93 protein-coding genes, 3 tRNA genes and 3 pseudogenes are annotated in these 88,063 nt (G+C 40.1%); 29 read left to right on the top strand and 70 right to left on the bottom strand.

All coding sequences use genetic code 11. From position 1 onward, the window contains the following. A pseudogene (locus ACINWC141_RS19280) lies at positions 1-555 on the bottom strand (IS3-like element ISAba22 family transposase); the annotation flags it as partial. A gap of 16 nt (positions 556-571) precedes the next feature. On the opposite strand from ACINWC141_RS19280, the gene ACINWC141_RS03790 reads away from it, so the two are divergent. After that, on the top strand, positions 572-2,716 hold the full coding sequence (locus tag ACINWC141_RS03790) for a hypothetical protein (RefSeq protein ID WP_009388019.1): 2,145 nt from the start codon (positions 572-574) through the stop codon (positions 2,714-2,716). 69 nt (positions 2,717-2,785) lie between these two features. Here ACINWC141_RS03790 and ACINWC141_RS03785 read toward each other — a convergent pair whose 3' ends face one another. From ACINWC141_RS03785 to ACINWC141_RS03770, 4 genes are all read right to left on the bottom strand, one after another. Continuing rightward, positions 2,786-3,379, bottom strand: coding sequence for an HAD-IB family hydrolase (locus ACINWC141_RS03785; RefSeq protein WP_009387988.1), 594 nt, complete (start codon positions 3,377-3,379; stop codon positions 2,786-2,788). A gap of 107 nt (positions 3,380-3,486) precedes the next feature. After that, positions 3,487-3,563 (bottom strand) — tRNA-Arg (locus ACINWC141_RS03780). A gap of 38 nt (positions 3,564-3,601) precedes the next feature. Continuing rightward, positions 3,602-3,678, bottom strand: a tRNA-Arg gene (locus ACINWC141_RS03775). A gap of 9 nt (positions 3,679-3,687) precedes the next feature. Next, positions 3,688-3,778: transfer RNA gene (locus ACINWC141_RS03770), tRNA-Ser, on the bottom strand. A gap of 261 nt (positions 3,779-4,039) precedes the next feature. Here ACINWC141_RS03770 and rnr point away from each other — a divergent pair. The 4 genes from rnr to ACINWC141_RS03750 all read left to right on the top strand — a co-directional run bounded on the left by rnr (position 4,040) and on the right by ACINWC141_RS03750 (position 9,331). After that, positions 4,040-6,454, top strand: coding sequence for a ribonuclease R (gene rnr, locus ACINWC141_RS03765; protein ID WP_009388054.1), 2,415 nt, complete (start codon positions 4,040-4,042; stop codon positions 6,452-6,454). 135 nt (positions 6,455-6,589) lie between these two features. Further along, a complete protein-coding gene (locus tag ACINWC141_RS03760; RefSeq protein WP_034677550.1) occupies positions 6,590-8,644 on the top strand; it encodes a M3 family metallopeptidase in 2,055 nt (684 codons plus the stop codon). 40 nt (positions 8,645-8,684) lie between these two features. Further along, entirely contained in the window at positions 8,685-8,894 is a 210-nt protein-coding gene (locus tag ACINWC141_RS03755; protein WP_004639498.1) for a YheV family putative zinc ribbon protein, read from the top strand. A gap of 11 nt (positions 8,895-8,905) precedes the next feature. After that, positions 8,906-9,331 carry a hypothetical protein gene (locus tag ACINWC141_RS03750; protein ID WP_009387941.1) on the top strand — a complete coding sequence of 142 codons (426 nt, stop codon included), beginning with the start codon at positions 8,906-8,908 and terminating at the stop codon, positions 9,329-9,331. A gap of 161 nt (positions 9,332-9,492) precedes the next feature. On the opposite strand, the gene ACINWC141_RS03745 is transcribed toward ACINWC141_RS03750, so the two are convergent. From ACINWC141_RS03745 to ACINWC141_RS03725, 5 genes are all read right to left on the bottom strand, one after another. Then, positions 9,493-11,688 (bottom strand): TRAP transporter large permease subunit, encoded by a 2,196-nt coding sequence (locus ACINWC141_RS03745; protein ID WP_009388052.1) that lies wholly within the window; start codon positions 11,686-11,688, stop codon positions 9,493-9,495. Between the two features lie 177 nt (positions 11,689-11,865). Then, positions 11,866-12,441, bottom strand: a complete 576-nt coding sequence (gene rrtA / locus ACINWC141_RS03740; RefSeq protein WP_009388058.1) for a rhombosortase — start codon at positions 12,439-12,441, stop codon at positions 11,866-11,868. A gap of 83 nt (positions 12,442-12,524) precedes the next feature. After that, entirely contained in the window at positions 12,525-13,613 is a 1,089-nt protein-coding gene (locus tag ACINWC141_RS03735) for a hypothetical protein (RefSeq protein ID WP_009388004.1), read from the bottom strand. Between the two features lie 769 nt (positions 13,614-14,382). Next, positions 14,383-14,772, bottom strand: coding sequence for a hypothetical protein (locus tag ACINWC141_RS20455; RefSeq protein WP_009388002.1), 390 nt, complete (start codon positions 14,770-14,772; stop codon positions 14,383-14,385). Between the two features lie 6 nt (positions 14,773-14,778). Next, on the bottom strand, positions 14,779-15,036 hold the full coding sequence (locus ACINWC141_RS03725) for an FAD assembly factor SdhE (protein ID WP_004789602.1): 258 nt from the start codon (positions 15,034-15,036) through the stop codon (positions 14,779-14,781). A 189-nt stretch (positions 15,037-15,225) separates the two neighbouring features. On the opposite strand from ACINWC141_RS03725, the gene ACINWC141_RS03720 reads away from it, so the two are divergent. Next, positions 15,226-16,398 carry an acyl-CoA dehydrogenase family protein gene (locus ACINWC141_RS03720; protein ID WP_009388047.1) on the top strand — a complete coding sequence of 391 codons (1,173 nt, stop codon included), beginning with the start codon at positions 15,226-15,228 and terminating at the stop codon, positions 16,396-16,398. A gap of 51 nt (positions 16,399-16,449) precedes the next feature. On the opposite strand, the gene ACINWC141_RS03715 is transcribed toward ACINWC141_RS03720, so the two are convergent. The 30 genes and pseudogenes from ACINWC141_RS03715 to ACINWC141_RS03570 all read right to left on the bottom strand — a co-directional run bounded on the left by ACINWC141_RS03715 (position 16,450) and on the right by ACINWC141_RS03570 (position 32,668). Then, positions 16,450-17,940, bottom strand: a complete 1,491-nt coding sequence (locus ACINWC141_RS03715) for a flavin-containing monooxygenase (protein ID WP_009388042.1) — start codon at positions 17,938-17,940, stop codon at positions 16,450-16,452. A 182-nt stretch (positions 17,941-18,122) separates the two neighbouring features. Next, positions 18,123-18,500 (bottom strand): 50S ribosomal protein L17, encoded by a 378-nt coding sequence (rplQ, locus tag ACINWC141_RS03710; RefSeq protein ID WP_002049717.1) that lies wholly within the window; start codon positions 18,498-18,500, stop codon positions 18,123-18,125. An 18-nt stretch (positions 18,501-18,518) separates the two neighbouring features. After that, entirely contained in the window at positions 18,519-19,526 is a 1,008-nt protein-coding gene (locus ACINWC141_RS03705) for a DNA-directed RNA polymerase subunit alpha (protein ID WP_003653641.1), read from the bottom strand. A 17-nt stretch (positions 19,527-19,543) separates the two neighbouring features. Next, on the bottom strand, positions 19,544-20,170 hold the full coding sequence (rpsD, locus tag ACINWC141_RS03700) for a 30S ribosomal protein S4 (RefSeq protein WP_003653643.1): 627 nt from the start codon (positions 20,168-20,170) through the stop codon (positions 19,544-19,546). Positions 20,171-20,182: 12 nt separating this feature from the next. Next, positions 20,183-20,569 carry a 30S ribosomal protein S11 gene (rpsK, locus tag ACINWC141_RS03695; RefSeq protein ID WP_001040166.1) on the bottom strand — a complete coding sequence of 129 codons (387 nt, stop codon included), beginning with the start codon at positions 20,567-20,569 and terminating at the stop codon, positions 20,183-20,185. Between the two features lie 19 nt (positions 20,570-20,588). Next, positions 20,589-20,945, bottom strand: a complete 357-nt coding sequence (gene rpsM / locus ACINWC141_RS03690) for a 30S ribosomal protein S13 (protein WP_004789609.1) — start codon at positions 20,943-20,945, stop codon at positions 20,589-20,591. Between the two features lie 105 nt (positions 20,946-21,050). After that, entirely contained in the window at positions 21,051-21,167 is a 117-nt protein-coding gene (gene rpmJ, locus ACINWC141_RS03685; RefSeq protein WP_000867907.1) for a 50S ribosomal protein L36, read from the bottom strand. Between the two features lie 20 nt (positions 21,168-21,187). Further along, on the bottom strand, positions 21,188-22,507 hold the full coding sequence (gene secY, locus ACINWC141_RS03680; RefSeq protein ID WP_171061958.1) for a preprotein translocase subunit SecY: 1,320 nt from the start codon (positions 22,505-22,507) through the stop codon (positions 21,188-21,190). Between the two features lie 45 nt (positions 22,508-22,552). Then, on the bottom strand, positions 22,553-22,993 hold the full coding sequence (gene rplO / locus ACINWC141_RS03675) for a 50S ribosomal protein L15 (protein WP_003653650.1): 441 nt from the start codon (positions 22,991-22,993) through the stop codon (positions 22,553-22,555). A gap of 3 nt (positions 22,994-22,996) precedes the next feature. Then, complete coding sequence (gene rpmD / locus ACINWC141_RS03670; protein WP_003653652.1) at positions 22,997-23,173, bottom strand: 50S ribosomal protein L30; 177 nt, start codon at positions 23,171-23,173, stop codon at positions 22,997-22,999. 6 nt (positions 23,174-23,179) lie between these two features. Continuing rightward, positions 23,180-23,677 (bottom strand): 30S ribosomal protein S5, encoded by a 498-nt coding sequence (rpsE, locus tag ACINWC141_RS03665; RefSeq protein ID WP_003653653.1) that lies wholly within the window; start codon positions 23,675-23,677, stop codon positions 23,180-23,182. Positions 23,678-23,679: 2 nt separating this feature from the next. Continuing rightward, on the bottom strand, positions 23,680-24,030 hold the full coding sequence (gene rplR / locus ACINWC141_RS03660) for a 50S ribosomal protein L18 (RefSeq protein ID WP_003653654.1): 351 nt from the start codon (positions 24,028-24,030) through the stop codon (positions 23,680-23,682). A gap of 14 nt (positions 24,031-24,044) precedes the next feature. Further along, a complete protein-coding gene (rplF, locus tag ACINWC141_RS03655) occupies positions 24,045-24,578 on the bottom strand; it encodes a 50S ribosomal protein L6 (protein WP_009388018.1) in 534 nt (177 codons plus the stop codon). Positions 24,579-24,591: 13 nt separating this feature from the next. Beyond that, positions 24,592-24,987 (bottom strand): 30S ribosomal protein S8, encoded by a 396-nt coding sequence (gene rpsH, locus ACINWC141_RS03650; RefSeq protein ID WP_004789617.1) that lies wholly within the window; start codon positions 24,985-24,987, stop codon positions 24,592-24,594. Positions 24,988-24,998: 11 nt separating this feature from the next. Further along, positions 24,999-25,304 carry a 30S ribosomal protein S14 gene (gene rpsN, locus ACINWC141_RS03645; RefSeq protein WP_009388045.1) on the bottom strand — a complete coding sequence of 102 codons (306 nt, stop codon included), beginning with the start codon at positions 25,302-25,304 and terminating at the stop codon, positions 24,999-25,001. A gap of 9 nt (positions 25,305-25,313) precedes the next feature. Continuing rightward, positions 25,314-25,850: a 50S ribosomal protein L5 gene (gene rplE / locus ACINWC141_RS03640; protein WP_004789621.1), complete on the bottom strand. Its 537-nt coding sequence runs from the start codon at positions 25,848-25,850 to the stop codon at positions 25,314-25,316. Positions 25,851-25,865: 15 nt separating this feature from the next. Further along, entirely contained in the window at positions 25,866-26,183 is a 318-nt protein-coding gene (rplX, locus tag ACINWC141_RS03635) for a 50S ribosomal protein L24 (protein WP_002116820.1), read from the bottom strand. Positions 26,184-26,192: 9 nt separating this feature from the next. After that, positions 26,193-26,561: a 50S ribosomal protein L14 gene (rplN, locus tag ACINWC141_RS03630; RefSeq protein ID WP_001982634.1), complete on the bottom strand. Its 369-nt coding sequence runs from the start codon at positions 26,559-26,561 to the stop codon at positions 26,193-26,195. Between the two features lie 92 nt (positions 26,562-26,653). Then, positions 26,654-26,911 (bottom strand): 30S ribosomal protein S17, encoded by a 258-nt coding sequence (rpsQ, locus tag ACINWC141_RS03625; protein ID WP_001291845.1) that lies wholly within the window; start codon positions 26,909-26,911, stop codon positions 26,654-26,656. Continuing rightward, entirely contained in the window at positions 26,908-27,105 is a 198-nt protein-coding gene (rpmC, locus tag ACINWC141_RS03620; protein WP_000849928.1) for a 50S ribosomal protein L29, read from the bottom strand. The genes rpsQ and rpmC overlap by 4 nt, the downstream gene beginning before the upstream one ends. Next, entirely contained in the window at positions 27,105-27,518 is a 414-nt protein-coding gene (rplP, locus tag ACINWC141_RS03615; protein WP_002049688.1) for a 50S ribosomal protein L16, read from the bottom strand. Before rplP ends, rpmC begins: the two co-directional genes overlap by 1 nt. Beyond that, positions 27,458-28,274: pseudogene (gene rpsC, locus ACINWC141_RS03610) on the bottom strand (30S ribosomal protein S3). The gene rplP and the pseudogene rpsC overlap by 61 nt, the downstream one beginning before the upstream one ends. Before the next feature lies 1 nt (position 28,275). Beyond that, complete coding sequence (rplV, locus tag ACINWC141_RS03605; RefSeq protein WP_004639524.1) at positions 28,276-28,605, bottom strand: 50S ribosomal protein L22; 330 nt, start codon at positions 28,603-28,605, stop codon at positions 28,276-28,278. A gap of 11 nt (positions 28,606-28,616) precedes the next feature. Then, complete coding sequence (gene rpsS / locus ACINWC141_RS03600; RefSeq protein WP_001138119.1) at positions 28,617-28,892, bottom strand: 30S ribosomal protein S19; 276 nt, start codon at positions 28,890-28,892, stop codon at positions 28,617-28,619. A 13-nt stretch (positions 28,893-28,905) separates the two neighbouring features. Next, positions 28,906-29,730: a 50S ribosomal protein L2 gene (rplB, locus tag ACINWC141_RS03595; protein WP_004789629.1), complete on the bottom strand. Its 825-nt coding sequence runs from the start codon at positions 29,728-29,730 to the stop codon at positions 28,906-28,908. Between the two features lie 11 nt (positions 29,731-29,741). Then, positions 29,742-30,062 (bottom strand): 50S ribosomal protein L23, encoded by a 321-nt coding sequence (rplW, locus tag ACINWC141_RS03590; RefSeq protein WP_003653662.1) that lies wholly within the window; start codon positions 30,060-30,062, stop codon positions 29,742-29,744. Then, a complete protein-coding gene (rplD, locus tag ACINWC141_RS03585; RefSeq protein ID WP_009388017.1) occupies positions 30,059-30,661 on the bottom strand; it encodes a 50S ribosomal protein L4 in 603 nt (200 codons plus the stop codon). Before rplD ends, rplW begins: the two co-directional genes overlap by 4 nt. A gap of 11 nt (positions 30,662-30,672) precedes the next feature. Further along, positions 30,673-31,311 carry a 50S ribosomal protein L3 gene (rplC, locus tag ACINWC141_RS03580; protein WP_004639526.1) on the bottom strand — a complete coding sequence of 213 codons (639 nt, stop codon included), beginning with the start codon at positions 31,309-31,311 and terminating at the stop codon, positions 30,673-30,675. Between the two features lie 58 nt (positions 31,312-31,369). Continuing rightward, on the bottom strand, positions 31,370-31,681 hold the full coding sequence (rpsJ, locus tag ACINWC141_RS03575; RefSeq protein WP_000070912.1) for a 30S ribosomal protein S10: 312 nt from the start codon (positions 31,679-31,681) through the stop codon (positions 31,370-31,372). A 252-nt stretch (positions 31,682-31,933) separates the two neighbouring features. Beyond that, the gene (locus ACINWC141_RS03570; protein ID WP_009388015.1) at positions 31,934-32,668 is read right to left on the bottom strand and encodes a type 1 glutamine amidotransferase; all 735 of its coding nucleotides are present in this window, start codon (positions 32,666-32,668) and stop codon (positions 31,934-31,936) included. 168 nt (positions 32,669-32,836) lie between these two features. On the opposite strand from ACINWC141_RS03570, the gene ACINWC141_RS03565 reads away from it, so the two are divergent. From ACINWC141_RS03565 to ACINWC141_RS03540, 7 genes and pseudogenes are all read left to right on the top strand, one after another. Further along, entirely contained in the window at positions 32,837-34,027 is a 1,191-nt protein-coding gene (locus tag ACINWC141_RS03565; RefSeq protein WP_009388007.1) for a PLP-dependent transferase, read from the top strand. 42 nt (positions 34,028-34,069) lie between these two features. Next, positions 34,070-35,617, top strand: coding sequence for a helicase HerA-like domain-containing protein (locus ACINWC141_RS03560; RefSeq protein WP_009388030.1), 1,548 nt, complete (start codon positions 34,070-34,072; stop codon positions 35,615-35,617). A gap of 15 nt (positions 35,618-35,632) precedes the next feature. Beyond that, positions 35,633-35,760, top strand: a pseudogene (locus ACINWC141_RS20010) (hypothetical protein). Between the two features lie 2 nt (positions 35,761-35,762). Further along, positions 35,763-36,527, top strand: a complete 765-nt coding sequence (locus ACINWC141_RS03555; RefSeq protein ID WP_009388021.1) for a globin domain-containing protein — start codon at positions 35,763-35,765, stop codon at positions 36,525-36,527. Between the two features lie 85 nt (positions 36,528-36,612). Further along, positions 36,613-37,050, top strand: a complete 438-nt coding sequence (locus tag ACINWC141_RS03550) for an RrF2 family transcriptional regulator (RefSeq protein WP_005301222.1) — start codon at positions 36,613-36,615, stop codon at positions 37,048-37,050. Positions 37,051-37,150: 100 nt separating this feature from the next. Then, positions 37,151-37,927, top strand: a complete 777-nt coding sequence (gene yihA / locus ACINWC141_RS03545; protein ID WP_004789642.1) for a ribosome biogenesis GTP-binding protein YihA/YsxC — start codon at positions 37,151-37,153, stop codon at positions 37,925-37,927. 123 nt (positions 37,928-38,050) lie between these two features. Next, positions 38,051-39,001: a metal-dependent hydrolase gene (locus ACINWC141_RS03540; protein ID WP_081399999.1), complete on the top strand. Its 951-nt coding sequence runs from the start codon at positions 38,051-38,053 to the stop codon at positions 38,999-39,001. A 47-nt stretch (positions 39,002-39,048) separates the two neighbouring features. Here ACINWC141_RS03540 and ACINWC141_RS03535 read toward each other — a convergent pair whose 3' ends face one another. Continuing rightward, the gene (locus ACINWC141_RS03535; protein ID WP_009388008.1) at positions 39,049-40,314 is read right to left on the bottom strand and encodes a dicarboxylate/amino acid:cation symporter; all 1,266 of its coding nucleotides are present in this window, start codon (positions 40,312-40,314) and stop codon (positions 39,049-39,051) included. 109 nt (positions 40,315-40,423) lie between these two features. Next, positions 40,424-41,296: an acyl-CoA thioesterase gene (locus ACINWC141_RS03530; RefSeq protein WP_009388043.1), complete on the bottom strand. Its 873-nt coding sequence runs from the start codon at positions 41,294-41,296 to the stop codon at positions 40,424-40,426. A gap of 276 nt (positions 41,297-41,572) precedes the next feature. Here ACINWC141_RS03530 and plsB point away from each other — a divergent pair, with 276 nt between their 5' ends. Continuing rightward, on the top strand, positions 41,573-44,140 hold the full coding sequence (gene plsB, locus ACINWC141_RS03525; protein ID WP_009387997.1) for a glycerol-3-phosphate 1-O-acyltransferase PlsB: 2,568 nt from the start codon (positions 41,573-41,575) through the stop codon (positions 44,138-44,140). A 46-nt stretch (positions 44,141-44,186) separates the two neighbouring features. On the opposite strand, the gene ACINWC141_RS03520 is transcribed toward plsB, so the two are convergent. Both ACINWC141_RS03520 and ACINWC141_RS03515 read right to left on the bottom strand, forming a co-directional pair. Beyond that, a complete protein-coding gene (locus ACINWC141_RS03520) occupies positions 44,187-45,170 on the bottom strand; it encodes a putative solute-binding protein (protein WP_009388000.1) in 984 nt (327 codons plus the stop codon). A gap of 79 nt (positions 45,171-45,249) precedes the next feature. Beyond that, a complete protein-coding gene (locus ACINWC141_RS03515; RefSeq protein ID WP_009388028.1) occupies positions 45,250-46,065 on the bottom strand; it encodes a Rossmann-fold NAD(P)-binding domain-containing protein in 816 nt (271 codons plus the stop codon). Between the two features lie 20 nt (positions 46,066-46,085). Between ACINWC141_RS03515 and recG the strand changes: the two genes are divergently transcribed. Both recG and ACINWC141_RS03505 read left to right on the top strand, forming a co-directional pair. Continuing rightward, positions 46,086-48,131, top strand: coding sequence for an ATP-dependent DNA helicase RecG (gene recG, locus ACINWC141_RS03510; RefSeq protein WP_009388026.1), 2,046 nt, complete (start codon positions 46,086-46,088; stop codon positions 48,129-48,131). Further along, positions 48,124-48,753: a ComF family protein gene (locus ACINWC141_RS03505; protein WP_009388038.1), complete on the top strand. Its 630-nt coding sequence runs from the start codon at positions 48,124-48,126 to the stop codon at positions 48,751-48,753. Before recG ends, ACINWC141_RS03505 begins: the two co-directional genes overlap by 8 nt. A gap of 5 nt (positions 48,754-48,758) precedes the next feature. Here the strand turns inward: ACINWC141_RS03505 and ACINWC141_RS03500 are convergent, their stop codons facing one another. Together ACINWC141_RS03500 and ACINWC141_RS03495 are read right to left on the bottom strand one after the other, a co-directional pair. After that, on the bottom strand, positions 48,759-49,157 hold the full coding sequence (locus tag ACINWC141_RS03500) for an NUDIX hydrolase (protein ID WP_005038468.1): 399 nt from the start codon (positions 49,155-49,157) through the stop codon (positions 48,759-48,761). A 14-nt stretch (positions 49,158-49,171) separates the two neighbouring features. Continuing rightward, the gene (locus ACINWC141_RS03495; protein ID WP_009387943.1) at positions 49,172-49,753 is read right to left on the bottom strand and encodes an LOG family protein; all 582 of its coding nucleotides are present in this window, start codon (positions 49,751-49,753) and stop codon (positions 49,172-49,174) included. Between the two features lie 158 nt (positions 49,754-49,911). On the opposite strand from ACINWC141_RS03495, the gene ACINWC141_RS03490 reads away from it, so the two are divergent. After that, positions 49,912-50,925, top strand: coding sequence for a CorA family divalent cation transporter (locus ACINWC141_RS03490; RefSeq protein ID WP_004789661.1), 1,014 nt, complete (start codon positions 49,912-49,914; stop codon positions 50,923-50,925). A 73-nt stretch (positions 50,926-50,998) separates the two neighbouring features. Here the strand turns inward: ACINWC141_RS03490 and ACINWC141_RS03485 are convergent, their stop codons facing one another. The 9 genes from ACINWC141_RS03485 to dxs form a co-directional block, all read right to left on the bottom strand. Then, a complete protein-coding gene (locus ACINWC141_RS03485; RefSeq protein WP_009388012.1) occupies positions 50,999-51,286 on the bottom strand; it encodes an STAS domain-containing protein in 288 nt (95 codons plus the stop codon). A gap of 10 nt (positions 51,287-51,296) precedes the next feature. Continuing rightward, complete coding sequence (locus ACINWC141_RS03480) at positions 51,297-51,938, bottom strand: MlaC/ttg2D family ABC transporter substrate-binding protein (RefSeq protein ID WP_004789665.1); 642 nt, start codon at positions 51,936-51,938, stop codon at positions 51,297-51,299. A 26-nt stretch (positions 51,939-51,964) separates the two neighbouring features. Continuing rightward, positions 51,965-52,648 (bottom strand): outer membrane lipid asymmetry maintenance protein MlaD, encoded by a 684-nt coding sequence (mlaD, locus tag ACINWC141_RS03475; protein ID WP_009387995.1) that lies wholly within the window; start codon positions 52,646-52,648, stop codon positions 51,965-51,967. Beyond that, on the bottom strand, positions 52,648-53,427 hold the full coding sequence (mlaE, locus tag ACINWC141_RS03470) for a lipid asymmetry maintenance ABC transporter permease subunit MlaE (protein ID WP_009388006.1): 780 nt from the start codon (positions 53,425-53,427) through the stop codon (positions 52,648-52,650). Before mlaE ends, mlaD begins: the two co-directional genes overlap by 1 nt. Then, a complete protein-coding gene (locus ACINWC141_RS03465; protein WP_009388001.1) occupies positions 53,424-54,242 on the bottom strand; it encodes an ABC transporter ATP-binding protein in 819 nt (272 codons plus the stop codon). The genes mlaE and ACINWC141_RS03465 overlap by 4 nt, the downstream gene beginning before the upstream one ends. Positions 54,243-54,332: 90 nt before the next feature. After that, the gene (locus tag ACINWC141_RS03460) at positions 54,333-54,542 is read right to left on the bottom strand and encodes a hypothetical protein (RefSeq protein WP_081399998.1); all 210 of its coding nucleotides are present in this window, start codon (positions 54,540-54,542) and stop codon (positions 54,333-54,335) included. Between the two features lie 107 nt (positions 54,543-54,649). Beyond that, positions 54,650-56,407, bottom strand: coding sequence for a DEAD/DEAH box helicase (locus ACINWC141_RS03455; RefSeq protein ID WP_009388061.1), 1,758 nt, complete (start codon positions 56,405-56,407; stop codon positions 54,650-54,652). Positions 56,408-56,814: 407 nt separating this feature from the next. Then, complete coding sequence (locus tag ACINWC141_RS03450; protein ID WP_009388022.1) at positions 56,815-57,645, bottom strand: inositol monophosphatase family protein; 831 nt, start codon at positions 57,643-57,645, stop codon at positions 56,815-56,817. Between the two features lie 117 nt (positions 57,646-57,762). Further along, on the bottom strand, positions 57,763-59,667 hold the full coding sequence (dxs, locus tag ACINWC141_RS03445) for a 1-deoxy-D-xylulose-5-phosphate synthase (protein WP_009387987.1): 1,905 nt from the start codon (positions 59,665-59,667) through the stop codon (positions 57,763-57,765). A 303-nt stretch (positions 59,668-59,970) separates the two neighbouring features. Between dxs and ribA the strand changes: the two genes are divergently transcribed. The 3 genes from ribA (at position 59,971) to aroE (ending at position 62,618) form a co-directional block, all read left to right on the top strand. After that, complete coding sequence (ribA, locus tag ACINWC141_RS03440) at positions 59,971-60,573, top strand: GTP cyclohydrolase II (RefSeq protein ID WP_009387992.1); 603 nt, start codon at positions 59,971-59,973, stop codon at positions 60,571-60,573. A gap of 127 nt (positions 60,574-60,700) precedes the next feature. After that, positions 60,701-61,651, top strand: a complete 951-nt coding sequence (gene hemF, locus ACINWC141_RS03435) for an oxygen-dependent coproporphyrinogen oxidase (protein ID WP_009388020.1) — start codon at positions 60,701-60,703, stop codon at positions 61,649-61,651. A 178-nt stretch (positions 61,652-61,829) separates the two neighbouring features. Further along, on the top strand, positions 61,830-62,618 hold the full coding sequence (gene aroE / locus ACINWC141_RS03430; RefSeq protein WP_009388034.1) for a shikimate dehydrogenase: 789 nt from the start codon (positions 61,830-61,832) through the stop codon (positions 62,616-62,618). 44 nt (positions 62,619-62,662) lie between these two features. Here the strand turns inward: aroE and ACINWC141_RS03425 are convergent, their stop codons facing one another. Continuing rightward, positions 62,663-64,999 carry a hypothetical protein gene (locus ACINWC141_RS03425; protein WP_009388027.1) on the bottom strand — a complete coding sequence of 779 codons (2,337 nt, stop codon included), beginning with the start codon at positions 64,997-64,999 and terminating at the stop codon, positions 62,663-62,665. A 256-nt stretch (positions 65,000-65,255) separates the two neighbouring features. On the opposite strand from ACINWC141_RS03425, the gene ACINWC141_RS03420 reads away from it, so the two are divergent. Continuing rightward, on the top strand, positions 65,256-67,079 hold the full coding sequence (locus ACINWC141_RS03420) for an acyl-CoA dehydrogenase C-terminal domain-containing protein (RefSeq protein ID WP_009388005.1): 1,824 nt from the start codon (positions 65,256-65,258) through the stop codon (positions 67,077-67,079). Between the two features lie 73 nt (positions 67,080-67,152). Here ACINWC141_RS03420 and ACINWC141_RS03415 read toward each other — a convergent pair whose 3' ends face one another. Further along, complete coding sequence (locus ACINWC141_RS03415) at positions 67,153-67,800, bottom strand: hypothetical protein (RefSeq protein WP_081400001.1); 648 nt, start codon at positions 67,798-67,800, stop codon at positions 67,153-67,155. Positions 67,801-68,050: 250 nt separating this feature from the next. Between ACINWC141_RS03415 and ACINWC141_RS03410 the strand changes: the two genes are divergently transcribed. Next, the gene (locus tag ACINWC141_RS03410; protein ID WP_009388059.1) at positions 68,051-68,305 is read left to right on the top strand and encodes a PspC domain-containing protein; all 255 of its coding nucleotides are present in this window, start codon (positions 68,051-68,053) and stop codon (positions 68,303-68,305) included. 63 nt (positions 68,306-68,368) lie between these two features. On the opposite strand, the gene ACINWC141_RS03405 is transcribed toward ACINWC141_RS03410, so the two are convergent. From ACINWC141_RS03405 to ACINWC141_RS03390, 4 genes are all read right to left on the bottom strand, one after another. After that, positions 68,369-69,469 carry an HPP family protein gene (locus tag ACINWC141_RS03405; protein WP_009387939.1) on the bottom strand — a complete coding sequence of 367 codons (1,101 nt, stop codon included), beginning with the start codon at positions 69,467-69,469 and terminating at the stop codon, positions 68,369-68,371. 132 nt (positions 69,470-69,601) lie between these two features. After that, positions 69,602-70,399, bottom strand: coding sequence for a TIGR03915 family putative DNA repair protein (locus tag ACINWC141_RS03400; RefSeq protein ID WP_009388011.1), 798 nt, complete (start codon positions 70,397-70,399; stop codon positions 69,602-69,604). Between the two features lie 2 nt (positions 70,400-70,401). Next, positions 70,402-71,664, bottom strand: coding sequence for a putative DNA modification/repair radical SAM protein (locus ACINWC141_RS03395; RefSeq protein WP_009387996.1), 1,263 nt, complete (start codon positions 71,662-71,664; stop codon positions 70,402-70,404). A gap of 109 nt (positions 71,665-71,773) precedes the next feature. Continuing rightward, positions 71,774-72,190: a lysozyme inhibitor LprI family protein gene (locus ACINWC141_RS03390; protein ID WP_009387994.1), complete on the bottom strand. Its 417-nt coding sequence runs from the start codon at positions 72,188-72,190 to the stop codon at positions 71,774-71,776. A gap of 29 nt (positions 72,191-72,219) precedes the next feature. Between ACINWC141_RS03390 and ACINWC141_RS03385 the strand changes: the two genes are divergently transcribed. The 3 genes from ACINWC141_RS03385 to glyS all read left to right on the top strand — a co-directional run bounded on the left by ACINWC141_RS03385 (position 72,220) and on the right by glyS (position 75,781). Further along, positions 72,220-72,645, top strand: a complete 426-nt coding sequence (locus ACINWC141_RS03385) for a hypothetical protein (RefSeq protein ID WP_009388010.1) — start codon at positions 72,220-72,222, stop codon at positions 72,643-72,645. A gap of 89 nt (positions 72,646-72,734) precedes the next feature. Beyond that, on the top strand, positions 72,735-73,712 hold the full coding sequence (gene glyQ, locus ACINWC141_RS03380; protein WP_002044989.1) for a glycine--tRNA ligase subunit alpha: 978 nt from the start codon (positions 72,735-72,737) through the stop codon (positions 73,710-73,712). After that, on the top strand, positions 73,712-75,781 hold the full coding sequence (gene glyS, locus ACINWC141_RS03375; RefSeq protein ID WP_009388016.1) for a glycine--tRNA ligase subunit beta: 2,070 nt from the start codon (positions 73,712-73,714) through the stop codon (positions 75,779-75,781). The genes glyQ and glyS overlap by 1 nt, the downstream gene beginning before the upstream one ends. A 61-nt stretch (positions 75,782-75,842) precedes the next feature. Here the strand turns inward: glyS and ACINWC141_RS03370 are convergent, their stop codons facing one another. Beyond that, positions 75,843-76,127, bottom strand: coding sequence for a YciI family protein (locus ACINWC141_RS03370; RefSeq protein WP_009387993.1), 285 nt, complete (start codon positions 76,125-76,127; stop codon positions 75,843-75,845). A gap of 67 nt (positions 76,128-76,194) precedes the next feature. Further along, positions 76,195-77,097: a DMT family transporter gene (locus ACINWC141_RS03365; RefSeq protein ID WP_009388033.1), complete on the bottom strand. Its 903-nt coding sequence runs from the start codon at positions 77,095-77,097 to the stop codon at positions 76,195-76,197. 108 nt (positions 77,098-77,205) lie between these two features. Between ACINWC141_RS03365 and ACINWC141_RS03360 the strand changes: the two genes are divergently transcribed. The 3 genes from ACINWC141_RS03360 to ACINWC141_RS03350 all read left to right on the top strand — a co-directional run bounded on the left by ACINWC141_RS03360 (position 77,206) and on the right by ACINWC141_RS03350 (position 79,168). Beyond that, positions 77,206-78,075, top strand: coding sequence for a LysR family transcriptional regulator (locus ACINWC141_RS03360; protein WP_009388056.1), 870 nt, complete (start codon positions 77,206-77,208; stop codon positions 78,073-78,075). Positions 78,076-78,219: 144 nt separating this feature from the next. Next, complete coding sequence (locus tag ACINWC141_RS03355; RefSeq protein ID WP_034677552.1) at positions 78,220-78,639, top strand: hypothetical protein; 420 nt, start codon at positions 78,220-78,222, stop codon at positions 78,637-78,639. Between the two features lie 97 nt (positions 78,640-78,736). Then, positions 78,737-79,168: a hypothetical protein gene (locus tag ACINWC141_RS03350; RefSeq protein ID WP_009388024.1), complete on the top strand. Its 432-nt coding sequence runs from the start codon at positions 78,737-78,739 to the stop codon at positions 79,166-79,168. 103 nt (positions 79,169-79,271) lie between these two features. On the opposite strand, the gene ACINWC141_RS03345 is transcribed toward ACINWC141_RS03350, so the two are convergent. Next, entirely contained in the window at positions 79,272-80,627 is a 1,356-nt protein-coding gene (locus ACINWC141_RS03345) for a S8 family peptidase (RefSeq protein ID WP_009388039.1), read from the bottom strand. Positions 80,628-80,662: 35 nt separating this feature from the next. Next, the gene (locus ACINWC141_RS03340) at positions 80,663-80,971 is read right to left on the bottom strand and encodes a hypothetical protein (protein WP_009388023.1); all 309 of its coding nucleotides are present in this window, start codon (positions 80,969-80,971) and stop codon (positions 80,663-80,665) included. A 594-nt stretch (positions 80,972-81,565) separates the two neighbouring features. Here ACINWC141_RS03340 and ACINWC141_RS03335 point away from each other — a divergent pair. Continuing rightward, complete coding sequence (locus tag ACINWC141_RS03335) at positions 81,566-82,399, top strand: hypothetical protein (RefSeq protein WP_009388014.1); 834 nt, start codon at positions 81,566-81,568, stop codon at positions 82,397-82,399. 60 nt (positions 82,400-82,459) lie between these two features. Here the strand turns inward: ACINWC141_RS03335 and astE are convergent, their stop codons facing one another. The 5 genes from astE to ACINWC141_RS03310 form a co-directional block, all read right to left on the bottom strand. Further along, positions 82,460-83,434 carry a succinylglutamate desuccinylase gene (astE, locus tag ACINWC141_RS03330; RefSeq protein WP_009388009.1) on the bottom strand — a complete coding sequence of 325 codons (975 nt, stop codon included), beginning with the start codon at positions 83,432-83,434 and terminating at the stop codon, positions 82,460-82,462. 12 nt (positions 83,435-83,446) lie between these two features. Then, positions 83,447-84,790 (bottom strand): N-succinylarginine dihydrolase, encoded by a 1,344-nt coding sequence (astB, locus tag ACINWC141_RS03325; RefSeq protein WP_009388063.1) that lies wholly within the window; start codon positions 84,788-84,790, stop codon positions 83,447-83,449. A gap of 17 nt (positions 84,791-84,807) precedes the next feature. Next, on the bottom strand, positions 84,808-86,277 hold the full coding sequence (astD, locus tag ACINWC141_RS03320) for a succinylglutamate-semialdehyde dehydrogenase (protein ID WP_009388060.1): 1,470 nt from the start codon (positions 86,275-86,277) through the stop codon (positions 84,808-84,810). Next, complete coding sequence (astA, locus tag ACINWC141_RS03315; RefSeq protein WP_009388049.1) at positions 86,277-87,308, bottom strand: arginine N-succinyltransferase; 1,032 nt, start codon at positions 87,306-87,308, stop codon at positions 86,277-86,279. The genes astD and astA overlap by 1 nt, the downstream gene beginning before the upstream one ends. A gap of 18 nt (positions 87,309-87,326) precedes the next feature. Further along, on the bottom strand, positions 87,327-88,063 hold a 737-nt coding region (locus tag ACINWC141_RS03310), incomplete at its 5' end, for an aminotransferase class III-fold pyridoxal phosphate-dependent enzyme (RefSeq protein WP_009388025.1).

The raw sequence follows: 88,063 nt of genomic DNA, 5'->3' as shown, positions 1-88,063 counted from the left end.
TTATCTGACGTACAGCGTACATACTCATTTTTATACCCTGAGCTTGTAAGTATTTGGTTAATCGAATATAACCATAGCTCTGCTTTGTCTCCTCATGGGCTATTTTCACCAATATCGTCTGTTGATTTCGTTGAATCGTTCTTTTGCTCACGCCTCTCTTGAGCCAATCATAAAAACATGAAACTGAAACATGAAGTAATCGAGCCATTAAGGTAATTGGAAAAGAATATCTTTTTTGTTTCATATAGGCGTACCTTACTGACTTTCTTTGGCAAAGTACGCTGCTGCCTTTTTTAAAAATTCACGTTCCATTTCAGCTATTTTGAGCTGTTGTTTGAGTTTTTTATTTTCTTCGAGTAGAGCGTTTAGATCAGGTGAATACTGTTTTGTACCTGCTAAAGTTCCAGCCTTTGCTTTGGTATTCCAATTTGAAAGAGTTTGCATTGAAATGCTAAGTTGTCTGGCTGTTTCCGAGACATTGCCTTGATTGGCTTCAATTAATTTGATGGCTTCAGCTTTAAATTCTGTGGTGTAAGTCTTGTGTTTCTTGCTCATGGTAAACTCCTGATGAGTGTGTTTAGTTTACCAAGTTAAAACCTCCTGTTTTTTCAGCACACATCATATATCAACCTCTGGCCTACTTTCAGACACTCTATCTACAGCAACAAATACTCTTACAACAACTACGACTGGCCTTGTTTCTAATGCCGTTGGCACTGTTACGGGTAGTATCGGTTCTACAAGCCCTGTAGACACTGTTACCAATATTATTGGTGGTGTAACAGGTGGTATTAGTAGTGGCAATCCTCTTGAAACCGTAACCAATATTATCGGCGGTGTAACAGGTGGTGTGACCGGTGGAACTTCTCCAATTTCTCCAGTCATTGATGTAGTTCAAGGCGGTATCGATATTCTTCAAGGTGTCGAAAGCTTAAAAACAGACATTATCAACACTGGCATTGAAACTGTTGCTGGAACAATCATTGGAGTACTCCCACAAACTGAACATCCTGTTTCTGAAATTGCAGACCTTGGCACATTAACTTTCGAAACTTCCCGTGACACGGTAAATGGTGCACTTGAAGTTGTTTCTGATTTAGTGGGTGGAGATATCTCAGGCGCAACTGCTTCAGCAACTGGTATTGTTGAAACACTTATCAACAATGGTACAACTGCTACAGGCATTGTCACTGGCGTTGTAGGAAGTGTTACAGATGTGGTGGGTGGCGTAACTGGTGGTGTTGGTGGTAACCCTCTTGAAGTTGTGACTGACATTATTGGTGGTGTAACTGGCGGTGTTGGTGGCAATCCTCTTGAAGTCGTGACTGACATTATTGGCGGTGTAACTGGTGGTATCGGTGGTGGCACATCTCCAATTTCTCCAGTAGTTGATGTAGTTCAAGGCGGTATTGATATCCTTCAAGGTGTCGAAAGCCTAAAAACTGAAATTATTAATACAGGTATCGACACTGTTGCCGACACAATTATTAGCATCCTTCCACAAACTGAACATCCTGTTTCTGAAATTGCAGACCTCGGTACACTAACTTTCGAAACTTCCCGCGACACGGTAAACGGCGCACTTGAAGTTGTTTCTGATTTAGTGGGTGGAGACATCTCAGGCGCAACTGAATCAGCGACTGGCATTCTCGGTACACTTATTACAAATGGCTCTACTGCAACTGGTTTGGTAACAGAAATCCTTGGCGGTGTAACTGGCACTATTGGTGGCGTAACTGGTGGTGTTGGCGGCAACCCGCTTGAAATTGTGACTGACATTATCGGCGGTGTAACGGGCGGTGTTGGTGGTAACCCTCTTGAAGTCGTAACTGATATTATTGGTGGTGTAACGGGCGGTGTTGGCGGCAACCCGCTTGAAGTCGTAACTGATATTATTGGTGGTGTAACGGGCGGTGTTGGCGGCAACCCACTTGAAGTCGTGACTGACATTATTGGCGGTGTAACTGGTGGTATTGGTGGCGGAACTTCTCCAATTTCTCCAGTAGTTGATGTAGTTCAAGGCGGCATTGACATCCTTCAGGGTGTAGAAAGCTTAAAAACTGACATTATCAATACAGGTATCGACACTGTTGCCGATACAATTATCGGTATTCTTCCACAAGTAGAGCATCCAGTTTCTGAAATTGCAGACCTTGGCACGTTAACTTTCGAAACTTCTCGCGACACGGTAAATGGTGCACTTGAAGTTGTTTCTGATTTAGTAGGTGGAGACATCTCAGGCGCAACTGAATCAGCGTCTGGCATTCTCGGTACACTTATTACAAATGGCTCTACTGCAACTGGTTTAGTAACAGAAATCCTTGGGGGTGTAACTGGCACTATTGGTGGAGTTACTGGTGGGGATAGTCCTCTTGGTGTAGTAACCGATCTTCTTGGCGGCTTAACTGGCAGTGTAGGTGGCGATAGCCCGCTCGGTGTAGTGACTGACCTTCTAGGTGGTTTAACTGGTGGTGTTACTGGCGGCACAGACAACCCTATCGGCATCGTAACAGATATCGTAGGTAGCTTAACTGGCGGTGTGACTGGTCAAGGTGGCTTAGATGTTATTTCTAATTTACTCGGTGGATTAACTGGTGGTAGCTTACTCGGCGGAGTAACTTCTACAGTATCTAGCGTAACAAATACAACGCATACTATCGTACCTCAGTCATTACTTACTGATAACTTCTTAGATAACTCTTTCCATACTGTTTAATATCATTAAAAGAAAGCCACTTTTATAAGTGGCTTTCTAACTTAATATCGTTTCAAATATTAATTAATACTAATGAATCTCTTTCCATCTATAATATTTTTTATGTGCTAGCTCTAACATTGCATAATCATTAGGCGTATCACCATAAGCATAAATTGTAGGATATCGGGTTAAATCATATTTATTTCTTATTCTATTTACTTTTTCTAAATAACCACAATCCCCATCAATAAAATGACCTGTTAAAATACCATTATGTATTTCAAGTTGATTGCATATAACCTCTAAACCTAAAGAATGACACCAGCTTTCTAAATAAACACCTAATGATGCTGATACAACAACGATCTGATCACCTTGTTCTTTATGCCAAAGAATACGCTCCAAGGCATTTTCACGAACACAGGTAGGAAGCACATCTTTAGCAAACTCTTGTCCCATATATTTCAGAGAGTTCGCATCATAGCCAACATAACCTACTTGGCAGAGCTTAGTCCGAATGGTTTTATCCGTTACCCAACCCAGCTTATAGCCAGCTATATAGGGCGCAAGTCGAATACCACCGACGAGTTGTGTTTTTCTGTCTAAAGAATATTTAAGAAATAAGCTGAATGTGTCGGTATGAGTAATGGTGCCATCAAAATCAAATAAGGCTAGGTTCATTTATGATTATCTCTAATATAATTAAAAAGTTATAAATTTAGATTTTTTAAAAATTACTAAAAAACAAGCACAAAAAAACCGCTATAAAAGCGGTTAATTCTTCAAGTTGGTGCGCTCAGAGAGATTCGAACTCCCGACCCCTTAGTTCGTAGCCAAGTGCTCTATCCAGCTGAGCTATGAGCGCGTAACTTGTGTGCCTTTCAGCGATTCGTTCTATTTACTTGGTGCGCTCAGAGAGATTCGAACTCCCGACCCCTTAGTTCGTAGCCAAGTGCTCTATCCAGCTGAGCTATGAGCGCATTAAGTAATGGCGGTGAGAGAGGGATTCGAACCCTCGATACCAGTAATAGGTATGCTTCCTTAGCAGGGAAGTGATTTCAGCCACTCATCCACCTCACCGGAACGAGCCGCCATAATACAAACTAAAACCACATTGTTCAAGTCATCATACTGAAATTTTCTTGTTTTTTAGTTCAATGAATTATTTTTTAAGCGATTTACTCATTATTTTCGTCTTTTTCGATCAAACGCTTGTTAAGATAGATATTATTTCTTCATCAAAATACTGTAGTGCATAACACATTATTGCAAACCTAAACGTGCAGTTCGGGTCTGCATGGCTTATGCTAAACTTATCTGCCAAGCGTGAAACCAAACGACATGACAAAAAACTGGGCTGACCCTGAAGCGAAAGCTGAAGCTGAACGTTATGACAATCCTATTCCAAGCCGTACTCTTATTTTAGATACATTGGAGCAGGTGCAAACACCACAATCTCATGCAGAGCTTGTCGATCATTTTAATATTCATGACCAAAAAAGTATCGAAGCGTTAAGTCATCGTTTAAGCGCTATGGTTCGTGATGGTCAAATCATGAAAGACGGTTTTAAATTTCAGTTGGTGGCAGATCAACCAACCTATGAAGCAACTGTTTATATTAATAGTAAAGGTTTAGGTACAGCACATATTGATGGTCAAACTGACCTTTTACTTCCTGAACGTGAATTACGTTTAGTATTTAATGGTGACCGAGTTAGAGTGCGCCAGACTTCGGTAGACCGTAAAGGTAAACCGTGGGGTTTTATTACAGAGGTTCTACAACATCGCGTCAAACAATTGATCGGTAAATTGTCAGTTCATGATGGCGAATATTTTATTCAACCCAACAATCCTAATCAGCACCAGCCTATTCCTTTGGAAAAAGAACTTGTAAAACATGCTGAAGCGAATGTTGGCGATATGCTACGTGTTGCAATTGATAGCTATCCGACCCGCGAAGAGTTTTCAACAGCGCATATTATTCAGTCTATGGCGGACAAAGCTGATACAGAAATTATCATTCCACAAACTATTCTTGAATTTGGTTTGCCATATGAATTTCCAGATCAGGTATTAAAAGAAGCTGAAAGTTTTAAAGAGCCATCTGCTCAAGACCGTGAAGGCCGCATTGATTTAAGAGATTTAGCATTAGTTACCATTGATGGTGAAGATGCTCGAGATTTTGACGATGCAGTTTATGCAGAAAAACGTCCAGGTGGCGGTTACCGTGTTGTAGTCGCGATTGCCGATGTAAGTCATTATGTACGTTTAGATTCAGCCCTTAATGAAGAAGCTGAGGAACGAGGTACTTCGGTATATTTCCCACACTTTGTATTACCAATGCTACCAGAAGCACTGTCAAATGGTTTGTGCTCTCTGAATCCGCATGTCGACCGCCTATGTATGGTCTGTGACCTAAAACTTTCTCGTACAGGCCGTGTAACTGGTTATGAGTTTTATCCATCAGTCATGCATTCAAAAGCGCGTTTGACCTACACTCAAGTAGCACAATATTTTGAAGGCGCGACAGATGCGATTCCAAAAGATCGGGATGTTCATAAATCATTAAATACGCTTTTCCAACTTTATCAAATTTTGAAAAACTTGCGTGCTGACCGTCATGCAATGGAATTTGAAACCATTGAAACGTATATGACTTTTGACGAGCTGGGCGGAATTAAAGAAATTTTGCCACGTACGCGTAATGAAGCGCATAAACTCATTGAAGAGTGTATGTTGCTTGCTAACGTAGCGGCTGCTGAATATGCGTTAGAAAATGATATTCCAATGTTGTATCGCGTACATGAAGCTCCTGAGTTTTCACGTATTCAGAAAGTAAAAGACTTTGTGAAATTGTTGGGTCTACCCTTCCCTGACCAGCCAACTCAAGCAGACTATCAAAGAGTAATTGAAGCAACCAAAGATCGTATTGATGCACCAAGCATTCATGCCGTTTTATTACGCTCAATGATGCAAGCCTATTATGGTGCAAAAAATGCAGGCCACTATGGTTTGGCATATGAGGCATATACTCATTTCACTTCGCCAATCCGTCGTTATCCAGATTTACTCTTGCACCGTGCTATTAAAGCGCACTTAAAACAAAAACCTTATCCTCTTTCTGGTGCCGCACTAGATGATGCGGGTGAACATTTTTCCCAAACAGAACGCCGTGCCGATGAAGCTTCTCGTAGCGTAACGACTTGGTTGAAATGTCACTACATGCAACAGCATTTGGGTGATGAGTTTATTGGTATTGTAAGTGCAGTGACCGAATTCGGTTTATTCGTGACGCTTAAAGACTTATATGTTGATGGTATGATTCATATTAGTCAGCTTGGTGATGACTTCTTTATTTATGACCAAGCGAGTCAAACTCTTGTAGGTCAAAATAGAGGTCAAGTTTTTGGTTTAGGTGATGAAGTTAAAATTCAAGTTGCTGGGGTAAACCTTGAAGAACGTAAAATTGACTTCCAACTCCTTCAACAAGTTACCCACGCAGGACGAGTCGTTCGTAGCCGAGCTCCACGCACAACTAAGACTTCTTCACAGGCAACTGAAGAAGTCTTCAGTAAATCAACTGGTAGTGATGGTGAAAGACCTGTTCACAAAAAGAAAGAAAAAGCTAAGCCTAGCTCTTATACCAAAAAATCTGGTAAAAAAACCTCAGTAAAAACTGAAAGTAAACCAGAAAAGGTAAAGAAAAAGTCTAAGCCTAAAAAGAAAAAAGCGAATGCGAAGCCAAAGGCTGAATAATTAAATCCTAGATGTTGCCAATTCAGAAATAAGCCTCCAATGTGAGGCTTATTTCTTTTTAAAAAGGTTATTTTGCAAATTAAACTTGATTTCCTACCTGACAGGACCTACATCTAATACCATGTTTAAAAAATAATGTGGCTAACAGCAATGACTCTCCAACAAGCGACTTTACCAACTCCGCGCTTTGATCAAATTAAATTAGAAAATTTAAAACAAGATATCGAGCAAGCAATTCAAGCAGGTCAGGAATTTTTAAATACACTTACAGCTGTACCTACCGATACAGCTCAACAACTTGCCGTACTCGAACAAGTCGATACACTTGAAAACAACCTCAGTGAATCATGGGGCGTTTTATCACATTTGAATGCGGTGATGAACAATGCTGAAACCAGAGAAGTCTATCAATCATTATTACCAGCATTGAGCGAATATTATACTCAGCTTGGACAACACACGGCGCTCTATCAAACTTATCAGCATATCCATGATGGTCAAGGCTATACATCGCTTAGCCCAGCCCAACAAAGTGCTATTCGCCTCGCTTTACGCGACTTTAAACTTTCAGGTGTGGCTTTAGAGGGTGAAGAGAAAAAACGCTATGCAGATATTTCTGCGCGTCTTTCACAACTTTCTTCTGATTTTTCTAATCATGTGCTTGATGCGACACAAGCTTACTTTAAACCCCTTACAGAAGCTGAGCTAAAAGGCCTGCCAGAAAGTAATGTTGAGTTATTAAAACAGTACGGCAAACAACGTGAACTCGACCAAGCTGTAGCAACGCTGGACTTTCCAGCTTATTTTGCAATCATGACCTATGCAGATGACCGTTCATTGCGTGAGGAGCTTTATAGAGCTTATGTCACTCGTGCATCTGATCAGTCTGAACAAACTGAGTTTGATAACAGCAAAATTATGGAAGAAATTTTAAGTCTTCGTCAGGAAATGGCGAAGTTACTTGGTTTCAATAACTATGCTGAATATTCTCTGGCAAGCAAAATGGCGCCAGATGTAAAAACAGTACATGAATTTTTGGTTGATTTAGCAGAACATGCGCGAGCTCCTGCTCTTCAAGAAGTAGCGGAACTTCAAGATATTGCCAAACAAGACGGTGTTGATGAACTTAAACCTTGGGATAGCACTTACTATTCAGAGAAACTTAAACAGCAACAATTCAACTTATCTCAAGAAGCATTAAAACCTTATTTCCCTGCACCGAAAGTCATTCAGGGTTTATTCCAGATCGTGCAGCGCTTATATGGCATTAATATTATCGAACGACAAGCACCAGTCTGGTATCCAGATGCACGTTATTTTGAATTAGAAGACCAAGGCCAAGTTATTGGTGGCTTCTTCTTTGACATCTATGCACGTACGGGCAAACGTGGTGGTGCATGGATGAATGGTTTCCGTTCACGCATGCAAACTGTTCATGGTTTACAAAAGCCAATTTGCTATATGGTGTGTAACTTCACTCCGCCAGTAGGTGATCAGCCTGCTTTACTTACCCATGATGAAGTAATTACTTTATTTCATGAGTTTGGACATGGTTTACATCACATGCTAACCGAAGTAGACAATATTTCGGTTGCGGGAACTCATGGTGTTGCTTGGGATGCGGTAGAACTACCAAGCCAGTTTATGGAATTTTGGTCTTGGGATAAAGAAAGTCTAGATGTTTTAAGTGAGCACATTGAGAGTAAACAAACCTTACCACAAGAGTTACTTGATGCTTTATTAAATGCTCGTTTCTTCCAATCTGGTATGCAGACTTTACGTCAGCTTGAATTCGCATTGTTTGATTTGACTATTCACACTAAAACACCTGCACTAAACAGTGAGCAAATTCAACAAACCTTAAATGACATTCGTAAACAATATGCAGTTGTTCCAACTGTTGACTACAACCGTTTCCAACATAGCTTCAGTCATATTTTTGCTGGTGGTTATGCAGCTGGCTATTACTCTTACAAATGGGCAGAAGTTTTAGCAAGTGATGCATTTGACCGTTTTGAACACGAAGGTATTTTCAACACCCAAACTGGTCAAGAATTCCGTCAAGCAATTTTAGCTGTGGGTGGTAAAGACACTGCACTTGAAGCATTTGTTAATTTCCGTGGCCGCGAACCTAAAATTGACGCATTGTTACGTCATCAAGGTTGGACGAATGACAGCAAAACCGCTTAAACTATGGGCCTAAATTGATCGTGTGGTTAGGGTGATAAAGATGAAAAAACGTTTCATAGCTGGGGCTAAATGTCCAAAATGTGAAGCAACAGATCGGATTGTCATGCTAACCACCGCTGAAGACGAATGGATTGAATGTATCGAATGCGGTTATAGCGAAAATCGTCCGACTCATATTGATGAGCCTGAAGCACCTGCTGTACCTGATGAAGTTGGAGTAATACAGTTCAAGCCTCGTCGTCCTGACTAAAGGTCTTAGAGATGCCACTACAAAGAAAACAAAACTCAAAACTATTGTGGATTTTAATTGGGGGCTTAAGCATTCTTGTAGTGCTTTTTTTCGCAGCACAATGGTTTTTCAAAAAAACCGAGTCATCCTCACCAATGGTTGATCCTCAACCTGTTTCGACACCAGCTCCTGCCACATCTCCTGATCCATCATCAGGTTCTGAACCTGTCGCAGAGGATACGAGTTCACAACAACTTGTGAATGAAGACGTGCTCAAACAGCCTGTACCTGCTCAAGAGTCTTTAGCAAAAGAAGAAGTGTCTAAACTCGATGATATCCATCGCCAGCTAAAAGATCAGGAAGCGACCTTAAAAGCTCAGCATGCAGATGCAGATCAATTAACGAAACTCAAAGAAGAACAAGTTAAGTTGCTTGAAGCCCAGCTCAAACAGCAATAGTTTTCGATGGGGAGTTAAAAAGCTAAAGTTATCTATCTTTAGCTTTTTTATTTTAACTAAAATAATACCAGTCCTCTTTTTTCTCAATTTACGATATTCCCTTACTAAAAAAGCCCTCCATTTAGGAAGGCTTTTTTGTATATCCGATATTTTAATTTAAGTTAATGATACCAACCGAATAACTTAAACACATACGGCACATACGTCACCAATACCAATGATGAGAACAATACAATAATTGGTAGTAGCCAGCGCTCATAACGGAAGTAGAAACTTGTATATTTCTCTTTCGCTTCAGCATCAGCAGCGTTCACCTCATCATCTCCGACGGATAACCGCGTGAGTAGATGGTTCAAGGCAACTGGTGGAGTTACATAACCAAATTCGAATGCAACCAACACAATCATCCAGAAGTGAATTGGATGAATACCATTTTCGTATGCTACAGGCGCAATGGTTGCAGCAACTAAAATTACAGCACCAAATGGATCTGTACACATACCAATAATAGCAAGTAGCAGTGCAATACATGCCAGTGATATATAGATACTGCCTAAATGAGTCGGCAATAATTCAACCACTTCAGAACGTTCAATTAAACCACCAACACTTGCAGATAATGCCATCAAGATAATTAGTGCGCCAATATGGCCTACAGTTTCTGAAGTTGCAAAACGAAGTGCTCCACCAAAACCAAGACGGAACTGAGAACTATGTGGATCATGCGCTCGAAGGAATGGTGATTTCTGTTCGTGTTCACGAACAATCGCCTCATGAATATTAATCGCAGGAGTTTCTTTTGTAGCGACCAATTTGTCATACAAGATCATTGCGATCAGGACTAATGGTAAAATTACTGGAGCAGTAAATTCATTCATTCCTGTGTCTAGCGCATATTTATAAATAGCAAGAACAACAGCAGTGATCAAAATATATGGAATTACAGGTACAAAGGCGCGCATCATGCCTGGAATCGCTACTTTTGGCGAATTCACACGGAATTTATCTTCAGCCAAGAGTAATGAAACACCCAAGAAAATAAATGCTGTTAACCAAAATACATAAACACCATGGCCAAACAGTTCATCGGACGTTACATGACGGCTGTCCAGCATTGCAATTAAAACGACCAATAGACATGGTCGTACAACCACCCCTAAAGAACCTGACATTGCGGATACGGCCAATGCATATTGACGGCGAGCACCCGCATTCCAGACTTCTTTATAAATAATTGCACCTGCTGCAATAACGAAAATACCTGACGCACCTGTATAAGCCGTTGGTACTGCAGCTGCAATTAGAATTAACCATGTTAGGGTTTCTGGTGCCAAATTCCATGGACGAAGCACATTAAGGAACAAATCCATAACGCGTGTTTGAGTTAGAAGCATACCTGCCCAAATAAACAAGGCAAGATTTAAGAAGATACCTGAGAACTCAACCAACAAACCAAGGTAAATCCCTTGCCCCATTGGATAATCCATAAAGAATGTGAACACGATACCTGTAATCAGGGCCATGTAAGCATATAAAGGCACGCATAGTAGCGCTAAGCCAATATTACCGCCTTCACGTTTCGCTGGAGGTGAAACAAAGAGTTGATAAAGACTAATTAAAGTCAGTACAACAAACAGAATCATCCATATCCAGTAAATAGTTACTGTTTCATAGGTAGGTGTCACACCAGAATTGATCACTGAACGATACTGGCTAATTACAGAGAAACTGAGTAGCGCATTAGCAACCACCATAAAGATGGAATAGACTTTGTAATCTATTTTGGTTGCTGGATTACGTAAGCCAATATGGTGAAATTTTAGCGATGCTGTAATCGCAGAAATTAGAACCATAAAAATCAGTAAAATTGCGCGATTTTCTGTACCAAATTTAAAAATACCAAAGAAACCTGTCTCGATAGCACGGTAAGTACGCACACCAGGGTTAGCTTCGATATATTTAATTGTCTTGTCATACGCCTGATATTTCTCATCACATTGTTGCTGCGCAGCGAGTAGCGATGCACGGACATCACTTTCCGATGCTGCACCAAAGAAACTCGAAAAATCATCAGATGCATTCGCTTTCATTTGTTCTTTTACTTGAGCATCGATATTTGGATGTCGATCACAAGTCGGCTTTTCAGGTTCAGCACGCAAAAATGAATATTGCATGCCTATCGCAGGATCACCATAAAGACGCTCCCCGATACGTAATAATTGTCCGTGGATCATTTCCCCGGTACCAATGATTAGAGTCATTAATAGCAAAATGAGGATGACGAATGTTGAGATCCATTCGTTCCATATATAACCCAGCAGACCTAATCCAGATCTTTTTTCTTGATGTCCTTGCATAAATATTCCAATTTTGTTCTCTCAAAAACCTGAAAACAGGCGCTTGAGTCATGCAATTTTTTTGGTCAGGGGGTAAATCCATCCCCCTTCTACCAATCCCTTTATTCAACGATCAAATTTGCATCAAACTTTATCAATAAAGAATGACTAAAATCACTTTTTTAACAGTTTGTATTGTCAATATTTCTTTTTTAATCTTTGAAAGAGCCAATAACATCCCCCAAAGATTGCGCCACCAATTGCACCATATAAGTGAGCTTCAGTTAAAACCGGACTTCCTATTAATTGGGCCGTTCCTGTTTGCCCAAAGGTATTTTCCCATATCAGTTTTGCAATAATTAATCCTAAAACCAGAAAAGCAAAATTCCGTTCTTTACGATATTGCAAATAAACTAAAGCAACTGCTGTATATAACCCGTGTAAAACACCTGACAAACCAGCATATGCCTCGATATAAGGTAAATAAAAATAGAACACCAAACTAATGAACGGTGGCAACAGCAAAAGTAGACTTAAAAGATGCCACGCTTTGGTATGCGGGAAGATAAACGGTAAACAGGCGAATGCCATCATGTTTAAAAGAAAATGAATCCACCCAACGTGTACCCAATGTGCAGTCCATAAACGCCAGAATTCACCGAGTAAACTTTCACGCCAATAAATAAAAGTATCAGGAAACACCTGTAGACAGGCAGATACAGAAATGCACACTGCGACCAAAAGCACTTTATTATTCAGTACATGATCCTTCATGGCACACTCCTTGAAATTAAACTTCTTGCTACCATTGTAAAACTTAACAATAGTCTCGCAAGAAGTTAGTCTTTCAAATATGTTTACTGTGCTGCTGGTGGCGCAGATGAATCTGCTGGAGCTTCAGATGCGGCCCCTCCATCAAACAATTCATCTAGCTCTGCTGCACCTTCATTTTTATCATCCCAGAAATGTGACATGCCATCATCTCCAGTACGCACACCGGTATGCTCAGTCCAATAACGGTCAGAAATACCACGTACAATCAGACCAGCCATACTATCGATTAACTTAAAGTTCGGATTAACAGGCTTATCATCAGCTTGAGATGCGGCATAGGATCTTAATGCATCACGGATTTTTGCGTCATCACCACTTGCTTGAGCAGCTACTGCATATAACGCATGAGATAAGCGAACACCCTTTTGCTCACCAATTTGCACGGATTGCTTTAACGTTTGATATGGATCAGGTTTCCCTTCATCGGCGCCTGGCAATAAAGTCCAGATAACAGCACGTGTTGCGTTAGGTGCACCCCAGAACTTTTCATTATCGAGACAGACCATGCCACGCTCTACAATAGCAGCAATATCTTTTGGAACATTGACTGCGCCACCCGAGTTAATATCATTGGTTACAGCCTGAAGACCACTAATCATTCCCAGTAAATATACAGTTTGATCAGTATCACTACGCATCGTTGGACAAGAATCACCTAAATGATATTTATATTTAGATTCCCAACGATCAGCAAACAACTTATAGCCCGTATATTGACGCTCAGCAGCAATTGCTGCCCAACGCTTCTGTGCAATGCGTGCATCTTGAGCTTCAGTTACCTGCCCTGCTTTTGATGCACGCAAATAACGTAGTTCCTGTTCTAATGCTTGGTTTTCCGCACATACACCTGATGCGGCATACATTAAGACAGCAACACGAGTTGGATCTGCACCCATACCTTTAGTAGACATAATCGCAGGTGTTAGAGCACTACCAGTATTACAAACCATTTCAGCGTCTTGCATTGCCAAAATAGGCGGAACGACGTGCTTTTCCGTAAAACCTAAAGCAACATTTGCTCCGGTTTTCACGACGTATGAACAACCTGATAAAACTGAAGCTGCAAGAAAACTTACCGCCAAACCTTGGCTTATTTTTTGGACTTTAGACATCTTCCTGTCCTCTATGTAATTTGTTTTTTCCTTTTCAGATGTACATTAGCAGATGCATATCTTGAATAAAAGAGTAATTACTCTAATTGTAGCGCTTATACTTTGACACACTTCACAGCAGATAAAATTGACAGTTTTTCAGGGAAACAGAAATTTTAGGCAAAAAAAAGTAGCATTGCGACGGTTCAGCACATGCTACTTATTAACTGAGATAAGCTTTTAACGGCTTATATTATTTTTGTTCTATATAATCCTTAAGTAAAGTTCCTGCTCTTCCTACTACCACAGCCATAACTACTGCAATTAACAGAAACATCCACATTGAAATCTCCATGAGAGACCTCCTTACTACAATCGCACCCAGTTATAAACTGGACACTTGATGAAATTAATCGACTAACCAATTTAATAATTGACTGATCGACGACCTTGCATCCTCTGTCTCTTAACTTTGCTAAAATTAGCTTTGCTAAGATGTTCCCTGAGTAAAGTTCCTGCTCTTCCTATCACCACTGCCAAAATTATGGCAATGACCAAGAACGACCATGTTGGCATCTCCATTTTGAGACCTCCGACACACTTTACGTTGGTGTTTGTACTTTAACCGATCAAATAGATACCCATAGGTGAAATTGTCAGACAATTGTATTTCCTTAGGTTTTTTCTATATTTTAATTAGACAATCCTGAGCTCAAGTAAAAAAATAAAGATTAAATTATTGTTTTTTATGAAATTTAAATAAATATACAAATGTAGAATTGTCTAACAATTAATAAAGTTTTTGTAAGACTTTTAATTTTTTCCAATACTGCAAAGGAAGTTGATCGAACCAAATAATAGCTACTTTTATGGGTGCTTCTTCAAAATAAATAATTATAAATATCTGATAATCAATTATTTTAGAAATTTCCACACGAGAAATTATTTTTTGCGACGAGTATACAACTGTCCAAGATTTTTGATCTAGATAGGCAATTTGAGAAATTCGTGATTGTTTTAAAAAAAAGTAAAAACTAATAGATAAAAGGATAAGACTAAATAGCCACCACATAGGTGATAACAATTGATAAAGTAAGATTGCTAAACTCAAGCCAATAAAAAGCTGAAATATTATCGAGAAACGACTATATTTCAGCTCAAAATTCAATTCTTTTATCAAAACAGTTTAGCCATGTACGTACTGTTTTAATTTATAAATAAATTCACGTAACTCTGTACGTGGAGGTTCAGAAACTTCCATGAACCAATCTAATAAATCTGGATCTTCTTGTTCAACTAATTCTGCAAATAAGGCCTTCTCTGCTGGATCCGCATTTAGATAATAGTTTTTTACATAAGGGTCAAAATAGACGTCAATTTCTTTTAAGCCGCGGCGTGCTCGATAAATTACTTTACGTTCTTCCAAGGTCATTTCGTCAGACATTTATTTCCCCATCTGCGTTGATAGTGCGCATAGTTTACCTGATCACATTCCAAAGATCGCTAAAAATATCAAATTGACCAAATTTATCATCTTGTTCTCATAATTGAGCATTCATCACATTGTTCGTCATGAAATGCTTCCGTATGTTTAAGGAAATAACATCACACCTGAACCAAGGAAGAAATACAAATGCAATCTGGTGCTATCCGTCCTATTCCAAATATGTTACCGAGACAACTATTTAACGAAGAGCATGAAGCTTTCCGCGAAACAGTTCGTAAATTTTATGAAAAGGAAGTTGTTCCCAATATTGAAAAATATGAAAAACAACAACATGTTGATCGAGACCTTTGGAATAAGGCTGGAGAATTAGGCCTCTTGTGTACCACAATGCCAGAGCAATACGGTGGGTCTGGAGTAGACCGCTTATACAGCATGATCTTAATTGAAGAACAAGCTTATGCTATGGACTCTAGTACTGGCTTTTCTTTGCATTCAGATATTGTTGCTAATTATGTGAACAACTTTGGTAATGACCAACAAAAACAAAAGTGGTTACCGAAAATGGCAACCGGAGAAGTAGTCACAGCTATTGCGATGACTGAGCCTGGTACTGGTTCTGATTTACAAGCAGTGAGAACCACAGCCGTACTTGATGGTGATGATTATGTGATTAATGGTTCAAAGATTTTCATTACTAACGGCTATTTATGTGACATGGTCGTAGTGGTTTGTAAAACCGGCAATAACGACAAAGGTTCAGCAAACTTATCACTCATTATTGTTGAAGCAGACCGCGCTGGCTTTAGCAAAGGTAAGCCTCTTAATAAAATTGGAATGAAAGGCCAAGATACCTGCGAATTATTTTTTGATAATGTTCGGGTTCCTAAAGAAAATCTTTTAGGTATGGAAGGCATGGGCTTTATCATGCTCATGAAAGAATTAGCATGGGAACGAATGCTAGTTGCTATTATTTGTCAGGCAGGAGCTGAAGCAGCATTTGCACATACCGTTCAATACACGAAAGACCGTAAAGCATTTGGTAAACCTATTAGCGCATTCCAAAATACGCGTTTTAAACTTGCTGAGCTGAGAACAGAGATAGATTTCTGTCGTACCTATTTAGATCGTTGTATGGAATTACAACTTGAAGAAAAATTAAGTGTGGAAGCTGCTGCAGCTGCAAAATATAAAATTTCAGACATGTTCTCAAAAATTGTAGATGAATGTCTTCAACTGCATGGTGGTTATGGTTACATGCTTGAGTATCCAATTGCACGTGCCTACATCGATCATCGAGCAAATCGAATTTATGCAGGTACAAATGAAATTATGAAAGAATTAATCTCAAGAACACTTTAATACCTTCATAAGAAAAGGGGCATTACGCCCCTTTTCTTTATTCAATATAATTTAAGATACTAATTTTGGCTTACGCTCATTCGTTTCAGAACGTTTATGGAAATGGAGAATACCATCGTCAAATTTTGCATTTTTCAGGGACTTTCTATCTTCTAAATAATTATTGGTCACCTGCCATGGAGCACGCTTACCTTGTTTTGGAAGTTCATGTGCTGCACGGTTAATATAGCCTGAAGATAGTTTACCCATTACGGTATCTTCTTCCATCACAGTTTTATCACCCGATGGAATCACTTCATCATAACTATTTTTGTCCATATAATTTAATAAGCGACAAATATATTCAGCAGCAATATCAACTTTAAGCGTCCATGATGCATTTACATAGCCAATAATCATAGCCATATTCGGTACATCGCTTAGCATTATGCCGTTATAAAGCATATGTTCAGATGAGTTGATTGGTTTTCCATCAAGAGTAGCCTGAACACCACCCATAATCTGTACTTGTAAACCTGTTGCAGAAATCACGATATCCGCGTCAAGGTGTTTACCAGATTTAAGTAAAATACCCTTTTCAGTAAATTTCTCAATTTGATCTGTTTCTACACTCGCTTTCCCTTCACGCAAAATCTTAAATAAGTCACCATCAGGTACTACACACAGACGTTGATCCCAAGGATTATATGAAGGTGTAAAGTGCTTCATATCAACTTTGCCCTTTAACTGCACTTCAATTGCTTTTAAGAGTAAGCGACGTACAGTCTTCGGATGTTTCTGAGATAACGCATAAATAGCGCGTTGCATACCAATATTACGTGCACGGGTAAATTTATAAGCTGTCTCTTCAGACATAAATTTACGAGTTTTTTCATAGATGAAGTCGATAGACGGTACACTAGCAATATATGTTGGTGAACGCTGCAACATAGTAACGTGACCAGCTCCACCTTTGGCCATTGCCGGTACTAAAGTAATTGCTGTTGCGCCACTACCAATAATAACGACCTTTTTACCTGTATAATCTAAATTCTCAGGCCAATGCTGTGGATGAATGAGTTGTCCTTTAAACGCTTCTTGATTTGGGAAAGAAGGAGCATATCCCTGATCATAATTATAATAACCAGTACACCCTACAACAAAATTAGCAATCCAAGTCTGTTGTTTCTTCTTACTATCCTCAATTACTACCTGCCATTTCTTTGATTCAGAATCATAATTAGCAGAAAGTACACGATGACCAAAGTGAATTTTTTCTTTTAATTTATATTCATCAATTACTTCGCCTAAATATCCTTTAATAGAAGCACCATCAGCTAATACATTCGCTTTACACCATGGTTTAAAATTAAAACCGAATGTAGACATATCTGAGTCTGAGCGAATGCCAGGATAACGGAAAAGATCCCATGTTCCACCAAAAGATTCACGACGCTCTAAAATTTCAAATTGGCGTTGTGGAGAATTTTTTGATAAATGAGCAGCAATTCCAATTCCTGAGATACCTGCGCCAATGATTAAAATATCAACTTGCTTTTCCATTTTATTTTTATACCCATTGTTGAGAATATAAGTTTATTAAAGCACAATTTTGACAATACACAATGTCAAGTTTGACCGTTTATCCGTTTTTTTATGTCACTTGGGGACATTTTTATAATTTTATTAATTATTAAAAATAAAAAAGACCGGTATAAAACCGGTCTTTTTTTGAATAAAATCAATTATTCAGCTGAAGTGTTCACTTCACGATCTACAAGCTCAACGTAAGCCATCGGTGCTGCATCACCAGCACGGAAGCCCGCTTTAAGAACACGTAGATAACCGCCGTTACGTTCTTTGTAACGAGGGCCGAGTACGGTAAATAATTTACCTACAGTTGCAGCATTACGAGTACGAGCAAATGCTAAACGACGATTTGCTACAGTATCGTTTTTTGCTAGAGTGATTAAAGGCTCAGCAACACGACGTAATTCTTTAGCTTTAGGCACAGTTGTTTTGATCAACTCGTGTTCAAATAAAGAATTAGCCAAGTTTTGGAACATCGCTTTACGATGGCTGCTTGTACGGCCTAATTTCACACCACTATTACGATGACGCATGGTGATAGTCCTACTTAATTAACGGCTACGATAGGCAAAACGGTCGTCCATACGAAGACTAGCTGGTGGCCAGTTTTCAAGACGCATACCGAGTTGTAAGCCTTTCGATGCCAAAACATCTTTGATCTCTGTTAACGATTTTTTACCAAGGTTAGGAGTTTTTAACAACTCAACTTCAGTACGTTGAACAAGATCACCAATGTAGTAAATATTTTCTGCTTTCAAACAGTTAGCAGAACGAACAGTAAGCTCTAGATCATCTACTGGGCGAAGCAAGATTGGGTCAACTTCTTCACGAGGCTCTTGAGCAACTGGAGTTTGGTCTTTCTGAAGATCAACAAAAATTGCAATTTGTTGTTGCAAGATTGTTGCCGCTTTACGGATTGCTTCTTCAGGATCAACCGTTCCATTTGTCTCGAGGTCGATTACCAGTTTATCTAAATCGGTACGTTGTTCTACACGCGCGTTTTCAACGGTGTAAGACACACGTTTAATCGGGCTATAAGAAGCATCTAATTGCAAACGACCAACAGGACGTGTTTCGCCTTCAGGGAAACGAGAATCAGATGTTTCATAACCACGACCTTGAGCAACTTTCAAGCGCATTTTTAATGAGCCTGAAGCACTCAAAGTACCAATCAAATGTTCTGGATTAACCACTTCAACATTATGAGGTAAACGAAGGTCAGCAGCAGTAATTTCGCCAGGACCTTGTTTCTCTAATGTTAAATATGCTTCATTTTGATCGAACAGCTTAATAGACAATCCTTTTAGGTTCAGCAAGAGCTCGACGATGTCCTGCTGCAAGCCTTCTAAAGTACTGTACTCGTGCTCGACACCTTCTATTTCCACTTCAACCACAGCAGCGCCAGGTAAAGAAGACAATAGAATGCGACGTAAAGCATTACCTAGAGTGTGGCCAAAACCACGCTCTAAAGGTTCTAGAATCACTTTTGCCGAGGTCCCGCTAACCGCTTCGACCTTGATCGCTTGCGGAGTTAGAAACTCGTTTGCAGTACGCGTCATTATTGCTACCTCAAGGATTATTTAGAATACAATTCTACAATCAAGCTTTCATTGATTTCAGCAGGTAAATCAGCACGATCTGGTGCAGCTTTAAACGTACCTTCAAGCTTAGAATGATCAACATCCATCCAAGCTGGAATACCACGTTGTGCAGCTAACTCAATCGCGTTTTTAATACGCAACTGTTGTTTAGCACCTTCGTGAACCGCAATTACATCACCAGCTTTAACTTGAATAGATGCGATGTTTACACGACGACCATTCAAAGTAATGCTACGGTGACTTACTAACTGACGAGCTTCTGCACGTGTAGAACCAAAACCCATGCGATAAACAACGTTATCAAGACGGCTTTCAAGCAATTTCAACAAGTTCTCACCTGTTGCGCCTTTAACACGAGCTGCTTCTTTATAGTAGTTACTAAATTGACGTTCTAACACACCGTAAATACGACGGACTTTTTGTTTTTCACGTAATTGTAGTGAATACTCAGATTGCTTACCACCGCGTGCCTGACCATGTTGACCAGGTGCTTTGTTAGCTTTTTTAGTTTTGACGTCAAATGGTTTAACGCCAGATTTAAGTTGCAGGTCTGTCCCTTCGCGGCGAGAGAGTTTGCATTTTGGACCAATATAACGAGCCATGAATGTTTCTCCTTACACGCGACGTTTTTTAGGTGGACGGCAACCGTTGTGAGGAATTGGCGTCACATCGGTAATGCTGTTAATTTTATAACCCACTGCGCCTAATGCACGAACCGCAGACTCACGACCTGGACCAGGACCTTTTACAAGGACATCCAGATTTTTCAAACCGTAATCTAAAGCTGCTTTACCAGCAACTTCAGCAGCTACCTGAGCAGCAAACGGAGTTGATTTACGTGAACCACGGAAGCCTTGTCCACCAGAGGTGGCCCAAGCCAATGCATTACCTTGACGATCAGTAATCGTAACAATGGTGTTATTAAAAGACGCGTGAATGTGTGCAACACCTTCAGAGACGGTACGAGTGACCTTCTTGCGTGTGCGAGTATCTTTAGCCATCTTTTAGCTTCCAGAAATCTTACTTTTTAATCGGTTTGCGCGGACCTTTACGGGTACGTGCGTTAGTTTTGGTGCGTTGACCACGGACAGGCAAGCTGCGACGATGGCGAAGGCCGCGATAGCAACCCAAATCCATTAAACGTTTAATGTTCATGGAAATTTCGCGACGTAAGTCACCTTCGGTAGGAACCTTAGCAACTTCTGCACGAATCGCATCAAGCTGAGCATCGTCCAACTCACGGATCTTAGTAGTTTCAGTAATACCAACTGTAGCTAAGATATTCTTAGCAGTATGGCGACCGACACCAAAGATGTAAGTGAGGGAGATAACAGCATGCTTGTTATCCGGAATGTTTACACCGGCAATACGAGCCATTCACTTTCTCCAAAAAGGCAGTAGAGATAATCAACCGCCCCACAAAATCTTGAGGGGCGGATATTAACCCAATTCGCCTACTGAAATCAACAGGTCTTGATTAGATTAACCTTGACGCTGCTTATGACGAGGTTCTGCGCTACAAATTACGCGAATAACCCCATTACGACGGATAACTTTACAGCTACCACAAATTTTCTTTACAGAAGCTTGTACTTTCATGATGAAACCTCTAAGTGCGCTTATCCCTTAGGATGAGCAGTCGTTTTTCTCATTAATGTTTGATTATCATATTGATGAGATGTTAAGTGCGCTTGTAGCTGAGCCATAAAGTCCATAACAACGACAACTACGATTAGTAATGATGTACCACCCAAAGAGAATGGGATTCCAAAAGAACTTTGTAGAATCATTGGCATTAAACAAATGACCGTAATATAAATCGCACCAATAAACGTCAAACGATTAAGAATATGATCTAAGTAACGAGCAGTTTGCTCACCTGGGCGAATACCAGGCACATAAGCTCCGCTGCGTTTTAGATTTTCTGATACTTCCTTAGGGCTAAATACTAAAGCCGTATAAAAGTAACAGAAAAAGATAATTAACGCACCAAAGAGCACCAAATACAAAGGCTGTCCAGGCGACAATACTAAAGCTAAATCTTGTAAGCTACGCTTAATGAATCCAGCATTTGCATCTGCACTTCCTACCCATTGACCAAGACTCGCTGGGAACAATAGTAAAGAACTTGCAAAAATCGCAGGAATCACACCAGCCATATTAATTTTCAATGGCAAATGTGTCTGCTGTGCCGTAAATATACGACGACCTTGCTGCTTTTGTGCATAGTTTACTGGAATACGACGTTGTGCTTTTTCAATAAACACAATGGCAGCCAATACACCTACAGACAAAAGACCAAAGATCACAAGACCAATTAAGCTTGTCTGACCATTATCTACTGATGAAACTGATTGCATAATTAATTTAGGCAAACCAGAAACAATACCAGCAAAAATAATCATTGAGATACCGTTACCAATACCTCTTTCAGTGATTTGTTCACCTAGCCACATTAAGAACATAGTTCCAGCGACAAGTGATGTAACTGCTGGTATATAAAACTCAAGGCCAACTGACAGAGTTATACCCTGACCAATCAAACCTGCGCACATACCAACTGCCTGAACCACTGCAAGCAATAATGTACCCTGACGCGTATATTGATTAATTTTACGCTTACCTTGCTCACCTTCCTTTTTCAAGGATTCTAGTGAAGGAATTACCGTAGACATTAACTGCACAATAATTGATGCAGAAATGTAAGGCATAATTCCTAAAGCAAGAATAGACATTCGCTCTAAAGCACCGCCAGAAAACATATTGAATAGCCCAAGAATAGTTCCTTGGTTCGCATGAAATAAATTTTCTAACGCAGCATTATTAATGCCTGGTACTGGAATATGCGCTCCTAGTCGAAAGACCAGCAATGCACCGATTAGAAAACTCATCCGGCGAATAATTTCACGATATTTCACATGAAATGGCTGACCTTTCATCATGTTGACATGACCTGAAGAACTAGGAGACATAGACACTCGAGATTACTCCTCGACTTTGCCGCCAGCTGCTTCAATCGCAGCTTTAGCGCCTTTAGTCAATGCAACACCTTGAACAGTGAATGCACGAGTGATTTCACCAGAAAGTACGATACGAGCACGAATTTGGTCACGACGAACAACATTCGCAGCTTTCAAAGTTTCTAGGCTAACGATGTCGCCTTCAACTTTGCTTAACTCAGATAAACGTACTTCAGCAGTTTTTAAAGCGATTTGGCTAGTGAAACCGAATTTAGGTAAACGACGATAAATCGCTGTTTGACCGCCTTCAAAGCCTGGACGAACGCCACCACTTTTACGTGATTTTTGACCTTTGACACCACGGCCACCGGTCTTACCAACGCCAGAACCGATACCACGGCCTAAACGACGGTTTTCACGTTTTGCACCTTCTGCAGGCGCAAGCTCATTTAAACGCAGAGTCATGGCTTATTCCTCTACACTAACCATATAGTAGACTTTGTTGACCATACCGCGGTTAGAAGGCGTATCTTGCACTTCTACAGTATGACCAATACGACGCAGACCTAAACCTTGTAAGCAAAGCTTGTGATTTTTCAAGCGATGTGAAGAAGATTTAGTCTGGGTAACTTTAATCGTTTTCATGATTGATTACCCTTGAATTTCTGCTACTGATTTACCACGTTTCGCAGCGACTTTCTCAGGAGAAGTCATATCACGCAAACCTTTGAAAGTTGCGTTTACTACGTTTGCAGCATTAGTAGAACCATAACATTTAGCAAGTACGTTATGCACGCCTGCAGCTTCTAGAACGGCACGCATTGCGCCACCAGCGATTACGCCAGTACCTTCAGAAGCAGGTTGCATGTATACACGGCTTGCACCATGACGAGCATTCACAGGGTGTTGTAAAGTAGTACCAGCAAGGTCTACAGTAATCATGTTGCGACGCGCAGCTTCAAGTGCTTTAGAAATAGCAGCTGGAACTTCACGTGCTTTACCACGACCAAAACCAACACGACCATTACCATCACCCACAACAGTTAATGCTGTGAAAGAGAAGATACGACCGCCCTTAACAACTTTGGCTACACGATCAACGGCAACCAGCTTTTCAACAAGACCTTCGTTTTGTTCAACTTTAGCCATGATTAGAACTCCAAGCCGTTTTCACGAGCAGCATCAGCCAAGGCTTTGATACGACCATGATATTTAAAACCAGAACGGTCAAATGCAACTTTAGTTACACCAGCTGCTTTCGCGCGCTCTGCGATTAAAGCACCTACTTTAGTAGCAGCGTCTACATTACCTGTAGTACCGCTACGTAAAGATGCATCCAAAGTTGAAGCTTGTGCTAAAACTTTGCCACCATCTGCTGAAATAACTTGAGCATAGATGTGACGCGGAGTGCGGTTTACACACAAACGAGTCGCACCCAATGCACGGATGTGCAAGCGTGTGCTTTTCGCACGACGCAAACGGGTTTGTTTCTTTTCGTTCATAAGAACCTCGCGCCTTATTTCTTCTTAGCTTCTTTACGAAGAATGACTTCATCCGAATAACGAACACCTTTACCTTTATATGGTTCAGGAGAACGATACGCACGGATTTCTGCCGCTACTTGACCTAACAACTGCTTGTTTGCTGATTTCAAAATGATCTCAGTTGCAGTTGGAGTTTCCGCTGTTACACTTTCAGGTAAAGCGTAGTCAATTGGGTGTGAGTAACCAAGGTTAAGGTTTACAACAGTACCCTTAACCGCAGCTTTATAACCAACACCAACTAGCTGCAACTTACGTTCGAAGCCTTCACTAACCCCTTTTACAAGGTTATTCAATACAGCGCGAGCAGTACCAGCTTGCATCCAAGCATCTTTCGATTCTTTAACTGGAGCAAGTTGAAGTTTACCTTCTTCCTGTTTTAGCTCGACCAGCGCATGCAGGTTGAAAGACAACGTACCTTTGCTGCCTTTCACCTCGACCTGCCGGCCGTTCTGAGTAACTGTTACACCATTCGGTACAGTTACTGGGGCTTTAGCCACACGAGACATGAGGAATCACCTATTAAGAAACAAAAGCAATAACTTCACCACCAACGCCCGCAGCACGTGCAGCGCGATCAGTCATGATGCCTTTGCTTGTAGAAACAATTGCAATACCTAAACCTTGCTTAACGCTTGGAAGTTTATCTTTACCACGGTATTGGCGAAGACCTGGACGGCTTACGCGCTTAACCATTTCGATAACTGGTTTGCCTTCGAAATATTTTAAAGTAATTGTCAAAGTAGATTTTGTCTCTTCTTGAGCAACTTCTACGTTTGAAACATAACCTTCTTGTTGAAGTACATTTGCAATAGCAACTTTCAACTTAGAAGAAGGCATAGAAACAGTTTGTTTCTTAGCCATTTGTGCGTTACGAACACGTGTTAGCATGTCGGCAACGGTATCTTGCATACTCATTTAGTCGCTCCTTACCAGCTTGCCTTAACAACGCCTGGCACATCACCCTGCATTACTGTGTCACGTAATTTGTTACGGCTTAAACCGAACTTACGGAAGTAACCATGAGGACGACCAGTTAAACCACAACGGTTACGAAGACGTACCGGAGATGCATTACGTGGCAATGCTTGTAACTTTAACGTCGCTTCGAAACGCTCTTCTTCACTTGCGTTTACGTTTGCAATTGTAGCTTTTAATTCAGCACGTTTTGCAGCGTATTTAGCAACTGTTTTTTCGCGTTTCAATTCGCGATTAATCATACCTTTCTTAGCCATATCGACCTCTTATTTGAACGGGAAGCCGAATGCACGCATAAGCGCACGGCCTTCGTCATCGGTTCGAGCAGTCGTAGTAATAGTAATATCCATACCACGAATACGATCAATCTTATCGAAATCGATTTCAGGGAAAACGATTTGCTCTTTCAAACCCATCGAGTAGTTACCACGACCATCAAATGATTTCGAAGAGAAACCACGGAAGTCACGGATACGAGGGATTGCGATTGAGATCAAACGATCCAAGAATTCGTACATTTGGTCGCCACGTAAAGTAACTTTACAACCAATCGGCCAACCATCACGGATTTTAAAACCTGCGATAGATTTACGAGCAAGTGTAATTACTGGTTTTTGACCAGCAATTAATTGCATGTCGACTACAGCGCCATCTAATAATTTCTTATCAGTTGCAGCTGCGCCTACACCCATGTTTAGGGTAATTTTTGTGATGCGTGGAATTTCCATCACATTCTTAATGCTAAGTTCTTCTTTTAACTTTGCTTTAAGTTCATCATTGTAACGTGCTTTAAGTCTGGCCATTGCCTTTTCAACCTATTACTTCGCTACCGCCACTGATTCACCATTTGATTTATAAACGCGAGTTTTCACGCCATCAATCACTTGGTAACCAACACGGTCAGCCTTCTGGGTTGTAGCATTTAAAATTGCCACGTTTGAAATATGAAGCGAAGCTTCTTGAGTAACGATACCGCCTTCAGCGCCAGTTACACGATTCGGCTTTTGATGCTTCTTCACTAAGTTAAGGCCTTCAACCTTAACGCGGTCTTCAGAAACAGACAATACAGTACCCTGTTTGCCTTTTTCTTTACCTGCGATCACAATAACTTGATCGCCTTTTTTAATCTTAGCCATGATTGCCTCTTATAGAACTTCAGGAGCCAATGAAATGATTTTCATGAACTGTTCAGTACGAAGTTCACGAGTCACTGGTCCGAAGATACGAGTAGCAATCGGAGCTTTGTTGTTGTTCAGGATAACTGCAGCATTATCATCAAAACGGATCACAGAACCATCTGGACGACGAATGCCGAATTTAGTACGAACTACAACCGCATTCATCACGTCACCTTTTTTAACACGTGCGCGTGGGATTGCTTCTTTTACAGTAACTTTAATAATGTCGCCAACAGAAGCATAACGACGATGTGAACCACCAAGTACTTTAATACATTGTACGCGGCGAGCACCACTGTTGTCTGCTACGTCGAGCATAGTTTCGGTTTGAATCATTGCCCTACTCCAAAACCGAGCATCACCGGTCACAATTTCGAAAGGCTCAAAGAGTACTCGAAATTGACCGATGATGCAACAAGAACGTCGAATTACTCAGCAGCTGCTTCAACTACTTCCACTAAAGTCCAAGCTTTAGTTTTAGAAATTGGGCGGCTTTCTTTGATTGTCACAACATCACCAATTTTAGCGACGTTATTCTCATCATGAGCGTGTAACTTAGTTGAACGGCGAATTGACTTGCCATACAACGGGTGTTGAACGCGGCGTTCAATAAGAACAACAATAGATTTATCCATTTTGTCACTTACGACTTTGCCGGTTAACGTGCGGACTGTTTTTTCACTCATTGTCCGTTCCCCTGTTTTTCGGTAAGGAGTGTCTTAATACGAGCAATTGTCTTACGAGCAACTTGCACTTCGTGCGATTTACCCAACTGACCAGTTGCTTTCGCCATACGAAGACGGAATTGGTTAAGCTGTTGCTCATCAAGCAAAGCTTTCAACTCTTCTACCGACTTTTCACGTAAATCTTTAGTTTTCATTACATTACCGTCCGAGTCACGATAGTGGTTTTAAACGGAAGTTTAGCAGCAGCTAAAGCAAATGCTTCACGCGCTAATTCTTCGTTCACACCTTCAATTTCGTACAGGATCTTACCTGGTTGGATCTGGCAAACCCAGTACTCCACGCTACCCTTACCTTTACCCATACGCACTTCAAGAGGCTTTTGAGTAATTGGTTTATCCGGGAATACGCGAATAAAGATTTTACCACCACGCTTAATACGGCGGCTAATAGTACGACGTGCAGCTTCAATCTGACGCGCAGTCATACGACCACGTTCAGTTGCTTTAATTGCAATCGAACCAAATGATACTGTACTACCACGATGCGCTAGACCAGTATTACGGCCTTTGTGCACCTTACGGAATTTGGTACGTTTAGGTTGCAACATGGATTATTCTCCCTTGTCAGCAGCACGGTCACCGCGACGACCACGACGCTCTTGACCTTCACCACGACCACGACCACGTTTAGCTGGACGATCTTCAGCAGGAGCAGGGTTCATGACTTGTTTCATGCCACCTAAAATCTCACCACGGAAAATCCAAACTTTAACACCAATCGTACCGTAAGTTGTTTCTGCACGCACAGTCGCATAGTCAATGTCTGCACGTAATGTATGTAAAGGTACACGACCTTCACGATACCATTCTGTACGAGCAATCTCTGCACCACCTAAACGGCCAGACACTTCAACTTTGATACCTTTAGCACCAGCACGCATAGTGTTTTGAACCGCACGCTTCATAGCACGACGGAACATTACACGCTTTTCTAATTGAGAAGCGATTGCTTCAGCAACTAAACGCGCATCTAAGTCTGGGCGATCAATTTCATTGATACTTACTTGCGCAGGAACACCCATAATGCTGGTAAGTTCACGCTGTAATTTCTCAATATCTTCGCCTTTTTTACCGATTACGATACCAGGACGAGCTGTGCTAATTGTTACTTTAGCAGCGCCTGATGGACGTTCGATAAGAATGTTGCTGATCATCGCATTCTTAAGTTTTTTAGTTAAAAACTCACGAACTTGAAGATCTTTAAGCAAGTATTCAGCGTATTGTTTCGGACTCGCATACCAGTTAGCGTTATGACGTTTCACAACACCTAGGCGGATACCGATTGGATGAACCTTCTGACCCATATCAAACCCCTACCTTAACGGTGATGTGACAAGTACGCTTCGTAATACGATCTGCACGGCCTTTAGCACGTGGCATAATACGTTTAAGGCTAACACCTTCATCAACGTAAATCGTAGAAACTTTAAGATCGTCAACATCTAAACTGTTATTGTGTTCAGCGTTTGCAATCGCAGATTCCAATGCTTTTTTTACTAAAACAGCAGCTTTTTTATTGCTGAAGTTTAAAATATTTAAAGCATGCGCAACAGATTTGCCGCGAATAAGATCTGCAACCAAACGTGCCTTTTGTGCCGAGATAGCGGCACCGCGTAATTTAGCAGTTACTTCCATCATGACACCTATTAACGTTTAGACTTCTTGTCAACACCGTGACCACGATAGGTACGAGTTGGCGCGAATTCACCGAGTTTATGACCAACCATATGCTCAGTAACAATTACTGGAACGTGATTACGACCATTATGAACAGAAATTGTTAAACCAACAAAATCTGGAAGGATCATCGAACGACGAGACCAAGTTTTAATCGGCTTGCGAGAGTTACTAGCAACAGCCGCTTCAACCTTAGCGAACAAGTGCGCATCGACGAATGGGCCTTTTTTCAGAGAACGAGGCATTAGTCAGATTCCTTTACTTGACGCGACGGTCGCGAATAATCATCTTAGTCGTACGCTTATTGGTACGTGTCTTGTACCCTTTAGCTTTTTGACCCCATGGGCTTACAGGTTGAATACCTTTATTACGCCCTTCACCACCACCGTGCGGGTGATCAACTGGGTTCATCGCCATACCACGTACGGTAGGACGAACACCACGCCAGCGCGCAGCACCAGCTTTACCCAATGAACGAAGGTTGTTTTCTTGGTTAGAAACTTCACCAATTACAGCGCGGCATTCAACATGAATTTTACGCATTTCGCCTGAACGAAGACGAACAATCGCGTAAGAACCATCACGACCCAACAACTGAACAGAAGCACCAGCAGAACGCGCTAATTGCGCACCCTTACCAATTTTAAGTTCAACGTTATGAAGTGTAGAACCGATCGGCATGTTACGAAGTGGCAAGCAGTTACCTGGACGAATTGGAGCATCGTTACCAGATTGTACTTTATCGCCAGCACGTAAGCCTTTAGGTGCAATGATATAACGACGCTCACCATCAGCATATTTCAACAAAGCAATATGTGCTGTACGGTTAGGATCGTATTCAATGCGCTCTACAACAGCTGGAATGCTGTCTTTGTTACGCTTAAAGTCAACGATACGATAGTGTTGCTTATGACCACCACCAACGTGACGAGTTGTAATGTGACCGTTATTATTACGACCACCAGTACGTTTTTTTGCTTCAACCAACGGTGAGTAAGGCGCGCCTTTGTGAAGGTGATCATGAACCACTTTCTCTACAAAGCGACGTCCTGGAGACGTTGGCTTACATTTTTGAATCGGCATAATTTTCGTCCTTATTCCGCTGCGCTTTCAGCGGTATCGCCCAAGTCAGCCATTTCAACATCTTGGCCGGCTTTCAGGGTGACGTATGCTTTTTTAACATCAGAACGACGTCCTAATGTTTTACCAAAGCGCTTAGTTTTACCTTTAGTAATAGTAGTGTTAACTTTAACAACTTCTACACCAAAAAGTTTTTCAACTGCTTTTTTGACTTCAAGTTTAGTAGCATTGATATCTACTTTAAATACTTGAACGCCAACAGTATCACCTAAAACTTGTGCCTTTTCTGAGAAGACTGGTCCTTTAAGGACTTGATAGATACGTTCGTTGTTCATCCGAGTTCTACCTCAATTTTCTTAGCAGCAGCTACAGACATCACAACTTTATCAAACGCGATCAAGCTTACAGGATCGATTGCAGTTGCATCCACCACATCTACATGTGGAAGGTTGCGTGCTGCAAGATATAAGTTCTCATCTACAGCTTCAGTAACGATCAATGCACGAGCGGCATTTAAATCGCCAAGCTTAGCAAGCAATTCTTTAGTTTTTGGAGCTGTAATAGCAAACTCTTCAACTAATACAAGACGATCTTGGCGAACAAGTTCAGCTAAGATACATTGCATTGCACCGCGGTACATTTTGCGGTTTACTTTTTGAGACCAATCTTGTGGACGAGCAGCAAAAGTTTTACCGCCACCAACCCAGATAGGGCTACGAGTAGAACCCGCACGAGCACGACCAGTACCTTTTTGACGGAATGGTTTTTTACCACCGCCAGAAACGTCTGCACGTGACTTCTGAGCACGAGTACCTTGACGACCACCTGCTAAGTAAGCAGTAACAACTTGGTGTACAAGAGCTTCGTTAAATTCACGTCCGAAAGCAACTTCAGACAATTCAACAGCAGAGCCGGAAACAGTTTTCAAATTCACGGTATTTCCCCTCAGGCCTTGATGGTAGGACGTACAATCACGTCACCGCCAGTTGAACCAGGAATTGCACCTTTAACAACTAAAACAGAACGTTCAGCGTCAATAGATACGATTTCAAGACCTTGTACTGTTACGCGTTCATCACCTAAGTGACCAGCCATTTTTTTGCCTTTGAACACGCGACCAGGAGTTTGGTTTTGACCTGTAGAACCTAATACACGGTGAGAAACTGAGTTACCGTGAGTAGCGTCTTGGGTACGGAAGTTCCAACGTTTAACACCACCTTGGAAACCTTTACCTTTTGATTGACCAGTTACGTCAACTACTTGACCAACTGTGAACAAATCAACACCAATAGTACCGCCAACTTCACGACCTTCAAGCTCAGCTTCAGTAACACGGAACTCTTTAACTAAACGACCAGCAGCAACACCAGCTTTCGCAAAGTGGCCCTTCTGAGCGTTAGTTACGCGAGATTCGCGACGTTCACCAGTAGTTACTTGAACTGCTTGATAACCATCAGTTTCAAGTGTTTTGATTTGCGTAATGCGGTTTGGATCGACTTCGATGACTGTAACAGGTACAGAAACACCTGCATCTGTAAAGATGCGAGTCATACCACATTTGCGACCGACTAAACCAATAGCCATGTGCATAAACCTCTAAAAAAGCGGCCTAATTAACTTGAAAGTTAATCAACCGAAAGCCTTAACCCAAAGCGATCTGAACATCAACACCAGCCGCAAGATCTAATTTCATCAATGCATCAACAGTTTTATCTGTAGGTTGAACGATATCGATCAAACGTTTATAGGTGCGGATTTCGTACTGGTCACGCGCATCTTTGTTAACGTGCGGTGAAGTAAGAACGTTGAAGCGTTCGATGCGAGTAGGCATCGGAATTGGACCACAAACTTGTGCGCCAGTACGCTTAGCGGTTTCTACGATCTCTTGAGCAGATTGATCAATCAGACGATGATCAAAAGACTTCAAACGGATACGAATTCTCTGGTTAGACATACCAGTAAACTCCAAGCCAAACATATAAAGAATCACCCTTGACGCATCTCACCTATCGGTAAGTGTCAAAGGCAGTGAAAATCACTAAGGTCATGATCGATGCCACGACTGTAATGCACATTTACCACTTTCTTCGCAGCAAATGCCCCTCCTTTTGAGGGTCGCCCATTATAACGATTGTTTAAGTCTTATGCAATTCTCTTTTTCTATTTTCTCTATAAAACCTGCTTTAACCGAGCATTCAAAGTTCATCTAGGCATTTATTACAAATTCAATCGCTTTATTGAGGAGTTGATTACCTTGCTCAAATTTTTGTGCTTCTGAATACTGTAGTTCATTGGTAGATTGAACATATTCTCCTTCTCCATCAAAAACAGACAATTTTTCTTCATCTTCAAGGAGTAGTGCTAAAGTTGCTGGTGTCATCTCCGGATGGAACTGAAAACCCAACACATTTTTTCCAATCTGATACATTTGATTGCGACAAGCTTGACTTTCAGCTAAGTGTATAGCGCCTTTAGGTATTTCAAATGTCTCACTATGCCACTGCATAACCTTTATCTTTTCAGGTAACGGAAAGCTTTCTTGAGGTAAATTTGCCACCCTCTGAACCGTTGACCATCCAAGTTCCTGATAGCGATTACGGCTCACCGCGGCCCCTAACGCATTAGCAATTAACTGCCCGCCCAAACAAAGACCAATAGCCGGCTTTCCTGCTGCTAAATAACGGCGTAACCACCTTTTCTCTATCTTTAGCCATGGAAAATTTGCCTCATCATTTACACTCATGGTTCCACCCATGACCAATAATAAATCAACCTCTTCGATTCTGGGCAAGGCTTCTATTTCAAGTGATCGATCAACTGGAAGTGCAAAAAACTCCGTAGAGCTAATGGTGGCGTGGTGGGCTTTTAAAAATGAGTAACAACTTCCAAATCCCTCACCCGCGATATGTTGAAAATAGTGAACACGTAAATGCGACTTCATGCGCTTAAACCTATTGTTGTTAGAATGTTGTAGTGGTCTTTGCAAAAATAAAGCCAAGTTTTTATTTTATGGGTCTACTGTAACGAAACGTCTTATAAAACTTCGTAAATCTAGCGAAGAATATAAATTTCTCTTAATCTAACTTTATTATCTAAAATGCAACGCACTATGAAAAAGCATAACGACTTCCAGACTCGCCTCATTCATGCACAAAGAAAGGCTCCGCAATTTATCGAAACAGTGCAACCACCCTTATTTCGTGCATCAACTATTATTTTTAAATCAACTTCGCACCTTTTTGATCGCCATTGGACTGACCCTTATGACTATAGCTATGGGACGCATGGTACCCCCACAACCTTCACCTTAGGTGACAATATTGCGCAAATTGAAGGTGGATTGCGTTGTTTGCTTGCACCGAGTGGTTTATCAGCAATTAATGTTGTGAACTCAGCATTTTTAAGCACGAATGATGAAGTATGGGTACCAGACAACATTTATGGACCAAACCTTGAGCATTTAAATCATCTGCAAAATCAATATGGCGTTATTGTCAAAGTGTACAATCCTATTGACGCTTCAAGCTTTCAACCAACCGAAAGAAGCAAACTATTGTGGTTAGAGGCAGCAGGCTCAGTTACTCTAGAATTTCCTGATCTTAAGAGTCTAGTCAAAAAAGCCAAAAAACACGGTGTATTAACAGCCCTAGATAACACTTGGGGAGCTGGGTTAGCATTTAATGCTTTTGATTTTTCTGATGAACATCTATCAGTCGACTTAACCGTCCATGCACTCACCAAATATCCGAGCGGTGGCGGTGACATATTAATGGGCAGCATTGTAACTCGTGATGAGAAACTTCATCATCGCCTGTTCCGTACACATGCCATTTTAGGTATTGCAGTCTCTGGAGACGATGCAGCTCAAGTCCAACGTAGTCTGGCTCATATGTCTTTACGTTATAAACAACAGTCAACCAATGCTCAAACTTTACTTAAATGGCTAAAAGGCCAACCTCAATTTTCACAAGTTCTACACCCAAGTGATGAGAGCGCCCCAGGCCACCAATATTGGCAAGAGATCTGCGCAAGCGGTCAAAGTGCTGGCTTAGTCAGTGTTATTTTTAAACCGGATTATGACATTACAGCAGTACGTCGTTTCTGCGATGCATTAGAGTTATTTAAACTTGGTTTTAGCTGGGGGGGACCAGTTAGTCTAATCATGCTATATGATTTAAAAATGATGCGAAAACTTGAGAATACACATTTACAACAAGGATTATTGGTTCGCTTCTGTATAGGACTAGAAGATCCGCAAGATTTAATTCAAGATATCGAAAATGCACTGAAACAGCTGTAAAACGACAACATTATAGTGGCTCGAACCAAAGGATAAAAATATATGGGTACACCGATTGTTATTGCTAAAAATATTAATGACACATCAAAAGAAATTGTTTTGCTTTCCCAGTTTGCCAATCGTCATGGACTAATTGCAGGTGCTACAGGTACAGGTAAAACAGTTACCTTGAAAGTTTTAGCAGAGAGTTTTTCTCGAATTGGCGTTCCTGTATTTCTTGCCGATGCAAAAGGTGATGTTTCAAGCCTTGCAAAAGCAGGCGAAGCTTCTGATAAGTTTAATGAACGACTCAAGCTTTTGCAGATTGATAGCGTTCCTTTCGCAGCAAATCCTGTCGTTTTTTGGGATTTGTTCGGCCAACAAGGCCATCCTATTCGTACCACCATTTCTGAGATTGGGCCAATTTTATTGGCTCGTATGCTCAATTTAAATGATACACAAGAGGGTGTGCTCTCTGCTGTATTCCGTATTGCAGATGACCAAGGTTTACTTTTAGTCGACTTTAAAGATTTAAAAGCCATGATCACTTTTGTCAGTGAACATGCAGCCGAGTTCAAAGCCGAATATGGCAATTTATCTCCAGCAAGCCTAGGTGCTATTCAGCGCAATTTGCTGGCTCTTGCCGATCAAGGCGGAGAGCAGTTTTTTGGCGAACCTGCTTTAAATATTTTAGATTTCATTCAAACCGATGCAAATGGACATGGCTACATTAATATTCTTGCTGCTGACAAGCTCATGAATACACCTAAGCTATATGCCACTTTCCTTTTATGGATGCTTTCAGAACTATTTGAACAGCTTCCAGAAGTGGGTGATTTAGACAAACCCAAACTTGTGTTTTTCTTTGATGAAGCTCACTTGTTGTTTGACAATGCCAGCCAAGCACTTCAAGACAAAATTGAACAAGTTGTTCGTTTAATTCGTTCTAAAGGTGTGGGTATCTATTTTATTACTCAAAACCCACTTGATTTACCTGAAAGTGTTCTGGGTCAACTTGGTAATCGCGTTCAACATGCCCTACGCGCATTTACCCCTAAAGATCAGAAAGCGGTAAAAACCGCAGCAGATACTTTCCGAGCCAATCCAAACTTTAAAGTTGATGAAGCGATTACTGAACTTGGTGTTGGTGAAGCACTCATTAGCTGCCTAGATGAGCAAGGTACTCCACAAATTGTAGAACGTGGCTGGGTGATGCCGCCTTACTCTTCATTTACCCCAATTACACCAGAAGAGCGAAAGAACATTATTGCTCAAAGTATTGTTGCTGGCATTTACGAACAGGCTGTAGATCGTGATAGCGCCTATGAAATGCTACAAAATAAAGTCGCTGAACGAGAACAGCAACAACAAAGTGCTGAACTTGCTAAACAGCAGGAAAAAGAGCAAGAAACTTTAGCAAAACAGCAAGCAAAGGAACAAGAGCGCTTGGCACGCGAACAATTAAAAGAAGAAGAACGAGCTGCACGTGAACGAGCTAAGCTTACGCAAGATATTGTTGGTACTTTTGCAAAAAGTGCGGCACGAAGTTTGGGCGGGAGTACAGGTCAAAAATTAGTGAGAGGTCTGCTTGGTTCACTATTTGGCAAATAACTTTCTTAACTATATATCACTTTTAAATTAGGGAATTTTATATTCCCTAATTTTTTTATGGTTTTTCTCGAAAAGCTATTGCCATTACTTTTTTAAAGATGTATTTTAAATACATCTTATATAGCCAGATAAATAAGGTCTAGCCATGACTCCACAACAAATTGAACTTGTTAAATCTACTGTACCGGTTTTACGTGAACACGGTGTTACGCTGACCACCTACTTTTATAAGCGTATGCTTAATAACAATCCCGAATTAAAAAATGTTTTTAACTTAGATGACCAAACGAGCTTACGTCAGCCGCGTGCGCTTGCAGCTGCAGTTCTTGCTTATGCAGAAAATATTGAGAACCCTACTGTTCTAGCCAAAGCTGTTGAACGTATCACTACTAAACATGTGAGCTTGGATATTCAACCTGATCAATATGCAATTGTTGGTGACAACCTACTTCATTCAATTAGTGAAGTACTCAATGTTCCATTTGAATCAGAGCTTATCGAAGCGTGGAAGCAAGCTTATCTACAATTAGCAGATATCTTGATTGGCGTTGAAAAACAAAAATATGAGCAACTTGAGAGCTTAAAAGGTGGATGGGCAGGCTGGCGCTCATTTGAAATTACACAAATCGATCCTCTTGAATCTGGTAAACGTTTCACCTTAAAAGCAACTGACCATGAAGAAGTACTAACCAGTCCTGCAAATGCTTTTATTTCTGTTAAAGTGCAAGTTCCAAATGAGCAGCTTGAACAACCTAAAGCATTTAAATTTACAGAAGCTCAAGAAAACAACTCATATCATTTTGAAGTTCAACCTGAAGAAAACCATACTGAATTTTCAGTTTCAAACATCTTGCTTGAACATTATAGAGTGGGCGATCAAGTACAGGTTTCAGCTCCTTTAACGCTGTAATGTAAAAACCTCTTGCCTGAAAGTTTTCTTATTTAAACTTTCAGGCTAAGATGATCATCCTTTTTCTCTTCCATTTTTGGTGATCATGCAGCTTAATAAATTTACCGATTATGCATTACGAATATTAATGTATGTTGCTCGCCCAAGTGATGCACCCTACACGATTGCAGAAATCGCGAAAGATTTGCATGTTTCACAAAACCATCTGGTTAAAGTTGTTCACTTTATGGGCAAACAAGAATGGATTATTACCATTCGCGGAAAAGGCGGTGGAATTCGCTTAAATCCAGATGCACTTAACTCCAATTTGGGTTCAATTGTTCGAATATTACAAGGTGACAATCAAATCGTTGAGTGCAATACACCACCTTGTGTATTACGCAGTCACTGTGGTTTAAAAGGTATTTTAGATCAAGCTCTAGAGAGCTTTTATCAAAGCCTAGACCAATACACACTCGGAGAAGTTTTGCAGCAATCAAAATCTGCTCCTGCTAACTCCCCTATTGCCTTTTTAGAAATCTAACTTCTATTGATTTTCATAAGTTGATTTATTGAAAATTAGCAAGAATACCCAAGCTCCTTTATACTAGGCGCGAGCCCTCTCATTTAAAAAGTTATTTTTTATGCGTCGTAGTGAAAAATCGAAAGACACCAAAGCCAGACTCGCACCCAAGCAAAAGATCAGCTATGAAAAAGCACCAGATCCAGCGATCACAGCCTATGCTGTGCAATCTCTAAACTGGTTACGCCAAGCTGAGTTTCTAATGAGTGCACCGAAATTGGCACTTTGTGTTGAAGATAGTGGCTACGAAATTGCTTTTGCAGGACGCTCAAATGCTGGTAAGTCTAGCGCGATTAATGCATTAACTAATCAGAAACAACTTGCCCGTGCTTCTAAAAAGCCTGGCCGTACTCAGATGATTAACTTCTTTAGTCTAGGTAACCCCGATCAGCGTTTAGTCGACCTTCCAGGTTACGGTTATGCAGCTGTACCTGAAGATATGAAAAAGGTGTGGCAAAAGGAATTAGAAAACTATCTAATTCACCGTAAAAGCTTACAAGGCTTAGTCTTACTTATGGATATTCGCCATCCTCTACAGCATTTTGACATGATGATGCTAGAGTGGGCTTATTCGCGTCATCTATTTGTTCATATACTCTTAACGAAAGCAGACAAACTTAATCGTGGTCCTGCAAATAAAGTATTGCTTGAAGTTAAACAACAACTTAAAAAAATGAAGCTTGATTTTTCCATTCAGCTTTTCTCTTCACTTAACAAATTAGGTTTGGAAGAACTTGCAAGTGTCATGGGTGGACGTCTACATTTTACGCTTGATCAACAGCCAGAATTTGATGTCGATTCAATCCCTGAAGCGACAGATGAAGATGCTGAAAGCTAAATTATCCTCACAGATACAATTTTTTCATTAAATTTATATTCAATTGTCCCCTATTGCTAAACACAAATGTAGGGGCTTTTTTTATACTCGTTATAACTTCATCGAGTTAAAAATCAGGACTAAATGATGAAATTGTTATCTTTTTTGAAGAACAAGGCTTTAGGTTCTTCTATTGATTATAAAATTCTTCCACGTAAAGTGAAATTTGACTGGAAAGAAACCCCTGTCGACTGGATTCCTAATCAGCCTTTCGCAAGTTATTTTATTAATGAAATTAATAATATCTTGCCTGCTGGAGAGTTCTGGTTTTGCCGTTTGTATAATAAGGTCTTACCGCAAATCACAGATGAAAAACTTAAACAGGATGTACAGGCATTTATCCGTCAGGAAGCTATGCATGCCAATGCACACACCTCTGCAAACAAAGAGTATTTAAGCGTCCGTAATATTGATATCCAGAGAAATCTGGACATTATGAACTATTTATTTACGACAGCTTTAGCAGATAAACCTTTTGATAAAGAAGTTCCAAATTTTTTACAAGGTCAGTGGGATTTATTCCGCTTAGGCGTTGTTGCCACTGTTGAACATATGACCTGCGTGTTAGGTAAATATGCGCTATATAACAAGCGTTGGGAAGAATTAGGTGCCGACTCTGAAATGGTCGATCTGGTTAAATGGCATGGTTCAGAAGAAATTGAACACCGTACTGTAGCATTTGATTTATATCGTCATCTTGGTGGTGGCTATATTCCACGCTACTATTTAAGCCTTGCCGTGATTGTGCTGGTACTTGGTTTATGGGTAGACGGCGCTGCACACATCATGAAACAAGATCCACGCTTTTCAGATGCCGCTAAATCTAGATTTTTCCCAGTATGGGTCGCTTTAGAATGGTACAAAATTAGCCGAAAAGATAATCAGGTTCTACCAAACCCAATCTGGCTAATTGCCCAACAAATTGATTACCTCATGCCTTGGTATGATCCGGTCAAAGAAGGTAGCACTGAAGATGCCGTTAGCTATTTATCGCAATCTCCAGCAGCAAAAAGAGCAGAACTTCAAGCTGCTTAAAATAAAAAAAGCAGGATTTTAAATCCTGCTTTTTTTATTTCGAGATATTAGACACTGATATCTTTATCTTTCGTATAACGATCTACAACAACACTAATCATCATGTCACCCTGCACATTTACCACCGTTCTTACTGTATCTAGTAAGCGGTCAATCGGCAGTAGAATGGCAATTGCCTCGGCTGGTAAACCCACCGACTGTAAAACCATAATCATAGTTACCATGCCAGCACTTGGGATTCCAGGTGCACCAAGTGATGCGATCATTGCCGTTAAACACACGATAATTTGCTGTGTCAGGTTTAAATCTAGTCCTACCAAATTTGCGACAAACAGTGCAGCTGCCGCCTCATATAAAGCAGTACCATCCATATTAAGCTGAGTGCCAAGTGGGATAACAAATCCCGCTGTTTGAGGGCGAACGCCTAAGTTTTCTTGTGCACACTTCATGCTAAGCGGCATCGTCGCAGAGCTAGAACTCGTTGCAAATGCTGTAATTAACGCTGTACGTGTTCCTTTGAAAAAAGTCCAAGGGCTCATGCGACCAAAGATCCAGAGCAGTAGTGGTAAAACAACAGCGCCATGAAAAATGGTTGTACCTGTTACAACGACCGCAAACTCAGCCAAACGACTTAATACTGAAATGTCTTCGGTTGCCATTAGCTTTGCTAATAAAGCAAAAATACCCAATGGCGCTAGCTTCATTACCCAGCCAACGAGCATCATCATCATTTCAAAAAACTGGTGACTCAATAGACGAATACTTTTGAAACGCTCTCCACCCTGCACTAAAGCCACGCCAACAAATAAGGCAAAGACCACAACGGCCAATACGTTACCATCACTAAACGCTTTAAATGGGTTGATTAAAGTATTTTGAATAAAATTAGTGAAAAAACTTGCAGGATTTAAGCTATCTGGTGCTTGATAGTTTTGCATGGATGTCTGGAAAATAGAAATATCTATGCCACGCCCAACCTCAAACAAATGAGCACAACTAATACCTAGAATTAGGGCTAAAGTTGTTGTGGTTAAACAGCATAAAAATGTGATTTTCCAGACTGGCCCTAACTGTCCGCCTGCTTGTAGATTTGATACCCCCACAACAATCGAACTAAAAATTAAAGGCACCAAAAGCATTTTAAGAAGCCCAATAAAAACACTACTTAATATTCCAAGCCCATATAAACTATGCTTTACAAAAGCTGTATCTGGATACATGGTGAGTAGGAAACCAAAGGCTAAACCTAATATGGCGGCAATCAGAATTTGTGTATTTAAGTTCATATCAGCATTATTTTTTTCAGTTGGCATACCTGTTTACAATATGACATGAGGTTGCTTTTCATTCGAGCAATTTTTTGTCACATCGTTCCCATTAAAAATAAAAAAGCCATCTGATTAGATGGCTCTGTTAAGAGGTCTATTGGGTTTCAATTTCCCGCAAACGAATTAAACCCTCTTGTACAGTACTGCATACAAGTTGGCCATTTTGCCACATGCGACCGAAATTTAGACCTCTTGAAGCCGCACTCACCGTGGCTTCCATGTCATAAAGCATCCATTCATCTGCACGCAGCGGACGGTGGAAATAAATTGCATGATCAATACTTGCACATTGCAAACTTGGAGAAATATAACTCAACCCATGCGGTCTTAAAGCCGTTGTCATTAAGGTAAAGTCTGAATAAAACGCAACAATCGCTTGATGTAAGGCAATATCATCTAATTGTTTTGGAATACGGTCATGCGTGCGAATATAATGCGCATTATAGGGAGCTTCTGGTTGCGGTTGAAATGGATTTACCGGATCAATTGGGCGAATTTCTACATGACGCTCACGCATGAAACTAGCACGAACATTTTCAGGAACAAAATTTAAAATACCCTGTTTCAGCTCATTTTCAGATTTAAGCGTTTCTGGTGCAGGATACTCAGGTTCTTGATGTTGGTAATTCAAACCTTCTTCTGGATTAGCAAAAGAAACCATCGCTGAAAAGATTATTCGACCATGCTGAATCGCACGAACTTGACGACTTACAAAACTCTTCCCATCTCGTAAACGGTCTACTTCATAGATAATTGGGGCATTAATATCGCCGCCATACAAAAAATATGCATGCAAAGAATGCGCTGGACGATCAGTTGTATAAGATGCTGCGCGTAAAGCCTGACCCAAAACTTGTCCACCAAAGACACGTTTACCGACAAGATTACGGCTCATGCCACGGTAAATATTTTCTTCTAGCTTTTCTAAAGTGAGAAGCTCGACTAGTTCTTGGGTTAACGCATTCATGAGAGATACCTTCATATTTCAGGTAAAAAATCGTATTAAAGGACAGATGTGTAGAATCTATTGTGCCATAAAAAACTATTTGAACATGGAACAATCAGTCAACTTCTGACGAACATTGCTTATATAACAGCTAAAAATACGATTTTTAACGATAAAATATGCCAAAAGCATTATAATTTATAAGCTATTAGCATATTGTTTTTTTCAATAAATGCCTCAAAATAATTACCCTCCGCATTTGGTGCTGGGATTTGTCTTTAAGAAGTAGGAGTTCTTATGTCCAAGAGTGGGTTTGGTCAAATGTATCGTCGGCTTTCGAGTAAGCTACTTGACCTCGTGGTAACACCACATGTTCTTGGGGAAGTTCCTACTGAACCAGTATCAGAAACAACAGAAGCAAAGACTGACCGCCAGAAAGTGGTGTGCTATGTCTTACAAAACCACTCTCGAAGCAATGCTTTGGTAGTTGATGGGGAAACGCGTCGTTTAAATTTAAAACCTGCGTTAGACCCATTAGTTGTTGGGAGTCATCAGGAAAAAGCATCAGTTTTATTTTTACAGCACAATGATGAAAATAATTTACTGAATCCTCCTCCTCATGCTTTTCCACCACGCTTATTAAAACTGATTGAAGTCTTACAAGAAAATCCTGAACTTGATATAGAGCTTGTTCCGGTTACTGTTTTATGGGGCCGCTCACCAGATAAAGAAGACTCTTGGTTTAAGCTCTTATTTTCAGACACATGGGCTACACCAAGCACCGTTAAGCAATTGGTCAACATTGGCTTACATGGCCGCCAATCTTATTTAGAGTTTCATGAGCCACAATCATTACGTGAACTAGTTGAATACGCTCAACAGCATTATCCAAATCTTTCGCCAGCCACTTATATTGTAAGTACGTTAAATGATTACTTAGATCGTCAGCGTGAAGTGGTCTTAGGCCCCGATTTATCGGATCGCCGTAATGTCATGCAGTCGGTTGTGAAATCTCGTGATGTTCAAGAAGCAATCCGCCGTGAAAGTATTCGCGGGAAAGTCAGTATGCTCGAAGCTGAACGTCGTGCGATTGGTTATGTAAATGAAATCGTATCGGATTATTCACACTCAGCAGTCCGCTTTGCCGATCTTGCTTTAACGCGCTTATGGACCCAGCTTTATGACGGCGTAGATGTGCATAACTTCAGTACCGTTCGTGAACTGGCAAAAGATTATGAAGTGGTTTACACGCCTTGCCACCGCAGCCATATTGACTACTTATTATTGTCTTATGTGATTTATCGACGTGGCCTTATGGTTCCGTATATTGCTGCGGGTGATAACCTAAACTTGCCTTTCGTTGGTCAGCTTTTACGTGGTGGTGGCGCCTTCTTTATTCGCCGCTCTTTCCGCGGCAATGGCCTTTATACAACAGTATTTAAAGAATATTTATATAGTATTTTGTCACGTAACACGCCACTTGAGTACTTTATTGAAGGTGGACGTTCGCGTACAGGGCGTCTATTACCGCCTAAGACTGGCATGCTTGCTATGACGGTTCATAGTCATTTACGTGGTCGTACAAAGCCAATTGTCTTTGTCCCAACTTACATTGGCTATGAACGCCTGATGGAAGGCTCGACCTACGTAGGCGAAATGCAAGGTAAACCGAAAGAAGCTGAATCAATTTTTGGTATTGTGAAAACCTTACGAAAAATTGAACGTATTTTCGGTAAAGTCCACGTGAACTTTGGTGAACCTGTTTTCCTTGATGATCTGCTTAAACAACATAATGCAGAAAACGTTTTTATCGAGAAAAATGACGACCCAATTCCTCAAGCGGTTTCAGATGCAGTAAATAGCTCTGCACATGCAATTTTAGAAAACATTAACCGAGCTGTGGTGATTAACCCTGTCTCTTTACTTTCTATTATTTTGCTTGCAACTCCAAAGCATACGCTGGATGAAGAAATTTGTATTAAGCAGCTTGAAGCTTATCGCAATCTAGCATCGAACTTCCCATATGACCAACGTATGGAAGTTACCCCCCTTTCTGGTAAAGAAATCATTGCTTATGGTTTAAAGCTTAAACTCATTAAACGAGTTCAGCATGCACTCGGCGATATTATTGCGATTGAAGATAACCAAGCTGTTCTTCTGACCTATTTCCGTAATAACATTTTGCACGCCTTTGTCTTACCTTCATTGGTTGCATCACTTGTTGAACACAATGGAAAAATCAGCCGTTCAGATTTAACCAATGTTATCTACACCCTGTATCCATTCTTGAAAGCAGAGTTATTCCTTAAATGGAAGAGTAGCGAACTTAAAGAACAAATTGAGCAATATGCAAATGCATTGGTTCAATCAAACCTTATTCAGCAAGATGATGAAGGTAACTTGATTAGCTCTGCACCAAACACTGAAGAGCATAATCAGCTTGTTGTTTTAGCTACGCCTGTTAAGCAAAGTCTTGAGCGTTACTACATGACGCTTGCGCTCATTACTCAACGTGGTTCAGGTAATATTTCTGCTAAACAGGTTGAAGAATTAAGTCATTTACTCGGACAACGCTTGTCAGTTCTATATGAATTTAATTCGCCAGAGTTCTTCGACAAAGCTTTATTCCAAAGCTTCTTAAAAGTACTTACACAGCAGAATTACATTCGCACCAATGACCAAGGTCAAATCGAGTTTGATGATAATTTCCGTCAAATGGCTGCTGGCGCACAGTTGGTACTTGATGAAGTCACCTTACAAATGTTGCAACACATCACGACCTTTACCGACGAAGAGCTAAAAGATGCACTTGAAGCGATGGCATCTCAACAAGCAAAACGACGTTTAAAGCGTAAAAAATCCTAAGATGTTTACTCAAAATAAAAGGCAACTTCGGTTGCCTTTTATTTTATTAGCGCATTGGGCATTCAAAATAGCGTGGATCATCCATACAACGCAGACGCTTCATAAGTTGAACAAAATAAGCATCGTAATAACCTGAAAGCACGTACTGATTACGTATTTTGGCAACCATCACGTCATAACTTTGCTTCTCATAAAAAGAGACATCCACCCAATAATAAGCAGGTAAATGATTTTCCCACTGAGTTGCGCGGTTAGTCAGTAATTGACTATTTTGCACAAACCATCCTCGTATTTTTCGACCAAAATTAGCAGGGTAAGCTTGCGGCTTAATAATTAAATTAACGCCAAAATATGCCAAGGGAAAGTTAATGACTTGGACATCTGGACCAAATTCTTTTTGTAAGTTATATGGTAATAGTCCATACACTGGGGCCGGGACAATATCGATTTTGTCTTGCTTAAATTGCAAAATCGCATTAGATAAATCAACATAAACTGGCTGAGCACCTACACTTCGTACCAATGCTTGTTGTGGTGGATTATTTGGTAACACGCCAATACGCTGATTTCTTAATTGAGCAACTCTAGAGATTTTTTTATTTTTTAGGACCATATAAGCAGTGCCAATTGGAATCATGCCTACAGCTTCATAGTCTTTAGAAATTAGTCTTTTCTCGACTGTTGGATGATTCAAAAGCTGCAATAGGTTTTTAGCAGTACGATTATTAGGAATGAGCCCGATACCAGCTGTGCTCCCCATAAACTGGTTATAACGATAAGTATTAAAATTAGATGCCGCTAAACCTGAACATTTACCTTCATCAAACGCTTGTATGGCCTGTTGTTCTTTTTGATAGGTCACTACTTTAAATTTGACTTGGTATTGCTGGGCATATAACCGAATGTCATTTAAACGACGTGTGATATCCCCTTGGGAACCAATCGGATCATATGCACACCACACCTGATCCTCGGCCCAACTCGCGACGGCTGTTAAGCTCAAAATAAGAGCTAAGCATATTTTTTTCACTTTCAACCTTTTTATCTTTATCGGCAATTTGGTTGCCTCATCAGGTATTTCTATTCTTATTTAAAGTTTAATCAAAATATTATTTTGTACCATGAACATTTAAACATAATAGATAGTCATTAAAGCAAATTGGATGTTCTAGTTGAAAACCTGTTGCAGGCAAATGTTTCGCATAAATTCTTTTACCTGAAGTTTGGTTCGATTCTAAAGTTAACTTTGGCAATCCCAGTTGTTTTTGAAACCACACGATAACTTCATGCAACGGCAATGGTTGATTATTAGTGACAATATAGCTCGCTTGATCAGTTTCATAGTCGACTATAAAGGCTAAAAATCTTGCTAAATCATCAATATGTATTCGATTACTATAATGAATATTTGGATAACTTTGACTATTTTCAGCCATTTTCTTCAAGCGGGCTATGGAAGTGCCATAAATGCCAGTTGGGCGAATAATTACACTTTGTTTTGGATAATATTTCTGCCAAAGCAACTCCATATTACGCAAGATATGGCCTTGTGCATCACTTGGTTGAATTTCACTAAAATCATCAATGATCTCCCCTGCATTTTCACCATATACCCGTGTAGACGACACTACGATTATTTTTTTTACTGGATGTATTTTTATTGCATCTCGAATCGGTTCAATACTATCTACATAAGTATGTTGGTAGCCCTCAACCGTACTCTCGTTTGGAGAAAGTAAAATATATACAACATCTATAGGTTCGATTTTACTTAAATCGAGTTTAAAGATATCTTGAACAAGATGGGTTGCGTAACTATCCGTTTTTACACTACGGCTGATTGTGGTAATTTGATGTTCTTTCTCAAATAGTTGTTTAGCAACACGCTGAGATGTTTTACCATAACCGATAAATAATATATGCATAGAAAACTCGTTGAGGGGACATGACTTCAGTCCATCAGTTACAAGGCGTTGGATCGGCTTCAGCAGCCCTGCTCGAAAAACTAAATATTTTTACCACAGATGATTTACTGTTTCATCTGCCACGTGATTATGAAGACCGCAGTACGATTATTCCAATGAATCAACTTGTGGTTGGACGTAGCTATTTACTCGAAGGCGAGGTCAGATCAATTGATTTCCCTCCGGGAAAACGAAAATCTATGGCAGCCTTGGTTCAGGATGAATTCGGTAAAGTCACCTTACGCTTTTATCATATTTATAAAAACCTGACTGACAAAATAAAACCTGGTCATCGCTTACGTATTTTTGGTGAAGTTCGCGTAGGTGCTCGCGGCCTTGAGATGTATCATCCTGAAATTCAGCTCATCCATGAACATACGCCTCTACCTAAGACCCAGCTTACAGCAATTTATCCAAGCACGGACGGACTAACTCAGCCCAAATTACGTGAATATGTAAAACAAGCTTTAAAGCATCATAGTGATGCTTTACCAGAGCTGCTCCCTAAAAAATATACCAATGGCTATGCGCTTAAAGAGGCTTTGTATTACATTCATGAGCCTCCTGTTGATGCCAATATGCTCCAGTTGGCCCAAGGTTCACACCCAGCCCAACAACGACTTATTTTTGAAGAACTGGTTGCACACCAGATTAGTTTGCTTAATCGCCGTGCTTATATTCGTCAAATTGCATCCCCAGCTTTCTCAAGCAGTAAAATATTAGCTAAAAAGCTTTTAGAAGCTTTACCTTTTCAAATGACCAATGCACAAAAACGTGTATCTAAAGAGATTTTGAGCGACTTAAAGCAGAACCAACCTATGCTGCGCCTAGTACAAGGTGACGTAGGTGCCGGAAAGACCTTAGTTGCGGCTGTAGCAGCTTGCCATGCATTAGAAGCCGATTGGCAAGTTGCATTAATGGCCCCGACTGAGATTCTTGCAGAACAGCACTATTTGAATTTTAAACGTTGGTTTGAACCATTAGGTATTACAGTTGCGTGGCTATCTGGCAAACAAAAAGGCAAAGCCCGTGCCCAAGCAGAACAACAGATTAAAGAAGGCCACGCGGAACTTATTGTTGGTACACATGCCCTATTTCAAGACAATGTTGGCTTCGCTAAATTAGGGCTAGTAATCATTGATGAACAACATCGTTTTGGTGTAGACCAACGTTTAGCTTTACGTAATAAAGGTGCTGAGCAATTCACCCCACATCAACTCGTGATGACAGCCACCCCGATTCCAAGAACACTAGCAATGAGCGCATATGGCGATTTAGACACATCAATTATTGATGAGTTGCCACCAGGCCGTACTCCAATTCAAACCGTTACGATCCCACTTGATCGTCGTGAGGAAGTACTGCAACGAATTGCTTCGAATTGTAGAGATGGGAAACAGGCCTATTGGGTGTGCACACTGGTTGAACAGTCTGAAACTCTCGATGCTCAAGCAGCAGAAGCCACCTATCAAGAAATGAAAGAGCGCTTTCCTGAGCTCAATATTGGCTTAGTACATGGCAAAATGAAAGCTGACGAAAAACAGTCGGTCATGCAAGCGTTCAAAAATAATGAGTTACAGCTTCTTATCGCAACGACAGTGATTGAAGTTGGGGTAGATGTTCCCAACTCTTCTATTATGGTCATTGAAAATGCTGAGCGTTTAGGACTTTCTCAGCTACACCAATTACGCGGTCGCGTAGGTCGAGGAGCTCAAGCCAGCTTTTGCGTACTTTTATACAAAACGCCTCTTTCTCAAAATGGGCAAGAAAGACTTTCTATTTTAAGAGAAAGTAATGATGGCTTTGTGATTGCAGAAAAAGATCTTGAGTTACGCGGACCAGGTGAATTACTGGGCACTAAACAAACTGGGGATATGGGGTTTAGAGTTGCTCGTTTAGAGCGTGATGATCACTTACTCAGTCAAGCTCATTATGTAGCTCAGCAAGTCTTAAAGGATTATCCAGAACAAGCAGATGCATTATTAAAACGTTGGCTTCCGGAAGCACCTCGCTACGCGTATGTTTAGTTTCTTAAACCCACAGTATCTTATTCAATTGCTCTCGCCTTGCTTATTATGTGAGTCAGGTGTACGAGAAAAACATTCACTCTGTAAGGATTGTTGGAAGCAGTTACCTTGGCTTAAACAAACAATTCAACGCAATGATCAATCAGTTCTTGTGGCCTGTGATTATGCTTATCCAGTTAGCCGGATCATTCAGCAGTTTAAATATGAACAAAAATTACATTATCAAATCTTATTAGGTGAAATTTTAAAACAATTAAAATTTCCCAAAGTACAAGCTATTGTGCCTATGCCTATTTCGAATCAACGTTTAATTGAACGTGGTTTTAATCAGTCATTGTTACTCGCCAATATCTTAAGCAAGCAATTAAAAATACCTGTTTGGCAGCCCGTACAACGTCTTGCTGAACATTCGCAGAAAGGGCTTTCTCGACTGGAACGCTTTGAGAATATTGAGCAACAATTTATTGCGCTTTCTCAAGAAAAACGGCGTTATCGCCGTGTTCTTATTATTGATGACGTAATAACCACGGGAAGCTCTATTCATGCGCTCAGTCAAGCACTTCAACAATTAGGTTGCACATCTATCCATGCCGCTTGTTTAGCGGCAACTTTGACCAGTTAAAACGATTAAACTGTAGATAAATGCTGCTCACACCAAGGAATAACAATTTCACGGGTTAATGGTGCAAGGTGCGTTTCTGAATCATTTAAATCAACCCATTTCATTTCTGCAATTTCGGCTGCAATTTTAGGTGCCTGATCGAGCTGAACAAGATATAAATGACTGACCAGAATATGGTCTGGCTCATTGGCAGCCGCTGTTTCGAAACGACCAAGAAATTGCTCAATTACACAAGAACTTCCAACTTCTTCTAAAATTTCTCGTTGCATTGTAATCTCTGGCGCCTCATTGGGTTCCAGCTTACCACCGACTTGCATAAAAGCATGGGTATTACGCTTTCTCACAAGCAACAACTGATTTTGCTCATTCAAGATCACTGCAGCAGCGACCGTAATTGTTTTCACTTATTTAACCTCGTTTATGGTTGAACATCTGCATTTGTCCATTTTGGAGCAGGAGCCTGATATTGCTCAAATTGTTGAAGAATGTCTTCAATTTGGTCTGATGCGATCAATTTATCAACGAATCGTGCTTGGCTAAATCCATTATCCACCGTCCCTTGAATCATTTTAAGTAAATCTTCATAAAAGCCAGCTACATTTAAGAAAGCACATGGCTTTTGGTGTATACCTAATTGTGCCCACGTCCATTGTTCAAAGATTTCTTCCAATGTACCCGCACCACCAGGTAAAGCAATGAAACCATCGGAGAGGTCCGCCATTTTGGTTTTGCGCTCATGCATATTTTCGACCACATATAATTTGGTTAAGCCCGGATGAGCTAACTCACGATCGACCAAAGCACGAGGAATCACGCCAATGACTTGTCCACCTACTTGCAAGGCACTATCAGCGACAACGCCCATTAAGCCTGAGCGACCGCCGCCATAAACCAAGGTCTTACCTTGTTTTGCAATAGCCTCACCAGTAATTTTGGCAATTTGTTGGAAAATTGGGTTTGAACCAAGAGATGAACCACAGAAAATACAAATTGAATTCATAGTGTAAAAAACCGTTTTATTGAACTGTCATGCTGACAAACTAAACTATCGATAGAGTTTTTTTTTGCAAAATAGCGTATTGGCAAGTGTTTTTCGGCAAATCCTTGTCTAAAATACACCCATCCATTTCCATCAGACTGCGTGAGGAAAAAAGACACATGCTTGAAGCCTTTTATGCCACAGAACGCGGAAGTCTGGAAGATGCCACCATCAATGGTGGATTTGATCTACATCCCGAATTAGTCTGGCTTGATCTTATTGCACCCTCGCAAGAAGAGCAACAATGGGTACTAGATGCCTATGACCAAAATTTACCTACACTAAAGTCGCTTGAAGATATTTCATCCTCTGCACGATTTTACCGTGATGATGATGGAATTTTGCATATCAGTACTTATTTTTTAACGAAAAATAAAAACTATCAAGTGGATGGTGACGCAGAAGATTCATCACACATTTTAGCAATGGTACAAACGGTCGCATTTATTTTACATAAAGACCGTCTCTTCACGATGCGAGGAGAGAAATTAGTTGCTTTTCGCGCTTTCCGTGCACGCGCCCGCCGCAATGACTATGACATGGACTATAAAGATCCAACATGGATTTTATTAGGTCTTCTTGAAGCAAAACTCGATGAACTTGCGGATATCTTAGAAGATATCCACAAAGATTTAGAAAAATACTCGACAGAGGTTCTTAACAATCACCAACGTGAACAAATTCTAGATCTTGATGACATGATTACACGGCTAGCTCAACAAGAAGATATGCTAGGAAAAGCGCAGCTGTGTTTAATTGATTTACGACGTGTTCTTACTTTTTTATCGCGTCCACGTGCGTTAGGCAGTCATATTTACGATGCTGATATTCGAGAACTGAGTGAAGATGTCCGCTCACTCGTAGAACATGATGCTTTCTTATTCCAAAAAGTACGATTCTTGCTTGATACGACGTCTGGATTCATTAATACCGAGCAGAATGACACGATTCGTCGATTCTCGATTTTACCAAGTATGTTGGCCCCTCCCATGCTTATTGCCAGCATCTACGGGATGAATACAGATGTATTGCCTTTTGCACACGGTACGACCAGTTTCATCATCGTTTTACTGATTATTATCGGTTTCTTTATTGGCCCTATTATTTATTTCCGCTGGAAAAAATGGATTTAAGCGTTGTAATAAAATGCTAGTCCAAAGCATAAAAAAGCACCTAAATATAGGTGCTTTTTTTACATCTTGAATATCAGATCAAATGTAGATCTTCCTGCAGATGGCAGGCCTGAATGATCTTCAGCATTTTTTCGGGTACATTTTTCAAATGCAAACCAGCTTTTTGTGGAGTCACTCGCAACCATTGAACTAAAACAGCCAATGCCAAGGTACTGCCATGCTCAAGCTCTGTTAAATCTACCACCAGAGGAAAGCTTTGCTGCTTCTTAATGATAGCTAAACCTGCTTGATACTGTTGTTCCGCATTATCAAAATCAATTTTTCCCGAAACAACCAATTGTTGGTTGAGATACTGAACCACTCTTCACCTACTATTTTTGTTTGTTCTGATTAACAGCAGCGTCTGCATCCGGTTGGAAGGTTGCAATTGCTTTATTCAAATCGCCACCATTACGTTTCACGGTTGCAGCAAACTGATTACGGAACTGTAAACCTAAATCAATACCAGAAACATTGATATTACGGATTTTCCATTGTGTACCTTTATCAGCTAACTGGAAAGATACAGGAATTTTGTCGCCGTTATGACTAAAGTCCAAGGTCACTACTGGGTTTTTACCCGCAGTTGCCTTGTAAGGGCGCATGGTATAGCTTTGATTCGTATATTTAGCAAATGCACTACCGTAATTTTCAATTAATGTATTACGGAAGTTTGTTTCAAACTGAGCACGTTGCGCCGCTGTACTATACTGATTTGTCGCATAAGTACCCATTACAATGCGTGTAAAGGCTTGTGAATCAACATACGGGTCTAAATTCTGACGTACGATACTCTTCACTAATGCTGGATTACTTTGCAATTTTGCATGATCAGCTTTCAAACGAGCAATCAAACCATCAGCAACACGCTTGATAAAATCAGGTGGTGCTTCTGAAGGTGCAGCAAACGCTGTACCTGCAATCATGGTAGACAAAAGACTTGCTGTCAGGGTTTGTTTAAACAACGTATTCACTAGGAACCACTCCTTCAAATAATCTTTTACTCAACAAATGAGGCTTCAGCACTATCTTTATTAGTGCTTGCAGGAGCACTCGCTTCTGCTGAGCTTGAACCGGCAGCAACTTTACCAGCCCCACCACCAGTAATAAACTTACTAATTAAATCTTCTAAATCCATAGTTCCTTGAGTGTTTGAAATCGTGTCGCCTCGTTTCAGGTAGTTCACACCACCGCCAGGTACGACTTTCAAATATTTCTCACCCAACAAACCATTGGTTGCTACCATTATATAAGCATCTTCATCAATACTTGTGATGGAGGTCATGTTACTGGTCAGTTGCTGTTCCATTGCTTTTTGTTGCTCTGGAGAAGCTTGAGTATAATCTGAGCTATAACGCAACTCTTCCAGTGCATTCTTCTGAACTTCTTTTAATTGTTCAGGATTGAAACTTGTCAACTTTCCATCTAAACCAAATGTTACGGTAGCCAAACGCGTAACCGGATCAAGTGTAATTGAATCAACACGGCCAATTGTAACACCACTCATTGTTACTTTAGCACGTGGCTTTAGCCCATTGACGTTATCAAACTGAGCCTTCATGGTATAACTATCACTTAAGTTAGTACCAACAAGCCCACTCACTTTCATTGCTAAGAAAAACAATGCAATACCGAAGATAATAACAAAGATACCAACGGCCAGTTCACTACTACGTGATTTCATTAAATCCCTCCGAACATGACCGCAGTCAACACGAAATCAAAACCTAAAACACATAATGAAGAATACACAACCGTCCGGGTCATTGCCGTTGCAATGCCTTCTGGTGTCGGATCACAGGCATAGCCTTGATAAACAGCAACCCATGTACAAATCAAAGCAAAAACAATACTTTTAATAATTGTGCCATTGAAAATGTCATGCCCGAAACGCACTGTATTTTGCATACCACTCCAGAAGGAGCCTTCATCAGCACCTAAAAAGTCAACACCGACCATCTTGCCGCCAATAATACCAATGGCTGCAAATATCACAGTTAACATTGGCAAACTGACAATACCTGCCCAAAGACGTGGTGATACGATTTGCTTTAAAGGGTCAACACCAATCATTTCCATACTGGCAAGCTGTTCGCTTTGCTTCATTGAACCAATTTCGGCAGTCAATGCAGAACCTGCTCGTCCTGCAAATAGCAATGCAGCAACCACAGAAGCAAGCTCACGGAGTAGCGTTAACGAAATCGCTGTACCCAACATCGACTCAGCACCGAAAGTGACCAAAATGCTATACATCTGCAAGCCAAGAACCGCACCGATAAACAAACCAGAAACGGTAATAATAAGTAAGGACATCACACCTACCCGATGCATTTGGTAACCAAAACGACCAAAACCACCCTTGGTAGGAAATGAAAAAATAATCTGCAATAGCATATGTGCCGCAGCACCAATGCCTCGAATCCGCTCAATAACGAGTCTACCTAACCAGGCAATCGTATTCATGGACGAACCTCGTTATTTAAATAAGCTTGAGGACTAAACTGGTATTCAACCGGTCCTTCTGCCGAACCTGTTAAGAATTGGTGTACAAATGGAGAAGCATGTTTTTGCAACTCTTCAGGTGTACCCTCTCCCTGAATTTTTCCTTCAGCTACCACATAGATGTAGTCAGCAATGGATAATGTTTCTGCAACATCATGCGAAACAATAATTGTTGTTAAATCTAACGCTTCACGTAATGAACGAATTAAACGTGTCAAAACACCTTTTACAATCGGATCTTGACCCGCAAAAGGTTCATCGTACATGATTAAATCGGGATCAAGTGCAATCGCGCGAGCCAATGCTACACGACGATTCATACCACCTGAAAGTTCGGTCGGCATTAATTGTTCAGTACCACGTAGACCCACTGATTCGAGTTTTAATGCAACCAGTTCAGCAATGAGATTTTCAGGAAGCTTTGTATGCGCTCGAATTGGGAACGCTACATTTTCATAGACGGACATGTCCGTAAATAAAGCTCCACTCTGAAATAACATGCCCATACGTGCACGGGCGGAAAAAAGTTCCTGACGAGACATTTTGGCAATATCTTTAGCGTCGAGTAAAACTTCCCCTTGATCTGGAACTAGCTGTCCACCAATCAGACGTAATAAAGTTGTTTTACCTGTACCAGAAGGTCCCATAATGGCCGTAATCTGGCCTCGACGTATATTTAAACTAATATTGTCATAAATGACGCGTTCCCCTCGATTAAAACTCAAGTTTTTCACTTCAATAAGCGGTTGAGTCGAGAGAGGAGTTTTATTATTCATAATGGCAATCGTTCCTGCACTTTTATGCACGCATACTATAACACTGAAAATTAGCAAACTTGTTGTAATTTTAACAAAAGCAAATCTAACTTATTTTATAGAAATAGAAGAAGTATATTCGTAAAAAGAGGTCAATTCAGAAGCTTGGAATTGCTCAACAGAACTTCCATTTATAAAAGCGTAGGCGAAATAAACACCATTACACAAAACAAGTGCAATAAAAAGATAAGGCAAACCTCGCTGAATCAAACGATTCTTCAATTGTGCCATTATTGTTTCTTTTCGCTTATTTTTACGCATTATCTAATAAAAAATTGAACCAATTCACATTTTGTTAGTTTATAACAAAACTGAAAAATAAAAAAGGCCAGTATTTTTACTGGCCTTTTTTTCAAACTAAATATTGATTAGCGATCGAATTTACGACGCGGTGGTTTGTCATCGAAGCTACGACGCGGACGATCTTCACCACCAAAGCTACGTTTTGGACGATCATCACCACCGCCGAACGCTGGACGCTCACCACGTGGTTTGTCATCGAAGCTACGACGTGGACGATCTTCACCACCAAAGCTACGTTTTGGACGGTCACCAAAACCACTTTCGCGACGTGGTTTATAATCTACACGATTACCACGGTTGTCATCATTCGAGTCAAAACGCGGTTTATCATTGAAGCCACCTTCGCGACGTGGACGATCTGAACCGAACTCACGACGTGGACGATCTTCAAAACCACCTTCACGACGTGGACGGTCTGAATTGAACTCGCGACGCGGACGATCTTCACCGCCAAACGCTGGACGTTCACCACGTGGTTTATCATCGAAGCTACGACGTGGACGGTCATCACGACCACCTTCACGGCGTTTAAAGTTGCTTTCGCCTTCAAAACGACGACCGCCACCGAAACCACCGCCGCTACGACGACCATCACGGCTACCGCCATTACCACCACGACCACGACCACCGCCATCACGACCTGAACGAGCAGGAGGTGGAGATGGCTCTAAGCCTTCAATTTCAGAAACACTTAAACGCGCTTCTAAATATTCTTCAAGTGCACGAATCTTACCGCGTTCACGATAAGTCGCTAAAGTAATTGCTTGACCAGTACGACCAGCACGACCAGTACGACCAATACGGTGTACATAATCTTCATGCTTCATCGGAAGACCGAAGTTAATTACGTGAGAAATAGTCGGTACGTCAAGACCACGAGCAGCAACGTCAGTTGCAACTAAGATTTTTGCACGACCTTCACGAATACTACGTAAACGACGGTTACGAACTGTTTGTGGCATTGCACCATGAAGCGCAACTACAGAATGACCTGCTTCAGCAAGTTCTTCTGCCAACATATCTGTATCTTCTTGCGTGCTAGCAAAAACAACAGCTTGATCTAAGTTTTCATCACTTAACCAATGGGTAAGTAATTTTTTCTTATGTTCAAAGCCATCAGTCCAATGCAATGTCTGCGTAATATCTGTATTGGTTGAATGACCTGTTTCAATTGCAATACGCATAGGATCTTTCATCATGCATGATGCAAGACGAATGATACGATCAGCAAATGTTGCAGAGAACATTAATGTTTGTTTACGGTTAGCCGCTAATTCGCTAATTGCTTCTAAGTCTTCAGAGAAACCTAGGTCAAGCATACGGTCCGCTTCATCAACGATTAAAGCATCTACTTGATCTAATTTAATTTGACGACGATTCACTAAGTCAAGTAAACGACCAGGTGTCGCAACAACAACTTGCGCGCCTTTTAATTGTTGAATTTGTTTTGCAAATGGCATACCGCCCATAATGGCAGCAATACGAACACCTTTCATGTGACGTACAAGTGCAATTGCGTCTTGGCTTACTTGCTGTGCCAATTCACGAGTTGGTGAAATTACCAAGATATTCGGTTGAGTCACTGCTTTCATACGGTCTTTGAACGGTACGACAGTCTCTTGACCAGCTAAAGCATTTAATGTTGGGAGTAAGAATGCAGCAGTTTTACCAGAGCCAGTTTGGCTTGATACGAGAAGGTCTTTACCTTCTAAAGCAGCAGGAATTGCTTGTTCTTGCACAGGAGTCGGGGCAGTAAAACCTAAACCTTCAAGCGCTTGTTGTAAGGTTTCATGCAAAGAAAATTCGGCAAAAGTTTTGCTCATAGAGAGTTTCACCCTTGTGGGTGCTCCATTTTTAATAAATACAAAAAAATAGACATCGGCAAAAAGCGGCAAAGCAAAATTAGCTGAAACGTTTTTTCAGCAGCAATCCGAGTAACGACGATGTGGACTAAACGCACGCTTGATTACGGCCGAACCTGAAGAATCGCTGAGCGATTGGGGCGCAAGTAATGGTCCTCTCTATGGACAGCGTGCGCTTACAATGAATAGAACAGAATGTTCAGGTAATGAACGGAAATTTAAGTGCGTTGGCGGATTATAGCAGAAATAAATTAAAAGTCACCTGTTTTAATCAACTTTGTTTATATTTCTTGAATTAATTTAATTTACTCTTTACTTAAAACACAAAACCCTCTGATTAAAGAGGGTTTTATTTATAATAAGCTAAATTATTTTGCAGCTTTATCCCAAGCTGGAACAACAGTTTGCATTAATGGTTTTAGCAGTTTAAGTGAACATGCGAGTACTTGACCATTTTCAAGTGAGTTATTACCACCACGCGCATCAACCACTACACCGCCTGCTTCTTTAAGAATAAGTTCACCAGCAGCGATATCCCATGGTTTTAAACCAAGCTCAAAGAAACCATCAAAACGACCAGCAGCTACATATGCTAAATCTAGAGCAGCTGAACCGCCACGACGAATTTGTGCTCCAGCTTGAGTAACTGCTAATAATGATGCGAAGTGCTGCTCTGCATAAGATACGATTTCACCAGCACGTTTGGCACGGTAAGGATGGCCTACAGCCAAGAATGTATTTTCTAAAGTATCTTTTACATTAGCACGGATACGGCGTTGATTCATAACTGCACCGCGACCACGGCTAGCAGAGAATAACTCATCACGTACTGGATCGTAGATTACGCCGTGTTGAGTAACACCTTTGTGTTGAACTGCAATAGAAATACAGAAATGAGGAAAACCATTAATAAAGTTTTGTGTGCCATCAAGCGGGTCAATTACCCAGCACCACTCTGCATCATGGCCTTTGCCTTCTTGCAGACCAAATTCTTCACCTAAGAAGCTATGGTTCTTATAACTTTTACGTAACGTATCAATCGCTAATTGTTCTAAATAACGATCTACACGTGTTACCGGGCCATCAATGCCTTTCTCTTCAACTTGTAAATCGAGTTTATGACGATTTTGATGCGCTTTTAAAAGCTCTTGACCAACTGTTTGAGCCGCACGCGCAGCCATAACCACCATAGGTTCCATTGAACACCCACTAGACAAATTTGAAGATTTTGACAAAGAATAATGCATAAAAGCGCAGATATTTTAGCAAATATCTGCGCTTTTAGGGGGAAAATGTTTCAAAAATTTTATTGAGGGTTAAACGACCTGATTTAACTTGAGCCAAGCTCGCTCAATTGAGTTCAAAATACCTTTAGCATCTAACCCACAATCTTGTAGCATTTGCCCATGTGAGGCCTGTTGTAAAAACAAATCTGGCAAGCCTAAGTTAATAATAGGCTTCACAATTTGTTCTTGTGCCATAAATTCATTAACAGCACTGCCTGCCCCGCCCATTACAGCATGTTCTTCAACAGTGACAAATAAATGAGTGTGCTCGGCCAGATCACGAATAATTTTTTCATCTAGCGGTTTCACAAAACGCATATTTACAACACGCACGCCCACATCATGTTTTTGTGCAAATTGTTCAGCAGCTTCTATGGCAACCATAACACGACTACCAAACGCTAAAATTGTTATCTGCTCTTCACAGGTAGTCTTGATTTCAGCAACGATTTCAGCTTTCCCTAATTCAATAGCGGTCAACTCTTGCTGAATTTCCACACCTACACCTGCACCACGTGGGTAACGTACCGCAGCAGGTCCATTATAGACATAGGCTGTATGAAGCATCTGACGGCATTCATTTTCATCTTTTGGTGCCATGATGACGATGTTTGGGACTGTACGCATGTATGCATAATCATATGCACCTGCATGCGTTGGACCATCTTCACCCACCAAACCTGCACGGTCAATTCCGAAAGTCACATCAAGGTTTTGTAATGCAACATCATGAATAAGCTGATCGTAGCCACGCTGCAAGAAGGTCGAATAAATTGCAACAACAGGTTTTAAACCTTCACAAGCCATTCCTGCTGCAAGTGTCACAGCATGCTGTTCAGCAATTGCAACATCGAAGAATCTGTGTGGAAATTCTTTAGCAAACTGAACCATGCCTGAACCTTCACACATCGCAGGTGTAATCGCGAGTAGACGCTCATCTTGGATCGCCTCATCACATAACCACTGACCAAATACATCAGAGTATTTAGGTGGTGTTTTACCTGCTGAGGTTGCATTAATTTTGCTAATTGCATGATAGGTAATCGGATCTGCTTCTGCAGGAATAAAACCTTTACCTTTTTTAGTATAGACGTGTACTAAACGTGGACCTTTACGCTTTTTCAGAGCGTTAAATACTTGAGCCAATTGATTTACGTCATGTCCGTCGAAGGGACCAAAGTAATCAAAACCAATTGCTTTAAATAAGTTATCGGCTGCATCTGTTGCTGATTGATGCAAACGAGAATTATACGTCCATTTTGGATGTGGCTGTATATACGCTTCGCCATCTTCGTTAACGTTAACTAAATGGCCTTTTTCCCAGATTGCAGCCAAATGTTTAGCAAAGCCACCTGTACTACAAGAAATCGACATGTCATTGTCATTGAGCACAACAATTAAGTCAGCATTATGTGCCACAGCATCGTTCATGGCTTCAAATGCCATACCCGCTGTCATTGCCCCATCACCGACAATACAAACCACTTCACACGGGTCATTTTGATAACGACGTGCTAACGACATTCCTAAGCCAGCTGAAATTGCTGTTGATGAATGCCCTACGCCGAATGTATCGAAAACTGATTCTTCTCTGGCTGGAAATGCTGCTAAACCATTTTTAGAACGAATCGTCGTCATTTGTTCGCGACGACCTGTCAGAACTTTATGCGGATACGCCTGATGGCCCACATCCCAAACTAATCGGTCATTTGGAGTATTAAAGCAATAATGCAGCGCAACCGTCAGCTCAACCACGCCGAGATTAGCACCGAAATGGCCACCACTCTGGCCTGCTGCATATAAAATATATTGACGCAACTCATCAGCCACTTGAACCAATTGGCTATGCTCGAGCTGACGTAATTGTTGAGGATGATCAATTGCATCTAACAATGGCGTAACAGGGCGTTGAGTTGGAATTTCGGTATACAACATATGTGGCAAAGCCTTTATAAGCCTGGCAAATCCTAAGCTGGGTCAAAATGGGTCGATCATACAATCGAATGAAGTCACCTTCAATCAGCCACATTTGCGAACGAGGTCATGCAAAGCAGTCTCTCATACAGTATGGGTATGGTTGGCAGATTATCCTGAATAATCTGACTATTTATCAACTATTATCGTCTTCTTTATACAAAAAAGAAAACCTTCATGCGCAAAATCATTATGACAATTCGACCAATCTCCCAGCATTACGCTATACTTTAAACCGTTTTCGGTTAAAAGATGAGTTAATCTGTGCCTATAGAGTTCATTGCAACATCAAAACTCCCGACCGCTTTTGGTGAATTCAATATTTCTGTGTTTCAAGATCCAGTATCAGGTGAAGAACATGTGGCACTTTCTAAGGGGTTAGAAAATCCACCCACAGGTCCTGTTTTAGTTCGTGTACATTCAGAATGCTTAACAGGTGATGCTTTTGCGTCATTAAAATGCGACTGTGGTCCTCAATTACAGGCAACTCAAAAGCTCATCAACGAGGCAGGACAAGGCGTTATTTTATATTTACGTCAAGAAGGCCGTGGCATTGGACTGACCAACAAAATTCGCGCCTATGCATTACAAGATCAGGGTCATGACACTGTAGATGCTAATTTACTTTTAAATTTACCTGCCGATGCACGTCGTTATGACATGTGTAGCATCATGCTAGATCACTTAGCAGTAAAAGAAGTTAAATTAATTACCAATAATCCTTTGAAAATTCAGGCACTCAAAGATCAGGGAATTAATGTGGTGGGCCGTGTTCCATTAACGGTTGGACGCAACCCTTTTAACGAACAATATTTAAAAACCAAACGTGAACGTATGGATCACCTTTATCAAAAAGATGATTTTTAAGCCAAAATTGTAAATTTAAAACCATTGAAAGGGATTTTTGAGACATTTCTTAAAAATCCCTTACTTTTTTTATGGTTTTGTGTTTTGATGTAACTATCTCCTATCTCAATCATCTTTGAGGGTCACTATGCAACATCCGACTTCAACAGATATTCAACGTGTCCGCGAATTTCTCCTCGATTTACAAGCTCGTATATGTGCTGGTTTAGAACAACAAGAAAAAGCTGGCGGCGGTACGAGTGAATTTATTATTGATGATTGGGAACGTCCTGAAGGCGGGGGTGGTCGTTCGCGTGTTTTGCAAAATGGTACGGTAATTGAAAAAGGCGGTGTGATGTTTTCTCACATCAACATTAGTAAACTGCCCGCTTCTGCTACAGAAAGACACCCACAAATTGCTGGTGCTAAAGCTCAAGCGCTTGGTGTCTCATTAGTCATTCATCCTAAAAACCCCAATATTCCAACTTCTCATGCCAATGTACGTTTATTCGTTGCAGAACGTGAAGGTCAAGATCCGATTTGGTGGTTTGGTGGTGGTTTTGACTTAACTCCATTTTATCCAGATGAACAAGATGTTATCGATTGGCATCAAGCGGCTTACGACCTATGTCAGCCTTTTGGTGACAATGTTTATGCTGAACATAAAAAATGGTGTGATGATTATTTCTATTTAAAACATCGTGATGAGCAACGCGGTGTTGGCGGTTTATTTTTTGATGACCTCAATGGCTGGGATTTCGAAACTTGCTTTAAATATATTCAAGCTGTCGGTAATGGCTATTTAAATGCCATTTTGCCAATTTTTGAAAAACACCGTGAACAGCCTTACACCGAAGCTCAACGCGAATTTCAGCTTTACCGCCGCGGCAGATATGTCGAATACAACTTAGTATATGACCGCGGAACATTGTTTGGTTTACAAACTGGTGGACGCATTGAGTCCATTTTAGTGAGTCTCCCGAATCTTGCAGGTTGGTCATATCGTCCTGAATGGGATGAAGACTCACCAGAGAAACGTTTAACCGACTATTACTTAAAACCTCGTGACTGGTTAAATCTAAAAGAAAAGGTCGCTTAATTTTTGCTTTTCAGAGATTCTTTAGTTTCCACCCTAAAGAATCTCCTTTTTATTTTCACTTTTCTGAACCTCATTCAAATATTTTTTCTTATTCCAATTTGGCTTATAGTGAGGCCTGCTGAATATTCAGCACACGTTTTTAACTGCTTCATGCCATTTTAAAATTTTGGATATAAGAATGACCAAACAGTTTGCAGTAATTGGCAACCCAATCGAACAATCTCGCTCTCCTGAATTGCATCATGCTTTCGCTCAAAAAACAGGTGTTGATCTCGACTATCAAAAACGTCTTGCCCCACTCGACGGTTTTGAGTCAAGCATGCGTAGTTTCTTTGCAAATGGCGGAAGTGGCATGAACGTTACCGTGCCGTTTAAAGAACAAGCTTTTGCTTTATGTGATGTGTTAACCGAACGTGCTCAGATTGCGAAAGCAGTGAATACATTATGGATGGAAAATGGCAAATTGCACGGTGATAATACTGATGGCCAAGGCTTAGTAGCTGCAATTCAAGCTTTGGATTGGAAGCTAGAAAATACAAATATTTTAATTTTGGGGGCTGGTGGTGCGACTCGTGGTGTTATTTACCCGCTTGTACAGGCTGGTGCAAAAAAAATTGTGATTGCAAACCGAACTCTCGCTCGTGCTGAACAACTTGTAGATGACTTAAAAACAGCAGTTCCACAAGCTCAATTACAAGCAATTTCTCTAAATGCATTAGAAGGGAATTTTGACCTTGTCATTAATGCAACATCTGCAAGTCTTTCAGGAGATGCTCTACAACTCCCTGAAAAACTACAATTCAAACATGCTTATGAAATGGCGTATGGCAAACCATCTAGCTTTCTTGATCAAGCTAAACAACGCAATGTGCCTTATGCGGAAGGTTTTGGCATGTTAGTGGGTCAAGCGATTGAAGCCTTTTATATATGGAATGGCGTAAGACCTGAATTAAAAGATTTTCTATAAACAAAAAAGAACCTACATCAGTAGGTTCTTTTTTATCTCATCTATTATTTTTTAGCTGTAACCATCTGCTTATAAACATCTCGGAAAATCTCATAATCAATAAATTCATTATGTTCAGGTTTTAAATTCTGAATTGTTTTTTCCGTAAGCTGCTGTTTACGTGCAGCAGCATAAGCTTTCCCTAAAATATCAGCTGTTTCTGACAACAATGGTTTTTCTTCAGCAGAAGCACCATTTTGTTGTTCAAATTTTAATTGATATTGTTTTGAGAAGAGTTGCTCCGGTTGCTTATATTGTTTCTGTAATTTTTGCCATTCTTCACGCCCTGCCTTACCTTGTATTGTTGTAATCACAATATGGTCCACAGCTCGGCCTAAATCATTATCAAATTGGTCTTCTTGTTCAAGATGATGCTTTTTCTGCAATGCCTCAATACGCTCTAAAGCCTTACCTTGAGGATTATAGGTGTCTTCTTCAGAGAACCAATAAGCATAAACTTCAGCAATTTCTTGCAACTGTTGAACTGAATAATAATGAATATATGACGGTTTTTCGGCAGTCAATTTTGCAATAAACACAGCCTTATACGTTTTGTCGTAGGCATGTGTTGCATCATAAGTTTTATCAGCCAATAACGCTAAATTCGAATCTAGATCTTGTACATCGCTATGTAAGCCAACTGGATGTTCAGAAATATCACTCTGCCCAAGTTTTTCACTAAAGCCTTTTACGAAGTTTTCAAATAGCGAACCCTTACTTGCCTCTGCAACTGATTTAGCTTGTTTAAGTTGCTGCTGGTCAATTGAAGTTGCTTTACCATAATTTAAAATTTGCATATCTGCTTTAATATTAAAGCGATGGTTAAATTCAGCTGGTGTATATGCAACATCGTAATCAGCATTGACTAGACGGCCTTTTTCATCAAGTCCCACATCAATCGTAATTGGATTTCTTTGTTTTGGTAAAGCTTGTTCAATCTCTGCTTTATGTTTTAACCATAAAGCTTTGAATGCATCATCATTAATGAACTGATTCTGATCATAAGCTGCAAAAGTTTGTTTTAGTGCAGCTCGACGAGCTTTAATCTGAGTTTTTTCAGTATTTACAGCGCTCCGATCAAGCACATCAATACCGTAAACTTGGCAGTAATTAATATCACCTAACGCGACTGGTTTCTTAAGAGACTGCAATTCAACACACTGCTCTTCTGTAAGTGTAGCCACTTCTTCATCTTGTGTAGTTGGCTCAGCATCTGCTACAGCAGCATCTTCAGCTTGAGCTGAATCAGTAGTCTCGTCTGCTGCTGTTTCTTGTTCTGCACTCGCTTGTTCATCATCGCCTTCCGAAGCCAATGTATTGCCAAAATGAGCATTAATAAGCGAATAAAGTTGCTGGCTGACTGCCGCTGCATCTTCAGAAGAAACCTTCTGTCCCTCAGCACTGCCCGCTTTTTTCTTAGCTTCAGAAGCAGCAAGTTCAGTTGCTATAGTTTCGGCAACCTTTTGGTCATCAACCCCTAAAACATTTTTTTGCAAATATTTTTCATTGACTTGACCATAGAGTTCCGATTGCAGCAATAACGCTTCAACCGTATCTTTTAAACGAATTTTTTCTACAATTCCGGCTTTACGGTCAGCATCGGTAACTGGTAACCGCTGTAAATTTTGTGGTTCAGCTAAACGATAAGATACCGCACTAGAAGCCTTCGCATATTCAACAAACTTCTTCATATCGACGTTTGTAAACAGATCTTTATATTTTGAAAAATCGACATACGCCAAGTTATTTTGATTATCTTTATTTACAAGATAAGGCATTAATCCGAAATAATTAACGTAAAATTTATAGTCTTTCAGATCAAGCACCATTGGCAATTTTGCCTGCACCAAAAGCGTCGGTTTCTCATATCTTGCAGTGAGGTTTAAAGACCCCATTTTTTGACGGTAATGAACTGAACCATCGTAACTAAATTGGAGATCATTTAATAAATTAATTAATACGGCATTTACTTTTTCTGAACGTGATTCGTCAGATACACCCGAAATAGATCGTTCATTTGCAATTGCGGCATAAAGCGCCTGCTTCTGTTTTTTATTCAAATTAGTCTTTTGTTCACGTAAATATTGATCTACTTTTTTTTGCACTTCAGCATCAAGCTGAGCCGTTTTCTCTACAGTGCCTGTTTTCTTGGGCTGATTTGGATCAACATTAACTTTAAAATGCCCACGGTAGTCATAGCTTGGGTACTCATACATTGCATTCATACCCTGAATGACTTTTTGATCTAAGTTGGCAGATCCTACTGATGGACGTAGGTTATGCTGCGCACATGCGGTCAAACCCAAACTAAATAAACATAAACTGAGATATTTTAAATGCATAACCTTTTTTAAAACCTTATAGCTTTATCTTTTTAACAAAACTTGCTAAAAATAAGAAAATAGTTGTTTTTTCACATAAAAGTATAAGTCCTGAATGTAGCAGAAAATGTATTTTCAGGTGTATTTATTTTCGACAAAATTCGCTTTTCTGACATTTCTTTCGGATGTGATTATCATTGTATTTTTATCAAGTGAGTGAATAATCAAATCATCGATTCAGATAATCCCACAATGATTCAAAATTAGGATTAAAGCCATGCCAGCATATAAAGCTCCGCTACATGATATTCGTTTCTTAATGAATGAAGTATTAGATTACCCTGCTCACTATAAAACTTTATCAAATGGTGAAAATGCAGACCCAGATACAGTTGATATGATTCTTGAAGGTGCGGCAGATTATTGTGAAAACGTGTTGTCGCCACTTAACCAATCTGGTGATGAAGAAGGTTGCCATTTTGACAACGGTGAAGTAACCACACCTAAAGGCTTTAAAGAAGCTTATGACCAATTCGTAATGGGCGGTTGGCAAGGTCTTTCTTATCCAGAAGAATTTGGTGGTCAAGGCCTACCAATGTCATTAAACCTGATTAAATCGGAAATGATGGGTACTGCAAACTGGTCATTTACGATGTACCCAGGCTTAAGTTCGGGTTGTATGAATACCATTTTGCAATTCGGTACTGATGAGCAAAAACAAACGTATATGCCTAAGCTTGTGGAAGGAACTTGGAGCGGCACAATGTGCTTAACCGAACCTCAATGTGGTACAGACTTGGGACAAGTTAAAACTAAAGCTGAACCTCAAGCAGATGGCACTTATAAAATCACTGGTACAAAAATCTTCATTTCTGCTGGTGAACATGATTTAACTGAAAATATTATTCATATTGTTCTTGCTCGTCTTCCAGATGCACCTGCTGGTACTCGTGGTATTTCATTATTCATCGTACCTAAGTTCATGCCTACAGCCGAAGGTGGTGTCGGTGAACGTAATACAGTGACTTGTGGTTCAATCGAACACAAAATGGGAATCCGTGCTTCTGCAACTGCTGTCTTAAACTTTGATAATGCAACTGGTTATTTAATTGGTGAAGTTAACAAAGGTCTACATGCAATGTTTACCTTCATGAATACAGCACGTATTGGTACTGCTGTTCAAGGTATTGCACATGCCGAGTTATCTTTCCAAGGCGCATTACCATATGCCAAAGATCGTATGTCAATGCGTGCGCTTTCTGGTAAAAAAGATCCAGATAAAGTTGCTGATGCCATCATTCATCATGCAGACGTACGTCGTATGCTATTAACTCAAAAAGCAATCGCTGAAGGCGGTCGCTCAATGATTTACTACGCTGCTCAAATCGCTGACAAAATGACAGATGCATTAGCACGTGGTGACCAAGCTGCTTACGAAGACTATGATGATAAACTTGGTTTCTATACGCCAATTTTAAAAGGTTTCTTAACTGAACTTGGTTTAGAAGCTGCTAACCATGGTATGCAAGTTTACGGCGGCCATGGTTATATTAAAGAATGGGGCATGGAACAAATCGCACGTGATGCACGTATTGCGACTTTATACGAGGGAACAACTGGTGTTCAGGCACTCGACTTAATCGGCCGTAAAGTGTTGTTAAGCTCAAAAGGTAAAGTCGTTCGTGAATACACTGCTGAAATCTTAAAATTCTGCGCTACACATGCACGTAATAAATACTTACGCCGTTTCGCTTGGGACTTAACTAAGCTTTGCGCACAATGGAACACTTTAACAGTTCGTATTATGCTTGCTGCGCGTAAAGACCGTGACATCGTATCTTCTGCTTCTGTAGATTTCTTGATGTTCTCAGGCTACGTGATGATGGCTTATTTCTGGGCTCAACAAGCTGTGGTTGCTTCTGAGAAATTAGAAGCGGGTAATGGTCAAGAAACTGCTGAATTCTATAAAGCAAAAATCAAAGTTGCTGATTTCTACTTTGACCGTTTATTACCACGTGCCCAAGGCCATGCAGAATCAATGGTGACAACTTCACGCACATTAACTTCGTTACCGGTTGAACACTTTAGCTTCGATTACTAATAGTTTTTAAATAGTAATTTGAAAAGAGCGCAATTTATATTGCGCTCTTTTTTATTCCAGTAAAATTTAATATTTATTCTTTAGTTAAAACATAAGGCTGGTTTGGAACAAAATAATTTTGCTCTAAAAATTCACGATTTTTACCATAGTCACTATAAAAAAGTTTTTCCAGATTCACGACCAATCTTTTGTTTGAATCAAAATTAAAATAAAAATTAACGTTAGATAAAGGACATTGAATGGTTAACTCACGCTCTTTTTCATCTACTGTCCAATTTAAAGAAGGACACAATTCATTTACAGCGGCACTTTTTGCCCCATCTTTACTTCCCACACGGCCAAAATGTACAACATTCCAATAAGCCGATCCATTAGGTAATAAATTTAAAATGTATTCCGCTTCTCCCGATTCACAATCAGCAAAAGCATCCTTACATGAAATTCGGGTGTGATACCGCCCTACATATTGCAATGAGGTTCCACTTAATTTTTTGGTTTGATCTACATTTTCTTCAGGTAAAAAAGTACGCCCTGCTACATAATCTAATGTTTTTGTAGATGTGCTAGTTTTTATTAAGTTTTCTTCATGTGCAGAATTGGAACTTACACTAGAGTGATCTTTTGAGCTGGTATGGTTTATGTCGCAAGCACTCAGTGACAGGCACATAATAGCACCTACAACCAAATGCTTAACTAAAAACCCAGACCGTTTCAAAGACATATACATGATTCACAGATAACAGCAACAGCAACATTTATATTCATTTCAGGCACAGACCAATTACTGCCATAAACCTTTAAGCCCTGAAAAGGTGCATTTTAGTTGATGTTGGATTCGTTCATTCCAATCCTTTACATATTTTAACCATTTTACTTTTAAGAGGACTTTAAACCCTTTATTTCGTCTCCATATTTTTATTAAGCAAGAGAGCAATAGCTTCTTGTAACTTTTTATCTTTAAGGAGAATTAGATGGCCAGTTCTGGTTTATATCGCTCGAACCGACATAGCATGATCGCCGGTGTAATGGGTGGTATTGCTGAACGTTTTGGTTGGAACGTGACTTTATTACGCATCATTTTTGTTGTTATCTCAGTTATGAGTGCGGCCTTTCCAGGGATTTTAGTTTACTTAGTTTTATGGTTAGTCATTCCGAAAAAACAGCCAGAACATATTGAAGGCTATAGCTCCTCCGTTCGAACAGTAAATGAAGAACGAGTACGTTAATTAATAACTTTGGTCGCTACGGTTGCATCCCCTAATCAACCGTAGCTTTTTTTATTCTAAAAATTATAGCTTTCGATTTAACTGTTGTTGTAATGCAGCAATCATATCTGCTCGGCTAATCATTCCAATGAGTTTCCGTTCTTCAACTACTGGAATATAGTTAAACGATTTTTCCACAAAATACGGCACCAGATCTTGAATAGGTTGGGTAGGCAGTACTGTAACCACTCGACGGCTCATAATTTGCTTTACATAGTGCTGCCAAGAGTTTCTTGGGTCGGCTGCACCTTTAAACCATTCAACAACTTCATATAAAGCTAAAGTGCCCACCAAATGATTTTCAGCATTGACCACAGGTAAGCTCATTAAGTTCACTTGTTTAAATTTATCTAATGCCTGATGAATATCATCATCTTCATGTAACTTGATTACATCACGGCTCATAATATCCTGACAGGTATATTGATTCACCATACGTTCATTGGCATGCTCTTGAGCTTCTAAAATGATTTTTTCTAAATCGTATTGACTGATATCCAATAGTTCTGTGTGATGTCCTAATGCGTATTCAATATCTTTCGGCTGAATGGATACTTTTTGAGTTGGTGTAGGATCTTTACTCCGCTCATTAAGATGTGCAGTAACTGGATAATGTCTACCAATTAATCTATTAAAAAATACGGCGAAACCGAGTAAGAGTAAAGAGTTAAGTAAAACTGGATAAAAAATGAAATAAAAGCCTAATTTATGAATTGCTGCCCCACCCAGAACAGCCGTAATGGCTACAGCACCACTCGGTGGATGAAGGGAGTCTGTGGTCATCATCAAAAATATGGCAAAACCCACAGCGACACTAAAAGCCGTGGTTAAATCAGGAATCCACTGTGCGCAGGCAACCCCAATAATTCCGGCTAAAGTATTACCAACAATGACATTCCATGGTTGAGCCAAAGGACTGGTTGGCACAGCAAATAATAAAACAGATGAGGCACCCATGGGTGCAATGTACCAAGCATTAATTCCGCCTAGAACATACCAGCTAATTAAGGAAGAAATTGCTAAACCACACAGTGCTCCAATACCGCAAAGCAACCGCTCTTTTAAAGGTAAAACCTTAAAATTTGGTTTTAAAATCTGTAACCATTCTCGCTGTATAACACTCACAGTACACCTTTGGGGATATGCCGTCATTTATAACGGGCAAAAGTATACGCCCAAAGCCACATAAAGTGCATTTAAATTATATCTTTGAACAATACGAAAACCTGCTGAACTATTTTTTATGAATTTAAAACTTTAATATTCCATCAATTTTTCATTTAAATAGCGCCAGTAACGTTTTGGTAAATATTGCACGTGAAGTTTTATATTTTGCCGCTCAGTAATATTCACGCTGTTAAAATAATCCTTCCAAAGCTGATCATACAACACTTCTTGCTCATCCAACTCAAGCTGAAAGCTTTGACTCATTCCATTTTTTAAATTACGGTCAACCTCGGAAGCTTCGAGTGAAACTTCATGTATTTCTTGCAAGTCATAATACAGCCCGAACTTACGTTTCTCATCATAAATTAGCCAACGTTGATCTTGATAACGCCGTTTAAAATGGGGCTGAATAAGCGGTAAAACATTAAAATCGGGACGAACTAAACTTAAAAAAAGCTCATCTTTGGTTTTCTTAAAACGAATAAAAGCTTCCATCCGATGCTTCTCTCGCCCGACCTTTTTCGTCCACTGCGCAATCGCCAAAACACTAGGATTGGAATAATCTTTTTCTACGGAAAAATGGCTAGTAAACACATAAATACTGTAATTAAATAAATGCTGATAGGCATCTAAAGACTCAGATAAAGAGGCAAAATAAAATTGTCTTAACGAAGAACATGACAGCTTTTTTTGTAGCGCAGACCAAACACGCTCGGCATGATGCTCGTTATTTGAAATCTCAATTTTATCGGCAAATAACCCATGTTGAGCTGCATCATATAAACAGAGTTTGACCTGTAATTCTTTAAATTGAAATGCGCGAAAAACACAGCTCAGCAGCCCAACCATTGAACCATCAAAATAGTAAGCCACCTCATCATTAAACATGACTAAAACCCAAGGCTTAATTGTGGCGAAAGCTGCTGCACATATTTCGATGAACCCTGCATTAAAATCTGCTGCCGAATAAAACTTGAAGATAATTCTTTTTGAAATTTTGGGCTGTCTTCACAGCGAATAAAGAACCTTGCACGCTGATAGGCCACGCCGAGTTTTTTAAGTAAATCGATATGGATTTTTCCAAAACGTCGAGCTTGCACAATTTTTTTAGCCGATTTCACTCCAATACCTGGTACACGCAAAATCATTTGATAATCGGCACAATTTAAATCTACCGGAAACTGCTCAGGATGCCTTAAAGCCCAGCTTAATTTCGGGTCTACATCAAGATCTAAGTTTGGGTGTTTTTCATTGACGATTTCATTGACCTGAAAACCATAAAAACGCATCAGCCAATCGCTTTGATAGAGTCGGTTTTCCCGTAGTAATGGCGGTGCAGAACCTACTGCAGGCAAGTAATTATTTTCGGTATTAATTGGGATATAACCCGAAAAATAGACGCGCTTGAGTTTAAATTCTTTGTAGTGCTTGTCTGCCATAAACAAGACATCTTGGTCTGACTCTTGATGAGCACCTACCACCATTTGCGTAGTCTGCCCTGCTGGTACATATTTCGGTACATGCTTAATGATTTGTCGCTCATCTTTAAGCTGAATGAGCCTATCACGGACCAAACCTAAATCTTTTTGCACTTCCTGATGTGATTTTTCTGGTGCAAAAGTTTTTAGACCAACCTCGGTCGGCATCTCTAAATTAATACTCATCCGGTCAGCATATAAACCTGCTTCATGAATCAGTTCAGGCGATGCCCCCGGAATGGTTTTTAGATGAATATAGCCATTAAAGTTTTCTTCAAGGCGCAACTTCTTAACGACTTGAAGCATACGCTCCATCGTATGATCGGCTGATTTAAAAATGCCCGAGCTTAAAAATAAACCTTCAATATAATTACGGCGGTAAAAGTTAATGGTTAAATCTACAACCTCTTGCACTGTAAATGCGGCACGCTGAACATCATTAGAACGACGTGAAACGCAATAGGCACAGTCAAAAATACATACATTGCTAAATAGAATTTTTAAGAGAGATACACAGCGGCCATCTTCGGTATAGCTATGGCAAATTCCTGAATGACTGGCATCACCTAGACCTTTGTCTTTATTTTTACGGTCACTGCCACTTGATGAACAAGACACATCATATTTAGCAGCATCGGCAAGAATCTGTAGTTTTTCTCGAATGCGATCAGACATATCAAACGACTCATTTATGGCATCGTTTAAAAAATATCATTTTGCATGCTTAAATTTAATCTAGTGAAGTACGCTCGGCGTCATGAGGTGACGTTCAAAATAATTCGTCTTAATTAACGTATTCTTCTAGCTGCTTTACACGCGCTGCATACTCTTGCATTGGGCAATATGAATACATCGGTGAGCCAATATATGAGCCTGCATTATTACATTCCTGATCTACATAAGCTTTCCAAAGTCGCTGAGATTTTAAAATATCTTGATAACGCTCTGGTTGTTTGTATTCTTCGCTTTGTGTGCGAATTTGATCAATGAGAGCAACAATTTTTTCTTCATAAGTCTTTTTAGCTTGTTCAGAACAACTATGTACGACCATGTTATTAATGCTTTCAAGCTGCATTTCCTTAATGGTCTGATCTACACATTGATTATATTCATCTTGCTGATCAGCATCGGTCTGTGCATAAAGCCATGTACTACAAAAAAGGCTGGATAAAACAATGAGCTTGCAGCAAAATTTCAGCATAATTAATTCTCGATTCTATAATTTTTAATATGCCTCAATATAACAAAAAAACGATTATTCGCGCACTTGCGCTTGCACCTATCCCTTTGCTGAGTTTATCTGCCTTAGGGGTAATGATATTAAATGCAGAATTTAGCCTTTATTCGATTGGAGTTATTTTTCTAGCCCACTTCTTATTTTATTTACTTTTTTATGGCCTTCTGGTTATTCCTTTTGTATATATCATTGCCTATTTTCTCGCCCGTAAAAATCTTTTAAATCTGATGAGTATTTTCATCAGCGCAACTGCGATCTGGATTTTGATAAGCCCTATTGCACGCTTATTTTTTGTCGGATCACTCCCTTCTCCTTGGTGGCATATTTATAAGATTTACAGTTTTTATCTGATGATTTTATTTACCAGCTTTTGCTATTGGCTAGGCTTGAAATGGCTGAGTCGAAAACAAATAGGCTAATCACACATTACTATGATTAAGCCTTTGCCACTCCCCTACAAAATCCTTATACTTAGGGGCAATTTTTCTCATAAATTCGTGGATGCTACATGAGTCGCGCCATCTCGCACATTGATACATTTCAGGGCTTAATTCTTGCCCTACAAAACTATTGGGCCGAACAAGGCTGCGTCGTATTACAACCTTACGACATGGAAATGGGCGCTGGAACATTCCACACCGCAACATTCTTACGTGCTTTAGGGCCTGAGACTTGGAACGCGGCATACGTTCAACCTTCACGTCGTCCAAAAGATGGCCGCTATGGTGAAAATCCGAACCGTTTGCAACACTACTACCAGTTCCAAGTGGTACTTAAACCAAACCCAGACAACATCCAACAGCTTTATCTTGATTCTTTAAAAGCAATCGGGATTGATACACTTACTCACGACATCCGTTTCGTAGAAGACAACTGGGAGTCTCCAACTCTCGGTGCTTGGGGCTTAGGTTGGGAAGTTTGGCTTAATGGTATGGAAGTGACTCAGTTCACTTACTTCCAACAAGTCGGTGGTGTTGAATGTTACCCAGTAACAGGTGAAATCACTTACGGTTTAGAACGTCTTGCAATGTACCTTCAAGGCGTTGACTCGGTTTATGACCTTGTTTGGACCAAAGGCCAATTCGGTACTGTAACTTATGGCGACGTATTCCATCAAAATGAAGTTGAGCAATCGACTTATAACTTTGAATACGCTCCAGTTGAAAAACTATTTGAACTATTTGATTTTTACGAATCAGAAGCAAACCGTTTAATCGAAGCAAAACTTTCTCTTCCTGCTTATGAGCAAGTGGTTAAAGCGTCTCATACCTTTAACTTGCTTGATGCACGTGGCGCAATTTCTGTGACTGAGCGTCAACGTTACATTTTACGTGTACGTACTTTAGCGCGTGCTATTGCACAAAGTTATGTACAAGCACGTGCAGAGCTTGGCTTCCCAATGGCAGAACCACACCTACGTGATGAAGTATTGGCACAGCTAAAAGCACAAGCTGAAAGTGAAGCAGCAAAGGCGGAGAAAAACTAATGAGCAAACATACTGTTTTATTCGAACTTGGCTGTGAAGAGCTTCCACCAAAAAGCTTAAAAACTTTACGTGATGCACTACAGGCAGAAACGGTAAAAGGCTTAAAAGATGCGGGCTTAAACTTCGCATCAATTGGAGCTTATGCAGCGCCACGTCGTTTAGCGCTTAAAATTGTTGATATTGATGCTGCTCAAGCTGACACGCAAAAACGTTTTGACGGCCCTGCTGTTCAAGCAGCTTACGATGCAGAAGGCAAACCGACTAAAGCACTCGAAGGCTTTATGCGTGGTCAAGGGATTACAGTTGATCAGCTTTCTACTTTCCAAGCAGGTAAAGTCGAAAAAGTTTGCTATTTAAAAGATGTGAAAGGTCAAAGCCTTGACGCTTTACTTCCACAGATTTTACAAACTGCGTTAGACAATTTACCAATTGCTAAGCGTATGCGTTCTGCTGCAAGCCGTACCGAATTTGTACGTCCAGTGAAATGGGTTCTTTTGCTCAAAGACGACCAAATTGTTGACGCAACGATTCAAGATCACAAAGCAGGTAATGTGACTTATGGTCACCGTTTCCATGCACCTGAAGCTGTGACGTTAGCGCATGCAAATGACTACTTAGCTGCTTTAGAAAAAGCTTACGTCGTTGCTAACTTTGAAAAGCGTCAGGCGACCATTCAAGAACAAGTGAAAAAGTTAGCTGATGAAGTTAACGCGACTGCAATTGTTCCAGCGGATTTACTTGATGAAGTAACAAGTCTAGTTGAATGGCCTGTAGCTTTACGTGCGACTTTTGAAGAACGGTACTTAGCTGTTCCTCAAGAGGCTCTTATTACAACAATGCAAGACAACCAGAAGTATTTCTGTTTGATCAATGCAGAAGGTAAATTACAACCTTACTTTATTACTGTTTCAAACATTGAGTCTAAAGATCCGACTCAAATTATTGAAGGTAACGAAAAAGTTGTTCGCCCTCGTTTGTCTGATGCTGAGTTCTTCTTCTTACAAGATCAAAAACAACCACTTGCATCTCGTAAAGAAAAACTAGCAAACATGGTATTCCAAGCACAACTCGGTACGCTTTGGGATAAATCAACACGTATTGCAAAACTTGCAGTTGCATTATCTTCAATTACTGGTGCAAACCCAGTCGATGCTGAAAAAGCTGCATTACTTGCTAAATGCGACTTAACCTCTGAGCTTGTTGGTGAGTTCCCAGAACTTCAAGGTATTGCGGGTACTTACTACGCACGTATTGAAGGTGAAAACACTGAAGTTTCAGAAGCTTTAGGTGAGCAATATTTACCAAAATTTGCGGGTGATGTTTTACCAAAAACCAAAACTGGGACAACCATTGCTCTCGCTGACCGTTTAGATACGTTAGTTGGTATTTTCGGTATTGGACAAGCACCGACAGGCTCTAAAGACCCGTTTGCACTTCGTCGCTCAGCAATTGGTATCTTACGTTTAATCATTGAAAATGAATTAAATGTAACGATTGAAGAGTTAGTAAATCTTGCACTTCAAGGTTATGGCGACATCGTTAAAGATCACGACAAAACTCGTGCTGATGCTGTTGCGTTCTTGGAAGGTCGTTACCGTGCCAAGTATGAAGACCAAGGCGTTGCTGTTGACGTACTTCAAGCAGTTCAAGCACTTGCACCAAAATCTCCACTTGATTTTGACAAACGTGTAAATGCAGTAAATCACTTCCGTACATTACCTGAAGCTGCTGCACTTGCTGCTGCAAACAAACGTGTTGCTAACATTCTTGCAAAAGAAGCAGCACCAGAAGGTTCTGTCGTTGAAGCGAACTTGGTTGAAGATGCTGAGAAAGCATTATTCGCTGAGCTTCAAGCAGTGGCACCTGTGGTTGAACCATTACTTGCAGCAAAAGACTACACTGCTGCCCTTTCTAAGCTTGCAGCACTTCGTGCGCCGATTGATGCATTCTTTGATGGCGTAATGGTAATGGCAGATGATGCTGACCTAAAAGCAAACCGTTTACGTTTATTAGCTCAGTTGCGTAATTTGTTTACTGCTATTGCTGATGTAAGTGTATTGCAGGGTTAATTAGCTCATTACTAAATAAAGGGATCTTTTATAGATCCCTTTATTATTTGAGTCTTTCAAATTAAATATATTCTTTAATTTCTTCTAAACTTTTCGATGGCTCAAACCACATAAAATCATAATCAGCTACATCATGAATATAAAACGGATCATTTTTCATGATCTCTTCAGCTTCTTGAATCGAAGAACTTAAAACTAGAATCGCCCCACCTACTCTATTTTCGCGGCGCCCCGATGCCAAAAATTTCTTCTGTTCATAGTAGTGATCTAAAAATGCAATATGGTCTTTGAGTACAGCATCAACTTCGGCTAATGGTTTTTTATAGGTCAGGGTAACAACAATCATCTCGTTCTCTTAAAGGAAGTAGTACATGACGTAGAATCAATCTACAAATAGTTTAATTATCTATAGCTTATTCGATAGTACGCCGATTCCCCCAATTCATCCACACCAAACTCCCCACAATAATCACACCGCCTACCAGCACCATAATTGACGGTTTTTCATTTAAGAAAAGCACTGCCAAACTCATTGCGACAATAGGCGAACAATATAAAAAATTCGATGCAATCGTTAACGGCATATTTTTAAGTACATAACCCCACAGCACATAAGCCATCGCACTTGGGAAAATACCCAATAAGACAACCGACATATTAGCCTGCCAAGTGGCATGTAAAATCTCATCAGGCAAATGAGCGCTATAAAAAAGTAAAGGAATGGTTCCGAACCAGATGATGTAGCACATCATGCTCAAGGCATCATAATTTAAAGCAAATTTCTTATATAAATTAAAATAAAGGCCCCACGCAATAGCAGCCAAAACAATTAATAAACTATAAGGGCTCGGTACACCAAAACCATGATCTCCAGTAACCACCAACACGGCGCCACAAAGTCCCAGCAAAATACATAACCATTGTTTAAAACGGATTTGTTCCTTAAAAAGCAAAGCTGAAATAATAAAGGTAAATAGTGGAATGGATTGGCTCAAAATACTGGATGCAACCGCACTCACATATTGCTGTCCGGTATTTATAAGTAAGTGATGTAGCGTTACAGAGAAAAATCCTAATACAGCAAGTGCAGGAGCATCTTTCCACTTTAAAGGCCGAATTCCTTTTTTCATAATCAGTAAAAATAAGAAAATAGATGCAATTAAAAAACGGAGCAAGGCAATATGCTGCGGTGTATATGAATGCAGAGCACTATGTACGCCAATAGGTGAATAGCCCCAACAAAAGACTGTCACAGCAATACATAAATAGAGCTTAAATGCCGGAGACTGAGTTTCGGCAGCAAGAGAAATTGCCATGTTAAATCTGCACTAATGAAATGGAACACTTTCATCATATGCGCATGGATAGTTGAATAAAATTAACTTATATTGAGTCAAATATTCATTAAAAGTGAATGATAAAACATGGATATCGCTCAGTTAAAAATGTTCCAAACCGTGGTTGAATGCGGAACAATGGCCAAGGCATCGCTGCAACTACATTGCGTACCATCCAACGTTACGACACGCATTAAGCAACTTGAAGAAGAACTGGGTTCACCTTTGTTTTATCGTGAAGGAAAAAGTTTAAAACTCACTTCATCCGGTGAGATCTTTCTTAATTACTGTCATAAAATTTTAGCGCTGTGTGATGAAGCAAAACGTAGTATTCACCCTGATGCTCCCCCCTCTGGTCCATTAAAAATTGGGGCTATTGAATCTTCTGCCACAACTCGCCTACCTAATTTACTTGCGAAATATCATCAACGCTATCCAGAAGTTTCCATTCAAATTATTACAGGTACATGGAAACAGCTATTAGTGGATATTTCTCAGCATAAACTTGATGGTGCGATTGTCGCGGGTAATATTGAGTTTCCAATGTTAAATAAGCTCAGTATTTATCAAGAAGACATGGTCTTGATTGCATCTCAATCTTTGGGAGAAATTAATTGCCAAGAAGACCTGATTGGTAAAGAAATTTTTATGTGGACTGAAGGTTGTCCTTACCGCGCAGCTCTCGAAGAATGGCTTAAGCTCAAAAATATCTCTCTCCCTATCACCAGCATTACCAGTTATGCCACCATTATTGGCTGCGTCAGTGCAGGTTCTGGTGTGGCTTTAGTACCGAAGAGTATTTATGAACAATATAAAAATTTAGCCCATATTCAGAGTTATAAATTTGAACACCTTGCCTTTATGCAAAATCATTTTTTCTGGCATAAAAATGTGAGTAACCATAAAGCTCGAGATATGTTTTTAGAATTGATGAAATCTGAATTTGTTTATGAGTAATCGGGATAATTACTTTATTGCGATCAAGTGATGATTTATCGTAATCAAATCGTATGGGTTTTATCTCATTGCGGTACAAGCTTTATTTTTAACAGTAAGATCACCACTTCATCTTTTGATTCTGGTCGGGGAGATTTATCCAAAATGAAAACCATACACATTTTATGTATTGCGACCTCTATGTTGGCTTCATCAACCTTATTTGCAGAAACAACGCAACCACAACAAATGGGTGAAACAACTTCTAAAGCACAACCTTATGGTGATAACCCAAGTTTAGGCCGTGTATTGTTATATAAAACAGGAAAAGGTATACAAAATTTAGGAGATTCTATTCAAGGAGCTTCTGAAAAAACATCAAATAAAATTAGTGAAAAATGGCAAAATACTAAAGAATTTACGGCTGAAAAAGCAGAAGTTGTTCAACAAAAAGCAGATACCGCCAAAGCTTTTACAGAAAATAAAATAGATCAAGCGAAGCAAAATATTACCAGTAGCCGAAATGGTGAAAACATTCCGATTGAGCAAGGTGAGTTAAGTAAATCAAGCACAACAACGAACTAATTTTTTGGATAGCGCGAGAACTTCGCGCTTTAATACAAACACTGATATTCATCTACAAATAATGTTCATTAACTATAAAGAGCTAGGAATCTGCCTTATGAATAGTCAAAAACTTCTCTTTTCAACACTATGCTGCTTGGCATTAACTGCCTGTGCAACATCAGCACCTCTGTCTACCTATTCTCAGGCACAAGTTTTAGAGCAAGATACGAATATTGAAGCTTATCCATCAACTACAGGTAATGTAGCCAAACTCATTAAACAAGATAAGCAAGCTTGTATGATTGAATTTACAGGATATTTAGGCGGCGGACACGTTACTGAACACTGGGTATTTAATGATAAAGGTCTAATTTCAGCCACATCATTCACCCAACAATATCCTGATGAGTCTGGCATATTAAATCAGGCAACTAACTCTACAACCAAAAGCTCAACCACTTTTAATATTCAAGATCCAGAAATTCAAAATAATTTCAAAAAACTCCAAAGCAACTTTAATCCAGCTAATTTAGTGAAGTGTCATTAATACTTATCCATAAAAAAACCCGTTGCAGAAGCTATCTTTTGCAACGGGCTATAGCTATTTTAAAATTTCTTGGACCAAATTTAAAAAATTATAAATAAGCTATTTAGTTAGCGATCAAACCATTTGTTGCTGCCAGTAAATCAATACGCGGGAAAATCAAACCCGTTCTTGAGTCCGTAATTGGTTTACCTGTCGTTTTTAAACGGCTAATGGTTTGATCAATACTTTCAGTCGGAGTCACACTATTCGCTCGTAATAAAGCAATCGCGCCAGCCACATGCGGTGTCGCTTGAGATGTGCCTCCCATGGTGTAACCACCCGCAGTAATCATTGCTCCCGGTGCCAATAAAGTTACAAGGCTACCACCATTACTAAAGCAAGCTACCTTGTCTGCTGCGGTTGTCGGGTCAGAACATTTCACCGGATTACCCCATGATACGCCGCCAATATTACTGTCATAAACAGCACCGACTCTTACAGCACCAGCAACACAGGCAGGTGATGAAATCCCATCTGAAAATGCATCATTACCTGAAGCGACTACAGGTACCACACCCGCAGCTCTGGCATTGGCAAAGGCGGTTGCATAACTGCTATTACTACACTCTGAAGTGTATTTAACACCTGGCACGCCAAGGCTTAAATTAACCGCTTTGATGTTATAAGTCTGAGCATTATTCACAGTCCAATTTAAAGCCGCCAGAATATCACTGTCATAGGCCGTACTCCCCCACTGACCGTTCACCCGAACACGTCGAAAGGTATCAATACCAATAATTTTAATCTTAGATGCAACTTTAGACACAATGCCAGATACGTTACTTCCATGACCATCATCATCTAAAGTGCCATCATCTGGTGCACTATCAAATGAGTAAACCACCCGACATGTGTTTGAGGGTGTGTTTACTGCCGTACAACCAAAATCAGAGTGGAGATAATTTACCCCTGTATCAATCACTGCCACACTAGAGCCTTCACCCGTAAAACCATTGGTGTTTGCTTGTGGTTGATTAATTAAAGGTAAACTTTCGTTGGTCGTGGTTTGATTAATACGATTTGGATAAACCGCTTTAACATTCGGGTCATTTAGTAAAGAGACTAAAGCTTCGCGGTTACTAATCCGATAAAAAGCTAAAGGTAAATTATTGTAGTCTCGCAGTACTTGCACACCGCCCGCCCGATTAAACCTTGCCTGTATATTCTTTTTATTTGTTGCAATATAACTCCGCCGTTCTAAACCGGAAGGTGTACTCGCCGAAGGGAGGTTGTATTCAACAATTAAATCATTCGAATCATTCGTTACCAACGCATCTAGATTGATTTTACCTTGAAATACTTTTTGTTTTGCTGCTTGATTTAACCGCTGTTTAGCACCATTAGAATCTAAAGGAAGAGCTGATGCAGTGGTACTTAATATCGCACATAGACCTAATAGAAATAACGTTTTACTTTGCATTATTTTTCTCCGTAGTTTTTCAACTAACAATTTGCTTATTTCGCTTTTATTTCATTTGCTGGATCTTTTTCTGGATCAATCGGTTGAATAGAAAGATCACTTTTTGTGTCATAAAAAGGAACGGTATCAACTGATACCGATTGGGAATGAGTTAAATGCTGAGATAAATTTTTAGGTTGAGTAGGCTCCTTAAGTTTAGAAAGAAAAGACGATGTGTTTAGTTGCGGCGAATTCGACTCATGTAAAGCAGAATTGAACACATCAGATGCACCACTTGTGGGCTTAAAATAGAGAACAACGGCGACTAAGCCGACCAGTACAAGAAAGGAAGCAATAATTTTCATCTTTAAAGATCTCTGTTTTTTTGTTTATAGATATCTATTTTTATTTTTGATTATTTGAAATAAAGCGGCATTTCTTAATATCTATTTCATGTGAAAAGTCTATTTAATGAAATACATAACTACTAAAAAAGTTAAAATAACTTTATTCCGAATAAGCAAAAATATTGTTCTGCCCTATACATTTATATTTCTGGCAGAAGATGGTTCAAAAAAGTGCTAGAAAAACACCCTATTCTCATAATAAGCAATTAGCATGCCGCTTCCTCTAATAAATAATGAGATTTACATCACATTTAAAGATATAGAGGAAAAAGTAGAGAAATTGAGATAGAAAAAATTAAAGGATGATTTTTAAGAAGTAAAAGATAAACGTGGGATATACTTAATTAGAATATCTAATAAATAAATGTTCTTTTTCACTTTATTATTAATTTTTATTAATCTCCACAATTTATCCCTAATGTGTTTACTCAACGTAACACTGTTGTAACATTTTGATGAAGTCAGTTCACAAGCCCATATCACCTTGGCTATGATTCGTTTGCGTTTATGAAATACCTCACTAAAAGGGTATATTCTTTGAAGGATATCGCAATGAAAATGATGAAAACAGCTATCGTTACTGCAAGTGTTCTTGCTTCTGCCTCTATTTTTGCACAAAGTGCGGGCGTTAATGCAGGTGCTTCTGCTCAAGTAAATGTACAACCGGGTGGTCTTGTGAGTGGCGTAGCCAATACAGTCAAAAATACTGCACACACTGTAGGGAACACAGCAAAGCACGCAGGTCATGTAGCTGCTGACACTACGGTTAAAGCAACTAAAAAAACAACAGGAAAAGTGACTGAACTTTCTTCTAAAGCTGCAAATGGTACAAAACACATAGCGACTGAAGCTGCGACAGGTACTAAAAACTTTGCTACCGAAGCTGCAACAGGTACTAAGAATGTAGCAACTAAAGCTGCAAATGGTACTAAGCATTTTGCTACCGAAGCAGTAACAGGTACTAAAGATGTAGCAACTAAAGCTGTAAACGGTACTAAAAATCTAGCAGTTGAAGCTAAAGCTGATACTAAAGCACGTGTTGATGCTGTAAAAACTAAAGTTGCTGAAAAACAAGCAGACCAAAAAGAATTTACTGCTGAAAAACAAGCTAATGCGCAAGCGCATGTAGATGCAGTAAAAACTCGTGTAGCTCAAAACCAAGCTGAGCAAAAAGAATTTGTAGCTGACACTAAAGCTGATGCTCAAGCGCAGTTAAATGCTGCTCAACCAGCACATGCAATTAATGCACAAACAGGCGTGAATGTTGGTGTTAACGTTGGTCCTGTTGGAGTTAACACAAACGCAAATGTAAATGCTGGTGCTCAAACTTCTACACAAAAAGCTGAAAAGAAATCTTGGGTTAAAGGTCTTTTCGGTACTAACTAATACGTGATGCATAAAAAAGGGCGATTAATCGCCCTTTTTTATTTATTTGAAATCAGCTATTCAGCTCGTTTTAGTTAAAACTAAACCTGCACGTAAACCAATTTTTACATTAGGGTTCGGAAATAAAATCCAGACCTGATCTTGCCCTACAACATAATTACCAGAGGCTTGTGTCGCAATGATCTCATCTTTCGTAAACGTCGAAAAATTCGGAGCTTCAGCAGATAAGTTCATCTGAAAATCTTCATCTTTTTTAATTAAAGAGTCCGATACTTTAAACACCTGAATTTTCACTTTCTTACGTGCTGGCAGTGCTTGCTCAGAAACCACATGACGAATGACTTCATCAATTGCTGCAAACTGGCTTAAGTCATTTTGTCCAAATGGCAAGGCTTTGCCTAATTCTAAGGTTGCACTCGCAGCTTTAAAATTTTCACTGGTAAAATGTGTAAACGTTTTACCGACCGCATTGTGATAAACCAAAGCATCTAAATCAGCCGCTTCAAGGCTAGCTATCAAATCAGCATCATAAGCATGTGTTTGATAGGGAAATAAAGCAAACGTTGGCAATAAAGAAGCGCGAATTGCAGTGTGCAAATCATAGTGATAACGTTTTGCTTCGCTCGAACTTTCTCGAAAGAAAGTTGTGACAATGTGCTCTAAAATCTCAGCTCGCTTTGATTCCTCAGTCACGGGTAAATTTTTATATCCACCACAAAACATTCGGTTTACATCATCATGCACATAGCGTTTACCTTGACGCATTGCATAGGGGTTACCCAATACAAGCAACAACCTCACAGCAAGGTTTAAACGCCCCGCAAATAAATCAGTGCAAAGATGAGATAACAATTCAATTGGTGCTGTTTCATTACCATGTACTCCAGCTGACAGTACGACGGCTTTGTCGTACTGTGCATTTGGCGTACATTCAAGAAGTCCTTCACCTAACCAACGCCAAGAAAAATTATCTTGTTTTCCTTCACGTGTTGCTGGCTGCTCACCTTGTAAGGTTAATGCTAGAAAATCTTGCATGTCACCTCCTCATTATTTTTGGAAAGGATAAACCGAACCTAAACCTAAAATTTTGGTCAGTTCATCGAGTGCCATACGACTTTCCATCAATAAATGTGGATCAGCCAAATCTTCTTGTGCTAAACGATCACGATAATGTTTATCCACCCATTGATTGAGTGTGCCAAACAATTGATCGTTCATGAGAACTTTTGGATTTACAGCATTTAACTCAGTTTCGTTTAAAGCTACGCGTAAACGTAAACACGCCGGACCACCACCGTTACGCATACTTTCGCGTAAGTCATATACCTGAATAGCATCAATTGGTGTGCCCATCTGAACCATATCGTTCAGATAACCCCAAACTGCCTTATTCCGGCGAGACTCTTCTGGTACAACAATGGTCATTCCACCATCTGGACGAGTCAAAATCTGGCTATTAAATAAATAAGTTGCTACAGCATCATCAACAGTAACGCGATTTTCAGGAACTTCTATCGAGATAAAATCTTCACCAATGCTTGCCATCTTTTGACGAATTTCAGCAAAAGCTTGATCTTGATTTAAGAATGCATGTTGATGATGGAATAAAACCTGTTGGTTACTTACCGCGATCACATCGTTATGGAATACACCCTGATCAATTACATCCGGATTTTGTTGAACAAAAACGGTATGCGCATCATCTAAACGATGCAAACGTGCAATTGCTTCACTTGCTTCACGCGTCTGACGCGCTGGATAGCGTTTTGGTCCTGGTAAACCATTATTTAAATGTTGTTGACCATAAACAAATACTTGAACACCGCGCTTAGCATAATCACCACCTAAGCGATTGTGATTTGCTGCACCTTCATCACCAAACAAGGCCACTTGCGGTAAAGCTTCATGGTGTACAAAGTGACGTTCATTTTTAAAGATCGCTTGTAGGACCTGACTTGTAGTTTCAGCTTCAATTGAACGGTGAAACTTATTATTCAAGTTCGCTGCGGTAAAATGCACACGTTCATCTTGGCTATCTGCCGAAGGTGAAACAGTTGCCGCATTTGCAGTCCACATTGGTGACGCAGAACTTAGCGATGATAATAGTTCAGGTGAATGACGCATTGCTTGAGCAACTACGCTAATGTCATCTCCTGTAAAACCTAAACGGCGTAACATTGGAACATGTGGGCGCTCATGCGGAACAAGCACACCTTGTTTCATGCCCATGTCAGCCAAGGCTTTCATCTTTAGCAAACCTTGTTTGGCTGCTAATTTTGGATTCGAGGCGTTATTACGATTTTTTGTCGATGCTTCATTCCCAAACGACAAGCCCGCGTAGTGATGTGTTGGCCCCACTAAACCATCGAAATTTACTTCATATCCTTTCATTTTTCTTTCCCTAGTGTTTAAGGCAACACAATCCCTGGAGATAATTTTTCTGGTAAGGTTAAGCTGTCACTTTCAAGTGAAGCCATTGGCCAAGCACAATAATCAGCTGCATAAAAGGCACTTGCGCGGTGGTTACCAGACGCACCGACACCACCAAACGGTGCAGCACTTGAAGCACCTGTTAATGGCTTATTCCAGTTCACAATACCAGCACGCGCTTCAATAAGTACTTGATCAAATAGTTCACGTTTTGGTGAAACTAGACCAACAGACAAGCCAAAGCGAGTTGCATTCGCAATTTTTAATGCTTCATCAAAGTTGTCATAACGTTGAATCGTGGTAAGCGGACCAAAATATTCTTCATCTGGAATATCTGTGACGCCTGTTACATCCACAATACCTGGAGTAAGTAACGAACTATCTTCTTGTGGACGTGTCATTGGCAACAAGCTTTTTGCACCAAGCTCAAGTAATTTTTGCTGAGCAAGCATCATATTTGATGCAGCAACTGACGAGATAACGCCACCCATAAATGGTTGTTGTTCATCGTTCCAACGACCAACTTTTAGATTTTTAGCAACTTCAACGAAACGTTGAATAAATGCATCACCTTCTGCACCATTTTTTACCAAGATACGGCGTGCACATGTACAACGCTGACCTGCCGAAACAAAAGCAGATTGAATAGTGAGATTAACCACAGCATCAATATCGATAATTTCATCAATAATCAATGCATTATTGCCGCCCATTTCAAGCGCAAGGATTTTCTCAGGCGCGCCCGCCATTTGCTTATGCAAGTGATAACCAGTGTTCGCACTTCCAGTAAACAATAAACCATCAATTTCATGTGAGGCAGCTAGCGCTTCACCAGTGGTACGACCACCTTGCACTAAATTCATCACACCATTTGGTAAACCAGCTTGCTGCCAAAGTTTTACAGTTTCTTCAGCAGTCCAAGGTGTTAATTCACTTGGTTTAAATACCACAGTATTGCCTGCTAATAATGCAGGAACAATATGTCCATTTGGTAAATGGCCCGGGAAGTTATATGGACCGAAAACTGCAAGCACACCATGCGGACGATGACGTAAAGATGCTACACCATCAGCCATTTCAGTTGAGCTTTCGCCTGTACGCTGGTGGTAAGCACGAATCGAAATCGCAACTTTGCCAATCATTGATTGAACTTCAGTTAATGTTTCCCAAAATGGCTTACTGGTTTCTTGACTAATGACTTCTGCTAAATGCTTTTTATTTTCTTCAAGCAAAGATGCAAATTTCTCAACAATCGCTACACGCTCTGCAAAAGGTAAACGTGCCCATGCTGGAAATGCAGTACGCGCAGCTTGGCAAGCTTGCTCTACATCAGCCGCAGTTGCCTCAGCACCTGACCATACAATTTGGTTATCGACCGGATTTGTTTTTTCAAATGTTGTGCCGCTGCCTTGTAACCAGACACCGTTTATAAATAAAGAGTTTGACATCAGGATACTTCCATTGGATTTAGTGATAACACACGAACAACGTGACCTTCTTGTACACCGAGTTTTTCAGCTTGTTCGTGGGTTAAATTTATAGTGTTATCAACAAGATCAAGCTTCATCAACATTGCCTTATAGTCATGATAGTTATCATTGGCAACGAGATACTGAGTCTTACCGACCACAGCTTCGCTTGTAATTTTGACGTTTAAAAACTGACTTTCTTTTACTGCGCGCAATTCATCAATATTGGCTTCAATCGTTGGACCCGCATCAAAAATATCGACATATCCTTGATAACGTAAGCCTTCCGACTCAAGCACATGATAAGCAGGCAACGTTTGTGGATGCATTTTTCCAATCACCTCTTGCGCATCTTTTGGCAAGAGATCTACATAGACTGGAAAACGAGGCATAAGCTCTGCAATAAATACTTTTTGCCCAATTCCACTCAAATAGTCTGCTGTTGAAAAATCCATATTAAAGAAATGGTGACCAATCGCATCCCAAAATGGAGAACATCCATTTTCGTCTGAGAAACCACGCATTTCAGCAATTAACTTTTTCTCGAAATATTGCTTAAAGGCAGCGATAAACATAAAACGGATTTTCGATAAGAACTTACCGTTTTGGTTTTCACGACGTTCTGGATCTAAAAATAATGTACAGAGTTCGCTACTCCCCGTTCTGTCATTACTTAAAAATAAGGTAGGTAGTGACTTATAAACGTTTAATGCTTTTGAAGCGTGTACTTGAGTACCAACGTGAAAGTTGTACCAAGGTTCAATGAGCCCTACAGCAACTTCAATTGCGCTTAAACCAATAACACGTTGAGCTTCTGTATCTTCGAGAACAAACAGATAGCCTTGTTCACTTTTATGGACATTGCCATTTAAAGTATTGCGAGTACGTGAAATTCGAGCCGAAAGTGTATCCATATTTTGTGGCAAGGAAGTCAGGCCTACACCCGACTTACCCGCTAATTTATAAATATCTTCAAGGTCTCGAAACTCGGCATGACGGACGATCATCATGGCTAGCTTTCCTTTTTTTTATTTAGCCAACTTTGCTAATGCTCTTTTTAAACGAGCAATCCCTTCATCAATATCTTGTTCAGGAATGATAAGCGACGGAGTAAAACGAACCACATTCGGGCCTGCAATTAAAGCAAGTAAACCTTCTTCACCCGCCCAAGTCGTAATATCTTTAGCTTTCCCTGCATACTCAGCTTTTAATTCACAGCCAATCAATAAACCTTGAACACGAATTTCTTCAAAAATCTGATGTTCAGCGTTTAATGCATTTAGTGCATCGAGGAAATATTGATGACGATGCTTCACACCTTCGAGTACTTCAGGCGTATTAATAAACTCAAATACTGCACCTGCAACCGCACTTGCTAAAGGGTTACCGCCATAAGTCGTACCATGTGTACCCACTGAAAAATGTGGAGCAAATTTATCAGTTGTTAACATTGCACCGACTGGGAAACCACCACCTAATGCTTTTGCAGTCGTTAACACATCTGGAATAACACCAGAGTTCATGTAGGCATACAGTGCACCTGTACGACCTACACCAGTTTGCACTTCATCAAAAATAAGTAACGCACCAAACTGATCACACAGTGCGCGCAAACCTTTTAAAAATTCGATGTTAGCAGGAATAACGCCGCCTTCACCTTGTATTGGCTCAACAATAACAGCACATGTTTGCTCATTAATTACTGCTTTGGCAGCTTCTAAATCGTTAAAAGCAACGTGGTTAATGCCATTTGGAAGTGGTGCAA

This window comes from Acinetobacter sp. WC-141 (assembly GCF_000313935.1).
Classification (GTDB): Bacteria; Pseudomonadota; Gammaproteobacteria; order Pseudomonadales; family Moraxellaceae; genus Acinetobacter.
Note: the sequence above shows the minus strand (reverse complement) of the source record. Positions and strands in the feature narration are given on the sequence as shown.

Bases quoted from the DNA above. Each gene is read 5' to 3' on its own strand.
- ACINWC141_RS03735 (WP_009388004.1), bottom strand. From the start codon at position 13,613: ATGTCTAAAGTCCAAAAAATAAGCCAAGGTTTGGCGGTAAGTTTTCTT.
- rplW (WP_003653662.1), bottom strand. From the start codon at position 30,062: ATGAACAACGAACGTATCTATCAAGTCCTTAAAGGACCAGTCTTCTCA.
- ACINWC141_RS03720 (WP_009388047.1), top strand. From the start codon at position 15,226: ATGCAATCTGGTGCTATCCGTCCTATTCCAAATATGTTACCGAGACAA.
- astA (WP_009388049.1), bottom strand. From the start codon at position 87,308: ATGATGATCGTCCGTCATGCCGAGTTTCGAGACCTTGAAGATATTTAT.
- rplX (WP_002116820.1), bottom strand. From the start codon at position 26,183: ATGGCTAAGATTAAAAAAGGCGATCAAGTTATTGTGATCGCAGGTAAA.
- yihA (WP_004789642.1), top strand. From the start codon at position 37,151: ATGCGTCGTAGTGAAAAATCGAAAGACACCAAAGCCAGACTCGCACCC.
- astB (WP_009388063.1), bottom strand. From the start codon at position 84,790: ATGAAAGGATATGAAGTAAATTTCGATGGTTTAGTGGGGCCAACACAT.
- ACINWC141_RS03505 (WP_009388038.1), top strand. From the start codon at position 48,124: ATGTTTAGTTTCTTAAACCCACAGTATCTTATTCAATTGCTCTCGCCT.
- glyQ (WP_002044989.1), top strand. From the start codon at position 72,735: ATGAGTCGCGCCATCTCGCACATTGATACATTTCAGGGCTTAATTCTT.
- rpsQ (WP_001291845.1), bottom strand. From the start codon at position 26,911: ATGAGTGAAAAAACAGTCCGCACGTTAACCGGCAAAGTCGTAAGTGAC.
- ACINWC141_RS03370 (WP_009387993.1), bottom strand. From the start codon at position 76,127: ATGATTGTTGTTACCCTGACCTATAAAAAACCATTAGCCGAAGTTGAT.
- ACINWC141_RS03465 (WP_009388001.1), bottom strand. From the start codon at position 54,242: ATGAATAATAAAACTCCTCTCTCGACTCAACCGCTTATTGAAGTGAAA.
- secY (WP_171061958.1), bottom strand. From the start codon at position 22,507: ATGAAAGGTCAGCCATTTCATGTGAAATATCGTGAAATTATTCGCCGG.
- rplP (WP_002049688.1), bottom strand. From the start codon at position 27,518: ATGTTGCAACCTAAACGTACCAAATTCCGTAAGGTGCACAAAGGCCGT.
- dxs (WP_009387987.1), bottom strand. From the start codon at position 59,667: ATGTTGTATACCGAAATTCCAACTCAACGCCCTGTTACGCCATTGTTA.
- plsB (WP_009387997.1), top strand. From the start codon at position 41,573: ATGTCCAAGAGTGGGTTTGGTCAAATGTATCGTCGGCTTTCGAGTAAG.
- rplF (WP_009388018.1), bottom strand. From the start codon at position 24,578: ATGTCTCGTGTGGCTAAAGCCCCAGTAACTGTACCGAATGGTGTAACA.
- ACINWC141_RS03335 (WP_009388014.1), top strand. From the start codon at position 81,566: ATGAAAATGATGAAAACAGCTATCGTTACTGCAAGTGTTCTTGCTTCT.
- ACINWC141_RS03395 (WP_009387996.1), bottom strand. From the start codon at position 71,664: ATGTCTGATCGCATTCGAGAAAAACTACAGATTCTTGCCGATGCTGCT.
- rplC (WP_004639526.1), bottom strand. From the start codon at position 31,311: ATGGCTATTGGTTTAGTCGGTCGCAAATGTGGTATGACTCGCATCTTT.
- ACINWC141_RS03725 (WP_004789602.1), bottom strand. From the start codon at position 15,036: ATGTCTGACGAAATGACCTTGGAAGAACGTAAAGTAATTTATCGAGCA.
- rpmJ (WP_000867907.1), bottom strand. From the start codon at position 21,167: ATGAAAGTACAAGCTTCTGTAAAGAAAATTTGTGGTAGCTGTAAAGTT.
- ACINWC141_RS03705 (WP_003653641.1), bottom strand. From the start codon at position 19,526: ATGACGCGTACTGCAAACGAGTTTCTAACTCCGCAAGCGATCAAGGTC.
- rplR (WP_003653654.1), bottom strand. From the start codon at position 24,030: ATGAACGAAAAGAAACAAACCCGTTTGCGTCGTGCGAAAAGCACACGC.
- rplO (WP_003653650.1), bottom strand. From the start codon at position 22,993: ATGACTCTGCGTTTAAATGAGCTTGCGCCTGCAGAAGGTGCAAAACGT.
- ACINWC141_RS03350 (WP_009388024.1), top strand. From the start codon at position 78,737: ATGAATAGTCAAAAACTTCTCTTTTCAACACTATGCTGCTTGGCATTA.
- mlaD (WP_009387995.1), bottom strand. From the start codon at position 52,648: ATGAAATCACGTAGTAGTGAACTGGCCGTTGGTATCTTTGTTATTATC.
- rpsH (WP_004789617.1), bottom strand. From the start codon at position 24,987: ATGAGTATGCAAGATACCGTTGCCGACATGCTAACACGTGTTCGTAAC.
- ACINWC141_RS03495 (WP_009387943.1), bottom strand. From the start codon at position 49,753: ATGAATTCAATTTGTATTTTCTGTGGTTCATCTCTTGGTTCAAACCCA.
- ACINWC141_RS03415 (WP_081400001.1), bottom strand. From the start codon at position 67,800: ATGTCTTTGAAACGGTCTGGGTTTTTAGTTAAGCATTTGGTTGTAGGT.
- ACINWC141_RS03785 (WP_009387988.1), bottom strand. From the start codon at position 3,379: ATGAACCTAGCCTTATTTGATTTTGATGGCACCATTACTCATACCGAC.
- ACINWC141_RS03365 (WP_009388033.1), bottom strand. From the start codon at position 77,097: ATGGCAATTTCTCTTGCTGCCGAAACTCAGTCTCCGGCATTTAAGCTC.
- ACINWC141_RS03560 (WP_009388030.1), top strand. From the start codon at position 34,070: ATGGGTACACCGATTGTTATTGCTAAAAATATTAATGACACATCAAAA.
- mlaE (WP_009388006.1), bottom strand. From the start codon at position 53,427: ATGAATACGATTGCCTGGTTAGGTAGACTCGTTATTGAGCGGATTCGA.
- ACINWC141_RS03515 (WP_009388028.1), bottom strand. From the start codon at position 46,065: ATGCATATATTATTTATCGGTTATGGTAAAACATCTCAGCGTGTTGCT.
- rpsD (WP_003653643.1), bottom strand. From the start codon at position 20,170: ATGGCTCGTTATATTGGTCCAAAATGCAAACTCTCTCGCCGCGAAGGG.
- ACINWC141_RS03455 (WP_009388061.1), bottom strand. From the start codon at position 56,407: ATGAGCAAAACTTTTGCCGAATTTTCTTTGCATGAAACCTTACAACAA.
- rplQ (WP_002049717.1), bottom strand. From the start codon at position 18,500: ATGCGTCATCGTAATAGTGGTGTGAAATTAGGCCGTACAAGCAGCCAT.
- ACINWC141_RS03555 (WP_009388021.1), top strand. From the start codon at position 35,763: ATGACTCCACAACAAATTGAACTTGTTAAATCTACTGTACCGGTTTTA.
- rpsJ (WP_000070912.1), bottom strand. From the start codon at position 31,681: ATGTCTAACCAGAGAATTCGTATCCGTTTGAAGTCTTTTGATCATCGT.
- rpsK (WP_001040166.1), bottom strand. From the start codon at position 20,569: ATGGCTAAAGATACTCGCACACGCAAGAAGGTCACTCGTACCGTCTCT.
- aroE (WP_009388034.1), top strand. From the start codon at position 61,830: ATGACCAAACAGTTTGCAGTAATTGGCAACCCAATCGAACAATCTCGC.
- ACINWC141_RS03755 (WP_004639498.1), top strand. From the start codon at position 8,685: ATGAAAAAACGTTTCATAGCTGGGGCTAAATGTCCAAAATGTGAAGCA.
- ACINWC141_RS03760 (WP_034677550.1), top strand. From the start codon at position 6,590: ATGTGGCTAACAGCAATGACTCTCCAACAAGCGACTTTACCAACTCCG.
- ACINWC141_RS03570 (WP_009388015.1), bottom strand. From the start codon at position 32,668: ATGAAGTCGCATTTACGTGTTCACTATTTTCAACATATCGCGGGTGAG.
- ACINWC141_RS03565 (WP_009388007.1), top strand. From the start codon at position 32,837: ATGAAAAAGCATAACGACTTCCAGACTCGCCTCATTCATGCACAAAGA.
- ACINWC141_RS03345 (WP_009388039.1), bottom strand. From the start codon at position 80,627: ATGCAAAGTAAAACGTTATTTCTATTAGGTCTATGTGCGATATTAAGT.
- ACINWC141_RS03750 (WP_009387941.1), top strand. From the start codon at position 8,906: ATGCCACTACAAAGAAAACAAAACTCAAAACTATTGTGGATTTTAATT.
- recG (WP_009388026.1), top strand. From the start codon at position 46,086: ATGACTTCAGTCCATCAGTTACAAGGCGTTGGATCGGCTTCAGCAGCC.
- rplV (WP_004639524.1), bottom strand. From the start codon at position 28,605: ATGGAAGTAACTGCTAAATTACGCGGTGCCGCTATCTCGGCACAAAAG.
- ACINWC141_RS03355 (WP_034677552.1), top strand. From the start codon at position 78,220: ATGAAAACCATACACATTTTATGTATTGCGACCTCTATGTTGGCTTCA.
- rpsM (WP_004789609.1), bottom strand. From the start codon at position 20,945: ATGGCTCGTATTGCCGGTGTAAACATTCCGGATAACAAGCATGCTGTT.
- ACINWC141_RS03340 (WP_009388023.1), bottom strand. From the start codon at position 80,971: ATGAAAATTATTGCTTCCTTTCTTGTACTGGTCGGCTTAGTCGCCGTT.
- rpmC (WP_000849928.1), bottom strand. From the start codon at position 27,105: ATGAAAACTAAAGATTTACGTGAAAAGTCGGTAGAAGAGTTGAAAGCT.
- hemF (WP_009388020.1), top strand. From the start codon at position 60,701: ATGCAACATCCGACTTCAACAGATATTCAACGTGTCCGCGAATTTCTC.
- astD (WP_009388060.1), bottom strand. From the start codon at position 86,277: ATGTCAAACTCTTTATTTATAAACGGTGTCTGGTTACAAGGCAGCGGC.
- rpsE (WP_003653653.1), bottom strand. From the start codon at position 23,677: ATGGCTAAAGTTGAACAAAACGAAGGTCTTGTTGAAAAGCTGGTTGCC.
- rplE (WP_004789621.1), bottom strand. From the start codon at position 25,850: ATGGCCAGACTTAAAGCACGTTACAATGATGAACTTAAAGCAAAGTTA.
- ACINWC141_RS03425 (WP_009388027.1), bottom strand. From the start codon at position 64,999: ATGCATTTAAAATATCTCAGTTTATGTTTATTTAGTTTGGGTTTGACC.
- ACINWC141_RS03420 (WP_009388005.1), top strand. From the start codon at position 65,256: ATGCCAGCATATAAAGCTCCGCTACATGATATTCGTTTCTTAATGAAT.
- rpsN (WP_009388045.1), bottom strand. From the start codon at position 25,304: ATGGCTAAGAAAGGTATGATTAATCGCGAATTGAAACGCGAAAAAACA.
- ACINWC141_RS03490 (WP_004789661.1), top strand. From the start codon at position 49,912: ATGCTTGAAGCCTTTTATGCCACAGAACGCGGAAGTCTGGAAGATGCC.
- ACINWC141_RS03450 (WP_009388022.1), bottom strand. From the start codon at position 57,645: ATGGAACCTATGGTGGTTATGGCTGCGCGTGCGGCTCAAACAGTTGGT.
- rpmD (WP_003653652.1), bottom strand. From the start codon at position 23,173: ATGAAAACGATTAAAGTTACCCAGACTAAATCTTCTTCACATCGCTTG.
- ACINWC141_RS03745 (WP_009388052.1), bottom strand. From the start codon at position 11,688: ATGCAAGGACATCAAGAAAAAAGATCTGGATTAGGTCTGCTGGGTTAT.
- rplN (WP_001982634.1), bottom strand. From the start codon at position 26,561: ATGATTCAAACCGAAACTATGCTCGACGTAGCAGACAACAGTGGTGCT.
- ACINWC141_RS03535 (WP_009388008.1), bottom strand. From the start codon at position 40,314: ATGCCAACTGAAAAAAATAATGCTGATATGAACTTAAATACACAAATT.
- astE (WP_009388009.1), bottom strand. From the start codon at position 83,434: ATGCAAGATTTTCTAGCATTAACCTTACAAGGTGAGCAGCCAGCAACA.
- ACINWC141_RS03385 (WP_009388010.1), top strand. From the start codon at position 72,220: ATGCCTCAATATAACAAAAAAACGATTATTCGCGCACTTGCGCTTGCA.
- rrtA (WP_009388058.1), bottom strand. From the start codon at position 12,441: ATGAAGGATCATGTACTGAATAATAAAGTGCTTTTGGTCGCAGTGTGC.
- ACINWC141_RS03390 (WP_009387994.1), bottom strand. From the start codon at position 72,190: ATGCTGAAATTTTGCTGCAAGCTCATTGTTTTATCCAGCCTTTTTTGT.
- ACINWC141_RS03715 (WP_009388042.1), bottom strand. From the start codon at position 17,940: ATGGAAAAGCAAGTTGATATTTTAATCATTGGCGCAGGTATCTCAGGA.
- ACINWC141_RS03460 (WP_081399998.1), bottom strand. From the start codon at position 54,542: ATGCGTAAAAATAAGCGAAAAGAAACAATAATGGCACAATTGAAGAAT.
- ACINWC141_RS03550 (WP_005301222.1), top strand. From the start codon at position 36,613: ATGCAGCTTAATAAATTTACCGATTATGCATTACGAATATTAATGTAT.
- glyS (WP_009388016.1), top strand. From the start codon at position 73,712: ATGAGCAAACATACTGTTTTATTCGAACTTGGCTGTGAAGAGCTTCCA.
- ACINWC141_RS03540 (WP_081399999.1), top strand. From the start codon at position 38,051: ATGATGAAATTGTTATCTTTTTTGAAGAACAAGGCTTTAGGTTCTTCT.
- rnr (WP_009388054.1), top strand. From the start codon at position 4,040: ATGACAAAAAACTGGGCTGACCCTGAAGCGAAAGCTGAAGCTGAACGT.
- ACINWC141_RS03360 (WP_009388056.1), top strand. From the start codon at position 77,206: ATGGATATCGCTCAGTTAAAAATGTTCCAAACCGTGGTTGAATGCGGA.
- ACINWC141_RS03530 (WP_009388043.1), bottom strand. From the start codon at position 41,296: ATGAATGCGTTAACCCAAGAACTAGTCGAGCTTCTCACTTTAGAAAAG.
- ACINWC141_RS03400 (WP_009388011.1), bottom strand. From the start codon at position 70,399: ATGTTTAATGATGAGGTGGCTTACTATTTTGATGGTTCAATGGTTGGG.
- ACINWC141_RS03410 (WP_009388059.1), top strand. From the start codon at position 68,051: ATGGCCAGTTCTGGTTTATATCGCTCGAACCGACATAGCATGATCGCC.
- rplB (WP_004789629.1), bottom strand. From the start codon at position 29,730: ATGCCGATTCAAAAATGTAAGCCAACGTCTCCAGGACGTCGCTTTGTA.
- rpsS (WP_001138119.1), bottom strand. From the start codon at position 28,892: ATGCCTCGTTCTCTGAAAAAAGGCCCATTCGTCGATGCGCACTTGTTC.